87 protein-coding genes (1 of these 87 running past the window's edge) are annotated in these 111,190 nt (G+C 47.9%); 47 read left to right on the top strand and 40 right to left on the bottom strand.

Annotated elements, in window-relative coordinates:
- A protein-coding gene (locus NG792_RS10235) for an efflux RND transporter periplasmic adaptor subunit (protein ID WP_261198830.1) crosses the window boundary here: on the bottom strand, positions 1–174 show its 5' end (the start). It extends 1,812 nt beyond the left edge of the window; 174 of the gene's 1,986 nt are visible here — the first part of the coding sequence; it begins with the start codon at positions 172–174; the stop codon falls past the left edge of the window.
- A 102-nt stretch (positions 175–276) separates the two neighbouring features.
- A complete protein-coding gene (locus NG792_RS10240; protein WP_261198829.1) occupies positions 277–768 on the bottom strand; it encodes a GbsR/MarR family transcriptional regulator in 492 nt (163 codons plus the stop codon).
- Positions 769–1,003: 235 nt separating this feature from the next.
- Between NG792_RS10240 and NG792_RS10245 the strand changes: the two genes are divergently transcribed.
- Entirely contained in the window at positions 1,004–1,234 is a 231-nt protein-coding gene (locus NG792_RS10245) for a hypothetical protein (protein WP_261235374.1), read from the top strand.
- A 114-nt stretch (positions 1,235–1,348) separates the two neighbouring features.
- On the opposite strand, the gene NG792_RS10250 is transcribed toward NG792_RS10245, so the two are convergent.
- The 7 genes from NG792_RS10250 to NG792_RS10280 all read right to left on the bottom strand — a co-directional run bounded on the left by NG792_RS10250 (position 1,349) and on the right by NG792_RS10280 (position 9,349).
- Positions 1,349–1,582: a hypothetical protein gene (locus tag NG792_RS10250; RefSeq protein WP_261235375.1), complete on the bottom strand. Its 234-nt coding sequence runs from the start codon at positions 1,580–1,582 to the stop codon at positions 1,349–1,351.
- Between the two features lie 182 nt (positions 1,583–1,764).
- Positions 1,765–3,339 carry an ATP-dependent DNA helicase gene (locus tag NG792_RS10255; RefSeq protein WP_261235376.1) on the bottom strand — a complete coding sequence of 525 codons (1,575 nt, stop codon included), beginning with the start codon at positions 3,337–3,339 and terminating at the stop codon, positions 1,765–1,767.
- A 737-nt stretch (positions 3,340–4,076) separates the two neighbouring features.
- On the bottom strand, positions 4,077–4,922 hold the full coding sequence (locus NG792_RS10260) for a hypothetical protein (protein ID WP_261235377.1): 846 nt from the start codon (positions 4,920–4,922) through the stop codon (positions 4,077–4,079).
- A 142-nt stretch (positions 4,923–5,064) separates the two neighbouring features.
- A complete protein-coding gene (locus NG792_RS10265; RefSeq protein WP_261235378.1) occupies positions 5,065–5,652 on the bottom strand; it encodes a DUF1517 domain-containing protein in 588 nt (195 codons plus the stop codon).
- Between the two features lie 120 nt (positions 5,653–5,772).
- Positions 5,773–7,335 (bottom strand): pentapeptide repeat-containing protein, encoded by a 1,563-nt coding sequence (locus tag NG792_RS10270; protein ID WP_261198824.1) that lies wholly within the window; start codon positions 7,333–7,335, stop codon positions 5,773–5,775.
- 157 nt (positions 7,336–7,492) lie between these two features.
- A complete protein-coding gene (locus NG792_RS10275; protein WP_261198823.1) occupies positions 7,493–9,031 on the bottom strand; it encodes a pentapeptide repeat-containing protein in 1,539 nt (512 codons plus the stop codon).
- 48 nt (positions 9,032–9,079) lie between these two features.
- Complete coding sequence (locus NG792_RS10280) at positions 9,080–9,349, bottom strand: hypothetical protein (protein WP_261235379.1); 270 nt, start codon at positions 9,347–9,349, stop codon at positions 9,080–9,082.
- Positions 9,350–9,540: 191 nt separating this feature from the next.
- Here NG792_RS10280 and NG792_RS10285 point away from each other — a divergent pair, with 191 nt between their 5' ends.
- The 3 genes from NG792_RS10285 to NG792_RS10295 all read left to right on the top strand — a co-directional run bounded on the left by NG792_RS10285 (position 9,541) and on the right by NG792_RS10295 (position 11,656).
- Positions 9,541–9,678 (top strand): hypothetical protein, encoded by a 138-nt coding sequence (locus tag NG792_RS10285; RefSeq protein ID WP_261198821.1) that lies wholly within the window; start codon positions 9,541–9,543, stop codon positions 9,676–9,678.
- Positions 9,679–9,798: 120 nt separating this feature from the next.
- On the top strand, positions 9,799–10,665 hold the full coding sequence (locus NG792_RS10290; protein WP_261198820.1) for a prephenate/arogenate dehydrogenase: 867 nt from the start codon (positions 9,799–9,801) through the stop codon (positions 10,663–10,665).
- 679 nt (positions 10,666–11,344) lie between these two features.
- Positions 11,345–11,656: a DUF6679 family protein gene (locus NG792_RS10295; protein ID WP_015149556.1), complete on the top strand. Its 312-nt coding sequence runs from the start codon at positions 11,345–11,347 to the stop codon at positions 11,654–11,656.
- A 307-nt stretch (positions 11,657–11,963) separates the two neighbouring features.
- Here the strand turns inward: NG792_RS10295 and NG792_RS10300 are convergent, their stop codons facing one another.
- Positions 11,964–13,643, bottom strand: a complete 1,680-nt coding sequence (locus tag NG792_RS10300; RefSeq protein ID WP_261235380.1) for an MBL fold metallo-hydrolase — start codon at positions 13,641–13,643, stop codon at positions 11,964–11,966.
- Between the two features lie 964 nt (positions 13,644–14,607).
- Here NG792_RS10300 and NG792_RS10305 point away from each other — a divergent pair.
- The 6 genes from NG792_RS10305 (at position 14,608) to NG792_RS10330 (ending at position 18,902) form a co-directional block, all read left to right on the top strand.
- The gene (locus NG792_RS10305) at positions 14,608–14,820 is read left to right on the top strand and encodes a DUF2839 domain-containing protein (RefSeq protein WP_261198818.1); all 213 of its coding nucleotides are present in this window, start codon (positions 14,608–14,610) and stop codon (positions 14,818–14,820) included.
- Positions 14,821–15,313: 493 nt separating this feature from the next.
- Positions 15,314–15,676, top strand: a complete 363-nt coding sequence (locus NG792_RS10310; RefSeq protein WP_261198817.1) for a DUF1815 family protein — start codon at positions 15,314–15,316, stop codon at positions 15,674–15,676.
- A 229-nt stretch (positions 15,677–15,905) separates the two neighbouring features.
- Positions 15,906–16,820, top strand: coding sequence for an alpha/beta fold hydrolase (locus tag NG792_RS10315; RefSeq protein ID WP_261235381.1), 915 nt, complete (start codon positions 15,906–15,908; stop codon positions 16,818–16,820).
- Positions 16,817–16,981: a hypothetical protein gene (locus NG792_RS10320; protein WP_261198815.1), complete on the top strand. Its 165-nt coding sequence runs from the start codon at positions 16,817–16,819 to the stop codon at positions 16,979–16,981. The genes NG792_RS10315 and NG792_RS10320 overlap by 4 nt, the downstream gene beginning before the upstream one ends.
- Before the next feature lie 264 nt (positions 16,982–17,245).
- Positions 17,246–18,037, top strand: coding sequence for a creatininase family protein (locus NG792_RS10325; RefSeq protein ID WP_261235382.1), 792 nt, complete (start codon positions 17,246–17,248; stop codon positions 18,035–18,037).
- A 376-nt stretch (positions 18,038–18,413) separates the two neighbouring features.
- A complete protein-coding gene (locus tag NG792_RS10330) occupies positions 18,414–18,902 on the top strand; it encodes a hypothetical protein (RefSeq protein WP_261235383.1) in 489 nt (162 codons plus the stop codon).
- A 153-nt stretch (positions 18,903–19,055) separates the two neighbouring features.
- Here NG792_RS10330 and NG792_RS10335 read toward each other — a convergent pair whose 3' ends face one another.
- Together NG792_RS10335 and NG792_RS10345 are read right to left on the bottom strand one after the other, a co-directional pair.
- Positions 19,056–21,464, bottom strand: coding sequence for a GAF domain-containing sensor histidine kinase (locus NG792_RS10335; protein ID WP_317619501.1), 2,409 nt, complete (start codon positions 21,462–21,464; stop codon positions 19,056–19,058).
- A gap of 857 nt (positions 21,465–22,321) precedes the next feature.
- Positions 22,322–22,534, bottom strand: coding sequence for a metal ABC transporter permease (locus NG792_RS10345; protein ID WP_261198897.1), 213 nt, complete (start codon positions 22,532–22,534; stop codon positions 22,322–22,324).
- A 77-nt stretch (positions 22,535–22,611) separates the two neighbouring features.
- Here NG792_RS10345 and NG792_RS10350 point away from each other — a divergent pair, with 77 nt between their 5' ends.
- The 8 genes from NG792_RS10350 (at position 22,612) to NG792_RS10385 (ending at position 32,469) form a co-directional block, all read left to right on the top strand.
- Complete coding sequence (locus NG792_RS10350) at positions 22,612–23,520, top strand: Uma2 family endonuclease (protein ID WP_261235384.1); 909 nt, start codon at positions 22,612–22,614, stop codon at positions 23,518–23,520.
- A 107-nt stretch (positions 23,521–23,627) separates the two neighbouring features.
- Positions 23,628–24,521, top strand: a complete 894-nt coding sequence (locus NG792_RS10355; RefSeq protein ID WP_261235385.1) for an alpha/beta fold hydrolase — start codon at positions 23,628–23,630, stop codon at positions 24,519–24,521.
- 384 nt (positions 24,522–24,905) lie between these two features.
- Positions 24,906–25,556 (top strand): FeoA family protein, encoded by a 651-nt coding sequence (locus NG792_RS10360; protein ID WP_261235386.1) that lies wholly within the window; start codon positions 24,906–24,908, stop codon positions 25,554–25,556.
- Complete coding sequence (gene feoB / locus NG792_RS10365; protein ID WP_261198809.1) at positions 25,553–27,868, top strand: Fe(2+) transporter permease subunit FeoB; 2,316 nt, start codon at positions 25,553–25,555, stop codon at positions 27,866–27,868. The genes NG792_RS10360 and feoB overlap by 4 nt, the downstream gene beginning before the upstream one ends.
- A gap of 193 nt (positions 27,869–28,061) precedes the next feature.
- A complete protein-coding gene (locus tag NG792_RS10370; RefSeq protein ID WP_261198808.1) occupies positions 28,062–28,331 on the top strand; it encodes a FeoC-like transcriptional regulator in 270 nt (89 codons plus the stop codon).
- A 410-nt stretch (positions 28,332–28,741) separates the two neighbouring features.
- On the top strand, positions 28,742–29,728 hold the full coding sequence (locus tag NG792_RS10375; protein ID WP_261235387.1) for an HMA2 domain-containing protein: 987 nt from the start codon (positions 28,742–28,744) through the stop codon (positions 29,726–29,728).
- 118 nt (positions 29,729–29,846) lie between these two features.
- Positions 29,847–32,120 (top strand): heavy metal translocating P-type ATPase, encoded by a 2,274-nt coding sequence (locus tag NG792_RS10380; protein ID WP_261235388.1) that lies wholly within the window; start codon positions 29,847–29,849, stop codon positions 32,118–32,120.
- Positions 32,121–32,151: 31 nt separating this feature from the next.
- A complete protein-coding gene (locus tag NG792_RS10385; RefSeq protein ID WP_261198805.1) occupies positions 32,152–32,469 on the top strand; it encodes a DUF5132 domain-containing protein in 318 nt (105 codons plus the stop codon).
- 170 nt (positions 32,470–32,639) lie between these two features.
- On the opposite strand, the gene NG792_RS10390 is transcribed toward NG792_RS10385, so the two are convergent.
- From NG792_RS10390 to NG792_RS10410, 5 genes are all read right to left on the bottom strand, one after another.
- A complete protein-coding gene (locus tag NG792_RS10390) occupies positions 32,640–33,290 on the bottom strand; it encodes a YqiA/YcfP family alpha/beta fold hydrolase (RefSeq protein WP_261235389.1) in 651 nt (216 codons plus the stop codon).
- 173 nt (positions 33,291–33,463) lie between these two features.
- Positions 33,464–33,844: a response regulator transcription factor gene (locus tag NG792_RS10395; protein WP_261198803.1), complete on the bottom strand. Its 381-nt coding sequence runs from the start codon at positions 33,842–33,844 to the stop codon at positions 33,464–33,466.
- A 107-nt stretch (positions 33,845–33,951) separates the two neighbouring features.
- Entirely contained in the window at positions 33,952–40,254 is a 6,303-nt protein-coding gene (locus tag NG792_RS10400; protein ID WP_261235390.1) for an AAA family ATPase, read from the bottom strand.
- 102 nt (positions 40,255–40,356) lie between these two features.
- Positions 40,357–46,740 carry an AAA family ATPase gene (locus NG792_RS10405; RefSeq protein WP_261235391.1) on the bottom strand — a complete coding sequence of 2,128 codons (6,384 nt, stop codon included), beginning with the start codon at positions 46,738–46,740 and terminating at the stop codon, positions 40,357–40,359.
- A gap of 265 nt (positions 46,741–47,005) precedes the next feature.
- On the bottom strand, positions 47,006–49,435 hold the full coding sequence (locus NG792_RS10410) for a GAF domain-containing sensor histidine kinase (protein WP_261235392.1): 2,430 nt from the start codon (positions 49,433–49,435) through the stop codon (positions 47,006–47,008).
- Positions 49,436–49,881: 446 nt separating this feature from the next.
- On the opposite strand from NG792_RS10410, the gene NG792_RS10415 reads away from it, so the two are divergent.
- The 3 genes from NG792_RS10415 (at position 49,882) to NG792_RS10425 (ending at position 51,531) form a co-directional block, all read left to right on the top strand.
- Positions 49,882–50,454: a sigma-70 family RNA polymerase sigma factor gene (locus NG792_RS10415; protein WP_261198896.1), complete on the top strand. Its 573-nt coding sequence runs from the start codon at positions 49,882–49,884 to the stop codon at positions 50,452–50,454.
- A complete protein-coding gene (locus NG792_RS10420) occupies positions 50,451–50,822 on the top strand; it encodes a hypothetical protein (RefSeq protein ID WP_261198799.1) in 372 nt (123 codons plus the stop codon). The genes NG792_RS10415 and NG792_RS10420 overlap by 4 nt, the downstream gene beginning before the upstream one ends.
- Positions 50,823–50,961: 139 nt before the next feature.
- Positions 50,962–51,531 carry a Spy/CpxP family protein refolding chaperone gene (locus tag NG792_RS10425; RefSeq protein ID WP_261198798.1) on the top strand — a complete coding sequence of 190 codons (570 nt, stop codon included), beginning with the start codon at positions 50,962–50,964 and terminating at the stop codon, positions 51,529–51,531.
- Between the two features lie 185 nt (positions 51,532–51,716).
- Here the strand turns inward: NG792_RS10425 and NG792_RS10430 are convergent, their stop codons facing one another.
- A complete protein-coding gene (locus tag NG792_RS10430) occupies positions 51,717–52,658 on the bottom strand; it encodes a GUN4 domain-containing protein (protein ID WP_261235393.1) in 942 nt (313 codons plus the stop codon).
- Positions 52,659–53,142: 484 nt separating this feature from the next.
- On the opposite strand from NG792_RS10430, the gene NG792_RS10435 reads away from it, so the two are divergent.
- Complete coding sequence (locus tag NG792_RS10435) at positions 53,143–54,084, top strand: peptidoglycan-binding domain-containing protein (protein WP_261235394.1); 942 nt, start codon at positions 53,143–53,145, stop codon at positions 54,082–54,084.
- A gap of 62 nt (positions 54,085–54,146) precedes the next feature.
- Here NG792_RS10435 and NG792_RS10440 read toward each other — a convergent pair whose 3' ends face one another.
- Together NG792_RS10440 and NG792_RS10445 are read right to left on the bottom strand one after the other, a co-directional pair.
- Positions 54,147–54,827, bottom strand: coding sequence for an ImmA/IrrE family metallo-endopeptidase (locus tag NG792_RS10440; protein ID WP_261235395.1), 681 nt, complete (start codon positions 54,825–54,827; stop codon positions 54,147–54,149).
- Between the two features lie 2 nt (positions 54,828–54,829).
- A complete protein-coding gene (locus tag NG792_RS10445) occupies positions 54,830–55,171 on the bottom strand; it encodes a helix-turn-helix domain-containing protein (protein WP_254566804.1) in 342 nt (113 codons plus the stop codon).
- Positions 55,172–55,438: 267 nt separating this feature from the next.
- Between NG792_RS10445 and NG792_RS10450 the strand changes: the two genes are divergently transcribed.
- The 7 genes from NG792_RS10450 to NG792_RS10480 all read left to right on the top strand — a co-directional run bounded on the left by NG792_RS10450 (position 55,439) and on the right by NG792_RS10480 (position 62,195).
- Positions 55,439–55,798, top strand: coding sequence for a hypothetical protein (locus tag NG792_RS10450; RefSeq protein ID WP_261235396.1), 360 nt, complete (start codon positions 55,439–55,441; stop codon positions 55,796–55,798).
- Positions 55,799–55,892: 94 nt separating this feature from the next.
- Positions 55,893–56,579, top strand: coding sequence for a hypothetical protein (locus NG792_RS10455; RefSeq protein ID WP_261198793.1), 687 nt, complete (start codon positions 55,893–55,895; stop codon positions 56,577–56,579).
- A 150-nt stretch (positions 56,580–56,729) separates the two neighbouring features.
- Positions 56,730–57,035 (top strand): hypothetical protein, encoded by a 306-nt coding sequence (locus tag NG792_RS10460; protein ID WP_261235397.1) that lies wholly within the window; start codon positions 56,730–56,732, stop codon positions 57,033–57,035.
- Positions 57,036–57,268: 233 nt separating this feature from the next.
- Complete coding sequence (locus NG792_RS10465; protein WP_261235398.1) at positions 57,269–58,267, top strand: coiled-coil domain-containing protein; 999 nt, start codon at positions 57,269–57,271, stop codon at positions 58,265–58,267.
- 265 nt (positions 58,268–58,532) lie between these two features.
- A complete protein-coding gene (locus NG792_RS10470; protein WP_261235399.1) occupies positions 58,533–59,633 on the top strand; it encodes a coiled-coil domain-containing protein in 1,101 nt (366 codons plus the stop codon).
- Between the two features lie 119 nt (positions 59,634–59,752).
- On the top strand, positions 59,753–61,165 hold the full coding sequence (locus NG792_RS10475) for a pentapeptide repeat-containing protein (protein WP_261201378.1): 1,413 nt from the start codon (positions 59,753–59,755) through the stop codon (positions 61,163–61,165).
- Between the two features lie 262 nt (positions 61,166–61,427).
- Positions 61,428–62,195 (top strand): proteasome-type protease, encoded by a 768-nt coding sequence (locus tag NG792_RS10480; protein WP_261201379.1) that lies wholly within the window; start codon positions 61,428–61,430, stop codon positions 62,193–62,195.
- Positions 62,196–62,484: 289 nt separating this feature from the next.
- Here NG792_RS10480 and NG792_RS10485 read toward each other — a convergent pair whose 3' ends face one another.
- From NG792_RS10485 to NG792_RS10495, 3 genes are all read right to left on the bottom strand, one after another.
- On the bottom strand, positions 62,485–63,504 hold the full coding sequence (locus NG792_RS10485; protein ID WP_261201380.1) for an alpha-E domain-containing protein: 1,020 nt from the start codon (positions 63,502–63,504) through the stop codon (positions 62,485–62,487).
- Positions 63,505–63,657: 153 nt separating this feature from the next.
- Positions 63,658–65,091, bottom strand: coding sequence for a circularly permuted type 2 ATP-grasp protein (locus tag NG792_RS10490; protein ID WP_261201381.1), 1,434 nt, complete (start codon positions 65,089–65,091; stop codon positions 63,658–63,660).
- A gap of 260 nt (positions 65,092–65,351) precedes the next feature.
- Positions 65,352–65,873, bottom strand: coding sequence for a pyroglutamyl-peptidase I family protein (locus tag NG792_RS10495; protein ID WP_261235400.1), 522 nt, complete (start codon positions 65,871–65,873; stop codon positions 65,352–65,354).
- A gap of 65 nt (positions 65,874–65,938) precedes the next feature.
- On the opposite strand from NG792_RS10495, the gene hisH reads away from it, so the two are divergent.
- Positions 65,939–66,583 carry an imidazole glycerol phosphate synthase subunit HisH gene (gene hisH, locus NG792_RS10500; protein WP_261201383.1) on the top strand — a complete coding sequence of 215 codons (645 nt, stop codon included), beginning with the start codon at positions 65,939–65,941 and terminating at the stop codon, positions 66,581–66,583.
- Positions 66,584–67,296: 713 nt separating this feature from the next.
- On the top strand, positions 67,297–69,120 hold the full coding sequence (locus tag NG792_RS10505; protein ID WP_261201384.1) for an aspartate kinase: 1,824 nt from the start codon (positions 67,297–67,299) through the stop codon (positions 69,118–69,120).
- Between the two features lie 204 nt (positions 69,121–69,324).
- On the opposite strand, the gene NG792_RS10510 is transcribed toward NG792_RS10505, so the two are convergent.
- Positions 69,325–70,860 (bottom strand): glycosyltransferase, encoded by a 1,536-nt coding sequence (locus NG792_RS10510; protein WP_261235401.1) that lies wholly within the window; start codon positions 70,858–70,860, stop codon positions 69,325–69,327.
- A gap of 188 nt (positions 70,861–71,048) precedes the next feature.
- Between NG792_RS10510 and NG792_RS10515 the strand changes: the two genes are divergently transcribed.
- Positions 71,049–71,432 carry a DUF4346 domain-containing protein gene (locus tag NG792_RS10515; protein WP_261235402.1) on the top strand — a complete coding sequence of 128 codons (384 nt, stop codon included), beginning with the start codon at positions 71,049–71,051 and terminating at the stop codon, positions 71,430–71,432.
- Between the two features lie 180 nt (positions 71,433–71,612).
- Here NG792_RS10515 and psb32 read toward each other — a convergent pair whose 3' ends face one another.
- Positions 71,613–72,341: a photosystem II repair protein Psb32 gene (gene psb32, locus NG792_RS10520; protein WP_261235403.1), complete on the bottom strand. Its 729-nt coding sequence runs from the start codon at positions 72,339–72,341 to the stop codon at positions 71,613–71,615.
- Positions 72,342–72,512: 171 nt separating this feature from the next.
- Between psb32 and fabG the strand changes: the two genes are divergently transcribed.
- Complete coding sequence (fabG, locus tag NG792_RS10525; protein WP_261201388.1) at positions 72,513–73,280, top strand: 3-oxoacyl-[acyl-carrier-protein] reductase; 768 nt, start codon at positions 72,513–72,515, stop codon at positions 73,278–73,280.
- A 175-nt stretch (positions 73,281–73,455) separates the two neighbouring features.
- Here the strand turns inward: fabG and NG792_RS10530 are convergent, their stop codons facing one another.
- Positions 73,456–73,764, bottom strand: a complete 309-nt coding sequence (locus NG792_RS10530) for a DUF1830 domain-containing protein (RefSeq protein ID WP_261201389.1) — start codon at positions 73,762–73,764, stop codon at positions 73,456–73,458.
- Between the two features lie 345 nt (positions 73,765–74,109).
- On the opposite strand from NG792_RS10530, the gene NG792_RS10535 reads away from it, so the two are divergent.
- Positions 74,110–75,021 carry a DMT family transporter gene (locus NG792_RS10535; protein ID WP_261201390.1) on the top strand — a complete coding sequence of 304 codons (912 nt, stop codon included), beginning with the start codon at positions 74,110–74,112 and terminating at the stop codon, positions 75,019–75,021.
- Positions 75,022–75,140: 119 nt separating this feature from the next.
- Here NG792_RS10535 and NG792_RS10540 read toward each other — a convergent pair whose 3' ends face one another.
- From NG792_RS10540 to purD, 3 genes are all read right to left on the bottom strand, one after another.
- Positions 75,141–75,644 (bottom strand): cysteine--tRNA ligase, encoded by a 504-nt coding sequence (locus NG792_RS10540; RefSeq protein WP_261201391.1) that lies wholly within the window; start codon positions 75,642–75,644, stop codon positions 75,141–75,143.
- Positions 75,641–76,696 carry an AAA family ATPase gene (locus NG792_RS10545; RefSeq protein ID WP_261235404.1) on the bottom strand — a complete coding sequence of 352 codons (1,056 nt, stop codon included), beginning with the start codon at positions 76,694–76,696 and terminating at the stop codon, positions 75,641–75,643. Before NG792_RS10545 ends, NG792_RS10540 begins: the two co-directional genes overlap by 4 nt.
- Positions 76,697–76,882: 186 nt before the next feature.
- Complete coding sequence (gene purD / locus NG792_RS10550; protein ID WP_261201393.1) at positions 76,883–78,172, bottom strand: phosphoribosylamine--glycine ligase; 1,290 nt, start codon at positions 78,170–78,172, stop codon at positions 76,883–76,885.
- 139 nt (positions 78,173–78,311) lie between these two features.
- On the opposite strand from purD, the gene NG792_RS10555 reads away from it, so the two are divergent.
- Positions 78,312–79,262, top strand: coding sequence for an NAD-dependent epimerase/dehydratase family protein (locus NG792_RS10555; protein WP_261201394.1), 951 nt, complete (start codon positions 78,312–78,314; stop codon positions 79,260–79,262).
- Positions 79,263–79,334: 72 nt separating this feature from the next.
- Here NG792_RS10555 and NG792_RS10560 read toward each other — a convergent pair whose 3' ends face one another.
- The 5 genes from NG792_RS10560 to folK form a co-directional block, all read right to left on the bottom strand.
- The gene (locus NG792_RS10560) at positions 79,335–80,774 is read right to left on the bottom strand and encodes an FAD-binding domain-containing protein (protein ID WP_261235405.1); all 1,440 of its coding nucleotides are present in this window, start codon (positions 80,772–80,774) and stop codon (positions 79,335–79,337) included.
- Between the two features lie 27 nt (positions 80,775–80,801).
- The gene (locus tag NG792_RS10565; RefSeq protein WP_261235406.1) at positions 80,802–81,653 is read right to left on the bottom strand and encodes an ADP-ribosylglycohydrolase family protein; all 852 of its coding nucleotides are present in this window, start codon (positions 81,651–81,653) and stop codon (positions 80,802–80,804) included.
- Positions 81,654–81,715: 62 nt separating this feature from the next.
- Complete coding sequence (locus NG792_RS10570) at positions 81,716–82,267, bottom strand: NUDIX hydrolase (RefSeq protein WP_261235407.1); 552 nt, start codon at positions 82,265–82,267, stop codon at positions 81,716–81,718.
- A gap of 178 nt (positions 82,268–82,445) precedes the next feature.
- On the bottom strand, positions 82,446–82,646 hold the full coding sequence (locus NG792_RS10575; protein ID WP_261201398.1) for a heavy-metal-associated domain-containing protein: 201 nt from the start codon (positions 82,644–82,646) through the stop codon (positions 82,446–82,448).
- A gap of 122 nt (positions 82,647–82,768) precedes the next feature.
- Positions 82,769–83,257, bottom strand: a complete 489-nt coding sequence (gene folK / locus NG792_RS10580) for a 2-amino-4-hydroxy-6-hydroxymethyldihydropteridine diphosphokinase (RefSeq protein WP_261235408.1) — start codon at positions 83,255–83,257, stop codon at positions 82,769–82,771.
- Between the two features lie 596 nt (positions 83,258–83,853).
- On the opposite strand from folK, the gene NG792_RS10585 reads away from it, so the two are divergent.
- Positions 83,854–85,893, top strand: a complete 2,040-nt coding sequence (locus tag NG792_RS10585) for a WYL domain-containing protein (protein WP_261235409.1) — start codon at positions 83,854–83,856, stop codon at positions 85,891–85,893.
- A gap of 141 nt (positions 85,894–86,034) precedes the next feature.
- On the opposite strand, the gene dusA is transcribed toward NG792_RS10585, so the two are convergent.
- Together dusA and glpK are read right to left on the bottom strand one after the other, a co-directional pair.
- On the bottom strand, positions 86,035–87,060 hold the full coding sequence (gene dusA, locus NG792_RS10590; protein ID WP_261235424.1) for a tRNA dihydrouridine(20/20a) synthase DusA: 1,026 nt from the start codon (positions 87,058–87,060) through the stop codon (positions 86,035–86,037).
- Positions 87,061–87,265: 205 nt separating this feature from the next.
- Positions 87,266–88,768 carry a glycerol kinase GlpK gene (glpK, locus tag NG792_RS10595; RefSeq protein WP_261235410.1) on the bottom strand — a complete coding sequence of 501 codons (1,503 nt, stop codon included), beginning with the start codon at positions 88,766–88,768 and terminating at the stop codon, positions 87,266–87,268.
- Positions 88,769–89,488: 720 nt separating this feature from the next.
- On the opposite strand from glpK, the gene NG792_RS10600 reads away from it, so the two are divergent.
- The 9 genes from NG792_RS10600 to NG792_RS10640 all read left to right on the top strand — a co-directional run bounded on the left by NG792_RS10600 (position 89,489) and on the right by NG792_RS10640 (position 102,629).
- A complete protein-coding gene (locus NG792_RS10600) occupies positions 89,489–91,345 on the top strand; it encodes a sensor histidine kinase (RefSeq protein ID WP_261235411.1) in 1,857 nt (618 codons plus the stop codon).
- A 76-nt stretch (positions 91,346–91,421) separates the two neighbouring features.
- Complete coding sequence (locus tag NG792_RS10605; protein WP_261235412.1) at positions 91,422–92,018, top strand: PD-(D/E)XK nuclease family protein; 597 nt, start codon at positions 91,422–91,424, stop codon at positions 92,016–92,018.
- A gap of 3 nt (positions 92,019–92,021) precedes the next feature.
- Positions 92,022–92,570: a hypothetical protein gene (locus NG792_RS10610; protein ID WP_261235413.1), complete on the top strand. Its 549-nt coding sequence runs from the start codon at positions 92,022–92,024 to the stop codon at positions 92,568–92,570.
- Between the two features lie 19 nt (positions 92,571–92,589).
- Positions 92,590–93,036: a riboflavin biosynthesis intermediates N-glycosidase gene (gene ybiA, locus NG792_RS10615; RefSeq protein ID WP_261201405.1), complete on the top strand. Its 447-nt coding sequence runs from the start codon at positions 92,590–92,592 to the stop codon at positions 93,034–93,036.
- A 410-nt stretch (positions 93,037–93,446) separates the two neighbouring features.
- Positions 93,447–95,672 carry an ATP-binding protein gene (locus NG792_RS10620; RefSeq protein ID WP_261235414.1) on the top strand — a complete coding sequence of 742 codons (2,226 nt, stop codon included), beginning with the start codon at positions 93,447–93,449 and terminating at the stop codon, positions 95,670–95,672.
- A 20-nt stretch (positions 95,673–95,692) separates the two neighbouring features.
- On the top strand, positions 95,693–96,394 hold the full coding sequence (locus tag NG792_RS10625; RefSeq protein ID WP_261235415.1) for a response regulator transcription factor: 702 nt from the start codon (positions 95,693–95,695) through the stop codon (positions 96,392–96,394).
- Positions 96,395–96,567: 173 nt separating this feature from the next.
- Positions 96,568–97,911 carry an RNA-guided endonuclease InsQ/TnpB family protein gene (locus NG792_RS10630; RefSeq protein WP_261235416.1) on the top strand — a complete coding sequence of 448 codons (1,344 nt, stop codon included), beginning with the start codon at positions 96,568–96,570 and terminating at the stop codon, positions 97,909–97,911.
- Positions 97,912–98,422: 511 nt separating this feature from the next.
- Positions 98,423–98,953: a hypothetical protein gene (locus NG792_RS10635; protein ID WP_261235417.1), complete on the top strand. Its 531-nt coding sequence runs from the start codon at positions 98,423–98,425 to the stop codon at positions 98,951–98,953.
- Positions 98,954–99,020: 67 nt separating this feature from the next.
- Positions 99,021–102,629, top strand: a complete 3,609-nt coding sequence (locus tag NG792_RS10640; protein WP_261235418.1) for a PAS domain S-box protein — start codon at positions 99,021–99,023, stop codon at positions 102,627–102,629.
- A 6-nt stretch (positions 102,630–102,635) separates the two neighbouring features.
- On the opposite strand, the gene NG792_RS10645 is transcribed toward NG792_RS10640, so the two are convergent.
- From NG792_RS10645 to NG792_RS10655, 3 genes are all read right to left on the bottom strand, one after another.
- Positions 102,636–102,974: a c-type cytochrome gene (locus NG792_RS10645; RefSeq protein ID WP_261201409.1), complete on the bottom strand. Its 339-nt coding sequence runs from the start codon at positions 102,972–102,974 to the stop codon at positions 102,636–102,638.
- 197 nt (positions 102,975–103,171) lie between these two features.
- Positions 103,172–104,296 carry a fatty acid desaturase family protein gene (locus NG792_RS10650; protein WP_261201410.1) on the bottom strand — a complete coding sequence of 375 codons (1,125 nt, stop codon included), beginning with the start codon at positions 104,294–104,296 and terminating at the stop codon, positions 103,172–103,174.
- Between the two features lie 224 nt (positions 104,297–104,520).
- Positions 104,521–105,543 (bottom strand): aldo/keto reductase, encoded by a 1,023-nt coding sequence (locus NG792_RS10655; RefSeq protein WP_261201411.1) that lies wholly within the window; start codon positions 105,541–105,543, stop codon positions 104,521–104,523.
- Positions 105,544–105,611: 68 nt separating this feature from the next.
- On the opposite strand from NG792_RS10655, the gene NG792_RS10660 reads away from it, so the two are divergent.
- Positions 105,612–105,998: a nuclear transport factor 2 family protein gene (locus NG792_RS10660; RefSeq protein WP_261235419.1), complete on the top strand. Its 387-nt coding sequence runs from the start codon at positions 105,612–105,614 to the stop codon at positions 105,996–105,998.
- 102 nt (positions 105,999–106,100) lie between these two features.
- On the opposite strand, the gene groL is transcribed toward NG792_RS10660, so the two are convergent.
- A complete protein-coding gene (gene groL / locus NG792_RS10665; protein WP_261235420.1) occupies positions 106,101–107,789 on the bottom strand; it encodes a chaperonin GroEL in 1,689 nt (562 codons plus the stop codon).
- Positions 107,790–108,638: 849 nt separating this feature from the next.
- Here groL and NG792_RS10670 point away from each other — a divergent pair.
- The coding region (locus NG792_RS10670; RefSeq protein WP_261235421.1) for a DUF4347 domain-containing protein at positions 108,639–111,190 on the top strand (2,552 nt) is incomplete at its 3' end.

The following is a 111,190-nucleotide window of genomic DNA, read 5'->3' on the forward strand; positions in this document are numbered from 1 at the left end:
TTTATAGGCGAAACCGCCGACTCCTAATAATCCAGCAGCGATCGCCGCGATGATCACCCGTTTGTACCGCCATTTCCCTTCCGGTTTACTGTCCGGTTTGGGGGGAGGTAGAGGGGGTTTTTGATGGTTATTTTGAGAGTCGGTAACTTGCTCTACACTAGATGGCCGTTGCATTAAGGTACTCCTGTTTCCCGATGGAGAGGTGCCCGGATTAATAATGTTTATAAAAAATTTAGGCTGACAGATTGACGAAGGATTGAAGCCGCGATCGCACGGTTAAGGCTGCTTCACCTCTCGTTCCCGTTCCCAGCGTTGGACTAACCGAGGCAGTTCTCCCTCAAAAAAAGCGTGAAAATTTCGCATTTCCTCCAGTCGTTGCCGACGTTCGTCTGGTTCTCCTTCCAGTAACCCCAGTCCCCGTTCAGCAAGCGCCCGAACCGCTTTAATTTGGGCGGTTTTTTGTTTAATTAATTCGGTCCAAGCATCCAATTTGATACAAAAATAATCTCGGCGATCGCCGGGTAAACTGATGCGATCGACAATCCCCGCTTGAATCAACAACCGAGACATGGTACTAATCGACCCTTTAGAAGCCTGTAACGCTTCCGCCAGTTGACTCAAGGATTGATGCGGCGGGTCTGCAATCAACAACCACCCGAGAATTCGCCCTGCCATCCTCGGCATTCCGCTCAGTTCAAACAACAGCCCCACTTCTTCCACAAAGCGCCTCAGTTCAAACTGTTGCGCCTCTTTATCTACTCTGGACATACCTGCCCCAGATAAATTGCTTTATTCACAATTGTAGCAAAGTTTTGACTGTTTAGTAAAGACTGAACGAAATGAAAAGTTCACGAAGCAGCCTAGAGGGAAGGGGGTGCAGATACAACCCCTCATGTAGGGGCCATTCCCGAATTCCCCCTAATCTCATCAGGGAGGGGTCAGAAAAACTTGATAAAATTTCTAATAACGGCTCAATTTTCTACAGTTTAGGAGTCCCCTACCGATGATAGAACCGCAAATTTTAGAAGCGATTAAACAGATGCCGAACACAGAACGGATCAGGATAATTGAGTTTACATTGGGCCTGATGCGAGAAGAAATGGCAAAAGGCGAACAACTCAGTTTAAAAGAGGCGGTTGAACTGATGCGTCCTTTCTATGCAGAAGGAAGTGAGCTAACTGAATTCGTTGATAGTGAACATGGGGACTTTTACGAATACGAAGACTATGCTTAGAGGTCAAATTTGGCTTTATTGTGCTGACCCCGAAATAGGCAAAACCCGTCCTTGTATAATTTTTAGCCATGACAAATGACAAATGACTAATATAGATTTGAATATCCAGAATAATCACTTCAAAACCTCCCAATCTTCATCCGTTACAGCCGGTTCAAATGGATCATCGTAGCGGTAAGGTTGTTTTCCCTGAAGCGGATATTCAGGGGAAGAAGTTTGGGAGGATTCCTGTTGTTTCGGCTGTTCTAAAAAAATAATTTCTACCGTATCTCCAGCATGGAAAGGCAAACCTGTTAATTCTAATTTACCATCTTCACTGAATGTAATCGCGACTTTATGAGCATTCATGGGCGTATTTTTTAAAAAATAACTCCAGAGACTGATGAATTTTATCAACCCCTTACACCCTTATAGTGGGAATTGATAAAGTTCCAAATTTACTCAACCTGTTTGCGAAGATTCTAACATAAATTTGGAAAAAGTAATATCAAGTTTAATGACCAATGACCAATGACCAATGACTAATGACCCTAATTCACAAAAGAAGTAGCATCTAAATAGTCAATTCGGGCGAGGGGACTGAGGGCAGATAAGACTTGAGTGCCATAGCTGCGGTAGAGGACGCGACTATCCAGGAGGGCGACGACGCCTTGCCGTTGACGAACGGGTGCAGTCGCCCGTTGGAGTTCTCGCAGGGCTGTCGGTAACAGATACAGTCTAAACCAGTCTTGCCGTTCGCGTTTAAAGTGAGCAACGCGACCCGCAACTAAAGGATTTTCTAGGGAAGGAATAGGCAAAGTGGCGATCGCCAGCAACTTGGGTGGAGGTAATGCACCTTGATGTTCTCGCCAAAATTCCCAACCCGTAATTAAAATACTCTGTTCATCGATTTGAGTCTTTTCCACCTGCACCCGAGATCCAAACTCTGCCGCCAGAATTGTCCCTAAACGGGGTTTGAGTGGCATATCTCCTACTAGGATGACAATCGGTCCGGGAGTGGTGGCGGCGATACAAAGTAGGGTTCTAAGTTGTTCTAATAATGCGGGTTCAAACTGAGGGGTATTCGGCATGGGAATCCCCTCGGGTAAATAGAGTTGAATCATCTCATTTTGGCGATCGGGAGAGAATTTGAGGGTGGTGACATCTCCCAATCCCAATTGTTGGCGATAAATCGGCGCTGAGGTTTCTAAATCTAATGCCCCACCCACCAACACCACCGGCTGCTGGTCCCAGAGGGGCCCTAGGGCCGATGCCACTTCCACCGGGGTTGTAGATAAGGTAAATTGGCCCAATTTTCGGTCAATGGAGGCCCAAAGGAGGCGATTGGCGCTGTGAAACTGCTGCCAAAAATCTATCCAGCGATCGGGCAGTTCTGGGGATGGGGGTGGCGGATTACTCGGGACTGTGGGAGTGCAGTTGCGCTGTTGCAGACTCTCATAGAGACCCGTTAAAATTGCTTGTTCCTCGGACTCCAGCAACACACAGTGGTAAGGATTTGCGGGATGTTGGAACAAGGCCCGGGTTAGCTGTACCCTGGCATCGCGAATGATGGCAGCACAATCGGGACGGGAGACCATGAGTTGATTCCAATCCCAGGATTGCAGGGTGATGCTGAGTTGTTCACTGGCCCAAGTTTCTAGGTCATCGGCCCCATCAATAATGGTGGGAATTCCTGGGGGAATTTTGGTGCGATCGCCCAGGACATCTTCCAACCACAATTTCGGGGAAATAATCAGCAATCCTTGAAAATCCGCACCGGGCCACCGCCAACCGCCTGAAGCCCCATCGGTGACGGTGCGAATGGTTTTATTTGTCTCGATCCACTGCTGCATCTGGGGGATTTCCACCAACAGTAATCGCTGTTGAATCGCTTCTGGGGCGACTAAAATCGCGGGTCCGGGCCAAATCAGTACCGGGGTTAAGTAACTGAGGCGATGTCCTCCATGCGCACCCACCGAGGGGATGCCGGTTTGAATTAGCGCACTGCGACCCACCCGAAAAGCACGGGCCACCAACCGCGCCATCGACAAATGATGCGGCCAATAGGGTTCACCCTGCGATCGCAGGAATGCTCTAAGTTGTTGGTGGACTTCTAATTCAATCACAACAGGAGGATATCGGATCGAGATTAAAGATGTAACTGGGAGAGATGGGGAGGGTGGGGGAGACTTACAAGGGTATATTTTTTACGTTCATCGTAATTTACCTAAAAGTAAGAGGACTTCCGGTCCCCTCCCCTGTGTCTTGGTAGGGCTGTGTCATTCTCCCGGCCCAATTAATTTTTGCACTGTTCAATCGCTTTATCTGGCGGAGGATACAGGCTTATTCCCCTCCTGTGGAGGGGTGTCCCGAAGAGACGGGGTGGAATTCCCCTCCTGTGGAGGGGTGTCCCGAAGAGACGGGGTGGAATTCCCCTCCTGTGGAGGGGTGTCCCGAAGGGACGGGGTGGAATTCCCCTCCTGTGGAGGGGTGTCCCGAAGGGACGGGGTGGTGTCTTGATTTGAAACAGACAGATACTTTTGAGTAAAGAAGCATAGATCAATACCTGCTCACTAGCTGGAATTGACCACCCCGCCCCTCCGGGGCACCCCTCCACAGGAGGGGAATAAGCCCCAAAACTTGAGAAAAATTACCCCGTAAACAACCTACCCTTGTAAGGGTGGGGGAGATGGGGAGGATAGGGAGGATGGGGAGGATGGGGGAATTTCTGCTTCCCCTGCTTCCCCTGCTTCCCATGCTTCCCCTGCTTCCCCATCTCGATGGCGGTCTCCCCTACCTCCCCCATCCTCCCCTATCTCCCCTATCGTAGGGTGGGCATTGCCCACCCTACAGATAGATAAATTTAACGGCGGCGTCTTGAGCCACCGCCTGAGCGACGGGGGGCCGATCGCGTGGGAGAGGAAGAACCACCACTGCCAAAACTGCCACGACGGGGAGTGGAACTGCCGGAGGAGTTGGAGGCAGGGCGTCGGAGGTTAGTGCCACCAACACCAGATCCAGTAGGCCGAGAGTTCGTAGTTCCCGAGGCGGGACGATTGACATTACTGGGATTCGACCGAACCCGACCCGTTGTCCGCAATGAGTTCTGGCGATTTTTAACCGCTGCTGGTGGCGATTGGTAGCGGTTGGTATATTGCTGGACCGCTTGCTGATATGAGCTGCCATACCCGCCATACCCAGTCATCACGATTCCCGGTTGATAGATGGGGGGAACGTAATAGTGCGGAGTAAATAAGGCGTTTGCGACCATTTGTCCCGCGATCGCACCGGCAAAGGGGGTCCAAAAGCTGGATTCTTGACGGACGATGATGGTTTCCGCTTGACCCGTTTGCGGGTTGGTTTGGGTTTCAGTCACCGCGTGCATATATTCAATTTTGAAATCTTCCGTCAAATGCAGGGAAGCTTGACCTGACTCCACCTGAAGGTAACTTTTTTGACCGGCAGAGATTTCTTCCGGGGTTAAACTGGCCATCGGCAAATTATCGGTGTTATAAACCGAGGGGGAAGCATTGAGCAAAAACAGGCTATATTCCCCGTTGGCATCATTATAACTGGCCTGCTGGACGGGATAGCGACCGTCAGCCATTTTAGTTGGGGTGACGGATGCGCTAGGGTTGGGTGCGCTGGAGGAAGAGGAACCTGTATTGGTAGTACAGGCGGTGGTGGTCAAACAGAGCACGAATACCATTAAGACTGGGATTAGTTTGCGGAACATGGCGGAAGTATTGCATCAAATTGATTCAAGTCAAGATTCACCGGACCGAGTTGCTCAGTCCGGCTGCTCTTTTCTTGATTGTAAGGGAAGACTATTTTGGATGACAGGTGGGGTTTTACAGGGGAATGAGTTCCGGAAAATACTCAAGAACTTGGTCTTCGGTGAGTTCTTCCCCGATCGCTGCCGGTGAAAAGTGGATTTGAATGCCGCGCAGTCGCTCTTGGTAATGCAGGGCGATCGCTGCTTTCAAACCTGCCTGTAAGGCTTCCACGTTAGAGAGGTCGGTTTCCAGTTCCGGGACTTCTCCCTCTGCCGCTAAGGTGATCATGACCACTACATTGCGAGTCACAGGCAGGGATAGGGGTTCCTCTTTGGAATCAGCTAACCGGACTTCACTGCCATATCGAGCAGCAGAGTCGGTAAATAGCTCCGTCCAATAGTCTCCAGCTTCCCCTTCGTCCCAGACCACATCCCCTTCATTAGCGGCAGATCTCCAATAGTCATCGTACCGCAAGAGACTTTCGGTGATTTCCACCAGGGCCTCCCCGAGGGTTTCCATGTCTCCATCGCTATCGAGTACGGGTCGGATCCCTTGGTTGAGAACACCGAGCAGGGGGGCCACGTCATTCCCGGCTAGATGGAGAAAGATACGGGAGACAACAAACCGGGAACGGCCCATCATTTTTTTAAAGCGATCGTGCATAAGTCTTGATTGGGGAATAAACTCAGAACAGTAATGTTTAAAAACCCGACCCCCCTAGAGGGAGTCGAGTTTTTCTTAAAAATTATATACCCGTTCTATTTTACTAAAAAAACAGAGCGCTTAACTATCGAGATAGTAAAATCCGTCAATAAACTCCACTAGGTTATTAATGCTGGGTAAGGCAAACTTGGTGGCTTTCATCGTGGTTCCTGTGGCGGTTTTGACCGAACCCGATGGCCCGATGGTACGTTTGCCAAAACTGCCATCGTAGTAAACTTGCAGACTTTGGTCACTGGAATTGGTCAGCAATACTTGAGTAGGGCTTTCAAAAAAGTTGTAGTTGTCGCTGGGGGTGAGGGTTACCGGAGGGATTTGAAGTTCATTAACGCCATGAATGGTTTGACTTAGGGCGGTGCTCAGTTGTTTAATTTGTTTAATCGCCTCCATGCTGTGACTGTTAATGGCGTAAGCTTGCAGCATTTTCATTAAGGTGATGATATTCTTCTGAGTGGCTAGAGCATTTTTAAAGGGGATAATGGCAATGTAAGCGGTAGGAAAAATATCGCGATCGCTATCAATTTTAAAAACCAATTCGGTGCGGCGGTAGCCTACATTAATACTGGGAGGATGAGGCATCATTTCCGCTTGACTGGCAATTTGATGGTAAACCTGAGCTAAGGTTTGATTGGCATCATGAGTTAAGGGAGCATCGATAATAATTCGGACCGTTGGGGGGGTTTGATTAAAAAATTTTTTAGCTTCTTCGGTGGAAAAGCGGTAGATTTGAGTGCGATCGCCATGAGGACTCAAGTCAACCCACTCGCAAGTAATCCCTTCAGTTTTGAGGTTGTAGCGGGAAACGCCGTAGAGTTTGGCGCCGGTTAGGGTTGCGCCACTGAGATCGGCCCCCACCCACTCCACCCGGATTAAATTAGATTGGGTCAAATCCGCATGGACGAAACTGGAATTAATCAGATTGGCGTTACTTAAGTCCCCTCCAAGCAAGTTGGCTCCGCTGAGTTTTGCCTCACTTAAGTCCACCCATCGCAGATTGGCTCCACTTAAATCGGCCCACCGGAGATTGGCTCCACTAAGATTTGCCCCACTGAGATTGACCCGACTCAGGTTGGCGTGACGGAGTTCTGCTTCTGTCAGGTCCGCTCCACTGAGTTCGGACCGGCTCAGGTCCGTCCCGCTTAATGTTGCCCGTTCCAAATTCGAGCCGGTCAGGTTCGTGCCTCGCATATCAGATTCACTTAAGTTAGAACCGCTTAAGTTCACTTGTCGGAGTTTAGCCTCTCGTAAATCGGCTCCGCTGAGGTTAGCCTCGCTTAAGTTGGCTCGACTGAGTTCAGCGCGGACTAATTCGGCGCGAATCAAAGCCGCTTGAATCAACTCCGCGCCGCTGAGGTTGGCACGGACCAGGTTCGCCACATTGAGGATGGCTCCATTGAGCTTGGCCTTACTGAGATTGGCCCCACTCATGCGAGCCACATTGAGTTTTGCGCCGGTGAGGTCCGCCTCACTGAGATTGGCTCCACTGAGATTCGCAATACTGAGGGTGGCGTTACTGAAGTTTGCGCCACTGAGATTGGCTCGACTGAGGTTGATCTCGGTCAGATCCATCCCAGAAAAGTCTCTTTCTCCTGCTGCATATTTTTTGATAATATCCTCGGCTTGCATATATGGGATTCCTGTGAAAAGTTGCTGATGGGTTAGTGGGGTAAACGGTCAGGGTAGCCTAGAGGCCAAAATTGGGGAAACAAAAAAGAGGAAAGAGGGGAGAGAACAGAGACAGTCAGAATAGGGTCAGAATAGTGTTCGTCATTGAGAAGAGGTTTTATTTCTGGGATATGGCATTGGAGGAAAAGTGCAAGCCTTTGATAAAATTAACCAGCAAGTTGACGGGGGGTAGAGAAAAATTTGGACTAGAAACAACGGGTCCAACAGGCACTCCATTATTGCCGAGGGCGATATTAACTAGCCGTTTCCCAAAATTGGGATTGTGATGGACATCTAAGGTGCGATCGCCGGAATTAGTCAACACCGTTTGCGTCGGAGATTGAAAGAACTTTCCTCGTTGAACAATTCGAGAAAAAGTCTGGGAGTTCTTAATTTCCTTGACCTTTTCTCGGGCATTATTGAGTAAACTAGAAATTTCTTCCGATTCAATCATATCAACTAAATGCTCCAGATTCTCTTGGGTTACCCCGGCATCTTTAAAGGGGAGAATCGCCACATAAGCTGTAGAGAACAATAACAGGTCATTACCAATTTTAAAGCTGAGTTTTGTGCGCCTGGAACTGACTTCAATATTGGGGGGTTCGATTAAGTCGGGATAGCGATGGGCAATTTGATGGTAGGCCAAGGCTAAGGCTAAATGAGCATCTTGGTCGAGGGCGGCGTCAATCAGTAACTCAACGGTGGGTAGAGTTTGATGAAAAAAGGTTTCCGAGGTTTCTGGGGTAAAGCGGTAGACTTGAGTGCGATCGCCACTGGGACTCAGATCCAGCCATTCGCAGATAATCCCTTCCGTTTTCAAACCAAACCGAGACACGCCATATAGTTTGGCTCCGGTTAAGGTGGCACCGGAAATATCAGCGCCGGTCCAGTCCACTTGGATCATATTGGCGTAGGTCAAATCCGCGTACACTAAACTCGCATCCAATAAATTAGCATGACTCAAGTCCGCACCTCGGAGGTTAGCGCCACTCAATTTGGCTCCACTGAGGTCCGCGCCTCGCAAGTTCGCCTCACTTAAATCCGCCCACCGCAAATTCGCCCCAGAAAGGTCCACTCCCATGAGTTTGGCATGAGACAGATCCGCTTGGCGCAACTCACAATTTCTGAGGTTGGCTCCACTGAGGTCGGCACCGCTGAGGTTCGTCTCTCTTAAATTGGCCTGTTCCAGATTAGCCCCCATTAAAGAGGCTCCTCTCATGTCCGCTTCACTGACATTAGCGCTGACTAGATAGGCTTGTCGGAGTTTAGCTTCGCGGAGGTTGGCACCATTGAGGTCCGCTTGGGTGAGGTTGGCACCACTGAGTTCGGCACGCATGAGTTCGGCGCGGATCAAGGAGGCTTGAATTAACAGGGTTCCGCGTAGATCTGCCCGAACTAAGTTGGCAACATTGAGGTCAGCACCATTGAGATTCGCTCCACTCAGGTGAGCGCTGTTGAGTTTGGCAACATTGAGCTTGGCATGACTGAGATTGGCTCCAGTGAGGTCAGCACCGCTAAGATTTGCAATACTCAGGTTGGACCCACTTAGGTTCACTTCACTGAGATTGACTTGACTGAGATTGACTTCAGTCAGCATAATCCCAGGAAAGTCTCTGGCACCTGCTACATATTTTTTGATTAGTTCTTCAGCTTCCATCGGGGCACCCTGAGAACAGCGGGACTTTACGGTGATAGCACGCTTGCATTACCATCCTAGCGGAAGAGCGATCGCGAGAGGAAAGTCCCCGCTTGTGGTACTGCTGCTGAGTAGTTGGGAAGAGTTCCCTGGGTTGAAAACCACGGGAGGCATTGTTCCATACAATTGCAACGGTCGGGCGATCGCCATAACAAAGTCACCAAACGCACCAAGCGCTGTAACTCCCACGAAAACACCGGGAGATCGACTCACTCTAACATTTTCTGAGCCTCTATCTTCCCAATTGCTCCCGAGGCGATCGACTATTTTAACCCCCACAGGTTATCGGGTCCTCCCACTAACTGTTGAAGTAGGAAAAGATTAGACTAGCGACCCTTCCAAACCCAAGTAGGAATTGCTCGGTACAGAATCGGCAAAAGTGGCACAACTCATCCCCAGGGCGTCGGTATAGTATTCAATTAAAGAAGACTGGTCCTCGGTTTTTGGAGCAGATTTGTTGCTGATTAGCAGTGGATTGTCAAGAAACCCGGTTGTCTTTCCTCTACTGTACTGAGGCGCTGGGGGAGGGTATTTTAAACTGGCAATGGTTGGATGATTCCCCGGTAGGGGCAAGGCGATCGCCGAGTTGCAACTCCGATGACTTTTAGGAGTTTCCCTCCTGACGGACTGGACCAATTTGGGTCCCCTCGGGTCTGGGGAATGGCGATGGGATTCTGAAGGAGCCAAGTAGGGTCATAATAAGTCGGAATTAGGTATTAAGAGAGCCGATGAACGTTGGAATTGTTGGTCTGGGTTTAATTGGAGGTTCCTTAGCTTTGGATTTGCGATCGCGAGGTCACCACATTTTAGGGGTGTCCCGTCGCCTCCAAACTTGCCAGGAAGCTGTAACGCGCCAAATCGTAGATGAGGCAGATGTAGAGATGACCCTGATGGCAAACGCCGAAGTGGTATTTATATGCACGCCGATCGCGGCGATCGCATGGACAGTAGAACGACTTGTTCCCCATCTCAACCCTACCGCTATCATAACGGATGTAGGTTCCGTGAAAATGCCGGTAGTCAAAGCGGTTACTCCCTTATGGCGGAACTTTGTCCCGGCGCACCCAATGGCGGGGACAGCAGAAAGCGGACTGGATGCAGCAGTGCGGGATTTATTTATCGGACGTCCTTATGTGATTACTCCCACGGAGCACACCCCCGCTGTAGCCGTAGAAACGGTGACCGAGTTGGCTCGTTCCCTGGGGTCCCAGGTCTACCAATGCAGCCCGGAAGACCATGATTGCGCTGTCGCTTGGATTTCTCATTTGCCGGTGTTCGTTTCGGCAAGTTTGATATCCGCCTGTATGAGGGAACCTGCGGGTAATCGCCTGAAGTTAGCGCAACAGCTTGCCAGTAGTGGCTTTCGAGATACCAGCCGAGTCGGTGGGGGCAATCCCGAGTTAGGGGTGATGATGGCGCAGTACAACCGGGGGGAAGTGTTGCGATCGCTTTATGCCTATCGAGAGCAACTGGACCAGTTCATCGGGGCGATCGAGGCAGAAGACTGGAATGCTTTGACCCCGGCCCTAGAACAGACCCAAAAACATCGCCCCTTCTTTGTGGGAACCCCAGACAGCCAGAAGCATTCGCCCTAACTAGACTCAGGTTCAAACCTAGACCGTTAAGGACCCGAGTGCAGTAGAAATTCCCGGTTCTTTCTTTGAGGGAGTCGTCTCAGAATGACTGAAAATAAGTACAATAGGAAAAAGAAGCTACCTGATTATTCGAGTTGATTAAAGCGTCCAGGCACCGAGCTAGGGGTCAGTTACCCAAGTCAGTCCCTCGAACTGACCCGAACGGGCCAGGTTTGAGGCCCACCCAGCCTAACTGGATCGAGTTCCTAACCCGGGCGATCGCAATAGGATGGGCACAGACGGCAACCAGACCATCCCCTAAAACCCGTCGGACGATCCTTCAATCCTTAGTTAAAATCCCCTTTCCCACCTAACTTTTGTTCGCCCCCTGTTTCAGAATCCGAGCTTTTGTCCATTTCTCGCTACGATATCCTCCCTCGGCGAGGGCGACATTTAATTTGGATTGGTACATTGCGAGCAATATTGACGGGTTTTCAAGCTACACTGTCAAATTAAATCGGTAGTCATCAACCCCGAGGTGGAACAGTTCAACTCAAGCCATGCATTATGGAAACAATCATCAACCCCATCCCGGTCCCACCCTCACTTTGGGGAACTGGTGCGATCGCCGGGGCCTTCTCGCTTTGGTGAGAAATACGATTTAGCAATTGAAAAATTATTTGCTCAGGAGAAGCCACCTATGCTACACCGCAAGATTTATCAATTCTGTTGCGATGGTCGTGAAGTCAGTATTTTCTTGCGGGATCAGCAACGTTGGATTGACGGTGTTCGCATTCTGGACATCGAAGGAGATTTAGTCACCATCCGCTATGAAACCGATGAAGAAGATGAACTCTCTTCCTGGGAAGAGATGTTTCGCCTGGAAAGCATCGGTGCCGTTAGCCAAAAAATTGCCTGCGTTTCGCGAGGTAATGTGGAGCCTTTGGTATCAGATGACTGTCCCGAAGCCGAACAAATTCCTAAACGCTCTCCCGACTTGAATCAAGAATAATCTCAACAGTCGGTTTTGCCTTGAATCCTAACGGTTCCAAGTCACCAGGCGATCGCTGATGTTCAGCAGTACAATAAACCGGGTTTCTCTACAACCCTATCAACCATCTATTGAGGTCATACCCCTTAACGGGTAGGAAACCGGGTTTCTTCTCCCCTCCCCCTCCGCCGGACCGAGGCGATCGCTAAAAACCCTTAGAACAACAAATTGTTAACTATAGCCTTGAATTCCAAAGTGGTATTCAAGGCTATGATTTTGGACCTAATGCCTCACCCTACCTCCGCTGTTTACTTGCTTCGGCTAGGGCTTATGAATCGGGCGGCGAGACAGGTGGAACCATCGCCGCTTCAAACGCTGGACAATAGCCATCGGGAGTCACCTTAAACCCAAATAAAGGGGAAATCTGATTCCAACACCGCTGTCCTCGATAATAGCGACAGTTTCCGCAACATTCTATATTCGCATGGACTCGGGCAGCACTCCCTTGGGAGAGCAATTCTCGTTGAGAGAGCCCACGCACCACTAATTCCTCCCCCTGCCAACGCGCTTCGATTAAGCCGGTATCTGAAAACTTCTGCCAACGGGGATCCAAGGCTAAAGTTTGGGACAGGGAAAGGGTGACGCTGCCTTGATGTTCCGTGAGTTCTCCTGGATAAATTTCAGCCGGGGTCGCCGGTTGCAAGATTGTCTCGCCGATGGGCAGTTCTACGAGACTCCCTGCTTCGGGAGTATGTAAGTGATAACGGTTGCGGAGTTCATCCAAGTTGGTCAAGTCCGCTAGATAGGCGGGGGAACCGTGGATGAAGACAACGTGCTGGGGATGTAAGTTATGAATTAATTGGGTGGTGCTATTGCCGTCACAATGTTGAGCGAGTAGATAGGTTTCTACGGTAAAGCGGGACTCGGGGAGATGGGCAAATAAGGACTCAGGGGCATAGCGCTGAGGTTGTCCCGGATATTCGGGAAGCAAAATCAACCAGGGTTGGCGATCGCCTACATCAAACGCGGTGAGGTTGCTGCTTAATTCCGTCAGGAGGACACAAGGACTCTTATACAGTTCGGAACGGTGTTCGGAGGATAAGCGACGTACCCTCGGACGGATCCGTTCATCCCAAAATAGGGGTTGATGGCGGGCAAAGTTTTGCACTGAGGCGGGAAGTTGTGGGAGGAGCTCTAAATAAATATCACAAGCATCGGCAACGCTTCCCTCGACCCAAATATCCAGATCTCGCCCGGTGAATTGGTGATGACTCCGCAGCAGCATCAGGATTTCTTGACCTAAACCCACGGTGGGGGTGGGAAGTAGGACGGATTGACCCTGAGCGATCGCCCTTTCGATGCGTTCAGCGAGTTGGTTTTCCTGCGATCGGCGATGGGGAAATCGCGAGGTCCCATAACTGCCTTCGACAATCAGCACGTCTGGATCTAATCCCCGCAGTTCATCTAGGGGCAATCCTTCCACTAAGCGGGAATTGGAGAGGAAAAAATCTCCCGTATAAAGCAGCGTATAGGGTCGGGGCGGTTGTGGCGATCGCCCCGATGGGGTGGGGGTATAGCTCAGTAAAATAGCCGCTGCCCCGGGTAAATGTCCTGCCGGAAATAATTCAGCGGTCAATCCGTCCAGAAATTCGACCGGAGTGCGCCAGGGTAAAGCTTGACAAAATCTTAAGCGATCGCGCTCTCCCTCGGGCCAGTTCAGGGGGAGTAGTTCTGTGGTGACTTCGCTGGCATAAATCGGTAATTGTGGGAAGGCTTGATGTAGGGACCATAAACCCCGGGCATGATCGGCATGAGCATGAGACACCAGCACTAAATCTGCCGGTAAGGAGCCAGGGCCACTGCCCTTGTTCTCTAAACCCGCTTGCAATGGCGAGATATCTCTGATGCCACAGTCCAGGAGGATGCGATAGGGTCCCATCCGCACCTGTAGGGATACTCCCTCATCACCATGACCGACACTGTAGGGTAAACATTCAAGCTGATCCATTTACGCTGAGCATACCTGAACATCGCGACTCAAGTCTGGAATGATAGCGGATGAAGGGGTTATGATTCTACCCCAGGTCCTCTGTCTCAAGGGGTTGCTGTTCCACTCGGGGGAGACCGGAATCCCTGGGACCTTTCTCGGGTTGGACGGATCAAGGCGATCGCGCGGGTCCGTTTTGCCGAACAGTCCTTCGGGACCTAGCAACTTTACAGCATCTTGTTTCCAGCCCTGTCCGGGTTCGAGCTTAGGATAAATTCTCATAATCGAAAACCCAGATGAGGCAAGTGCTTTACACACCAGGCTACGGGATAAGGCTGAATTCTTTTCTGTCGAGATAGATCTGTTACTCAGGTGAATCGCCTCCTAGAACCGATTGAATTTCTGGATATTAATCCACTGACCAAATCCGATGACTTAGATTTGATGCTACCAAGGAAGGGGATCATCCTCAAATCCTTTTTTGCTCTCCTCCTTTGGCAATGGGGTCTCTCCATCAGGTTTTCCTGGACAGATGGGGCAACCGTGGGGCGATCGCTCCCTTTGACGTAAATTGGTCAGGGCTTTGTCAAGAAATCCTATCCTAGAGCATCGCTACAGTAGAGATGAAACACGGGGTTGCTTGACCAAATCTCTGTGAATAAAGCCACTTTCTTAAGGACAGAACCGGGTTTGTGGTCCGATTGATCTCTTCTCTATCGGGAAGGCCCAGGCTAGTGAAACTGAAAGAATAAGTAAAGTTTGGCAACAAAAGTGAGCAACTGGCTATTAAATCAAGTTAATATTCAGAGGGTTGCTGTCAGACCCTCATGGTCCTCGGCATAAAGACTCGCAACGGGCCGGTTCCTTTCGATGGCAATGGGGAATGAAATTATCGGCCTAACCTGGATGCTTTGCATGAGGGAGGGGGATTTCCCACTGGATCCGTTAGCTCAATTGAAATTCTAGCATTTCTACTTTCTTTACTATGGGTGAAGCAAAACGTCGCAAGTCAACGCTGGGAGATATGTATGGCAAAGAACCCAGAATCGTGCCTTGGTTGCCGATTACTAAAAGTCAATCAGAACAGTTTGTGAAGTGGACCGTCCAAGGAAGTTGGCTAGGCATTGGTTTTTTGATTGTGGCTTGGTTAACCGTTCGCTTCATTGGCCCTGCAATTGGTTGGTGGGAAGTGAACTAAATTGGCCTTTTCAACCTAATTTAGGGGCGATGTAACGCTGAATCTCAGTAGGGAGTTGCATCCCGCGATGCCCACGGGTATCGAGGCTAACGGGGTCCTTACCCCGCTTAGACAATCCGAGGATTGACAATCTCTGAAACAATTTTCTAATCACTCTGATAAGAATTTCCTATTCTTATGGGCGATCGTCGTAGGTAAGCCACCCTCCATAGGTTGTAGGGAATTCTGGGTTAATCCGGGCTAGTAACTGCACTCCGGAAACCCCCAGAATTCTCCTGAATCTATGACCTATCTGACTCTCAAGTGTCGTAACGGATACCTCCTTTCAAGGATGAATCACGTTAAGTTAGTGGCATCCCTTCCCTTGGCGTTTACAATTGGATTACCATTGGACAGAGTAAGCCCTAGATATTATATCGGCTCCAGGAGGAGGTCAAATCTAAAAAAAACATTAAAAAGTTCTAAAATGTGGTGTGGTGATAGGAGAAAGTAAGTGTTTATCAGACTCGCCGAACAGCACCGACAATTTGTCAAGGATCTCGTCATGAACCTGCAAGCCCTAGCGATCGTGCTAGAGCGTCGGGGTTACCTGGCATCTTGCTATACCTGCGGGGGCCAAATGAATAGCGCCTCCTTTATGGTGAGCCTAGGAGAAGATCACTTGATTCGATTTTTGGTGTCGGATTATGGGATTACCTGGACAGAAATGCGCGACGATCGCGAATTAATGAAATTAGAGGGCGCAGAAGCGATCGCCCAGCTTCAGGAACTCGCCAACCTGGTCAAATGTCAGATGAAAGCTATTCCCGACCAGCCCGATCTGGCAGTGGAAGACGTCAATGAGCAACTCGTGTAGCAACACGGGTCTGAGGCTCGCCCTTGAAGGGAACCCGATATCTCAATCTCCTGGTGGTCGATCAGGAGAACATCGGGTTTACGATAAGAGAGCGGGCTAATTTTTTTGGGGCTGAAAAATGTTAGGCTGAAAGAACGGAACGACAAACGCCACGGTAACGAGCGCTCCTGGGGTTTATCTGGCTTCAATTGGCGTTTCGCGATCCACACAGCCAGCTTGCAAAAAAAATATGACTGCCCTAGAAGCTAATTGGGAACATCATTATATTGAAACAAACCGGATCCGCTTGCACTGCGTGTCCCAAGGAGAAGGGGAACTCGTTCTCCTCTTGCACGGATTTCCCGAATTTTGGTATTCCTGGCGCTATCAAATCCCGGCGCTTTCTCGCTATTTTAAGGTAGTCGTCCCGGATCTGCGCGGCTATAACGATTCGGATAAGCCAGACAGCGGCTACGATCTGGATACGTTAAGTGCAGATATCAAAGGTTTAATTGAGAGTTTAGGATATGTCAAGGCTCATATCGTGGGTCATGATTGGGGAGGCGCGATCGCCTGGCACCTCGCCGAACGCTTTCCCAATTGTCTCGATCGCTTGGCAATTTTGAATGCACCCCACCCCCAACAGTGGTTACAGGCAATGGGAAGCAATGTGGATCAACTCCGCCGCAGTTGGTATGTCCTGGCATTTCAGGTTCCAGGAGTCCCGGAGTGGTTGATTCAGCAGAATTTAAAAGATTTTGTCAAAAAGATGTTCCAGGAACAAGCGATCCGTAAAGGGGCTTTTACCTCGGAACTGACTAAGATTTATCAGGAAGCATTGGAAAAACCGGGAGTGCTCTCTTCGGCGATTAATTATTATCGCCAACTGATGTCTCCTTTCAATTGGGTTCAAAATTTGGGGCGATCGCCCCATTATGTCACCGCACCCACCTTGGTATTGTGGGGGGAAGAAGATTCGTTTTTGAGCAATAAGTTAACCGATGGATTCGATCGCTTAATTAAAGCGCCGTTTCAACTCAAATTGGTTCCCCACTGTGGTCACTGGATCCAGCAGGAAGTCCCCCATCTCGTGAATCGAGAATTGCTCTCCTTCTTGCGCGCCACATCCCATCGAGGGCGCTTGATTGGGAAGATCAAAGAATGATGGAGGATGGGGAAGATGGGGAGGATGGGGAAGATGGGGAGGATGGGGAGGATGGGGAGGATGGGGAGGATGGGGAGGATGGGGAGGATGGGGAGGATGGGGAGGATGGGGAAGATGGGGAGGATGGGGAAGATGGGGAAGATGGGGAGGATGGTGGATAACGACTGAAGTCATTACTACGAACATCTCCCCCACCTCCCCTATCTCCCCTATCTCCCCTATCTCCCCCACCTCCCCCATCTCCCCTATCTCCCCCACCTCCCCTATCTCCCCCACCTCCCCCACCTCCCCCATCTCCCCCACCTCCCCTATCTCCCCCATCTCCCCCACCTCCCCTATCTCCCCTATCTCCCCCACCTCCCCCATCTCCCCCACCTCCCCTATCTCCCCCACCTCCCCCATCTCCCCCACCTCCTCCATCCCTCATGCACAGTTTCATCCCTCCCGAGCGTTTTTTTGCCTATCTGAGTTGGACGGATATTGCGGCGATGCCGGATAAAGGGAATGTTGTGGTGATTCAACCTTTGGGGGCGATCGAACAACATGGTCCTCATTTGCCTGTGATTGTGGATAGTGCAATTAGTATGGCGGTTTTAGGAAAAGCTTTGGAACAATTGAGTCCTGAAATTCCAGCCTATGCTTTGCCGCCGTTATATTATGGAAAATCTAATGAGCATGGCAATTTTCCGGGGACGATTAGTTTGAGTATTCAGACCCTTTTATCGACCTTAATGGAAATTGGGGAGAGTCTTTATCGGGCGGGATTTAGAAAATTAGTTTTCATGAATTCTCATGGCGGTCAACCGCAAGTGGTGGAAATTGCGGCTCAGGATTTAACGGTAAAGTATCCCGATTTGATGGTTTTTCCGCTGTTTACTTGGCGAGTTCCCAATGAGAGTAAAGCGCTTATTTCTGAAAAAGAGCGGAGGTTGGGAATGCACGCGGGGGATGCAGAAACGAGCTTAATGTTAGCAGTTTTACCGGACTGGGTGAAGATGGAAAAGGCTGTGGAGGAATATCCCCCGGAACGTCCGGAAGGGAGTTTATTAGGAACAAAAGGGCCATTAACCTTTGCCTGGTTAACCCATCAAATTAGTAAGAGTGGGGTGGTAGGGGATGGGAGGGCGGCGACAAAAGAGAAGGGCGATCGCATTTGGGAATCCTTAGCCCAAGGTTGGGTAGAAGTGATTCAAGAGGTATATGAATTTCGCCCTTGATGAGGGCTTCATTCAGGGAAAAAGTGAAGGATAAGTGAACCTGTTGACCTCTCCACCTCACTTTTTTTTAAACTCTCTAAAATTTAGAGGGATTGGGTAACTGAAATCCTCAATCGGTCCATAACGACGTTCGTGGCCTTTTTATGGGTGTCCCGCAGATGGATTAAGTAAAGTTCAAACAAGTCTAAATTTGAACAAAAAGTGATATTGCACAGAACGGCTAAGGGGTGATTTGACACGGGTCAGATTGCAGCGGATGAAACAGTTAGAGACAAAAAATTTTTTCTATTGTTCCCTTCTTATAATTTTTCCAATAAAGATGGACAGTTGGCCCAGTATAAGTCAAAATCAATGGGCGGACTTTTAGAGGAGAATTATGCGGATTTTGCTGGGTGGACTGTTAGCCAGCTTTGTATTATGGGCATTTCCAGTATGGGGACAAATTTCCGAGTCCCAAGTAGTGGCATTGGTGGAAGCACTGCGTTTGGTCACCTCCAATGCATCGGGGAGAGATGATGGACTTGAGAGTGCCTGGAATATCAAACCGGCAAATATTAGAAGGTGGTCAACGCTTTGTATTGGGGAGGAATTAACCCCGGAACAATTTAATTCGGATCGGATGAAGGCGCAAAATATTTTAGTCTGCGTGATGGAGGACGTATTGCGGGCGGAGTATCCGCGCAGTGGCAACGATGAAGAAATCGCCGTGCGTCGTGCTGCGGCTTGGTGGGTATCCGGTGATGGGAACTTGTACGATCGCGGTGAGTTTGGTGACTATACTCAGCAGGTCCTCCAACTCTATCAAAATCTTCGCGCCCAGCCCAGTGATTTTCTCCCCACTCGCACTGCTAAAACCCTCAAATAAGCAACGGTTTCTGAAAGGATTGCGATCGCCCGAACTCCTCACACCCTTACAAACGCGATCCCAAACAGAACCCCTGCGGGAAGAGGGGAAATTTTTGTCCCTCCATCAAACAACACTGCTGAAAACTTAGCCCCTCAACCCCAATCTACACCGCTATGAACTGAGTACCCAACTCGGCAAACAGTTTAAAACTTCCTCAGTCTGGACTTCGAGGGGTTGTTTGAGGGGAATGATAATGGCGAATTCTGTGCCTTCTCCGGGTTGAGAGAAACAGAGTAGCTGTCCCCCATGCTTTTCGACTACGATTTGGTAACTAATGGACAATCCCAGTCCAGTCCCTTTCCCCACAGGTTTGGTGGTAAAGAAGGGGTCAAATAGTTGCTTTTGCAAGGGTTCTGGAATTCCATACCCATTATCACGAATGCGAATCATCACGAAGGAGGTCCGGGGGATTGTTCCCGGTATCGCAGCACAAACTTCGGAAGGCTGGGGGGTGATGCAGCCGCAGGATTTCAAAGCAGAGTAGCGATCGCCACCAGATAAATCCCTGACTTGCTCCCGATTTGGCGTTCCCAGGCTGCTGCGGGCGATCGCCCGTTTCCAGTCTCCCGTGATGAGTTCGGTTCTAATCTCTATTTTCCCAACTTTGTCCGGCCCTTCTTCCACCGCATCGATCGCATTGCTGAGGATATTCATAAACACTTGATTCAGGGAAGAGGCATAGCATTCTATCTGGGGCAACTCATTATATTCTTTGACAATTTCGATGGGAAATGCTCCGGAGCTAGACTTTAAGCGATGTTGTAAAATCAACAGGGTACTGTCAATCCCTTCATGAATATCCACAGGTTTCATCTGCGCTTCATCCAGTCGAGAAAAATTTCGCAGACTCTGCACAATTTCATGAATTCGTTCGGTTCCCAGCAACATTGAAGAGAGCAAGCTGGGAAAATCTGACCGGATAAAATCGAGTTCGATCTCTTCCATTCGTTCGAGAATTGCTGGGTTAGGCTCAGGATAATGCTGCTGATACAAATCAATCAGACTGACTAAAGCGTCGCTATATTGGTGGGCATATTCCAGATTACCATGAATAAAGTTAACGGGGTTATTCACCTCATGGGCAATCCCGGCTACCATCTGCCCTAAACCGGACATTTTTTCACTTTGAATCAATTGGGTTTGAGTATATTGCAGTTCTTCTAGGGTGCGTTGGAGTTGTTCGGCTTGGGCTTGAGCTTCTTGGGCAACAGTCTGACTGGTTTCATACATTTCAGCGTGTTCGATCCCGATCGCCAGTTGATTCGCCACCGCCTCCAACAATTCCACCTCGCGATCGCTCCAAGGTCTGGTGATCCCACAACTCCCGGCGGCGATCGCTCCGATTTCCCCCGATCGCGTCTGGATCGGTAAAGCCACAATCGAATTCAATCCTCCCTGCCCACAAAACTCGCGCATTTGAAAATCTCTAATATTCTCCACCTGATCAACTCGGACCGTTTCTCGGCCAATCAACTGTTCCCCAAAAGAACCAATTTCGTCAGCACAATAGTACCCCAACAAACTCGCACATCTCTCGCTGCGGGCTTCTTTCACCACTTCCCAAGCTGGAAGTGCAGCATGGGGACGATACCACATAAAAAAGCAGCGATCGATATCCAGAAGACTGCGGATCTCGCTCACTGCCGTCTCTAAAATCGTATCCAAATCTAGAGAGTACCGAATCTGAGTGGCTAACCGAAACAACAATGCCTCCCGGCGACTTTCTTCTAACTTCGATTCATGCAGGAGGGCATTTTCTAGGGCTGAGGCAGCTTGAGAGGCGAGCATGGTTAACAATTTCAAATCCCCCGCCTCATAACTATGCGCTTCCACGGTACTGACCGAAATCGCCCCAATAGCGCGATCATTCGTCTTCAAAGGAACCGCCATCAGGGATTTTACCCGGATTTCATCCGCAGCTTTCCTCGGGTCGCTACTAACTTCGTTAACAATTTCTCCCATTCCCGAGGCAATCACTTGCCCGACAATTCCCTCTCCCACCTTAAGATTAACGGGTTCCTCTCCCCCTTGTCCAAACTGGGCTAACGTTTCAAGCTCTCCGGTACTCGGATTGAGTAATCTGATTGCTCCCCTACTGGACTTCATCAGCCTCTGGGCTTCATCCAGCACCACTTTAGCCACTTCCTTAATATCCAAACAGGCGGTTAATTTTTGAGAAATATTGTACAGCAGGGTAATTTCTCGATATTTATCTAACGCCTCATGAGCCAGTTGCTTTTTCTCTTGCTCTTTTTTCGCCAAATAAGTCAGTAACTTCCCCAGAGATTTTGCTCCCTCCCCTCCTCGGACCCAACCCAAGACTTCTCCAGAAAGCTCAATAGGATAGCTTTCTGCTTCTTCCTGGGTTTGGGTGCCTAAGGGGATCTCTCCTTCTGCATCCCATATCGTGCAGCCTTGACACTGAACCGCCCTCAAGAGTGGGACCAAAATCTCCCTAACTTCTGACTTTAGCAGAAGCCGCCTGAGATTAATTTTAAAAAGTTGAGTGCTTCCTTTCATCCGAGTTCCCTCTAGCTATCTAATTTTATAAAAGATTGGACTCTTATTATTGTATGGATCTGATTCCCTAGGAATTTATTTCACACTCTGAAGGAAAATCTTTTTTCTAATCTCGCTTTTCCCTGCCCTTGAGGAAGCCGTTAATTTTTCGCGGCTCCTAATGCGCGGCGTTCTACCTGGCTTTCAGTTCTGCGGAGAATAAAAACATTCCGCTTTCGAGTCCCACCCTATCCGAACTCTAGGCATTTCTTTGAGGAAGCTACTGGCAATGCACCCGCTCTATTTTATCGGAAATCAGGGATCCCCGACTCTTTATGGATTGTTTGGATGGAATACCAACAGGTCCGGAAGTCACTCAATCCTTCTGAATTGGTTAAACCCTCATTCAATATTAGCATCTACCATAAGGTAGAGATGTTTATGTAATGGGTTGGTCTACCGCTAGTCTCCCTAAAGTGCTTCTGGGGATTTTTTAGGTTTTTTCTGGACCTGCGATCGCAGGCTTTTCCGGTTCTAACTTGAGAGTTAACTTTTTAACTGGCTCACTCTGGAAAACCTCCTCTCTTTTTTAAAATTTATCTCTCGATCGCCCCATTTTGTTCAGGCTACCCACCCCTGATTATGTTTATACAATAGCGTATCTTTTTTAAAAGTGCCAACCGCCGAATTACGGAGATTGTTTTATAAAAAGACCGTATAAATACGGAAAGGGTGAGGGAAGAGGATACGGAGATTTCTGGGTGAGAAAGCGCTTTGAGGTAAATAAAATCGGGATTTTGGCACAAAAAGCGATATAGGGTGAGGATAAACTGGTTAAGACGGGAGGAGGCTGGTCGGGTCTTCTCTTCTTATATAAATTAAGATAAAATGGCCCAATGGTTCACGGTAAACAGAAACGCCCCAAAAAATAACCTCACCACCACTAAGGCGATCGCCGGACCATCAGCAACATTCCCGTGATAGCTGGCATACATCCCCAACCGACAAGAAATAGAGCCAATCACTGCGCCACCTATGAGCATTTCATGTAACTCTTTTCCACATAGATAAACCGTCCGACTCGGACTGATGTCCTGTCTTCAAAAAGATTGAGCGCGCTATACTAAAAAGATAGTCTGGACATCAGGCCAAATCTTGGAGGGAATCTATGACTCAGCGCATTGAAACCGATGTTTTGCCACCTCCCTTTCCCGACCATACCCAGTTACCCGAGTCGGATGGTACATTTGTGAAAAATTTTCAGGAGCATCCTCAAAGCATTCTACTTACGGATTCGATTGGTCCGGTATTGGAACGGATTCATCCCGATGGACAATATGCGATCGGACAAGATTGCGGCATTTACTGGCGAGAAACGGAACCGCCCGAAAAAGGCGCAGAGGCACCGGATTGGTTTTACGTTCCTAATGTTCCTCCGAACTTAGACGGTGAAATTCGCCGTTCCTATGTGTTGTGGAGAGAATATGCCTCACCGTTAATTGCCCTCGAATTTGCCTCGGGGACGGGGGAGGAAGAACGCGATCGCACCCCACTCAACCGCAGCGCAGATGCACCCCGGGAAAAACCCGGTAAGTTTTGGGTGTATGAAAAAATTATCAAAATTCCTTACTATGGAATTTATGAAATAAAAACCGGAGTTTTGGAAGTTTACCATCTACTGCCTGGGTACTTGTATGAAAAATTAGAACCGAATGAGCGAGGACATTATCACATCCCTCAATTAGGTATAGAATTAGGACTGTGGCAAGGCAGTTACCAAAATCAAACTCAACTTTGGTTAAGGTGGTGGGATGAGCAAGGAAATCTTTTACTGACTGGAGCCGAACGTGCCGAAGTTGAGCAGCACCGAGCGGAATCTGAACGAGTACGAGCGGAATCTGAACGAGTACGAGCGGAATCTGAACGAGTACGAGCGGAATCTGAACGAGTACGAGCCGATCGCGCTGAGCGATCGCAGCGAGAGGCTATCCCCCGTTTATTAGGGATGGGGTTAACGTCAGAACAGGTAGCTGAAGCCCTGAATTTGACCGTAGAGCAAGTCAGAGAAATGAGTTGAAATTTAATCAGGGCATCCGCCAATTGAGAGGGCATTTTTTTTTAAAAAACCTTGCCCTTTTTTCTATATTTGAGATAGAATTACCCCCAACAAATGAGCAACAACAAATGACGAATATAACTGATTTCAAAGAAGCGAAGATTGGCGGGACGGTACAAGAGTATCTATGGAACTATGACAACCAGGCGATCGCCGTTGCCTATGAAACCCGAGGGCAGGGGATGCCTCTGTTATTACTGCCCGCTTTCAGTACCGTGTCCAGTCGCGATGAGATGCGGGGGATGGCGGAACGGTTGTACGATCGCTTTGAAGTCGTGGCATTGGATTGGCCCGGGTTTGGAGACTCGGACCGCCCGGGGGTACAGTATGGACCGGAATTTTACCATCAGTTTCTGGCAGATTTTGTGAGGTCTATTTTTGCCCGACCCGTCACCATTGTGGCGGCAGGACATGGGGCCGGATACGCCATGAAATTGGGGAAAACCCACCCTCAACGGGTTTCTAAGGTGGTATTAGTGGCTCCGACTTGGCTGGGACCCCTGCGCATTATGGGGGTCCCGGAACCTGTTCGGGATTTTGTGAGAGAAACTGTGCGAACTCCGGGACTGGGGGAGTTTCTTTACGATTTGAATACTCATCCGGCGTTTCTGGAATTTATGTATAAGCAGCACGTTTTTGTGGATCCGGCGAAGTTGACGACGGAATTTATCGCTCAAAAGCGTGACAGTACCCAACATCCGGGGGGTCGATTTGCCCCGGTTGCCTTTGTCACGGGGGCTCTGGACCTGGCAGGCGATCGCGAGGCGGTATTAGCCCAATTTCAACCCTTACCTGTTCCGGTAAAGGTGATTATTGGCACTTTGGCCCCCTCGGGTTCCCTGTCAGTGATGGAGGCAGTCGCCCAATTGTCTGGGGTGAAATCAGCGCGGGTTGCGGGTTCCCTGGGAATGCATGAAGAATATGCTGAGGCGGTAGTTGAGGCGATCGGCGACTTTTTATAATCAGTGGATTTTGGCGATGGACCCGGCACAATTATAGAGTCGGGTCTATTTAACTCGCAATAAAGTTAAATATTGTTACAAGAATTTTTTTCAGAATTAAAACCGTGGTATAAAAGATGACGATGAAGTGGAGTTATTCCAACTTCAGCAACCCCTGTGTTGTGTAACCGGGTGAATTTCGTCAAAGTTGGAGCGTAAAGAGATGATAGAATGCGGTCTGCGGGTTTAATGCAAGCGGAATTGACTGACTGACGATCCTCTAAAAGGATGCAAAAACCCCGGCTTATTTGTGGTTTAAGATACAGTATTTATTTTTTTAATGAGAATAAGGTAGGATTTTCCTATCTCAGTATTAATAATTTTTCTCAATAATAGAGGTAAATCATGAAAGGACTCGGGATATTGAACAAGGCAGCGGGATATCAGCATCCCAAGGATACCTGGTTTAGTTATTTGGGGACAACGACTCAACCCAACCGAACCGGGGAGGTTTCCCCGCCTTGCAATCCCCAAAAGGGCAGGGGGGACAGTCCTTTAGCGATCGCCCAAGCGTGCGATCGCCGGAGAGTCACCCAGATCACTGGGGGGAGTTCCCTGAAAACCTATCTGGCTGAAATGGGAGTCACAGAAGGGACGGAATTAGTCGTTATTGATCGCAGCGCCAGCGGATCAGTGATTGTGATAATAGGCGACTGCCAGATCGGGTTAGGGGGTGGTATGACGGGGAATATCCTTTGTGTGGATTCGACCCAGGGCGGCGCGGCGGTCCCAGAAGTTTTACCCCCCCACAAAAAGCTAAAAACCAGGTTGCGAGAGATTGCAGTCGGTGCCAAAGGGCGAATTATCGGCTATGAATCCACAAACCGCAGCTATAAACGGCGACTGCTTTCGATGGGATTAACGCCGGGAACCGAGTTTAAAATTATCCGCCACGCACCCCTAGGCGACCCCACGGAAATCAAGGTACGCGGATTTAGCCTGACCCTGCGGAAAGACGAAGCCGATGCACTCTGTATAGAAAAGGTAGACCGATGAAGCACCCCATTATTGGCCTGTTAGGGAACCCGAACTGCGGGAAAACTTGTTTATTCAATGCCTTGACTGGATCGAACCAGCGCGTCGGCAACTGGCCGGGAGTCACGGTGGATCGCAAAGATGGTACTTATCGTGAGGGTAATCGTGAGATTACGGTGGTTGACCTGCCCGGGGTCTATTGCCTGGATGCGGAAGATGATGAAACGGGACTGGATGAACTGGTGGCCCGGGATTACCTGTTGTCCGGGGAAGCGACGGCGATCGTTAATATTGTAGATGCCTCGAATTTAGAGCGAAATTTGTATCTGACAACGCAATTAATCGAGATGCGTCTGCCGATGGTGCTCGCCTTGAATATGATGGATGTGGCGAAAGAACGGGGGATTAATATTGATCCGTTACTCCTGTCGGAACGCTTAGGCTGTCCGGTGATAGCGATTGTGGCCACGAAAGGGGAAGGGTTGAGTGCCTTGCAAGATGCGATCGCCCAACAAGTAGACCGTCCCACTCTGCCTCACGCTTACGTCCCCTATCCGGCGATTCTGGAACAAGCCTTTTTAGACATTGAAACCGCGATCGCCGACCGAAAAATCACCGTTGCGCCGCGATGGGCCGCCCTCAAACTGTTGGAATATGACGATCGCGGGGCCTCAGTCAATACCGACTTGGAATTGGACCGCGTGATTGTCACTCACCGTCGCCAAATTCATCAGGTTCTGGAGGAAGACCTAGATATTATTATAGCCGACAGTCGGTATAGTTACATTCACCAAATTACCCAAGGGGTGACCGAACGCCGGGGAGAAGTGAGTGCGAGTATAACTGAAAAACTTGATCGTATTGTCCTGGATCGCTGGTTGGGGATTCCCATTTTTTTAGGGGTGATGTATCTGATGTTCTTGTTTACCATCAACATCAGCAGCGCCTTTATCGACTTTTTCGACCTTCTCGCCGGTGCTATCTTTGTGGACGGATTGGGCAGGATGCTAGTCAGTATCGGTACTCCGGGATGGTTGGTGGCCCTGGTGGCGGATGGCGCAGGAGGCGGGATTCAAACGGTTTCTACCTTTATTCCGGTGATTGGATTCTTATTTTTGTTCCTGTCTATTTTGGAAGATTCCGGGTATATGGCCCGGGCCGCCTTTGTCATGGATCGGTTCATGCGCTTTGTGGGACTGCCAGGGAAATCCTTTGTGCCAATGTTGGTGGGATTTGGCTGTAATGTGCCGGGGATTATGTCCAGTCGCACCTTGGAAAATCCGCGCGATCGCCTCCTCACCATCGCCATGAATCCGTTTATGTCCTGTGGGGCGAGGTTACCCGTCTATGCCTTATTTGCCGCCGCATTTTTCCCCGTTGCGGGTCAAAATATTGTGTTTGGGTTATATATCATTGGTGTACTCGCTGCGGTGGTGACGGGGTTAGTGTTGAAGCAGACCCTGTTGCAGGGAAAACCCTCCACCTTTGTCATGGAATTGCCTCCCTATCACCTTCCTAGCTTGCGCGGGGTAATGATTCATACCTGGGACCGCCTCCAAGGATTTATCTTAAAAGCGGGTCAAATTATCATCATTATGGTGATGGTTCTGGGGTTATTAAATTCCGTGGGGGTTGACGGGTCCTTTGGTAACCAAGATAGCGATCGCTCTATTTTGAGTGTTACCAGTCAGGCAATTACCCCAGTCCTCTCCCCGATGGGAATCCAGCGCGATAACTGGCCCGCCACGGTGGGAATTTTTACCGGGGTTTTTGCGAAAGAGGCGCTAGTGGGGACTTTGGATTCTTTGTATAGTAACATGGCGCGACAACGGGCGATCGGTCAGGATGAAGCAACGGCAGAGGAATTTAACTTCTGGGGACAAGTCCAAGAAGCATTTGCCTCAATTCCGGCCAATTTAGCTGAGGTTCCGGCAGCGTTACTCGACCCCCTCGGTTTAAATATCCAAGACTCCTTAGACACTGAGGAGATAGGCACAGAAACGGGGATTGTGGCGGGTACTTTTGGGGAAATGAACGCTCGGTTTCAAGGGCAGGCCAGTGCTTTTGCTTATCTGTTGTTCGTTCTTTTATATTCTCCCTGCGTTTCTGCCATTGCCGCTATTCATCGGGAAACCAGTCTGCGATGGACCTTGTTTGTGGCATTTTGGACCACGGGTTTGGCTTATAGTAGTGCGGTGATCTTCTATCAAGTAGCCACATTTTCACAACACGCGATCGCCTCTTTATTGTGGATTGTGGGTTTGGTTTTATTTGGGGTTGCCAGTTTTGTTCTGATGAAACTCTCTCGACCCATTTTGCCTGTTAAGGGGTGAAGGCGATCGGCAGCAGAAATAGCAGGGAGACCGGAAAGCAAAATTCCAGGTCGATTCCCCCAACCCCCCTTAGAAAGGGGGGCTTAGAAAAGGGGGCTTTTGAGATTACTCTGTTGACCGGGACCCTTAATTCTCCTAAACTCCCTCACGGTTTTCAAAGTAGGCGTTCACTCTTTCAAATGAGTCACAAAAGATGATATTAAAGGAGATTCAAACCTATTTATCCCAACGGGGTCAAGCCTCTTTGGGACAACTGGAACAGCATTTTCATGTTAATTCTAATGCCTTAAGTCCCATGTTGGAGAAACTGATTCGGAAAGGGCGGGTGCAAAAAATAGTTTCCTCCAATCGTTGTGGCAGTTGTGGCAGTTGCGCCCCAGAGACTCTGATTATTTATTACTGGGTAAAAGCCGAGGGTCCTGCCACTGAAAGCCTCTTTTCCGGTTGTCCTCATTCGGGATAGAAGAATTAATGGATAGAGTTGTCAGCTCAGAGTGAGAAACCTTTTCAATTAATTTCAGGACAAGGAACGGGGTTTCTGGCGTAGATTTGGGGCGAATTGCCCTAGTTCTTGTTAAGAAACCCGGTTTCTAACCCTTGCTGTATTACTCGGTTCGATTCAGGAAAGGGAAAATGATAGAAAATTACTGGTATTTGTTCTCAATAACAAAAGTCCAGTGGATTTAATTGTATCAGAAAAGTTGAGCGAAGTGGTGGTATTAAAGTTTTGTTAACAATCCGGAAAACCCTTGCTAAAATCGAGCCAAAGTTTTATTCTAAGACTAGAGAGTTTTATCCAGGGTCAACTTTTAGTCCTCAAGCCAGCGGCGATAACGGATTGAAAAAATACCCGGGGCTAGGGGAGGAAAGGGAATGGGCAGTCAAACGGCAACCACTGGGATCGGAAATGTTAAATTAGTTCAGGCAGTTGAGGGGTTTGTGCAATTGCGGGCGGGGGATGGGACGGGTATTCTTTGCCTCAATTTGCTTGGGCAACAGTTGGGACAAGAACCGGGAATTGTAGCGGTTTCTAGAGAGGCCAAAACGGGGGATTTAATTATTGTCTTCAATCCTCATGTTATTCCCCTGATTCAGGTGCTAGAAATGCTACAAGGGTGGGGAATTTCGGGGATAAACAGCGACCCGGACCCGGTAAAGCAGGTGGGGAATTTTCTGCTCCATCATCAAGAATTGGAGACATTAGCGCCGATGATTGCAGGGATGTTGTTGACGCAGACCCTGAAACTGCGTGGGGGATGGGCGTTACTGGGGAATGTGATAGCCGCAAGTGTGACGCGACAGGCGATCGCCCAATTGGAGCAAAACTCCACAGATGCCGCTGTGGTAAAGGTTCCAGCGGTGGCAACTCCGGCCCCGACTGCTCCTCAAGCAGTGGTGAAAGCGCCATCGGCGATGGGAGTTGAAATTGTTCATGCCATTCCCGGACGAGTGCGGTTGCGAGTGCCAAACATTGCCAAGGATAGCACTTGTGCCGATCGCCTCAAAACTGCCCTAAGTGCCCAACCTGAAGTCACAGAAATCCGCCTCAATCCGCTCACCGCCTCGATTGTGATTCAGTATGAAATTGCTACAGGATTAGATGAATTTTGGCGATCGCACCTTGTGGAGATAATTGAAGTGGCGATCGCCGATTCCTTACCCGAGGAAACCCCCACTCCAGAACAAAATTCCCTGGAAGAACCTGATTATGCCGAGGAAACCCCAGGAGTCGCCGAAGTAGAACCCGATGCGAGTTTCACCCCCGAGGCGGACGAGGATGCCTTGAATTATTTTAACCCTTGTTTTGCTCGGGCCTTTGTGAATGCCCTTATGAATCGGTTTATGGGGGCGGCGGTGTAATCCCACGGGTTAGAAACCGGGTTTCTTCACGAAATTGTGGCAATTCACCACAATCTACGCCAGAAACCCGATTTCTTGTCCTGTAGTGATCCCTGTAATCGCACCTAGGAGAACGACCATGATAGCAGATATAGAAATTTGGAACAAATCCGGGAATCCCCTCGCTGAAGTGACGCCGACTTGGGTTGCTTGTACCGTAGTTCATGCCATACCGGGACGAGTCAGGTTTAGAGTCCCGCGCCTCGCCCGCGATCGCCCCTACGCCGATCGCCTCGAACAAGCAATGGCGAGTGAGCCCGGAGTGATGCAAGTGCGCGTGAATCTCACTGCCGCATCCATCGCCATTCAGTACCAAACCCAGGGGATGAGCGATGAAAGAAGGCGATCGCAGTGGGTGAAAGTGATTCAACAAACCAGCCAACTCCAGCAGCACCCCGCAAGTGAGATCAAACCCCTCATTCCTGAACTTCCGGCAGGGGAACCCGAGAGTCATGATATAAAATGGCCGGCCCTTGCCACCCTGTTGGCGATTCTGGGCGGTCCTTTACGATTGCCGATTCCGCAACCCGTGATGGCTCTAAGCGTTGCCTGGGCTGCTTTACCCGTGGCTAAACGAGCGATATTCAGTCTGGTTACTGAACGCCGCCTGAATATCGACTGCTTGGATTTGATGGCGATCGCCCTGTCATCCCTGCGCGGGAATTTGCTCACCCCTGCCTTAGTCATGACCCTGCATGAAGTCGGGGATACCATCCGCGATCGCACCGCCCGGTCCTCTGCTGCCCGGACTGCGGACCTGATGGACACCATCGGGCGCTTTGCCTGGGTGGAACGCCAGGGGGAAAAACAGCAAATTCCCGCCACTGAGGTGGAAATTGGGGAAACGGTGATTGTCTATCCGGGGGAACAAATCCCCGTGGATGGCATTGTCTTACAGGGAACTGCCACCATTGATCGCCAGAAACTCACCGGCGAATCCATGCCAATTGTCGCCGAAACCGGAACTCGGGTTTATGCCTCCACCCTCCTGCGGTCCGGGGAATTGTATATCCAAGCGGAACGAGTCGGGGCTGCCACCCGGGCTGCAGCAAGTTTGGAATTAGTGAGAAAAGCCCCAGTCCATGATACGCGCATGGAAAATTACGCGGCGAACATCGCCGATCGCGCCGTCCTACCTGCGGGAATCTGGGCGGCCCTGGTTTGGGCAATGACTCGGGACCCCGGACGGGCGGCAGCGATTCTCACTTTAGACTTTGTGACGGGAATTCGCGTTTCTGTCCCCACCAGCTTTATGGCAGCCCTGACTCATGCCACCCGACATGGGATTTTGATCCGCAGTGGACGCGCCTTGGAACAATTGGCGGAAGTGGATACGGTGGTATTTGACAAAACCGGCACTCTCACCCAAGGCAATCTATCTGTAGTGAGGATCACCACCGCAGCCGCAGCAATCTCAGAGGAACAAGTGCTGGAACTCGCGGCGGCTGCGGAACAACGGATTTCTCACCCGGTAGCCGAGGCGATTGTGGCAGAGGCCCAGAATCGGGGAGTGAGACTCTTGTCCCGGGGAGAATGGCACTATGAGGTGGGTTTGGGCATTCAGGCGGAGATTGAAGGGCGCACGGTTTTAGTCGGTAGCGATCGCTTCTTGCGCCAGTCCGGAGTAACGGTGGAATGTTTGACGGATCATCAACGACGATGCGATCGCGGATTAGATTGTCACGAATCACATTGTGCGCTGAATGTCAACTGTTCTTTAATTTACGTCGCTTGTGAGGGCCAATTCCAAGGCGTCATCGAATATGCAGACCCCCTGCGATGGGAAACCCCGGCGGTGATTCAACGGTTGCAGTCCGAATATCACATTGAGGTGCAAATGCTGACCGGGGATGAACGTCCCCGCGCCATTGCCGTCGCCGAGAAACTGGGGATTCCCGCCCGTCATACCCATGCCGAAGCCTTTCCTGAACAAAAAGCGGCCCTGGTGCGCCAATTACACGAATCGGGGAAAACCGTTGCCTTTGTGGGGGATGGGTTAAATGATTCCGTTGCCTTAGCTTATGCGGATGTTTCCGTCTCCTTTGCTAATGGATCCGATGTGGCCCGAGAAACTGCTGACGTGGTATTGATGGAGAACGATTTGACGGGGTTGCTGGATGCGATCGCGATCGCCAAAGAAACCCAGCAGATTATACAACAAAATACCACCTTGGTTGTCGGACCCAATTTAGCCGCCCTGGTTTTAGCATCCACCTGCGGATTGCACCCCTTAGCCGCCACGGTGGTTCACAACGGTTCAGCGATCGCCGCTGGATTAAACGGGTTACGTCCTCTGATGCACCGAGATCCCCCGCGATCAGCATCAGAACAGGCCCAATCCAACCGAAATTAATACCCCTTACCCTTACTGGAGGAATTGTATCATGGGACTCATTCATTGGAAACAAGCCGGAATTCAACAACATTTCACGGAAATGATGGAAGCGGGAAAAGGAGGACGGGCGATCGCCTTGGGAATCGGTGCAGTGGTCCTCGCCCCCATTTTATTACCGGCGATCGGCAAAGTCGCCAAACCCATCGCCAAAGCCACTCTAAAAAATGGCATTACCCTCTATGAAAAAGGCAAAGTTGCTGTCGCTGAAGCCAACGAAGTATGGGAAGATATTTTAGCAGAAGCCAAAGCCGAAGCAATGGCTCAATCCCATCAAATTCCTAACTCGGAACCGCCCAATAAAGGATAAACTCAAATCCGGCGGGGGGCGGGGTTTTAAAACCCCGCCTCATAGCTTGCATTCGGTTAAAACCGACTAAAAATATCACAGGATAAGTCGGTTTTAACCCACTTTAGCTGTTAGGCCGCCAATCGATTGATCCCCCGCTGGGTGTTGCTTCTTCAACCATTCCCACCCCATTAAATTCCACAAAAACCTTTAATTTCCTCCCAAATCTCCGGCATCACATTCCCCAACCCATGATCGCTATCCAATTCTACCACCTTAACCCAAGGGCGAGAAGCGGCAAAGCGACGACTTGCCTCAACCGGAATCACCTCATCTTTAACCCCATGTAAAATCAAAATCGGTAGCTGTCGCTGCAACTGATTTTCAATGTAATTTTGGGCATCGGTGATAAACTGATAACTCAAGGGAATTTCGCGCTTTTCTCCATAATGATAAATCGGCAAATAACCCTCTTCTTGCCAGAATTCCATCTGTTTAAGCCCTAAACTCACCATCCAATGACTCAGAAATTCAAAGGCGGGGGCTAATAAAACCAAGCGATCGACTTGGGGAGATTGTTCCGCTAACCAGGCAGCAGTTAGTCCCCCAAAACTGGAGCCAATGAGGGTAACTGTAGCCGGTTTTGCTGGGAATTCCCTCGCAACTTGTTCTAGTTGCCGCGTCAGAGTCAGATGGGAAAAATCCCCCTGATTGAGATTAGGAATCTTCAGAGGAAGGGTTATTTCAGCAAAGCGATCGCGCAGATAATTGGCTTTAAATGAGTTGGGACTTGATGCAAATCCATGTAAATAAATGTAAGTCCGAGGCAAATTTTCAGTCATTATTAACTATCCTTGGCATTAGCAGGGAGCAAGATGCTCCCACTCCCGGGGAAAATCATAGGATTTATCCAGTTTATTTCAAAAGAAGTGGGATAATTTAGGTTAGGTCAGTCTAGGTAATCCAGTAAACATGATCATAGGGACGATTGACAAATCGTCCCTACGGAAAGAATTTAATCGATTCCTAAAATTTCCATTGATTTTTCTAGGACTTCATCGGGGTCAAAGGGCTTAGTCATGTACAAATCTGCCCCGGATTCCCTGCCTTTTTGTTTGTCAAACTCTTGACCTTTGGCAGTTAGCATGATAATATAAACATCTTTGATGCCGAGTTCATTTTTGACCGCATTGCAGACTTCAAAGCCGCTCATTTTGGGCATCATGACATCCAGAAAAACTAATTCGGGCTTTTCGGCTTTGATGGTATTGAGCGCATCTTCTCCATTGATGGCCGTTAGCAATTCTACCCCCTCCTCTTCGAGTTCTTCTAGGGTTTGTTCCATGAGAATGCGGATATGGGGTTCATCATCCACGATTAAGATTTTTTTCGCCATATAACCTCCTATATGGGGTAAACAAAAGACGGTGGAATTCAAACGGGAAAAAGATACTTTGTCCCGTTTGAATGGCCTGATTTGTCAGGGTGTGCTTTTGGGTGCGGTTACCTGATAGCACCAGAACCGTCATTATCTAGCCATAAAAATAAGACATTTTCCAGCCCTTTTTCAAAGCGCAAGGTTTTGACGATTTCGTGATGCTCAGATAGCACAGAATTGAGAACAATCATATCAGGTCCGATCGCCATTGCCTTTTCAATGCATTCTTGACCCGTCGCTGCTTCCACGACACTGTATCCCTTTGCCTCTAGGACATCGACTAAGGTTTTAACGGCACCGGCATCTTCATCGACCACGATCACGTTCTTTTTGGAAGCCCCTTTGGACAGTAAGGCCCCGATATTCTCAAACAGTTTTTCGGTATCGATGGGTTTGGTTAAGTAGCGATCGATTCCTAAGCGATATCCCCGTTGTTTATCCTCAATGATAGATAGGATGATAATGGGGATATCCATCGTTTCCGGGTCATGTTTGAGGACTGCTGCCACATCAAACCCACTGATTTGCGGCATCATTACATCGAGTAAAATTAGGTCCGGTTTCAGGGATTTGACTTCGGCGATCGCCTCCATGCCATCTTGTGCTTCCCGCACTTGATATCCACAGCTTTCTAATTCTTGACGCAACAGAGAGCGAATGTGAGTATCATCATCAACCACGAGAATGGTTTTAACCGAATCCGTTATCCGTTGCGGGGTGGTTACAATTCGTTCTTTGAGTTGCTTGACAAAGCTATCCAAGTTGAGTTTTTCGAGTTCAGGGGTAACGCTAGACCCGAGGGAGGGTAAGCTAAAGGAGAAGCTACTGCCTCGACCCGGTGTACTTTCGACCCAAATTTTGCCGCCGTGATGTTCGATAATTTGTTTACAAATGGGCAGTCCTAGTCCAGTCCCTCGGGGTTTATCTGTGAGGGTATCTCCCACTTGTTTAAATTTCTCGAACACTGTATCTTGATACTCTGGGGAGATGCCGATGCCGGTGTCGATAATGCTAACCACCATCTGTTCCTCATTTTGGGTGGCGCGGAGGGTGACAGTCCCGGTATCGGTGAATTTGACGGCATTGGAGATGAGATTAATTAGCACTTGCAACAAGCGATCGCGATCGCCGCTGACTTGTGGCAGTTCCGGTTGAATCTCCACCTGCACCTGTAACTGACTGCTTTGAAATAGACTAGAAGTGGAGGCGATCGCCCGTTCGATAAGTTCGCTGAGGGAAATCGCTTGCATTTGCCACTCTACTTTCCCCGCTTCCATCTTGGCGATGTCTAGCACATCATTAATCAAGTTCGTCAACCGTTCGCCTTCAGAAATAATAATCTCAATGTTGTCCGTGACTTGCTGCAACGCCCGCTGAGTTTTCTTGTCCGCGTTCTCCAGTGCGCCTACAATCTTGTCATGGAGTTTTTTGTTGACGATTTTGGCAAATCCCACCACGGAAGTGAGGGGTGTTCGCAGTTCGTGAGAAACCGTCGAGATAAAATCGGTTTTCATGCGATCGACTTCTTTTTCCGTGGTGATATCCCGGATCAAGGTGACAGTCCCGATACAGCTAGGACCCTGTTCCTCCCCGGTGGAGTCCGTGACAATCGAAGTGGCGACAGCTTTACCGACGCGATTGCTCGCTAAAGGGATTTCCGCCGATAGCACTTCCGTGAGGCGTTCCCGGGATTGTGAGACTAAGGCAGCGAGTTCGGAACTCAGTCCCTCCTGGCAATCCTGACCCTGTAGTTCGGTGGGGGGTAATCCAAACATTTCTAATAAGGCGGGGTTCAAGCGAGAAATGCGATCGCGCATATCCGTCACCAGCAACCCATCGGCGATATTGTTGACGATCGCATTCAAATAAGCGACAGTATCTTGCAACTGGTTTACAGTTCGGGCTAAATCAATGGAAATCGCCGCTTGTCCCGAGAGGAGTCGTAACACTTCTAGGCGATCGCGCGTAAAAGCACTCCGGGTGAGATTGTTCTCTAAATAAATAATCCCCACCAGTTTTCCTTGATTGACAAACGGTGCACATAACAGCGACTTCACCTGATGGGTATTAACATAGCGATCGTTCGTAAATAATCCCTCCCGGAGGGCATCATTTAAAACCACATGAGTTTGAGTCCGCCGGACATAATGAATAATCGACCAAGGCAGATCCGCTTTGGCATCTAAAGCGTCAAACCGTAGCTTGACCTCCCGCGATTTTTTGTTCCCATCCACTTCTGCCGCCAGAATCAGTTTTTCTCTTTCCGCTAACACCAAAAATCCTTTCTGCGCCCCGGCATTTTCGATGAGAATATTCATTAGCTTCTCAACCAGCTTCTCAATTTGGAGTTCAGAAGAAATCGCTTGAGAAGCTTTAATTACCGTGGCTAAATCCAAAGCGGCGGAACTCCCAAAAGTGGTCGCCGTTGTAATTTGAGCCCGGGCTGTGCCACTCCGGGAAATGGCAGGCGGGCGTAGCTTTAACTGGGGATATTTTGCTTCTAATTGCTCTACCTTAATTTTAGCTCCCCATTTCGTATAAATGGCATAAGCTTCATTCAGGTAAGTGTCGGCAAATTTCTCCTGATGGCGATGGCGATAAAAATTCGATGCCAGTTCGTAGGCTAAGGCTTCTTCGGGCAGATAGCCATTTTCTTTCGCCCCCACAATGGCCCGTTCGTAGCCATCCATCGCCTCTAAACTCTGACCTAAAACTCGGGCTTTCTCCGCTTCAACTAACTCATACTTATGCTGGTAATTCATCGGCCCCAGTTCCGCCCATTTCTGCATCTTTTCTTGATTGCATTCCACTTGTTGCAGATACTTCACCTGGTCTGCGGCAGCAGCGGAAGGATAGGCAGACAACAACACTAAAGAATAGTAAAAGTTGTGAACCGCCATTGTAAAAGCCCCGCTGACGGAACCCGAATATTCAGCGGCCAAGGTAGCATAAGTTAGGGCAACTTGTCGTTGTTGTAACAAAAAGTTGAGGATAGTTTTGGCCAGATAAACATTAAATAGAGACCATCCATCGTTCGCCTCTTTGAGTTTAGGCAAAATCAAGTCTTCGTTAAAAACCTCCCCGACTAACCGATACTTATCCGGGGCTAACCCTTGTAAATTCGCCACCAGTTGTCGCCAGGTACTGCCATCATAAAGGGCAATTTCATACTTGAGTTTTTGGAGTAATTCAATATAAGGAGTTTGTTTTCTGGCAACGGTTTCCAGGGACTCTCCACTTAAAAACAAGTAACTGCAATATTTACAAGCGCAGTAACTAGCATATTCCAAATCTCCCACTTCCAAGCCACTATGTAGCCCTTCTTGTAACGCCTCCACCGCGACTATAACCGGCTGCTTCCAATGTTGCACGAAGGCAAACACCATATTATAAACTTGGCATTTGAGGGTTTTTGCTTGAAAACGTTCTAACAATTTCACAGAAATTTGTGCGGCATAATAGCCGCGTTCGATATCTCCGGACCCACAAAGAAGAGTGGCATACCAACTGTAAGTAAATGCAGCAATAGCAGAATGTCCTTTTTCCAGACAGCGTTCTAAAGCAGTTAAAACCAATTGGAACCATAATTCTAACTGGCTACTATGTAAAGCCGGGGCCACTAAATTCATGAGAATTCGCATCACCGCCAGTTCATAAGGGTCGGTCATTTCCGGCAGTTCGGCAATGCTGTCAATTTCGGGCAATTGTAGGGATTCACTCCGTTCTTTCGAGGCGGGAGTCAGGAAAACTTCCATCAAATTTAAGGCAGTTAATCCCGTTTGAATCGCTAGACTAATATGATGTTGCGCCGCATACATTTGCATGGAAATTTCATACACTTTCACCCGATCCAAAACTGCCTTCGCCTGGTCCAGAATCAAGTCGGCTAAGGTTTGCGCCGCCTCAAAATTTCCATTTAAGTATTCCGCCTCCAAGGTGGAGACATAGAGAGAGAGGGTTAATTCATAGTGACTATTCCAGGAATCCTCACCTAAGAGTCGGATGCCCACTTTCAAATAGCGCAAAGCTGCTTCGTAAGCTGTGGAGGCTTTTGCTTTGTTTCCGGCGATCGCATTCAACTGGGCGAGTTCATCTTTTTCCTCTTGGGTTTTCAGCAGATCCCAGCCATAGTTGAGTTGATTAACTAGGGCAAAAATTGTGTCCTCTCGTTCCTCTGGGGGAATATTATTCAGCAGCAGTTTCCCGATTTTAAGGTGAGTTTCTTTTTTCTGATCTTCTTGAATCAGCGAATAAGCTGCCTGTTGAACTCGGTCATGCAAAAACTTATAAGAAATGGACTGAGTTTCTAATAAATCAGACAGGGTAACTCCCGTGGGAGACTCGGAGTTTTCCGCCGGTTCATCCCCAATCAGCAGGGGAATTTTATATCCCGAACTCAGGGGTAAAATTAAGCCGGATTGTAAGGCAGACCAGAGTGAGGCAGCAGTTGCCATCGGGGAACTTTCATTGACGATCGCCAGGACTTCTAAGGTGAAAGTATTGCCCACACAAGCGGCTAACTGTAAGATATTTTGGGTCGATTCCGGGAGTTTTTGAATATTGCGGGCCATTAATTCGACCACATTGCGATCGGCAATCCCCACGGCTAAAATCCGGTCCAGATCCCACTGCCAGAGGCCCACACTAAACTCATAACTCAAGAGTTTTTCATCCCAGAGGGTTTTGAGGAGTTGGGTGAGGAAAAAGGGATTACCCTGGGTTTTATGGTAAAGTAGTTCCGCCAATGGGCGCGATCGGTCCGGTTCATCCAGAGTATCGGCAATCAATTGGTTGACGTGAACCATCTCTAAGGGTTGCAACACAATATGATTAACCGTTGCCCCCATTGATTGCAACGTTTCCAGGGTTTGCATCAGGGGATGAAGCGCATTCACTTCGTTATCCCGATAAGCCCCAATCAGTAAAAAATATTGTTGGTCTAGGTCATTAATCAGTTGATAAATTAAGTGTAAAGACGCAGTATCGGCCCATTGTAAATCATCCAGAAAAATCACCAGGGGATGCTCTTTTTTGCAAAAAGTCTGCAAAAATTGTTGAAACACCCGATTAAAGCGATTTTGGGATTCAATTGGTCCGAGTTCGGCAATCGGCGGTTGGGGTCCCACAATGGCTTCAACCTTGGGAATCACCTCCACGATCGCCTGTCCATTACTCCCCAAAGCTTCGGTGAGTTGTTCTTGCCAAAAGGTAATGCGATCGGGACTTTCAGTCAAAAGGCGATCTATCAATTCAGAAAAGGCTTGAATCAATCCAGCATAGGGAATATTTCGTTTATATTGGTCATATTTCCCGGAAATAAAATAGCCTCGCGCCCCGACAATTGGTTTATGAACCTCGGCCACCAAGGCGGATTTACCAATGCCAGAATAGCCAGAAACCAGCATCATTTCGCTGCTACCTTGAGCAACTCGATGGAAGGTTTCCATTAACGTTTCCACTTCTTTTTCTCGCCCATAGAGCTTTTGGGGAATCAGCAATTGGCTGGCGCGATCGCGTTCTCCCACGGCAAACGGTTCAATACTTCCCCTAGCTTCTAATTGTGTTAAACAGGTCTGCAAATCAAACAACAGACCCTGACTGGTCTGATAGCGATCTTCCGCAGTTTTCGCCATCAATTTCATGACGATATCCGCTACCGCTTGCGGAACTTGCGGGTTAATTTCATGGGGAGAAACCGCTATTTTGGCAATATGACAATAGATTAACTCTAAGGCATCAACCGCCTCAAAGGGGACTCGTCCGGTGAGCATTTCATAAAACGTCACCCCCAAAGAATAAAAATCCGTGCGATAATCCACCGCCCGATTCATGCGGCCCGTTTGTTCCGGAGACATATAGGATAAAGTTCCTTCCAAAACCGTCTCTTGACTCCAAGAACTTTCCGAAGCCAGTCGCATCGCAATGCTAAAATCGGTAATTTTAATTTCCCCGGTTTGGGGATTAATAATCAAATTTTGAGGCTTAATATCTTTATGAACAATCTCATGTTCATGGAGTTGCCCCAGACTGGTGGTAAGCTGAATCCCTAGGTGCAAAAACTCGGCGAGGGTGAGGGGTTTTTCGTCCATGCTCTTTTTTAAAGACTGGCCGCCAAAATCCTCCAAAACCAAGGCTAAACTATTTTGATAGTCGGTCAAGGCTAAAGGCTTGACAATTCCGGCAATATCCAAATTTTTACAAATTTCATACTCATTTCTAAATTTAATCAAGTCTTCAATGGTCGGAGAGGGAGAAGCCAATACTTTAAAAATGACTGTAGTCCCATCCGTCGCATTATAGCCCCGATAAATGATAGTATTGAGGCCGGTTTCCATCGGTTCAGCTAATTCATACCCCAGAATATTCATAGTTATTTTTCTTCTAGTAAGTCGTGCGGTTAAAGGGCGGTAACCGTGGGGGATTTACACCGGAAACGGTGTCCGGGCTATCCTGGGCGTTACTGACCGCCGTTAGTTCGTCCCGGGAGCAGGGTCCTGATTTTCCGCAAGCAACAGGAAAAAGACATTTTCTAGGCCCTTCTCAAATCGCAAGGTTTTGACGATATCATGTCGATCGGAAAATAGAGAATCTACTATAATCATATCAGGTTTGACCGCTCGTGCTTTCTCAAGGCATTCCGGGCCGCTTGAGGCTTCGGTAACGATATATCCTTTCGCTTCCAGGACATCGGCCAAAAGTTTGACTGCGGAAACATCCTCATCCACAACCAAAACTTTCTTTTTAGAAGTTTCCTGGGAGAGGAGGAAGCCAATTTGGTTAAGTAAGTCCTCGCGATCAATCGGTTTGGTTAAATAGCGATCGACCCCGAGACGATAACCTCGCTGTTTATCTTCGATAATTGAGAGGATGGCGATGGGAATATGCAGGGTATTGGGATCATTTTTAAGCACGGCTGCCACATCAAATCCACTAATTTGCGGCATCATCACATCCAGCAGAATCAAGTCCGGGGGGATGGCTTTCACCTGGGCGATCGCCTCCATGCCGTTTTGGGCTTCTCGCACGTGATACCCGGACGCTTCCAATTCCTGGCGCAGCAGGGACCGAATGTGAGCCTCATCATCGACCACCAGGATGGTTTTTGGGCGATCGCGGCGCGGGTGTTCTGGATGGGGGACGATGGTTTGTTGCAACTGCTGGACTAGGGTCTGGAAGTTGAGTTTAGCCCGGGTGGGTAACTCACTCTCTGGGGTCAGAGGGAGGGTAAAGGAAAACGTTGTCCCGGATTCTTCCTCACTTTCCACCCAAATCTGACCCTGGTGATGTTCGACAATCTGTTTACAAATCGGTAATCCCAGTCCGGTCCCTTTAGGTTTGTCCGTCAGGGTATCCCCGACTTGCTTAAATTTCTCAAACACAGTCTCTTGATATTCCGGGGGAATGCCGATGCCGGTATCAATCACGGAGATTTTGAGTTGCTCGTTCTGGAGTTGCGCCCGGACCGTTACGGATCCGGTCCGGGTAAATTTCACGGCATTGGAGATCAGATTAATTAGCACTTGTAATAACCGATCGCGATCGCCCATCACTTCGGGCAATCCGCTTTCAATCTCTCGGATTTGCTCCAATCCACTGTTTTCAAATAGGCTGGATGTGGCGGAAAAAGCCCGTTCCACCAGTTCGGATACCGCCAAGGGCTGCATTTGCCAATCCACTTTTCCGGCTTCCATTTTGGCGATATCCAGAACATCGTTAATTAAATTGGTCAACCGTTCTCCTTCGGAGATAATAATATTAATGTTATCTCCCACTTGGGCGACAGCTTTTTGGGTTTTGCGATCGGACTCCTGGAAGCTGGGTAAAATCTTGTCTTGGAGTTTTTTCTGGATCAGTTTGGCAAAACCGACCACGGAAGTGAGGGGAGTCCGCAGTTCGTGAGATACGGTAGAGATAAAATCGGTCTTCATGCGATCGATTTCTTTCTCCGTTGTGATATCTCGAATCAGGATCACCGTCCCAATACAGTGGGCAGCATCCGCTTCTGATAACTCCTGGGGTAAAATAGAAGTCGCCACGGCTTTCCCGACGCGCTCAAAGGCGAGTTCTACTTCCGCTGTGATCACTTCGTTAGGAGAAGTGACACTCTGGGCGATCGCTTGAGCGAGGTCCAGGGGCAAAAGTGCGGAACAATGTTTCCCCACCGTCTCACTCTCAAGGCGGTCAAACATCGCCAGCAGGGCAGGATTGACGCGGGTAATCTGACCCCGGGCATCGGTAACCAGCAGTCCATCGGCAATATTCGTGATAATCGCACTTAAGTAGGCGACGGTATCCTGTACTTGTTTAACCACCCGGGCCAATTCTAGGGAAATGGCTGCCTGTGCGGATAACATTCGCAGGACTTCCAGGCGATCGGGGGTAAAGGCACCGGCTGCCCGGTTATTTTCCAAATACAGTAACCCGACGCGCTTGCCTTGATGGACAATCGGGGTACATAAAACCGATTTGACTTGATGGCGGACAATATAGGATTCGGTGGTAAACAGTCCTTCTTCAAGGGCATTATTCAGCAACAGGGGTTTTTGGGTGCGATCGACATAGTGAATTAATCCCAAGGGCAGATCGGAGGAATTTTCTAGGGGAATTGAGGGCAGTAAGGTAACTTGATCATTCTCTACAGTTCCCTCAGCCACCCGGACAAATTTACCCTGACGATGGAGGAGTAAATGCCCTTTTTGAGCGCCTGCATTTTCGATGAGAATATGCATTAATTTTTCCAGCAAAGTTTCTAAGACTATTTCTGAAGAAATCGTTTGCGAGGCTTTCATAACCGTAGCGATATCCAGTAAAGCCGCATTGCCAACGGTGGTGGCGTGTTCTCCCGTTAGGGTTGAACTGAAGTCTCCCGAGGCGCTGTCTCGAATGGATGCTCGGACTAACAGGTCCGGATAAGTTTTATCGAGTTGCTGAACCTTAGCGGTCGCCCCCCACAGACTATAATGATAACGCGCATCGGTCAAATAAGTTTTGGCAATTTTCAGACGTCCTAAGCCTAGATAAAACTTGGCTGCCAGTTCGTTGGCGATGGCTTCAATTTGCAAATATCCCTGTTCTTGGGCGCTGGCGATCGCCTGGTCATATAGTTCCATTGCCTCTAACGGGCGCTCGCTAATTCGGGCTATTTCTGCCTCAACCAACAGATACTTATGGAGAAAATTCTCTTTCCCAGTTTCTGCCCACAGTTTGAGGTTTTGGCGATTTTCCTGGAGACTATTCCACAGGCTGGGTTTTTCCTCCTCCTGCACTGTTGGATACAGGGCAGTCAGAATCAAGGAGTAATAAAAATAATGTTGAGTCATGCTGAAAAAGCCAAAATTTGTTCCAATGGTTTCATCAGCTTGACGGGCAACTATCAACGCCGTTTGATAGTCTTCCTGGAGAAACAATACTAGACTCTTGAGCATCCAAAACCAATTCATGCCTACATAAAATTGATTTTCGGCCCACAATTGCAGGGTAGCGGTTTCATTGTAATCCGGACTATTTAGGGTAATTGAGCTATCGGTTAATCCCTGTAAGTTTAAAACCGTTTGTTGCAAGGTCCGATAACCGGCGATCATATTGCGATCGTTGGTTTTTTCGATAAATTGGAGGTATTTTTCCGACTTCTCATAGACCTCGGGTAGTCGGTTTCCAATAATTAATTGCGTCCACAACTGATAGGTAACTGCCCAAACCCCCCAAACAATATCCCCGGTTTCCAAACTGACCTTATAGGACTCTCGATACAAGGGTAAATTAGTCTGGAGATGTTGCCAGAAGGGATTAATGGTATGGGCGAATATATTATTGATTTTCGGGGTGAGAGTATGATTCGGAAATTTCTCCCGCAATTTTAAGGCTAAATCCCCAAATTGATAAGCCGCTGGATAGTCCTGATGACCCGCTAAAATCATGCCATAGACGACATAACTAAAAGCGGATGCATCCACACTTCCATATTCCAAGGTGAGGCGAAGCATTTTTAATCCCATCAATCCCAGCCAGTTTGGACTATTGGCAAAATAGGTCGCCGTCCAGGAATGAACAAGGAGGTTCATCGCCATCTTTTTATCGGGGTCGCTCATTTCCGGAAGGTTCACTAAATCCGCAATATTCTGGCCCATGAGCAGGGTCTGGACGGTCTCCTGTTCGGCAACTAGGGCCGCTTTTAACTCCTCTTTCTGGCTGGGAAAATTGATTCCAAAATCTTTTAATCCTTCGATGCCTAATTCCACTGCTTGATAAAAATTATCGCCTTTGGTCATGCAAGCCGCGATATAGAGGGAATAGATTTCCGCCCGTTCAAAGGGGGATTTGGCTTGAGATAAGGCTCGGTTAAATAGAGTTTCGGCAAGGTCGAAATTTCCAACTAAATATTGACATTCCCCCAGTTCTTGGTGCAAGAAAAATATGAGTTCATAATCGGTTTCCCAAGGGTTTGTATCGAGCAGGTCCATGCCTAGGCTAAAGTGAACGATCGCACTGTGGTAGGCATTGGAGGCTTTGGATTTTTTCCCAGCGATCGCATTCAGTCGGGCAAGTTGAAGTTTTTCTTCGGAACCCTGTAGTAATTCAACCCCAATATTCAAATGATTAACAATGTCAAAGATTTGCTCCTCTAGTTCGGTTTGGGGGGTATGCTGGAGGAGAAGCTGACCAATTTTCAGGTGCACCGCTTTTTTCTGGGCATCCGGAATCAAAGAATAGGCTGCTTGTTGCACGCGATCGTGCAGAAATTGATAACAGACTTCAATTCCTTCCAGATTCTCGGAAACCGTGGGAATTTTATAACTTTCACTTAAGGGTAAAACTAACCCCTCTTGTAAGGCTTCCCACAAATCCCCCGCCGTTAAAGCTGGCGATCGCTCTCGAACAATCGCCAAAATATTCAAATCAAATCGGTTACCAATACAAGCGGCTAATTTTAAAACATTCTGGGCATTTTCGCTAAATTGACGAATCTTACCCGCCATTAAATCGACGACGTTCTCGGTAATTCCAATCCGGCGAATTTGCTCCATATCCCATTGCCAAACTCCTTGATTAAAATCAAAGGAAAGCAACCCATCTTGATGGAGAGATTTGAGCAATTGCGTCAAGAAAAACGGATTTCCATGAGTTTTTTTAAAAATCAGTTCAGCTAAGGGTTGTGCCTGTTCCCAGGTACAACTAAAGCTATCGGAAATCAACGCCGTGACATGGGTTACCCCTAGAGGTTCGAGTTCAATGGTAGTGACTTTAGCTCCCATCTTCTCAATTTCCTCAAGAGTGAGGATAAAAGGATGGGTGGGACTGACTTCATTATCGCGATATGCCCCTATCATTAATAAGTGATGACTTTCGGCATCGCTCATCAGCAATTCCAGGAGGTTTAAGGAAGCGGAATCCGCCCACTGTAAATCATCCAAAAAGAGAACTAGGGGGTGTTCCGGTTGCGTAAATACATGAATAAACTTTTTAAACACCCGATTAAATCGATTTTGAGTTTCACTGGGTCCTAATGGAGCAATGGGTAGCTGTTGGCCAATAATGGATTCGACTTCGGGAATTACATCAATAATGATTTGCCCATTTTCACCCACTGCTGCTAAGAGTTTTTGTTGCCATTGGGCAATTTGTTCGGGGGGTTCGGTGAGCAGTTGGCGAATTAAGGACTGGAAGGCTTGAATCAGAGAAGCGTAAGGAATATCCCGCTTAAACTGGTCGAATTTTCCGGCGATGAAATACCCCCGTTGACGAACAATGGGTTTATGAACTTCATGGACAATACTGGTTTTACCAATGCCAGAATACCCGGCAATTAAAATTAGTTCAGGGGTTCCTAATTTAACAGCAGCAGGGGAGGTATCCGGGGGACTCTCCGGGGAAACCGAGGCGATGCGATTAAAGGCTTCTAGGAGGCTGGCAACTTCGCGATCGCGTCCGTAGAGTTTTTGGGAGAGGACAAATTTACCACTTTTATCCCATTTTCCCGGCCTGAAATCTTTGAGGTTATCCTGATCGTTCAAATGGGTGAGGCAATATTCTAAATCAGCTTTAATTCCATAAGCACTTTGATAGCGGTCTTCGGCAGTTTTGGCCATTAATTTCATGACAATTTCGCTCAAAGCCTGGGGAATTTCCGGCATTAAAACCTGTAGGGAAACCGGCTGTTTGGCAATGTGGCAGTGAATTAATTCTAACGGGTCTTCTGCGACAAAAGGCAATTGACCCGCCAGCATTTCATAAAAGGTAATCCCTAATGAATAGAAGTCAGTGCGATAGTCTAAACATCGGTTCATGCGCCCGGTTTGTTCCGGGGACATATAGGCGAGGGTTCCTTCTAGGAGGGTGGGATGATGGGTGAGGGTTTGTGTTTCTCGCCCGAGGCGGGTGGCAATGCTAAAGTCAGTAATTCTAACGCTCAAAGGTTGAGCGTGATTCAAAATGATGAGATTGGAAGGTTTAATATCTTTATGAACGATCTGAGATTGGTGGAGTTCTCCCAGGGTTTCTGTTAACTGAAGGGCAATTTGTAAAAAAATTTCTATTCTTAGCTTTTCAGCCAGTAGGAGTTGTTTGAGAGACTGGCCGCCTTCATCGGCAAAGACCAGTATCAAGGTATTGTGAACGGCTTCGATCTCCAAGGGTTTGATTATCCGATTGCTCTCTAAATTGCGGGTAATTTCATATTCATGCTTTAACCGGGCTAATTCTTCAAAGCTGGGATATTCCGAGGCTAAAGCCTTTAAAATCACGGGTTTTTGGTCAGATTTACGAATTGCTCGATAAATCAGGGTTTTGGTCCCCGCTTGAATTTCTTCGGTGATTTGATAGCCGGGAAGGGAGAGAGAAATTTGGGGATGAGTCATGGGGATTGGGTAATTTTAGAAGGATAATTTAGGCGATCGCTGGGTTTGAACTCAGCGCGATTGCCCCTAAACTCCCTGTTTTGATCGCCACAGCGATCGCCCCAGAGATAGGCACCTCCCGAACCAACAAAATACCGCCTTGTAGATGAGCGCTGCTGAACCGTCTGCGCGTTGCACCGATTTTGAGAGATTTCGTAGATGCTGCAACCCTAAAATGTTGGTGACGGATATGGATTCTTTACTATAATAGAACACTCAAAAAATTTTAGCAATTTTGGACGTGATGGACCCTACTTTTAGCCTCCCTGACCCCGCTATTCCTGTTAAAAAAACTCACATTACCTTGACTTGGAGACTGGAAAATTGGCAATTCAATGATAAATTCTGCCCCTTGATTCGGTTCAGAAATACACTCTAAGGTTCCTCGGTGTTTCTCTACCACAATCTGATAGCTAATGGACAACCCCAGACCCGTCCCTTTACCCACAGCTTTGGTGGTGAAAAAGGGATCAAAAAGTCGCCGACGCACGCTTTCCGTCATGCCGATGCCGTTGTCAGCAATGGTGATCCGAACCCGGGGAGAAGCCGAATTTTTCAAGGGTTCCTCATCGCTATCCACCGGGGGAAAATCAACCCGTTCCGTGCGAATTCGCAGGGTCGGCAAGGTCTGGGATTCCCTCCCGTTGCCAGAAGCCATTGCTTCTTCCAGGGCGTCGATCGCATTGGCAATCAGGTTCATAAACACTTGATTCAATTGACCCGGATAGCATTCCACCAGAGGCAGGTCCCCATCTTCAAAAATCAATTGAATCGGCAGCCGTCCCGGTTGAGCATTTAAACGGTGCTGTAAAATCATTAAGGTACTTTCAATCCCGTCCCGAATATTGGCCCGCTTCATGTCCGATTCATCCACCCGGGAGAAGAGTCTCAGACTTTGAACGATCGCCCGAATCCGGTCCGTTCCCAGCTTCATACTAGAGAGCAATTTGGGCAAGTCATCCATCAGAAACTCCACATCCATTTCTTCGATCGCCGCTTCCAGTTCCGCTACGGGTTCGGGATAGTATTTTTGATAAAGATTGAGAACAGTCAGGAGTTCTAAGGTATAATTATTCACATGAACCAAATTGCCGTGAATAAAATTAACGGGATTATTAATTTCATGAGCAATTCCAGCCACTAACTGCCCCAGTCCCGACATTTTTTCACTCTGGACCAGTTGGGCCTCGGTTTGCTGTAATTCCACCAGGGTTTTTTCTAGTTCTTCGGCTTTTTCGCGGGCAACTTCGGCACTGTGGAGACTTTGTTGATACAGTTCGGCTTGGTCGATGGCGATCGCCAGTTGATTGCCCACGGCTTCTAACAGTTCGATTTCATCATCACTCCAAGGTCGAATTTTGCTACTGTTGGCACAAGCCACAAACCCCATTTTCCCCAGTCGGGTCTCGATGGGAACGGCTAAAATAGAGCTAACATCTTGTTTGAGAAAAAACTGCCGCATCACGGAATCTGTTAATTTCGTCACATCATCCCCTCGGACAATTTCCATCTGCAACAGTTTCGATGCCAATCCCCCGACTTCGCTGGTGGCGTAGTCGCCGATCAGACTCCGTAAAGCGGGATGCTTGGCTTCGTTAATCACTTGCCAATAATCCGAGGTATGTAGGAGTAAGTGAGTGAGATGACCTGAATGATGCCGTAAGGACCGTTCCGCACAGGGTTCTGGGGGCCTCTCATCCGGGTCCGTGGATTCCCATGATTTAATGTTAGATTTGGCAGGTTTATACCAAGCAAACAAACAGCGATCAACCCGTAACAGGCTGCGAATTTCCGTTACGGCTGTTTCTAAGATGCTACTCAGTTCAAGAGACTGGCGAATTTGGGTAGCCAAGCGAAATAAGATCGCCTGTCTGCGGCTTTCTTTGAGTTTGTTTTCATGGGCTAAAGCGGCGATCGCACTCGCCGCTTGGGAGGCTAAGGCACTCAGCAATTTTAAATCTTCAGCGGTATAGCCGAGGGAGTCAATGTTCCCGATCGCGATCGCCCCAATGACTTTTTCTTTCGTTTTCAGGGGGACGCACATCACGGAGGTGATACCCGGTGGTTCATTCTGGCCTGCATCTAGGGCCACATCCCATACAATATCATTGACAATTTCTCCGCGTCCCGTCTCCACCGACCGATTGACCAGGGTTGCCGTCACCCCTAACTGGCTGAAACAGTCTGCTGCGGGGCCGAATGCCTCAATGGATTCTAGGCGATCGCTCCCTTCCTCCCACAACATCACCGCCCCACTACTCGCTTTAATGCCGCGTTGGGCTTCTTCTAGCACAATCGCTGCGACTTCTTTGATATCTAAACTACCAATTATTTTTTCAGAAATGTTATAAAGTAGAGTTAACTCTCGATATTTTCCCAGAACTTCTCGGGCTAAGGCTTTTTTTTCTACCTCTTGGGTTGCCAAACAAGAAATCATTGAGGCGATCGCACAGACTTTTTCCTCACCACAAACCCAGCCGATCACTTCTCCATTGACCACAATGGGGTATTTACTGAAATTTGCATTCAGATCACCTACAATAACCGCCCCCCCTCCATCTATCAGGGCGATCGGGCTATCCAGTGCGGTCACAAAACCGTCAATTGCCGACCGGATTTCTTTTTTCCCATACAGTTTTTTAAGCGTGAATGTCATCAGTTTCCTCCTGTAGTCCTACTCGCTGCGCCAACTTAACCCTTAATTTTTTATTAAACTCTCTGTTTGCTCTGTCTAGCTTAACTCAGAACCCTCCATCAAAGCGCCCTGGGTTAAAAATTTGCAGAGTAAGTTTAGCTCTCGTCCAGGAGACGCTGGGGTACAAAATTCGCTCCCTAACCATCCGGCTAATTTTCTTGAGTTCCCCAAAATACGACCCCACCACAGGAATCGCCAGTGGGCCCTCATCTTCAGAGCAGTGGAACCTAGAGGCCCTACATTTAAGATTCCCTAATGCGCCTCAATATCCAAAGCCGAGAGTTTGAACCTTTAAATTTACCCTGGGGTCTAAACCCTCAGAATTCCCAAATCCTTGATTGAGGAAAAAGTCACAGGTGCTCACCGTGTCAGCAAAGGTAATTACAAAGGAGCCATCCGATTTGGACCTGGTAAAGTGTTGTCAAAACAGGGATTTCTCTGAGGGCGATCGCCTCCTGGGTCAGGACTGTTTTGCTCAGTTGTACCGGCGCTATCAACATCAGGTGCGATCGACCCTGTATCAACTCTGTGGTGCACCGGAGCTCGATGACTTGGTACAGGAGGTGTTTTTAAAAGTATGGAAAGGATTACCAAAACTCCGGCAACCCGCCTACTTCTCCACTTGGCTGTATCGAATTACCTGGAATGTGGCAACCGATCGCCGTCAAGGTTTTGCCAAAGAACAGGCCCAACATCACGGATCCATCGCCTTGCTACAACAGGACAGCAGCAGCGAGCGGCCTCCCCAGTCCCAAACCCCCGATTTAATGCACTTACATTACCAGGATTTAGTGCAACGAGGACTAGAGGGTTTAAGTTTTGAGCATCGGGCAGTTTTGGTTCTTCATGACCTCGAAGATCTCCCGCAAAAGGAGGTCGCTCAAATTATGAACATTCCGGTGGGAACGGTTAAATCCCGGTTGTTTCATGCCCGATCGTCTATGCGAAAATTTCTGGAATCTGAAGGAGTGCAACTATGAATCAACCCCCAGAAAAACCCGACAGTCTCGTAGATTTTTTACGCCAATATCGCCCGGATATTCCCCCGGCTTCTCCGCAGTTAGAAGAACGAGTTATAGCCGCCGTTGCGGGCGATCGCCCCAGGGCAATGCGTTATTCACCGCGCATTCTTTGGTGGATTGTTCCTGCAATTGCTGCTGGGTTTTCCCTGGCATTTTGGGGAATTAAACCCGGGCTATTTTCCCCAACTCCCGCCAGCGAGTTAGCTCAAATTGAAGCCTACATGGAATATACCTGGAATGGTCTCTTGCAGGATGAAATGCTAGACCCCTCTACTGATTTGATTTTTGTTGAGGAAGAAAGCCTCCCCCCCTTAGAAACCGAATAAAGGGCCAGTATCACTTTCATGCCATTTTTTGTGAACTCAACGAAGTTCCCTTAAATCCAGAGACTATTTCAGGTCAAACCCGGTCTAAAAGTTTAAATGCAAACTAAGCATTCATTGCAAATTAAGTGAGGATTAAATTATGTCTGCCTATCGTCTTTCCTTGTTAGCCGCTTTAATGCTTACCCTGGGAATTACCACTCCCGCTTATGCTGCACCGCAAAGCTTTGGAGAACAAACCATTGCGCAACGTCCCGGGGGAAACCATCGCGATCGCGGTTCTGAAGGGGGTGATCAATGGGCTGGAAAAGAAGGCTGGCTCGACCAGTTAAATCTCACAGCACAGCAACAGCAAGACATCCAAGCTATTCGCGATCGCTACGAAACTCAGATGCAAGCTAGTCGAGAGCAAATGCGTCAAAGCATGGAGCGCATGGGTCAAATGATGAGTGACAATACCAGCGATAACGACCTGCGGAATCAACACAATGAAATTCTCCAAATGCGCCAACAAATCGGACAAATGCAGTTTGAGCAAATGTTAGCCATTCGCAACGTTCTCACCGCAGAACAACGGGTTCAGTTTGCCCAATTAATGCAAGAGCGTCGCCAAAACCACCAGAACCGTCAAGGCAATCAAAACCGTCAAAATAATAATGGCAATGGCCGGGGAAATCGTCCCGGATCTAACAGAATCGGACCCGGACAATAGTCATCTTGAACAGAGGGGTACAGTCAAGCAGAAAAACCCCTCTCTATCTCATCCGGTACGGGCCTCCTAGAACCGCCGGACCAGCTTCAATCCAAGGGACAAGGCACTGCCTTGTCCCTTTTATTGCACAGTTGAGCAGAGGAACAATACCTTTTTTTGTAAGAGGTGGATTTTTAGGGTCTTGCTTAATAAAATCCACAATTTGGATTCAAATCAAGTCGCCAGGTGCGGTGAAAACCCGAACCAAAGGTTTCATAGCTGTAGCCGATTCGATAGGGAAAATGTCCCGGGGGAATTGTTTGAGGATCAACCCCATTGTAGTCATCCTCTTGATGATGGACCCCAGACCAACCCACTGCTCTTTCAAAGTCGGCATAATGCTCCCAGTTTAATTCTTTTGGGTCATTGCCTGTTGTCTTTAAAAAAGCAGTTTGAACGCTTAAACCAAAGCGTTTATTAGAATATTTGAGCCACAGTCGATCAATCTCTTGAAGTTCAGAACAAGGAATATCCGCAATTAATAGAGAAGCTGTAGCGCTCCTGGTATCTGCTCGATAGGGGTCTAATAAATCTAAGATTTTCCAGTCTGCGGTAACCCATTGTTGACTAGCCAAAGCATCGACAAAATGGCAGTATTTCAAGCGATGGGTAATAGAGGCAACCCCATTCCAAACCCCACCACTTACCCCATTTCCAGTGGTAGCCGGTAAATGGCCTTCGGGAGCAGATTTAGAGAACTTCAGTTGCTCGTAGGTCTTCCACTGACCTTGCCTACGCCAGCCGACGCGATCGCCAAATTTCTCGGCAATTTCTGGGGTATAATTCCCGACAATTCCGCCTACAGATTCCCAAATCTTTTGCTGCTGAATAAAGCCAAAACGACTATCGCTGTAGTAATTCCATAGCTGTGCTAAGGTGTGCAAATCCTCACAGGCAAGTTTTTCTACATCGGTTTTACTTAACCATCCTTCGCCTTCTCTCTGGCTGATTTTTAACAAAATCTGAAAAGTTGCGCGATCGGCAGCTTTCCACTGATGCTCCCTCAGTAATGCTTGCAGGGGTTTATAGTCAATGTTGGCGGTGGAGGTTAGCTGAAATAGCGGGTCTGGTTTAGGAGGCTGTTCCAATAAACAAGATTGTAAAATCAAACAAACAATGAGGCTGAATGCCCTAATTCTCTTACCCGAAAAAGGGTTCATCACCGTTCGAGTCAAGGGACGGATTTTGAAAACCGGAATCAAAAATTTTTGCAAGTCCATAACCCTAAAATTGAATTTTAAATTGAACCCATTTCCACTCTTTTAAATTCTTCCCCGGCCTGACAAAAATTCGGACCGACTTCGGCGGGTTTTCGTCCACTGGGATGGGTTACGCCTATCCACCCCGGTTAAATTTCCTAACCCAAATGATGATTCTACAGGATAATCAGGCTAAAGTGATAGGAGAGCAACTCCATAAGGAGTCCAATCCTATTAAAGACCCTACTCTGAGGTATAGTCCAGCTATTTCCCAGGCACTCGCCTTGACCCGAATTGGACAAAGGCTTTAAACTCCCTGTGAGAAACTCTATAACCGTTTCAACTTTTACGGATATTAACCTGAATAACTATCATGGAAAATTTAGCCTATTTACAGACGGTTTTGGCCCTCGAATCACTCCTGGAAGGGTTAGATTCTCCGGAAGCGGGACTCATGAACTCAGGGGAGAGGGTCAACGGGCAAAGTTTATCGGGTTCGGGATACCGCTACAGGTTGGCGATCGCCCTCAGTCTCTCTCTAGTCAGTCTCATGGAGGGGGCACTCGCGTCCCCGGGGATTCCCCGAAACGGACTGGGACGCGGAGATAGTGGACCCTTCGTCACTTGTGTTCAGCAGATGCTGAAGGCAACGGGTTATTTTCACGGACCCGTTTCCGGTTTTTATGGACCCATGACAGAACAAGCGGTCTTAAAATGGGAACTGGAAAGTGCTGGGGTTGGTGATGGTGCGATCAATGCCTCAACAATTGCTCAAATCGGCTGTTATCAAGGGCAAAGGCCCCAGCAACCTCGACCCTCTTCGCCGAATCCCAATGCTAATCCGAGCACTGGCGATCGCCCAACCTATGATAACGGCAGGGGGGCGCTTCGACGGGGCGATCGCGGGGCACAGGTGGTGCAATTACAGCAGGAATTAATCGCTGCCGGTTATTTTGAAGGTCCCGTTACCGGCTACTATGGTGCATTAACTCAAGATGCAGTGATGCACTTACAACAGGATTACCATATCCCCATCGATGGCGTTGCCGGTCCCAAAACCCGGTTAAAACTCGCAAAAACAGCGGAACCCGTTGTCCTTTTTGAGGAGACTCTGCGTCGGGGGTCTCAGGGTTCTACGGTAGTTTCTCTTCAAGAAAATTTAAGGAACTTAGGATACTATACAGCACCGATCACCGGCTATTACGGTCAACTCACCCAAGAAGCGGTGATGGAATTCCAACGCGATCGCCGTATCCATGCTGATGGGATTGCCGGTCCTGAAACCCTACAAAGTATCTTGGTTTCTTTGTATTAAGACCAAAAAGCGATCGCCTCCAACCTGGGGAAAGTGCGATCGCTTTTCACTCTGAATCTCATTTAAGACACCAGTGCCTTTCCCGGATAGATTTCCCGCTTGCGAGTTTTCTTATCCAGATAAATCCACTCTAAATCCTGGAGGCGATTCACCAAATTAGAGATACTCACCCCCAATTCCTCTCGCATTTCGTATAAGTGAGACCAATAGGTTAAATCCCGTCCTTGGCGTTTCTCTTCTAAAATCCGTCTCGGCATCAGCAGGCAACCCGCAAAATACTGTGCCTGCCACTCCATAGACTCCAACACCGAGGCATGAGTCAGGGGACTGCTCACTTCCCGACTTCCCCGGCAGACAAATGGTTCATCTGCTACTAGGGTGAGGTCTGTAATCAGGCGATCGCTGGTTTCCCCCATCGCCTCATGATTAATATGTAGCACCCAATGGCCGATTTCATGCGCCAGGGTGGATTCCTGGAATCCCTGGGGTTTATCGAGAATCTCTTCATTGATCTCGATACAGCGCTGCAAGGGGAGAATCCTCGCCGCGATCGCCCCTTGTTCATCCGGTGGAATCCGTTCCCAAATCACCCCAAGGTCGAAAAAATCCGCGACCAAAGTCACATCAAACGGCCAGGAAGGAGCAAACTGCTCCCCTCGCTGTGCCATCCGCCTGAGTACATTATTTGCCTGATACTCAATCGCTTCTTTGCGATAATAGCGATACGGCTTAAAAATACTCAAGGTTATTCCCCCTCGCTTGCCACCTGCTGAAACACCTTCTCTGCAAAATCAGGATTTTCTCGCATCCGCCGCAGCAATGCAGGCATCGCTTTATAGTTTTGCTTGAGAAAATCCTCGTACCGTTGCGGAAGACGACCGGCGAGGACGATAGACTCCTCCTCATCCAGATCCAGATTCCGCGCCAAAGACCGAATCACTTCCTCTTTGGGTGCATAGTCTGCGCGATCGTTTTCCAGCTTGGACAAGTAGGTGAAATCGACATCCAGAAGCTTGGCCAGCTCCCGTTGACTATATCCCTTGTCCTTGCGTGCTTGACGAATTAGTTTACCAAAACTCTGTTCCACGTCTTTAAATTCCCACTACATCTGCATTGTAGGTGACTTTGAAAAAAAAATCAACTTTTGGGTTGACGAAAAAATCAAGGCGCGTTAAACTAGGTTTAGTTGAATAATGATTCAACATAACAGGCGCTAGGGGTGGAGTAGCAGTTCCCAGCTTTTTCCGGGGACACGCTAGACCTAGTACACCCCCGGGTCAGGTAACAGAAGGGTTTGGGCCAATCCACAGCGCCATAAGGGAGGGTGCCACACCAACAAGACAGGAGAGGAACGATGCTCAAAACCTGGACTGATACTCACTATAAGCTCGAAGACGGGGACTGGCTTTATATTGCCAAACATGATGACCAAGGTGCCGCCTCCCTCATCTGTCCGGGTTATGCCCGAGATGGTTCGGGCTTCACCATCCATTTTACCCCAGCCCACATCGAACTGTTACAAAATCTGCTGGCGGTTTTGCAAAGTACCCAAGGCGTCTCCTCCTCGGAGTCGGTTCGGGGGAGTAGTGGCAACCCTTGGGTGGAACGATATCCCAACCCAGAGGCGGCTAAAACTGAGTCCCGACCCGGAGAAGAAGTGGGTTACAAATATCCAAATTCTGCCCCAGTTACCCCTCGTCCAGTGATTCGGTAATCCCGTGCAATTCATGGGGGATAGGTTACTCAAAATGGCTAAAGATAAAACAGAGAATTCAGCAGCTTTACACAACCCTACAGGAGTAGAAACCATGTCTAAAAAAGCGACAATTTCCGTATTTGGAACCAAGCCAGAAAATGCCATTGTTGTTCCCGAGTTACCCATCTCTGCGAAAAACAATTGTCAGGCGGGAAAATGGACGATTGGGGATGAGGAATATGGGTCTAAATTAGCCATGACTATCCTCAAGTTTAGCAAATTTTTCGGCAGTCTCGGTCAGACCAAAAACACCTTATGGGGACAAATTTGGTTTGTGGCGGAAGGAGGAGAACTGCCCCATGATGTGGTGATGGTTACTTATGTCAAGGGCCGCAGTCTCAGTGATTTTAATCGTTTAGTGGCATCGGTTCAGGCGCGAGGAGTTGAACCGGCAGAAGGGGTTTTTGTTCCCGATTTTATCAAGCATTCGGGACAAAAGCCTGATGAAAATGGGGTGATTAAACCGATTAATTATTATAGCCTAAAATGGGACTGGATTGAGCGGTCTAATTGGGAGATGGTGGAACAAGCGGCGATCGTCTTGTCTGACCCCCAAAATCTGAGTCGGATGATTGATTTGGAAGGAACCCGCGAAATGGTTTGTTTGGATAATCTGCCTCCGGCTGAAATTGCTTGTTTGATGGCGGCACATTTGGATGGTCCCGCTTCTGGAGAGATGGCATTACCTGCGGCAGTTCCTCATGAATTCATGCGGGAACCTGCTCTAGTTACGGGTTAATTCTACCTCTTGCAAAATACAGGATAGATCCCCCCAAACCCCCTTATTAAGGGGGGCTTAAGAGACTTTTGCAAGAAGTCTCTTGAGTCGGATAAAACAACGGAGAGATGATCCACGCATCTCTCCCTTCACTGGGTTTTAGATAAATTCATGAAAAAAGTTGCCAAACTCACCCGTGAGTCAGTCTGGGAAAATCAGTTGAAAGGAAATCTCACCACCATTGAGGAGATTCGGACGGATACCTTAAATGACTTACAACTCCTCAGTGAAGATTTTCAACATTTGCATCTAGTTGTCACCTCAGTTCAGCAAAATTATGCTGCCTTATTAAAGCAAAATCGCCAAATGAGAGCGATGCTTTTACAGGTTGTGGATGAGTGTTTTTGCTGGCAAGGCAACCGATGCGATCGCTGTAACGCCATTTTCCAGCTTCTCTCCAACCGCCAGCTAGAGTAAAGGGGAAACAACCGACTGAGGTTCCAACCCTAATATCAACAACCCACGGGGGTTAAAACCCCCGTCTAACCGAATCAAGTCGGTTGAAACCGACTGAAAATCTTATAGTATAGAGTGATGTTTTTAGTCGGTTTTTAACCGAAGGCAAGCTATGAGGCGGGGTTTTTAACCCCCGTCGGGTGATGATGGTTAACCGTTCCGCATCTAAACTATCCTAAATTGGAGGAAAAATTATGTCGCAAACGCCGGTTAAAGACAGTAAAGCTCAAATTTTAGCCCAATTTCAACAACTCCTAGCCCGTCGCCAAGGGACTGCCTCCAAAGTCGCCACGAAAGAGGAGGAAGCGGAAAAGGAGAAAAATAAAGAACTGCTCGCTGTTGCCTCGACTTACACCATTGATACGATTGTCAAAGGATTAGCGGATCTGCAACTCGATTTTGGGAGTATTGTCACCCAACTGGCGGAAAAACTGAGCACAGAAACTGCTAAACTGGATGAACTCAAACGGGCAATTTCTATTGAAACCGATCGCCTGGAAGAATTACGCCAAATTCGAGTCGTTGCCGATGCGCTTCACATTCTCACCCAAGAACATCAAGAAAAGTTAGCCCTGCTGGATCATCAAGCATCTTTACAACAAGAAGGCATTGAAACGGACCAGGCACAAAAGCGCAAAACATGGCAAAAAGAACAACAAGAATTTGACAGTTTGGTGCAAGAGCAAGATGAATCTGTTACCAAAGAACGGGAACAGGAAGCGGCAGATTATGGATATGAACTGCTGCGAATTCAAGAATTAGAAACCGATGAATATCAAGAACGGAAGCGGCAACAAGAGCGCGAGTTAAAAGAGATTGCCCGCGAGAAACAAAAGAACTGGGCGGAACGAGAGAAATACTTGACCGAACATCAAGCCGAATTTGCAGCGAATCAGGAGAAGATTGCTGGATTCGAGGAAGAATTGAAACAAGCTTATATTAAGGCCAAAGAAGAGGCAATCGCGGAAGTCAAACGCGAAGCCAAGGTTAAATCTGACCTGTTTGAGAAAGAGTGGGAAGGTACGAAGCAAGGTTATGATTTGACCCTGCAATCTCTCAACAGCAATATTGAACGCCAAACCCAACAAATTGCCGATATTAATGCCCAGCTACAAGCGGCAATGCGACAAGCTCAAGATTTAGCAATGCGAGCTTTTCAAACCTCATCTAATGTGAGTTCTAGCTCGAAATAATAGTTAACCCGCCCCGCACCCATGCATGGTGGGGCTATAGGGACAAAGCCTGCCTCCGCAGGCTAATACAGTGTTCATCCTAGTCCTCGTTAACTCGCCCAGCACCCTGTTCGCGCAGCGTTCCGCTAGGAAAGGGTCTGGCTCTACGGACAAAGCCTGCCTACGCAGGCTAATACAGCAATTGCAAGGGCGGGAATTAACGGGTTTCGGTTGAATTCGGGCTGATTTTAAAAAGTTAAACCCTCAATTTTGTTGGAGAAGTCTGATGACAAAAAAAATTACCTCTAAAAGCACCAAAGCGGAAATTATGGAAGCCTTAGAGGAGTTGGAAAAGGAAAACGCAGGGCTAGAGGCGCAAGTCAAGCAACTGGCGAAAGAAAAACAAGCTCCGGCGAAAAGTACAACAATTTCAGCGGTTAAAGAAGTCAATTCCACCGAAGTAAAAAGCACTATGAATAACACACCAAATGCCCAACAGAAAATCAATCAGACCATTGAAAGTTTGCAATTGTTGCAATTTGGGTTTGGGGGTGCAGTCAGCGATTTATCTGAACGATTGACGTCGGAAGCGGCTAAACTTCATGAACTGGAAGAGTCGGTAAATAAAGAGGTGGAAGAGCTTCAAAATTTGCATGATTTGGAAGTATCCGAGGAGACATTAGAGGGGTTAATCCAAACCTATCAAGAGCGGGCTAAAACCTTTCAAGGGGAAATCACCGATCGCCAGGATACCTTAGAGCAGCAAATCCAAACCCTGAAGAAAACCTGGGAAAAAGAACAAGAAACCCATCAACGTGAGATTAAAGAACGTAATACCACCAGGCAGAAACAGCAACAGCGGGATGCAGAGGAATACCGCTATAGCTTAGAACGCGATCGCCACCTGGCTCAGGAAGAATACGAGCAAACTAAAAAAGGCTTGTATCAAGAACTGGCAGAAATCCGCCAAACCCAAGAACAAGAATGGACGGAACGGGAAACGGCGATCGCGCAACGGGAGAAACAATATGCCGAAGCTAAAGCCAAAGTCGAGGCACATCCGAAGGAACTGGAAACCCAGATCAAGAATGGCAAAGACAGTGGACGGAATATCGGCAACTATCAAGCCAAAATCGCCTCAGATTTGCGAAGCAAAGAAGTAGAAGGACTGCAACGCTCCTACCAACTGCAAATCAGCGCATTAGAAGTGAGCATTAACAACCAAGAAGAACGAATCAAGACCCTGACGAAACAACTGGAATCGGCACTCAAACAGGTGCAAGATTTGGCAGTCAAGGCGATCGAAGGTACATCCAATGCCAATTCCTTCCAAGCCTTGCGGGAAATTGCCGTGGAACAAGCCAAAAATCTGCCAAAAAGCAAATAATTGAATTTTAGTGTTATTTTAACTAGGGGCAATTGATTAATTGTCCCTAGTTTTCTGTATTTCAGACGGGTAAATCCTCATCAACAGTTGAGAACCGAGGCTCCATGCAACCAAACTCCATGCAACCAGACAAAGAGGGTTGGATTAAAATTGCTGAATATATTTCCCTGGCTGGATCAGTTGCGGGTTTGGTTGCTGCATTGGTTCTGGGAAGACTCAGTTATGCAGCAGTTGTTTTATTTCTCTCCGCCTGGTTAAATTTGGTCTATCGCCACCGATTGCACCTAATGACGCAGCAACGACTCAGCAATGCCATCACGGAAGTGGATCAGAGTATAGATGAGTTTCAGGTTGCGATCGCCAATCGAGTGGGGGAACTCAGCGAAGAAATCTCCCACCTGAATGAGAACCTTCTGGAAAAACCGGAGAAGGAACAGATCGAGCGATTAATCTCACCCATCCTCAACCTAGAGCAACAGTTGATGGTATTGGATGCAGCGTTATCGCAGATTAGCAAACATCTGGAACCTCCCATCGAGGAATTGCGCGATACCCTCACCGCCACGGAAGGGAACTTGCCAGAAAAAGCCACAACCACAGGCAGCAGTCGCCTTCCCGAGGAGATTGCTCAACTCTCGGAACAGATTTCCCATCTCGGCGAGGCGATCGAGAAACTCGAACCCCGACGAGAAGGCAGCGAAATCGTCCCCGTTCCTCCTCAAATGCCAATGGTGCCGAATGCCTGGGGTGTACCCGCCTACAGCGAACCGAACCGCAATTTTCCAGTCCTGGATGCACCGCCAGTTTCCCATACCAGCGCCGCCTCACCCACCCCATTACCCACCTGGGGAAATCCCTATCAGAAACTGGACCCGGAGACGGGTTCACCCCAGGCATTTCCAGCTAATCAAGCGCTGACTCTGCGGGGAGAGGCAGCGATCGCCTATTCCGGCTATCCCAACCCGGCGATCGGCAGCGAACCCGCCGCCAACATCGACTTACGAGGAGCCATTCTCATTGGCTGTAGCCTCACCCAAGCCAATTTTGCCGGAGGCGATCTCCAAGAAGCCAACCTCAGTCAAGCCGACTTACGCGGTGCTGACTTAAGGGAAGCTAACCTCGCCGGTGCGAACCTCAGCGGTGCCAACCTGAATGAAGCCGACTTAGACGGTGCTAATTTAGCCGGTGCCGACTTGCGCGGCGTCAACCTCCGAAATACCCTGTTTAGAAATGTTTATCTTAGTGGCGCAAACCTCAGCGGATCAGACTTGAGTGGATTTGATTTAAGTGCGCTCAATCTCAACAGCGCCACCTTAATCGAAACCAATCTATCGGAGGCAAACTTACAGCAAACCCAATTAATCGGAGCTAACCTTGCCGGTGCTAACCTCGCCGGTGCCCAGCTAGAAGGTGCTAACCTTACCCATGCGAACCTAACCAACGCTAATCTCATCGGCGCTAATTTTGGGGAAGGGGAAACGCAAGCTCAGCTCGATGGCGCAATCCTCCCCGATGGCAGTATTTATGAGTAGGGTTAAAAATAAAATCCCTCCGGGGGATGCATGGAGGGATTTACTCTAAAGATGTCAAACACTTTCAGTCTAAGATACATTCTGAGCGATTTGTGACTTTTCTACCAGGGGGCTATCCCCCCCAAGAGGGTTAACCCCCCACTGTATCAGGACCATAACCTGCTTCACCCGACCCCTGTAAACTCTAAAATTGGATGCGAACAACGGCGAGTACGGCGATAAGATCTAAAGAGTCCATAGAACCCATCAACAGAGCCCACTTATGACATATTGCCTGGGTATCCTCACCCGTTTTGGTTTAGTGATTGCGGCTGACTCGCGCACTAATGCCGGAGTTGATCATATTTCAACTTACCAAAAATTGTTTGATTTTTCCGTACCGGGAGAGCGAACTATTTTGTTATGTACTTCAGGAAACCTATCCATCACCCAAGGGGCGATCGCTGCCTTAGAGAAAGACATTAAACATAAAGAAGAAATCAATCTTCATACCCTTCCGAGTTTGGCAGAAGTGGCTCGTTATATCGGCAATAAAATCCGAGGGATTCAAGAACAGGATAGACCTTTCCTAGAACGCGATCGCATTGATTTTAAATGCAGTATTTTACTAGGCGGTCAAGTGATGGGAGAAGAACCCAATCTGTATTTAATTTACAGTCAGGGAAATTTCATTCATGCCACCAAAGAAACGCCCTTTCTTCAAATTGGAGAAACCAAATATGGCAAACCTCTCCTAGACCGCACATTAACAGCAAATACCCCATTAGAAGCTGCCGCAAAATGTGCCTTACTCTCCATTGATTCTACAATGAAATCTAATATATCTGTAGGACCGCCAATTGATATTGTCATGTATCATACGGATTCCTTTACCATCCGCCATCGCTTGAGATTGAGACTCGGCGATCCCTATCTGGCTAAAATTAGAAAATTATGGGAAATCTACGTTAAACAAGCCTTTGATGAGATGCCTGAGGTGGAATGGGAATATGATGAAGATGATTTTAAAGAAGATATTCTGATTGATTAAAGGGAATTAGAGCAGAGGGGAAATGGGGAAGCGGGGGGAGATAGGGGAGATGGGGAGATGGGGAGGTTGGGGGAGAGACGGGAGATAGGGGAGATAGGGGAGATTGACAGCAAGTTGTTATCCCCTGTTCAACGTCACGACTGAAGTCGTTTCCTCCCCATCCTCCCTATCCTCCCTATCCTCCCTATCCTCCCTATCTTCCCCATCCTCCCTATCTCCCGTATCCACCCCATCTCCCCCATCAACCAAGGACAAATGACCAATGACAAATGACCCTATCTTTAAACAATCAAGACCCGATCGCCCTCTGAGTTTGAGTCTGAATTATTGAAGAAATAGGTTTAATTTCCTCTACTGCCTCTACTGCCGGTTCCAGCGCAAAATAGGCATTAAAAATACTCTGACCCACACCATTAAGTTGTTCTTGGAGCGTATTAATAAACTCATGTAAACCCGTCTCAAAAATGTCGGCAATGGTCAGATATTCTAACTGCGATCGCAACCGACCTAAAGCGCGTTCTGCGGGGTCTCTCCAAGTTCCCACCCGAGTGCCGGTAATTTCATGCAGCGATCGCTCCGCATTCACAAAGCAAGAGCGAATTGAGCGGGGAAAATCTCGATCTAAAATCAAAAACTCCGCCACTAAAGTTGGATTAATCCGATGCTGACGCTTCCGATACATCTCATAAGCACTCGCCGATCGCAATAACGACATCCATTGAATTTCATCCAGAGTCGTTCCCACATCATGCACCGACGGCAGCAAAATATAATACTTCACATCCAAAATACGAGAAGTTTTATCCGCACGTTCCAACAGTCGGCCAATTTGTCCGAAATGCCACCCTTCATTATGCGTCATTGTGGCATCCATAATCCCAGAAAATAGATGACTTGCCAACTTAACCTGGGTAAAAAAATCATGGAGAGAGGCTAAATTTTGTTTAGGCGCTGCCTCCGTCACCATCATATAAAAGGCATTCACCTGTTCCCACATTTCCGAAGAAATCACTTCTCGGACCGATCGCGCATTCTCCCGCGCCATTTGCAAACAGGAAAAAATAGAATTCGGATAATCCCGATCAAATGCCAGAAATTGAATCACATTTTCCGGCAGCACTTCCCCATATCGTTCCTGAAACAGGGGTGCATCCCCAGTGATTTTTACCAAGGGTTCCCATTGTTGGGTCATCCCCGTGGGAGAATCCAGAATTAGATTGAGATTGACATCAATAAAACGGGCAATATTTTCCGCCCGTTCTACATAGCGATTCAGCCAATAAATTGAATTTGCAACGCGACTCAGCATGAGAATTTTTAAATTTTAGAGTTGAGAATTGAGAGTATCTTAACCTCAAACCGTCCTGATTAGAGACCCGGGTAAAATTCCAATCGTTCAGCGGTTGGCTGTCAGGAATATCCCTCCCTCTCACCCCTCAATCCTGACGCTTAACCCTAGCTTTTATTCCGTCACGACCCAAGTATCTTTACTCCCCCCGCCTTGGGAAGAATTGACCACTAAAGACCCTCGTTTTAAGGCAACCCGAGTTAATCCACCGGGGTTAACATAGATATCTTTTCCATAAAGGATATAGGGTCTCAAATCGACGTGACAGCCTTCAATATGACTATCAATTAAGGTGGGAACCCGAGACAGACAGAGGGTAGGTTGGGCGATATAATTGCGAGGATTGGTCCGAATGCGATCGGCAAAGTCTTCTCGTTGTTCTGCCGTCGCCTGAGTGCCAATTAACATTCCATACCCGCCGGATTCATTCGCTGCCTTGACTACTAATTTATCCAAATTAGCCAAAACATGATCTAAATGCTGGGGATTTCCGCATAAATAAGTCGGAACATTGGGAATAATTTGGTCTTCTCCCAGATAATACCGAATCATCTCGGGGACAAAGGCATAAATTGCCTTATCATCAGCCACACCCGTTCCCAAAGCATTGGCAATTCCCAACCGACCCGATCGATACACCTCCATTAATCCGGGTACGCCTAACAAAGAATCCGGGCGAAATGCTAGAGGGTCGATAAAATCATCATCAATGCGACGATAAACCACATCAACGCGCTTTAGACCCTTCGTCGTCCGCATTTGTAAGTAGCCATCGGCGACGATTAAATCCTTCCCTTCCACCAGTTCCACGCCCATTTGCTGGGCTAGAAACGAATGTTCAAAGTACGCGGAATTGTAAATCCCCGGGGTAATGACCACCACATTGGGATTCGGCAAATTATCCGGCGCAAGATTTAATAACGTCTCTAACAGATAACTGGGATATTCATCAACAGGTTGAATATCCATCGTTCTAAAAACTTGCGGGAATGTACTTTTCATCACCCGGCGGTTTTCTAAAACGTAGGAAACCCCAGAAGGACATCGCAAATTATCTTCTAAAACATACCACTGCCCATCTTTATCGCGGACTAAATCGGTGCCGGTGATGTGACACCAAATTCCCTTGGGCGGTTTTAACCCGATGCAAGGTTTGAGAAAGCCTTTCGCCGACTGAACCAATTCGAGGGGAATTACCCCATCTTTGATGATTTTTTGTTCCCCATAAATATCCGCCAGGAATAGATTTAAGGCTTCAATTCGCTGTTTCAGTCCACGATTGAGAGTGGCCCATTCGTTCGCTGGTACAATGCGGGGAATAATGTCAAATGGAAAAATCCGCTCGTTGCCTTCGCTATCCCCATAAACTGTGAAGGTGATCCCCAGCTTAAACATGGCGCTTTGTGCCGCCTGTTGTCGCTGGAGAAGTTCTCCGTCTGATAGCGAATTGATTCTGTTGATCAAAGGGTTCGCCTGGGGGCGAGGGTTTCCCTTCTCGATAAACAGTTCATCGTAAAAGTCGCCTGGATCGTATGTGTCAAATCGCACAGTCTGCTCTCTAACGCTGTCCACTACTTTAGGATAAATGGAGTAGATAGAATACGGGCAGACTATTAATTTTTATGAACCTGCCCGGTTTAGATTCGGGGATATCGGTTCTCGAAACTACTACAGGACTAGGGGTATATAGGGTTAAGGGATTTTAAAACGGGCTTTTGCTTTTTCAACAAACCCAGACATTTGTGTATCGGGTTAAACCCAATACCATAACGACTGAAGTCGTTACTACGAACACCGGAGAATGACACTCACTGAGGATTGGACTGAGTTAGACGATGGAGGAGATGGAGAAAATCGTCGAGAATCGGTGGAAAATTGGTGGGGGTTAGGATAGGCACATGGACGAAGAGGGCATCCCTTTTTTTGGGGTGAGGATGGAGATGAGTGAGAACGGCATAATAGAGGGCTTCGCAGACGAATTGTCCGGCATCTTCGCTGATTTCAGTGAGTTTTAAATCCTGGATGAGTGGAGGAAGATTTAAGGGGGTGACGATCGCCTCTTTGCCACATCTTGCTTGTTTTTCTACGGTGAGTTTTTGCCTGGATTCTGCCATGCCGCAACATACCACAAGATCCGGTTGCAGTTCGTTGATTTTGGCGATCGCCTGCTTGGGGGCCTCTTGAAAATCTACGGGTAATTTCCGTAGGAAGTGCAGATGATGGGGAATCCCACTCACCTGGGACACTTTCTCCAATAACTCATCGGAGGAGTTTGTTTGGTGATGGGACATCCAAATATCAAACGAGGTTAGGAGGATGGTTTGAGTCATAGCAATGGGTCCGTTACCCTTTATAATAGATAGAGCCTCAGTCAAGTATTTTAAGGAAAAAGGCAATGCCGGTAATCGCCGTCATCGACTATGATATGGGCAATCTGCACTCCGTCTGTAAGGGATTGGAGAATGCAGGGGCCACAGCCAAAATCACCGATGTCCCTGGGGAAATTGAGCAGGCAGATGCGGTTCTGTTACCCGGAGTGGGGTCCTTTGATCCAGCAATCCAACATTTGCGATATAGAGATTTAGTCTCCCCGGTTCAGGATGCGATCGCCTCGGGAAAACCCTTTTTAGGGGTTTGTCTCGGATTGCAAATCCTGTTTGATAGCAGCGAAGAAGGAAAAGAACCCGGTTTAGGCATTATTCCTGGGGTGGTTCGTCGCTTTAAATCCGAACCCGGTTTAACCATTCCCCATATCGGGTGGAATCGTCTGGACTTGACGCAACCAGATGTTCCCTTGTGGCAGCATTTGCAGCATCAGCCTTGGTTGTATTTTGTCCATTCTTATTACGTTGACCCTGTTGATTCTGCCGTAACTGCCGCTACTGTAACTCATGGCAGTCAAACCGTCACCGCTGCGATCGCCCGGGATAACCTCGTTGCCGTGCAATTTCACCCGGAGAAATCTTCCACTGCCGGGTTGCAAATGTTAGCCAACTTTGTCCAACAAATCGAGATGCGATCGCTGGCAATGTCCCATTAAAACAACAAACCGGGGTATGAGTACCCCGGTTATAAAAACTCTACTTAATTCAGGTTCTGGCAAAAATTTAATCCGTCAATCCGTTGAAAATTTAGGGCAAAAAACAACACCCAATCGGTCCTAGCTTAGTGACTTCCTCTCTTCTTTTGAGCTTTTGTGGAGGTGGCCGTGAAACCGCAGTTTCAATCGCATTGCTCCCTACTGCATCATTGGAGGAAATATCAGCCCGGGGATTGGGTGATGTTCTTCGGTTTGTTGTGGTACGAGACAGATGTAAAATGGAACAGCTTTAACCTCTTTAGGTGTGAACGTGGACTTGGCTGTTTGAATCTGCCAGGGAAGCGTTTTCCGCTTCAATTACTACTTTAGCGGTTTTTGATCCAGACGCAAGCAAATGCAAGAAAGGTTTACATCAAGGGAAGCATTTGCTTAAAAATAGATTAAGTTAAGTAAACTAGCGGCCCCAACTTGGGTTTGAAACCCCTATTTTTGCGATCGCCCGGGTCAGGGGCTGGGTTGCTGTTAACCCTGGCGGGAGGCCCAGGTGAATCGGGACTCCAGGGTAAAGCAATTTGCAAATTAAGCGGTTTTCGGAAACAGCAGTCTGTTACCTTGATTAAGTTATTGTTATAGGCCGCATCGCACACCTGAATGTCAGTTGCAGCGCAACCCGGGGATTCGGGGCGAGTTTAAGGTAAAAGTGGGTAAGAATTATGGCGCTGATAGTCCAAAAATACGGGGGGTCCTCCGTAGGGTCCGTTGAACGCATTAACGCCGTTGCCGAACGGGTGATCAAAACCGTGAAGGGCGGCAATTCCGTGGTGGTGGTCGTTTCAGCAATGGGAAAAACCACTGACGGACTGGTAAAATTAGCCAATGAAATCTCGTCGAATCCCTCTCGCCGGGAAATGGATATGTTGCTTTCCACAGGAGAGCAAATTTCCATCGCCCTGTTGAGTATGGCGTTGCAAGAATTGGGGCAACCGGCAATTTCCCTGACGGGTGCACAGGTGGGCATTGTCACGGAAGCGGCACATACCCGCGCCCGGATTTTGCGAATTGAGACGCAACGAATTGAGCAACAGATACAAGAAGGTAAAGTGGTTGTAGTTGCGGGATTCCAAGGCATCACGAATACGAAAGATTTGGAAATTACCACCCTGGGACGGGGGGGTTCGGATACCTCGGCGGTGGCCCTGGCGGCTGCTTTACGGGCCGATCGCTGCGAAATCTATACCGATGTCCCGGGCATTTTAACCGCTGACCCCCGTTTGGTTCCTGATGCCCAACTGATGACGGAAATTACCTGCGATGAAATGCTGGAATTAGCCAGTTTGGGGGCGAAAGTGTTGCATCCTCGGGCGGTAGAAATTGCCCGGAACTATGGCGTTCCCTTGGTGGTTCTGTCCAGTTGGACCGATGATCCAGGGACTCTGGTGAGTTCACCGAAGCCAATGGCAAGACCCCTAGAAGGGTTGGAACTGGTGCATCCCGTAGATGGGGTGGAATTTGATACGAATCAGGCGAAAGTTGCCCTGTTGCGGGTTCCCGATCGCCCCGGTGTGGCGGCGCAGTTGTTTGGGGAAATCGGACGGCAAGAAGTGGATGTGGATTTGATTATTCAGTCCATTCACGAATTGAATACCAATGATATTGCCTTTACGGTGAGTCAGGAATCGGTGAATCAGGCAGAGGCAGTGGCAGCAGCGATCGCCCCGACCCTCCGCAACCGCCTGGATTCAGCCCCAGAAGAGGCAGAAGTCATGGTTGATCGCCAGATTGCCAAGGTTAGTATTTCGGGCGCTGGAATGATTGGACGTCCCGGTGTGGCGGCGAAAATGTTTGCGACCCTGGCTGAGGCAGGGGTGAATATGCAAATGATTTCCACCTCAGAAGTGAAAGTGAGTTGCGTAGTGGATGCGGACCAATGCGATCGCGCGATCGATGCCCTTTGCCAAGCTTTTGAAGTCAGTTCCTCTCCCCTGCAATCCGGCAGTTCCAGTCCAGTTAAGGCGATCGCCCCGAATACTCCCCCAGTCCGTGGGGTGGCCCTGGATTTGAATCAAGCGCGGGTGGCAATTCGCCATATCCCCGATCGCCCCGGCATGGCGGCGAAATTCTTCGGTGTCCTCGCCCAGGAAAATATTAGCGTAGATACCATTATCCAATCCCAACGCTGCCATATTATCAACGGCACTCCCACCCGAGATATTGCCTTTACCGTGGCCCGGAATGATGCCAAAGATGCCCGCCGAGTCTTAGTTCCTTTAGCCGCAGAATTAGGCTGTGGAGAAATTGTTGTAGATGAGGAAATTGCCAAAGTTAGCATCGTCGGTTCCGGCATGGTAAATCATCCCGGCATTGCTGCTGAGATGTTTAATGCCTTGGCAAGAGAACGCATCAACATCCAAATGATTGCCACCTCTGAAATTAAAGTCAGTTGCGTAGTTGATCGCGAGTCGGGGGTGAAAGCTTTACAAGTTATTCACGCCATCTTCAATCTGGCGGGAACTCAAAAAATCGAAGTTCCTGCATGATGCAAAAGCAATGAGGGTGGAGAAAACTTCACCCTCATTCCGGTTATTATGAGTTGTTATAGCGTTTCTCTTGTTGGTGAAGTACATTCACCGATCCCCCTAAATCCCCCTTGACAAGGGGGACTTTCCAGGTCCCCCCCTTGTTAAGGGGGGCTAGGGGGGATCGATATAGATGTACCTCATGGATGTGAAAATTGCTATATATTATTCCGCCTTTTCTTCCGTCCCGTTTTCGCTCACTTCTTCAGTCTGAAAATACAGGGCGTTTAAATCATCTACATTCAAATCAAAAGCCGGTTTCGGATTGCGGAAATAGGGATGAATTATCAGGACCTTTTCGGGCCGTCGGTCATTGGGTGCAGCGACAATTTCTTTAATGACCTTCAGATACTCTTTGGCGGTACTTTCCCAGGTGTACTGTTCCAAAACCAGCTTTTGACAGCGCGATCGCATCTGTTCCCATAATTCCCGATCGCCTAACAGCCGTTCTAATCCTCGGGCAATATCTGAGCAATCAGCAGGATCAACCAGGACCGCACATTCTTCCGGGGTCTGTTTGAGAACTTCACTCAACCCGCTATTTTTCGTCACCACCAAGGGTAAGCCAGCCGCTGCTGCTTCCAACGGCGCTAACCCAAAAGGTTCAAACAACGAAGTTAAAGTAAACACCGAACCCCGTTTTGCTAAAAATCGATAACAAGCAGCCAAAGCCGGTTGATCCGGCACACAAAACGCACTGATTTTCCCCCATAACTTATTCTTTTTAACCACTTTCCGAATCGGCGCTAAGACCCGTTCTGTTTCATCGTCGCTGCATTCTTCCTGAAGGGGATTATCCAGTCCGCCCGTAATCATTAACAGATTGGCGGTGTTTTGCAGCGTCTCACTCTGGGCAAAGGCTTCCACGAGCCCTTGGAGGTTTTTCTTCGGTGCGAGGCGGCTAGAGGCCAAAATAATCGGATATCCCAGACGGTCCTCATCAATATCCCGGGCCAATCGTTCATCAATTAGGTCCTGAATCTCTTTTTCATTCTCGCAGGAGACATTGGGACTAAACATACTGGCATCGACCCCGGGTGGAATCACCATAAACCGGGTATCGTCATTCACATCCACCGCATCGCGATAAACCCGATGACCATATTGCTCAAAGCGTTCTGTTTTCGTACTGGTAATATTGATCGCTGACCGATTCATGCTCAACCGTTCCGCCATCAAACGCCGAGCAAAATGAAAATGCCTGTCCATGCTTTCCATATTTTGCGGCGTCATTTCCAGTTTGTCTATTTTTTGAGCGCCGAGGGAATGACCCGTAAAGGTGAAGGGGATACCTGTGGCGGCTTCAATCAAAACACCAGCGAGACCCCCATCCCCGTAATGGGTGGTAAAAATATCGGGGAATGCGCCCTCTTGGCGATAGAATTGGAGAATATTGGGAACCCATTCTTTGACCATAAGCGGCCAGAGTAGTTCTTTGCGGATAAATCCTTTTGGACCCGCCCGAAAGCGGATAATTCGGACATTTTCCACCCCAGGATAGGAATCGAACCCTTCGGCAAACTCGGGCCAGTCGGCATCAATAATCTGGCGAGTGATAATATCAACTTTGTGACCTAGATTGGCGATCGCGATCGCCACCTGTTTCACATAAACTAACTGGCCCCCGAAATCCGGATGTTCAGTCAGATGAGTATCTTTTGGATCGAAGTTACCCTGGGGATTCAGAAATGCAATACGCATCAGCAGATTTTTCACCAAACGACTGCCTCAAGTGTATAGGGTTGAGGGAGATTCGCCACATTCTCAATAGTAGCTTAAACCCTGAAGCATTAGCTAGTCAGTCTTTGACCGAAAATGAAAGATAATTTGGATCATCGCGATCGCGCTATTTTCGATAATCTAGAAGATAAAAGTCGCTCTTATTAATTATGAATTCACTCCCATCCCAGATTCGTGCCATTGATGACGAACTCTCTAAACGTGAGCTTGCTCTCGACCCTGGGGGTTATTTCATCATTTACCTCGATCGCGAGGCGGAATTAATTTGTGCCAAGCATTATACCAATGTGATTGATGAGCGAGGGTTAGCCCTTGACCCGGAAACCGGAAAACCCATACCCGCACGAGGAAAGGTCCAACGCACCTACGAAACGTTATTCTCTGGGAGAACCGCGAAAGAACTCTGCGTAAAAATTTTTGAGGAAACGAACCCTTGTTCAGTGACGATGCTGGATCACGCTGCCTATCTGGGACGAGAATTTATGCGGGCTCAGATGGCCCTGGAGAGTGGAGAGGAGTATGTTCAGGATTAGGGTAAGGGTATAGTCTTTCCAGGAACAAACAACCGAGTTTCTGGGCGATTATCTGTGGCAATGCCAGTGGAGAGTTTGACACCAAACCCGCGTTCTAACCACTGAGGTTGCAGATGAGCGCATTTTGGGTCAATGCGCTCATCCCCAAGCCGAATCCAGAGTCAAAATCAGTGCAGTCAGTTACTGTAAAAAGCCTCCTTGATAGAAATAATAGGTTGCCATTGGGATAACCGTTGCGAGGACTAAGAGGACGATCACCACTACCGTGGCATTGCCGGTATCGGTTTCTTCTGCGGTGGCAAAGGTGCGTTCGATGTCCAAGCTGGTATCAACAATCGGGGGACCGGGGTCCGCTTGACCGGAAAGGACGGCAATCATGCGATCGCTGGCATCAGTTAAGGCTTGATTGTATTTATCCCCCTCTCGTAACGGGACTTGTAGGGTTTCTTGGGCCACACTTTCAGCAATTTCAGCGGTTAAGAGGGATTTGACGTCATCTCCAGTCCGGATGGCGGAATTATTCGTAAGGGTATCCACCACCAGTAAGGTTTGATGGGCCCCTTCCTCTGGGGTGGGAAACCATTTTTCAAAGAGTGTTTCGGTAAAACTATCAATGGTTTCGCCGTAGTCTAGGCGGCGAATGGTGACGAGACGAACTTCGTTGCCGGTGTCTTTTTGGAGTTGACTCAGGGCTTTGCTGATATTGCCTTCGGTGAGGCGACTGAGGACTTCGGCATCATCAATGGTCCAAGTGCGATCGCCTGCATGGAGAATTGGCATTTGATAAACCCCAGTTGCCGCAGCCGGTGCCACTGCCACCAAGGTTGCTAAGGCGATCGCCGTGATGGATAAAAGAAGTCCCTGAAATCCGGCTTTCCAGGTCGTGATTCGATGGAGGATCTGTTTCATAAAATGGGTCTCAAAAGTTATTGTTTAACTTTACCCCATTGACCCGGACCGATTAAAGCAGATACTCCCCTCGGTGACTTCGTAAAAAAGCCTAAACTCTCCGACTTGTTGCTGTCCCTGACCCGGTAAGATGATTGAGTTCAAAATGCAGTGAAACGAAGGATACTCTCTATGGAAGCATTACCAGAACAGGTGCAACGATTGCGCGATCGCGTAGCGGTGGTGACGGGTGCTTCGCGGGGAATTGGTCGGGCGATCGCCCTCGCCCTCGCGATCGAAGGAGCTAAAATTGCCGTTAACTATGCCAGTAATAGTACCGCTGCTGATCAACTGGTAGAGGAAATTACCGCCGCTGGTGGGGAGGCAACTGCCATCCCAGCGGATATTAGCAATGTTGATTCCGTCGATGCCTTGATCAAAACGGTCACTGATCAATGGGGACGCATCGATATTTTAGTTAATAATGCCGGAATTACTCGCGACACTCTCCTGTTAAGAATGAAACCGGAAGATTGGCAAGCGGTTATTGATACCAATCTCACGGGAGTTTTTCTCTGTACTCGGGCAGTTAGCAAACTCATGCTCAAACAAAAGTCCGGTCGGATTATTAATATTGCATCCGTTGCTGGTCAAATGGGTAACCCCGGCCAAGCGAACTACAGTGCAGCAAAAGCCGGGGTCATCGGCTTTACCAAAACTGTTGCCAAAGAACTCGCCTCTCGCGGGATTACCGTCAATGCAGTTGCCCCGGGATTCATCGCCACTGATATGACAAAAGACCTCAAAGGTGGTGAAGAAATCCTCAAATTTATTCCCCTTGGTCGTTATGGGGAACCTGAAGAAGTGGCCGGTTTAGTTCGGTTCCTCGCTGCGGACCCGGCTGCGGCTTATATCACCGGGCAAACGATTAATGTGGATGGGGGAATGGTGATGGCTTAAGCAGCCCTCCCGCCTGGTGAAATCGGCCTCCCCAAATGCCTATTTTGCTCAAGTTAAAGCCGGTTTAAACGGCCTTTCCCTTTGTCAAAAAATTAGCCTTTGCCAACTTTTTCGGCAAAGGCTCAGGGGTGGGACAGTGCGGATTTTCTCCTTTTACGGGGTCTAATCCAATGTTTTAAGAGGCGATGGACTGGTTATAAGAACGAGATTCGGATACCTGAACCTGCAAGCGATCGCAAGAAATCCGTTCCGGCCTACCGGGAATCCCATCTTGACAAGTGGTAATTTCTAATTGAGCCTCTGGAACAGCGGTAAACATCAACCGTTCTTGAGGAAACAAAACTCGTCTTAATTCAAAATCTTTTGAATTAATCAATTTAATAATTTGAAGATAAGGGGTCAAATTGCTATGAAAACATAAAATATGGGGATAAAAAGCATCGTCTGTTTTAACTTGTTCTTCCAGCCTTGAAGTTAATATCATTTTAATGGCGATAAATGCTAAGTGGGTTAGGGTGGGATTTTGACGGTTCCCCTCGTTTTCTACCTTTAAGAAAAGTAGAACTGGCTCAAATCCTATCTTCAATTTATATCACTGATAAAATCCTTTTATATCTATCCTGGGTTAGATTCTGGGATTGTACGGGGACTTAAGTATATACCCGGCTCAAAAGGGCCTTGTTAAGGCTTAAGGTGAGGATTAATACAGCCCCCTCAGAACTGACCGCTTCCCGCTATCCCTACAAGGGGCAATTCATCGCCTGCCCGCCTAGGGATTCGGTTCCATCTGTTCAATTTGCGAAAGTTTTGCCAGTACAGGACGTGAAGAATGAAACCGGCCCCCTGGACCATCGCTTTAATTTTAGGACTAGGTATTTTCGCTCTCTCGACTGGGGCGATTTTAATCCGATTGGCATTCCATGCAGCGGGGGCACAAGGGGTAGGATTTAGCCTGATTTTAGCGGCCTCTCGGTTGAGTTTAGCTGCCTGGGTGCTACTACCGGCTTGGAAAAACATCAAACCGCAACCCCTACAATCTGGGGCCGTTATCTATGCGGGGATTGCCGGGGTATTTCTAGCCCTTCATTTTGCCACTTGGATTACGTCTTTATCTTATACCTCTATTGCAGCATCTACGGCGATCGTCACGACAAATCCCGTGTGGATTGCCCTGTTTTCCTTCCTGTGTGGAGAAAAGCCAAAACCAGGCACTTTAGTAGGAATTACCCTGGCATTAATTGGCGGATTAGCAATCGGTTTAGGTGGGGCAGAATCGAGTGCGATCGCCAGTAATCCCCTGTTAGGAAATAGTTTAGCCTTGATTGGGTCCTGGGCAATTAGCGGTTATTTATTATTAGGAAAAGAGGCACAACGTCGGGGGATGGGAATTGGCAGTTATGCGGCGATCGCCTATAGTAGTGCCGCCCTGATTTTGTTGCCGTTACCGCTGTTATGGGGAACGAGTTATTGGGGATATCCTTCATCAGTTTATGGGTATGTTCTCTTGATGGCGATCGGACCGCAACTGATTGGACATACCAGCTTTAACTGGGCCTTGCGGTGGATGTCTCCAACTTTGGTCACCTTAGTTATCCTATTTGAACCTGTGGGGGCGAGTATTTTAGGCTATTTTATCTTTGGAGAACTGCCGGGAAATGGGGTCATCAGTGGGGCGATCGTCTTGCTGATTGGCGTGGCGATCGCCGCCCTTGCCACTCGACCCATTCCCTCAGAATCATAACCCTTAGACCGGGCCGGTAATTTCATCTTAAGAGGGGTTTTTAAAAGGGGGAAATTATTCAAAAGTTCTAACCAAATTTTCCTTCTTAATCTAACCTACAAATCAGATGCGGGGCCGCCTCATTTTACGGTCCAAGGTAAACCTTGCATCTGAGTGGACTCGACCACCTTTGGGTGCGGATCAATGGGCTTGATTAGGGTTCTGAGTTTTAACTGAACCTTTGAAGGGTCAATCGCACGGGGAAATAGCCTAGAGTGTGTAACAGGTTGCTCAAGATGCAACACAACCTGCAAGCGCTTTCCTCTGACAACCTGTGCAGCAAAATTACGTTCTGAACTGTCCGAAGCATTAAGTTTAGCAGGCAACATCGCAGCCAAGGTACATAACACTTTGTCTGCTACTTCTTCCGCCAAGTCCAGCGTCTTTGTTCGACTTTGCTGCCGATAGTCTTTCGCTTCAATGAGCCAGATCACCGGGCCTTCAATCGCAATCAGATCAACAGCCTTGATGCCAGACAACATCCTTGAAAACTGATTCCGATAAAACGCCCATTCATCGTACTTGCTCACTTCCCAAGAGTCGGGGAAACTAAAGGTTAAACTATCAACCTGGATGTCCATCATCCTGAAATTACGCTTTGAATAAATCGGTCAGATTGGGCAAGTTCTTCATCCAGAGTTGTAATCTCTCCGATCTCATCAATGGCATCCCCTTGTCTAACTAAAACGTTATCATCTGAAAAGTGTAAACCAAAGAATCGGGCAGAGAATGCAGAATTTTGGGGATCAGTCATCAGAATTTCTAGCTCACGCAGCAAAAATAAGCTATGAGTTGCTATAAATACTTGAATCCCTGCCTGACTCAAACTGACAATGCTCCGAGCAACCTGTTTAATTAATAAGGGATTAAGATTCGCTTCTGGTTCATCCCAAAATAAAAATCCTTTGTCTAATAACATCCCATTTGCTATTAAACGGGCTAACATGGCTAATTTGCGTTGGCCTTCGGCAACCAGTGGCATCTCAAATCTACCGCTTTCATTTGTTAAATAAAAACGGCCATTTTTATCGAAGATGATTGCTCCTCCCATTGCTGATTCAAGGGGAGCTAATAAGTGTTGAATTCTTTTCTCTTGGGGGCCACGTTGTAAAGGAGCGCCCAGCAGTAGGCAAGTGTCTCGCCAAGTTTCTTCAAATTCTAGATAATGACTTTCATACAGGGAGACAAAATTTGGAAAAATTGTTAACAATTCACGGGTTGGGAGATAAACTGATGCTATGTCTAGCCAACATTCTGGGACTTTTTCTAGTAATACTTCTGTTTTACTATTGGTGGAAAAACTAAAGGCAAAATCAAACTGAGAATTTTCAAAAACCAGTTGAATATCGCATCTATTCCGCCCTTGCTTGCGCCGAGCCAGCCGTCCCAGCGATTCAGGCCGAAAAACATTCACGAGTTTTTCGGCTAAACGACTTTGCATCAAGGTCTTGGTCGGTGAGTTATTAGAGGGTTTTCTTCCTTCTTCCCAACTGGTAGCCAGTGCAGAATAAATTATTTTAAGAAGATGAGTTTTTCCAGTTCCATTTTCACCAATAATAACATTAAGTTGTTGAGAAAAATTAAGATAAACCTCCGAAAAAACTGTCAAATTCTTGATATTTAAACTATTTAACATGAATTCCTCCTCAACGAAGTTCATCCCCTCAGAGAGGCTTTTGGAAATTAGAAGCAAAAATTTAGTTCGCGATTCCTTTAAAAGCTAAACTAGCACAATCAAAGACTTTGTAATAGACAGTAGGCATTGCCCTCCTCTACTGATGCCGCATTAACATAAGTAGGGGGGCAATGCTACACATGAATTTTAAGCAATTGGGGACCGGACGCGATGGCCGATGTCTCGGCGATAGTAGGACCCGTCGAAGTGGATTTGTTCGACGCCTTGATAGGCTTTGGCAAAGGCATCGTCAAAGTCTGTGCCGATCGCGGTGACGCCGAGGACTCTTCCTCCTTTGGTGAGAACTTGTCCGTTTTGGAGTTCGGTTCCGGCATGGAAGGTGACTGCACCGATCGCCTCTGCTTGCTCTAATCCGGTAATCACATCCCCGGTTTTATAGTCTCCTGGATATCCTCCGGCAGCCATCACCACACAGGCAGAGGCTCCATTTTTCCAGCGCAGGGGAGGGAGTTCTGCTAGGGTTTGGTTGACGCAGGCGAGGAGAACTTCATCGAGGGGGGTTTCTAAGAGGGGCAAAATGGCCTGGGTTTCGGGGTCCCCAAAGCGGCAGTTAAATTCCAGCACTTTGATGTCGCCTTCGGGGGAAATCATCAGTCCGGCATAGAGGACGCCTCGATAGTCGATGTTACGATCGCGCAAACTGGCGATCGCCGGTTCCAATACCTCCCTCTGCACCCGTTCCATCATCTCCGGGGTGACCAAGGGGGCCGGTGCATAGACTCCCATTCCGCCTGTATTCGGCCCTGTATCCCCCTCTCCCACGGCTTTATGATCCTGGGCCGGAAGTAGAGGACGCACGGTTAAGCCATCGGTAATGGCTAATACGGAGGCTTCTTGACCGATTAAGCATTCTTCAATGACGATGCATTCACCAGAGAGGCCAAATTTGCCCCCAAAAGATTCGGCGATCGCAGCTTTGGCTTCTTCCACCGTTGCCGCCACTGTCACCCCTTTCCCGGCGGCTAATCCATCGGCTTTGACCACAATCGGCGCACCCTGTTCTTCCACATAAGCCAATGCCTGGGGGATTTCTTCATCGGTGAAGCTCTGCGATCGCGCTGTGGGAATTCCCACATCTTGCATAAATGCTTTCGCCCAGGATTTGCTCGCTTCCAGTTGTGCACCCGACTGCGAAGGACCAAACACGGGGATTTTTTCTTGGTGTAAGTAGTCGGCCATTCCCATCGCTAATGGCACTTCTGGGCCAATCACGACTAACCCGATTTCATGGGTTTGGACCGCCTCTTTGATACCATAAAAATCGGTTGCTGTCAAGGATAAATTTTGGCAATTTTCTAAAATTGCCGTGCCTCCATTTCCGGGCACACAAAACACAGTCTCAACGGTGTTAGATTGCAACAGTTTCCAAGCAAGGGCGTGTTCCCGGCCCCCATTTCCCACAACTAAAACCTTCACGTTTCCCTCGTTTAGCACTTAACTTGATCTGTGAGTCGGCCATGAATGATGGTGACTCCATAGATTTTATGCTAGAACGGGAGAGCTTCTTTAGGGCAATTTCCATTAATTTCTCTTCAACTGTACCTGTGGTGAATTTATGACGACAAGTATTGTGACTGGTGTTGGGGGTTTTGTTGGGTCTCATTTAGCCGAAATCCTCCTTGATCGCGGGGAACGGGTGATTGGCATTGATCAATTCAACGATTACTACGACCCCCGCTTAAAACGCAAAAATATTGCTTCATTTTCAACGCATCCAGCCTTTCAACTGATTGAAGCGGATATCCAATCGTTAGATTGGCGATCGCTGCTTGCTGATGTGGATTTCATCTATCATCAAGCGGCACAAGCTGGGGTCCGCGCCAGTTGGGGAGAGGGATTTCGTGCTTACACCGAACGCAATCTCAACGCCACCCAGATAATGCTAGAAGCAGCAAAGGATGCCAAGCAACTCCAACGATTTGTCTTCGCCTCTTCTTCCTCGGTGTATGGCAATGCAGAAACGATGCCGACGAGTGAAGCGATTTGTCCGGCGCCTGTTTCCCCTTATGGAATTACTAAACTGGCATCAGAACAGTTATGTGTGTTATATCACCGTAATTTTGGAGTGCCCGTGGTGGGGTTGCGTTATTTTACCGTTTATGGTCCTCGTCAGCGTCCGGATATGGCGTTTCACAAGTTTTTTAAAGCGGCATTGGTTGATGAAGCAATCCCGATTTATGGGGATGGACAGCAAACCCGAGATTTTACTTATATTAGTGATGCAGTTGCTGCCAATTTAGCCTCGGCGAGTTCCCAAGAAGCGACAGGGGAAGTGTTCAATATTGGCGGCGGTTCTCGGGTCTCTCTGGCTCATGTAATTGATACCATTGAAGAGGTAATTGGACGTCCCATTAAGCGCAACTATGTCGAGTTGGCGATCGGAGATGCACGTCACACCAGTGCGGATGTTTCCAAGGCACAGCGTCTCATCGGATATCAGCCGCAAGTCCCTCTCAAAGAGGGATTAACCCGGGAATGGGAGTGGATTCAATCCCTTTATCAGTAAGGGATTTTACTTTCCCGACTTCAGTCGTTTTCCGATGTTCTTAGTAACGACTGAAGTCGTGACATTGAATTTTTACATTTCTGTCAAGGCTTTTTGTTGTTGATATAAGGCTTTAAATCGCCGCTGCTGCTCATTGTGATTGACAATGGGTGTAGGATATCCACAGGATTTCCGTTCCAAGGGAAGAATTTTCCCGGAAATTAAGGTTTCTGTTTCCAGCGATCGCAACTCAGGTACCCACTCCCGAATGTAGTCTCCCTCCGGGTCGAATTTTTGGGTTTGGGTTGCTGGATTAAAAATTCGCAAGGGTTTGGGGTCCATGCCACTGGAGGCACTCCATTGCCAACCGCCATTATTCGCCGCGAGGTCTCCATCATATAATTTTTGCATGAAATATTGCTCTCCCCACTGCCAATTGATAATCAAATCTTTGGTGAGAAAACTGGCAACAATCATCCGGCAACGGTTGTGCATCCAGCCGGTTTCATTCATTTGGCGCATGGCAGCATCGACGATGGGATAACCCGTTTGTCCTTCACACCAAGCTTGAAAAAGTTCTTCGTTATTCTCCCAAGGAAAGTCTTTCCAAGCTTCTCGATAAGGTCCGGTAGCGAGTTCGGGAAAATGATAGAGGGCTTGTTGATAAAATTCGCGCCATGCGAGTTCTTGTTGCCAGGTTTGGACACCTTTGCGGGTTTCGTCACTTCGGCATTGTTCAGCAGCGTTTAAGGTGGAATTCCAGACGGTACGGATGCCGATCACCCCAAATTTAAGGGCGGCACTTAATAGAGAAGTTCCGGGAATTGCGGGGAAATTCCGTTGTTCGTCGTAGTCGTAAATGGTGCGATCGCTAAATTCTTCGAGTTGCGATCGCGCAGCACTTTCCCCCGGTTCTAGCATTAAAGGATTGTCCCAACTTAATCCTAAATCTTTGAGGGTCGGTAACGCAACTACACCGGCATTTTTGGCCCGTTCTTGTTCTTCTTTACTCAGAGAAATGGCTTGTTCTAATCCGGGGACAGGTTCGGCTTTGGTTTGGCGAATCCAGTTTTTCCAAAAGGGAGTATAAACGGTGTAGGGATTGCCGGTATTACTACAAATTTCTCCGGGAAAATGTAATAGCTGGTCCCAAAAGGTTTCCACCGCAATTCCCTGTTCTTTCAGGGCTTCTCGGACTGCTTTATCTCGGTCCTGGGAATAAGGTTCTATGTCTAAATTCCAATAAACAAATTTCGCTTGTAAAGCAGTGGCTAATCGGGCGATCGCCTGTGTGGGTTCATCAAAGAGGATGAACAATTGACTGCCAATTTTAGCATAGTTTTCTTGCAGTTCAGCCAAACATCCCAGCATATATTTAACTCGCGCTGGTGCAATATCAGCGCCGTTTAAAATATTGGGGTCTAGGCAAAATACTCCGGCGATTTTTCGGCTTTTTTCAAAGGCCGTCGCCAATCCGATATTATCGGTTATTCTTAAATCGCGGCGATGCCAAAATAAAATTAAATCGGTCATGAATCTTCCTTGGTTTTATAAGTCGCTTTAATTTTCGATTTGAGTTCCCTTTAAACTCATTAATTTTTGGTCTAATTCAATGATATAATCTTTTCCGTAGGTCTTATTTTCTAAAGTGTCGATGAGGGTTTGGGGAAGGTCCTGCGTGATTTCTGGACTACAGGAGGCAGCGGCAAGGGCGATCGCCGCGACAGTATCCACATCGCCGGTAAAAGCGATGCAATCTTGCAGCAGTCCACTCAGGGAATGATTCCGGGCGATCGCGGTTAGGGCCGCTTTTACACAAATCCAGCCGGTTGTTTTTACAGGTCCTTCCCAGGGTTCGGACCATTGATAACCGGGGATGTATGTTTCAATAAATTCACCCAAATTGAGTTTAGATCCCAGATTATAAATAAAATAATGAGCCATTAAAGCAGCAGCACAAGCGGCATTAATGCCATCGGGGGTATTATGAGTAATCGCTGCTTGTAAAGTGGTTGCTTCCATCACAGCTTCTGGAGTCGCTAATACCCCAATGGGTGCGGCACGCATGGCGGCACCACTTTTATCACTTCTAACGTTAATTTTAGCTAAAAAGTCGGCTCCATCTTGGATTTGTAGCAAGAAGTCATAAAATTTGGGCGAGTATCCTTCTCGGGGGTCGCGTTTAAAGGCGGTAACGAAGCGATTGGCAACTGCCAGGGTTGTCCAGGGTTCTCCAGATACTAGGGTTTCGGCGATCGCCAAGCTCATTTGCGTGTCATCGGTGTAACATCCGGGAGAAATTGGATGCCGAGGATGTTGAACATAATGAGTTAAAGTATTCTCCAAAATCATCTCGTCAGCATATTCAAATCCCGCCCCGTAAGCATCACCAATGGCTAATTCTAAAAGCATTTTTTCCCCTTTTCAACCCTAAGATGGACAGTATGCCGCCTTTTCCTCTTCGAGGCTTATCTTTAAAAATTTAACATCCGCTGCGCTAGAAAAAAGCTGGAAATTGATTTAGAATCGACTACTTCTCCATTTAAAATTGCCAATTCAAAGTCGTGAGGCGTCATTAAAACCGTTTGGATATCTTCATCCTCATCCAATTGTTGCGGCGTGGTCAACTTTTCTAAATCTTGGGCTAAAAAGGCGTAAATTACTTCATCAGAATACCCCGGAGCGAGGAAAAACTGCCCTAATTTTTGCCATTGATGCGCACGATATCCGGTTTCTTCTTCTATTTCCCGTTGAATCGTTTGAAAGGGTTCTTCATCATGTTCCACGGTTCCCGCCGGAAATTCCAGTAATCGTCCTTGGACCGCAAATCGATATTGTTCCACTAAAACGAGTCGTCCATCTGCGGTAACGGGGATGCAGAGTGCGCCGCCTGGGTGTCGAATGCATTCCCATTCGCCTTCAGCACCATTGGGAAGGCGTAAACGGTTGACGTCAAAGCCAAATTTTCGACCGGAATAGGAGAGACGATGTTTGATGAGGGTGGGGGGTTCTTGACCGAATACCATAGTTATTTAAAACGGCGATCGCTGAATGTGCAGATTAACGACGAGAAAGAGGAATTCGAGACCATTCCCCCGAGACTTTACCCAACTTACATTTAACCGCGCTGGTGCGTTTAGCTGCCGCTGTAACGCACCGGGTTTTAGGAGAACTTATCACCCCTTAATTTGGATGAATCAGAGGTTAGTCCTCCTTGACTTCAAAGCCAACTGCGGTAATAGCTTGTTTGAAGGATTCTTCCGAAGCGGCAGAATCTAGGGTGACCGTTTTGCTTTTTAAATCAATATCAACTTGAGCATCAGAATCAACAGTTTTAATCGCGCCTGTCACTTTTTCGGCACAGCTTTCACAGACCATTGAGGGAACTTTTAGTTTGAGTGACATTGTTAAACCTCGTTTACTTTACGGCTTCCTATTGTGACGGAAAAGGCTTATTTTTGCTCTCTCCCCTCTGGCAGATTTATGGGAATTAACTCATGATCCCATCGATTCATAGAATAGATTTGTCAATTGTACAAGGTTTGCACCCCGCTGATGTCTATTCGTTGCAGAAGTTGACCGATCGCCTCGCCGGATACTGGATCCACCCAGTCCGGGGCGATTTCTGCTAAAGGCACTAGGACAAATGCTCGTTCTCTCATCCTAGGATGCGGTAGTGCCAAGTTGGGCGTTGCCACAATTGCATCGTCATAGAAGAGTAAATCTAAGTCCAGGGTTCTAGGTCCCCACCGTTCCCGGCGGATCCGTCCGAATTGGTTTTCAATCTCTAATAAACGCTCTAATAACTGGTGGGGGGTGAGTTGGACTTGCACTAAAGCACAGCCATTGAGATAATCAGGTTGCGGAGGGCCTATCGGTGCCGTTTGATACCATCGGGAAGTCTGCTTTACCGATATCCCTGGGGTGGCATCTAACTGGGCGATCGCCGCTTCCAAAATCCTGGGGGAGTCACCCAGATTGCTTCCCAGGGCGATCGCACAGATCACTGCTGTCATGGTTTCAGAGCGTAGGGGAGGGGAGGCATAAACAAACCGTTTACGAGTTTTCCACAGTTACAAGGTTATTTTACCTGTTCGATTCATTCTGATTACGGCCCCAACCCCAAAAATTTATCTCCCATTTTCCCGGAAATCTCTGTTCCCCAGTTGGCCCTATAAGCTTTTAACTGTCTAAGCTGATCCTTCTTTCAACCCAGTATTGTAAGGATTGTAACGGATTAGATTGGGCGAATTAAACTATATTCGTCAGATAGAATTCTATTATAATATTAAAAATTTTTAGGAAAAAAATAACTTTTGATAAATTAGAGCCTGGATGTCCACAAAATTAGAAAACCTGCTCCAGGTAAAGCGGATTGGTGGCCGGATAATCTCTTGAAAATTGGGGTTTAGGAAACAAAAAGTAGCCGAGTTTAGGTCAAGCGATTTAAGATTGAGTGCATTAAAGTAGGGGGGAAAAGGGGAGAACTTGGGTCCCTCCGAGAAAAAATCAAACGGTTAACGTTAAAGAAGTCCAGTAATTATGTTATCAATCCTAGGGAGCGAAGTTTAAAATCTAGCCCCTAAAATAGTATCAGTTCCACGACCCCACTATGCAACCGCCGCTAATCTGCCACTTTTTGATTGGGATCCCTGGTTGTGGCAAATCTAGCTTTGCCACAATGCTGACAAAACTTACGGAGGGACGGATCGTTTCGACGGATGGGATCCGCAAATCTCTCTATGGGGATGAACGGATCCAAGGAAACTGGGAAGCGATTGAACAAGAGGCGATCGCTCAGATCCAAGCTGCGATCGCGGCAGGAAACAGCGTAATCTATGACGCCACCAATGCCAAACGGGGATGGCGGATGAGTTTGCTGTGCAAATTGCGGCAGTTTGAGGTTCCCTGGATGGGGTGGCAGTTGGTGACGCCTTTGGCAACCTGCAAGCGATGGAACCAAATGCGCAGTCGCCAGGTGCCAGAGGGGGTGCTGGAGTCTATGTCGCGATCGCTGCATCAGTTTCCTCCGCTGATGGCAGAAGGATTTTCAGCATTGTATCGAGTCAACCCCGAACAAGGGTTTCACGCGGAAGATATCCAAGGCAAAATCCAACGTCTGCGCGATCGCCACCCAGCAGAACCCAGATACTCCTCTTCTCAACCCCGATACCATCGGTATTCCCAGTTGCAGGATTTTGATCGCCTCATGCACTTAATTTCCCTGATTTTGCGCTATCCGGGAATCGGCAACCTGCAAAACACCGCGCCATCGGTTTTAGAAACCCTTTTTGATCCCCTGCCCCAATTTACCAGCGCCATCGAAGAAATTAGCGCCATCATGGGAAAATTAGCCGGAGAACTCTATGCAGACTCGGTTGCTTTGGCATCAGATCTGGCATGGTTGGAAAAAAATCATCTGATTGGAAGCGGCGGGTTTTGGGATGGTAATGCTCCACCCATTCAAGTAGAACAGGTGGAAAATTTGGCAGTTTCACCCCATTTTTACTCGGCGATCGCACCGTTTAAACGAGTGCTTGCAACTATTCGCTTTATCATCCATCACCCCATTTTTCGAGAACCAGGACCCGCGAACTTTCAGGCATTGGCCATCGCACTTCAGGAACAGGAAATTATTCCTCAAACCGGAGACAATCACCTGCGAAAAGATATCGATCGCATCCTCAAACCCTATAAAATTTTAGCAGATTTGCCCTTGAAACCCGGTTATTTTGCAGGAACAGCGATTTTTTCCCCCAGGGAGTTAAAGCAAATCTATTGGTTGCTCCAGTCTCAGGAATGTTATCTCGCCGACCCCCTCGCCCTTTCGATTTCCCAGCAGTTAAAAGACCGCATGGGACTGACGGAGTTAAATGGTCACCGTTCGGATGCTTATTCCATTCGCGAAATTGCCCATTATAATGCCCGGGATTTTCCCTTTATTCCCAGAATCGAGGCGGCGATCGCCCAAGCAACCTTACTAGAGTTTAAACGCATTCCCGGATTTAAAGACTTATCAAAAAATACCGAACATTTCTTTTTAGCTTGGCCGTTAAAAATCATATTTTATCGGGGTTCCTGGTATCTGGGCTATGAATGCGAAGGCGGCACAGAACCGGGATTATTTCGCTTGGAACGATTGGACCGTTTGCGGGTGAATCAAGAAATGGAAACCTCCCGCAGCGCGGAAATTCAGGAAAAATCGGGACGACAATTAGAAACCCTTTACCAAGAAAGTGCTGGCATATTTTTAGGAACCAGTACCACCCAGCAGCGTCGTTTTCTCAGTTCCAATCCCGAAAACCGCAAGCAAGTAGAGTTAATCGTGGAATTATGGTTTACTGATAAATCTTTTCGGTTTATTCGAGAAGAAACCAAGCATTTACCCAGCCACAAAATTACAATTTCTGAGCCTTTTTTTCTGCAAGAAGATGATAAATTATCGCCCATTTACTTAACTCCCTCCCCGGATCCGGAATTTCCCAATCGACTGCAAATTAAGGTTCCCAAATGGTCGTTAAATGATGTAACTTTTTTGCGATGGATTGTGGGATTTGATGGCAATCTTAAAATTCATACTCCGCCGGAATTAGTCAAGAAAATTAAAAAAATCGGCCAGGAAATTGTGAGGGTGTATCACCGCAAATTGTAATAAATTGGCGGTGATACACCCCTAAACCTGTCCCCGGCCCTCGCCTACGAGGGGAGGGAGAATCAGGAAAAATTTTTGATTGCTAGAACCGGGAGTAATTCACCCTTTAGGGTTTGACCTTCCCTTAATTTCCATTCTTAGCTATTCCAGGACTTTGGCTAAGGCAGCACGAATGACGTCCGATCCTGCACCAGGAAGATAAGCGTTTTCGCTAATATGTCGTTTCCATGCCCGACTTCCAGCTTGTCCCGTGAACAGTTGCAGGATATGTCGGCTAATTTGATTCAAATTGGAACCTTGAGCTAACCAGTGGTCAATATAAGGTAACATCGCTTCGACGACTTGATGCCGAGAAAGAGGCGGGATTTCTTCCCCAAAAATATCGCGATCGCAGGTGGCAAATAAATAAGGATTATCATAGGCAGCTCTGCCAATCATCACCGCATCCACCTGTTGCAAATGTTCGCGCACTTGTTCCATTGTGGTAATGCCGCCATTGATTTCAATCCACAATTCAGGAAACTCTTGTTTTAACTGATAAACATCTTCATAGCGCAGGGGGGGAATGGTGCGGTTTTCTTTGGGATTTAACCCTGAAAGCCATGCTTTGCGAGCGTGTACCGTAAATCGACGGCATCCGGATTCGGAGATAATCCTCACAAATTCTCTCATATCTTCATAGCGATCGCGATCGTCAATTCCGATGCGATGCTTCACCGTTACCGGCAATTTTGTTACCCGTTGCATCGCCTCTATTCCCCGCGCCACTCGTTCCGGTTGAGCCATTAAACAAGCCCCAAAATTCCCATTTTGAACGCGACTACTGGGACATCCTACGTTCAAATTAATCTCGTCATAACCGAAATCTTCGGCAATCCGGGTACATTCCGCCAGTTCCTGGGGATCATCGCCCCCAAGTTGCAGTGACAGGGGTTTTTCTTCTGGGGAAAATCCCAACAATTTTGGACGATCGCCATGAATAATCGCCGCTGTGGTAATCATTTCCGTATAGAGTAAGGTGCGCTTAGTAATCAGGCGCATAAAGTAGCGATAATGGCGATCGGTCCGATCCATCATCGGTGCCACACTCAACGGGAAACCTGCTTCGGAATGGCTCGATTCGGACTCCTGAACTTGGGGAAAAACCTGGGTGTTGATAAGATTCATCATGTGGGCGATCGCAGCAATGGGACGGCAATAAACGGGTCAGGATTGAGGGCTTAGGTCTCTTCAAATCTGGAATTAGCGCCTCTTTCGGGTTAAACCGGGCAAACTGTTTCAAACTTCTGAGGCCAATTTCTCCTTAAATTTTATCCAATTTATTATCATAACATAAATCGAATTTCCCTATCTTACCCCCTCAATCCTATTCTCAATCCACCCAATTTTTAGCCCGACTGACAGCCTTTTGCCATTGAGCAAAATGAGTGGCTACAGTAACTTTTCCCGGTCCCGGTTCAAAGCATCGATCCAGGGTGCGAGTTTGAACTAGGGTGTGATAATCGGTCCAGAAACCCACCGCTAAACCGGCAGCAAAGGCGGCACCTTGAGCGGTAGCATCAAGGACTGTAGGACGTTCGAGAGGAATGTTGAGCACATCCGCTTGAAATTGCATCAGAAAATCATTTTCACAAGCGCCGCCATCGACTTTTAAACGTTGTACGGGGGTGTCACTATCTTGGTTGATGGCATCGACAACTTCTTTGACTTGATAGGCGACTGCTTCTAAAACAGCGCGAACCAGATGTGCTCGGGTTACTCCGGCGGTGAGTCCAAAAAATGCCCCCCTTGCACTCATATCCCAATGGGGTGCACCGAGTCCACTCAAGGCGGGGACGAAATAGGCCCCATTACTATCGGGAACGGAACGGGCGATCGCCTCGGTTTCCCCTGCCGAATTAATTAGGTTTAATCCATCTCGCAACCACTGCACAGCACGTCCTGTCGTAAACATTGCTCCTTCTAAGGCATAATTAACCCGATTGCCATCAGTCCAAGCAACAGTGGAGAGGAGTTGATGATGCGATCGGACTAATTCCTGACCCGTTTGAGCGATTAAAAAACAGCCGGTCCCATAAGTACATTTTACCAATCCCGGGCGATCGCAACCGTGGGCGAATAATGCCGCCTGCTGATCCCCTAAAATAGCCATAATCGGCACCGAAAACCCCATGATATCCGGATCGGTTTCTCCAAAATAGCCAAAACTGTCGCGGATTTCCGGCATGATCTCCTCGGGAATTCCGAATAAATTTAAGAGAGTGGGGTCCCAATTTAAAGTTTGTAAATTCATTAACAGGGTGCGACTGGCATTACTGCGATCGGTCGCATGAACCTTAGACCCGGTGAGTTTCCAAAGAATCCAACTATCGATAGTTCCGGCGAGAATATTTTGGGGATTAATATCCGGTCTATTCTCCTGGACCCATTTTAATAACCAGGCGAGTTTAGTAGCGGAAAAATAGGCATCCAAAACTAATCCGGTGCGATTTTGAATGTCCTCAGCATGACCCTTTTCCGTCAATTCTCGGCACAGGGGTGCAGTCCGGCGATCGAGCCAGACAATTGCCGGATGTAAGGGTTCTCCCGTGGTTTTATCCCACAACAAACAGGTTTCCCGTTGGACGGTTAGACCGATCGCCGCAATTTCCGACCCCGAAATCCCCCTGTTTTGCACCACCTGTTGAATGCAATGGTAGGTATCCTCCCAGATAGCGACTGGATCATGTTCTACCCAACCCGGTTGCGGATAAAATTGCCTTAATTCTTGATAGGCTTGGGCAATTACTTGGCCCTCTTGATTAAATAAAATGGCTCGATTCCCGGTAGTACCTAGGTCAAGTCCTAGAATTATATTTGAGGTAGAGTGGTTCATAAAATATGGGGGGTAAATGAAGGATGGGGAGGGACTATAATTCTTCGCAAAGTGTCTCTAAACCCCCTGTAATTAAATATTGATTTCTCTGGCATTCCCCTTGGGAAGGGTGACTATAGGGGGAACTCCTGGGAGGTTGGGGGGATCAATCGTTTTTTTGCCAAAGGTCTATTAACGAGGAGGAGAGTTTGGGTATGGTTAGTATTTGAGAGCTGAATTGCTATCAATCCGTTTATTCCACTGCCCCCCGAACTTTCCCCCCATCAACGAGTAAGCCTAAATTCTCAGATAGTAGCCTCTGAGGATTACTTATCTTCAAAATAAAGATTAAATATTTGCAATCTTACACTGACGGGCATATAATTGTTCAAAGCAAATAGATTAATTCCTTTAAATATCCAGCCCAGTGGTCCTCAATGTCAAGCCCCTAAAGGCTCCGTATGATCACGGAAAATTATAAAAACCTTGGAAATTTTATAAAAATTTAATAAAGTAGAGAAATGCTCACGCACCACTAACCCGATTCACAAAGTTTTTTGTGAAGACGGATGCCTGTTCCATTCGGGAATTCAAGCTAGTTGGCAGTTGCTTGCCACCTAAGTCAGCGTTGACATCGTTGAGGAGGAGACCTTCATCACCGTTATGTTGGGATCCTCACACCGAGAAAACACCGCTTGTCCTCAGACAAGAGTATCTTTATCAGCGAGGGAAGCCCCATCTATGCAGCTTCAAGAGCCTTACGAGGTCCTAGAGACCCGACAACAGAGAGCGATTCTGGATCCACCACCGATTGGCAGTGTAGGGAAATCCGCTCCAAATTTCGTGGATAAGCTCACAACCAACATTCGCCGCTTAAGTATTAAGCAAAAAATCGGCTATGGTTATGCCCTGACAATTTCGATCGCCTTACTGGGAACGGGTCTGGGGTTAGTAGTTGGCGATCGCTATCACAACAAAGCAAAACAGCAACTGGTTCATGCCTACGAGCAACAACGGATCCTCACCCATTTGCAATATGAGGTAATTACCGCGCGATCGTATCAACAAGGTTTAGTCTCCGGTGCAGAGGAGTCCCTCTGGAATGAATCAAAAAGCCGCAGCTTTCTGGCGCAAAGTCAGAAAGTTAAGCGCCTTTTAACCCATTTGCAAGTCTTGGTTCAAACTAATGACAATAGTTTACTCACCGTGGATGAATCCCAAATCCAAAAATTATGGAAGATTCAACAAATTGCTGAAAAATCTTCACAAGACTTGATTCAGTTACCGACATTGAATCCTAATTTTGTATCCGGTTCAGTGACTCGTCTCACTGACTCGGAAAGACCGAGCGTTTTGGCCCAAATTTCCCGAGTGGAAGTGGCATTAGAAGCCCTCTATCAGGAATTAGACCAGACCTTAGATGCAGCCCAGGCTCAAGAGACGGCGGCCAAAGAGACCTTTACTAAAGCCGAATCCCTGCGATGGAAAATTGCTGTTCTCAGCATGATTCTATCCGTGGCGATCGCCGCGATGTTAGCCTCCTACACCAGTCAGGCGATCGCCCGTCCTATTGAATGGGTCACCCAAGTTGCCCTACGAACCACTGAACAATCGAATTATAGACTCCGCGCCCCCATCCTCACCGAAGATGAAGCCGGTTTATTAGCCACCTCCCTCAATCAACTGATTAGTCGAGTGGAGGAACAACTCCAGGAAATTCAGCAAGCTCAAACCCAGCTCATTCAGACTGAAAAAATGTCTAGCCTGGGACAGTTAGTGGCGGGAATTGCCCACGAAATCAACAACCCCATCAACTTTATCACCGGCAATATTGAGCATAGCAATCATTACATCCAAGACATTCTCGAAATCGTCAAACTATATCAAAAAGAGCATCCAAATCCGTCCCCGGAACTACAGGAACTCATTGAAGATGTGGATTTAGAATTCGTGATCGCCGACTTGAACAAAATGCTATCCTCCATGAGCATGGGTTCCGAGCGAATTCGCCAGATTGTCCTGTCTCTGCGTAACTTTTCGCGCCTGGACGAATCTGAGAAAAAACGAGTAGATATTCATGAAGGAATTGACAGTACCCTGTTGCTCTGTAACCATCGTCTGCAACCGCACATTGAAGTGATTACCCGCTATGATGAATTGGAGCCAATAGAGTGCTATCCGGCCCAACTCAACCAAGTGTTTATGCACTTGATTTCTAATGCGATCGATGCCTTAGAAAGCAAACAGCCGAAAGACTCCACTGCGCTTCAATCCCCTCGCCAAATCCTGATTCAAACCCAGAAGTTAAATGAAAGAACCATCCAGGTCAAAATCGCCGATAATGGTGCGGGGATGGATGAGGCAATCCGCAGTAAAATATTTGACCCCTTTTACACCACGAAACCCCCCGGAAAAGGGACGGGTTTGGGATTGTCGATTGTTTACCGCGTGGTAGAAAAACATGGGGGAAAAATCGAGGTGAGTTCGCAACCCGGGAGAGGGACAGAATTTAAAATCACCCTTCCCCTTGAACCTTTAGCTCATCCTTTATCCATCCCGCACACTCGACCTTCTGTCCCCATTTTAAATGCCATCTAAAATCCAAAAAATGAGCGCCCTTCTGGGGAAATTTAGAATCCTAGGGCAGTCAAAACGAGAAAAAAAACAAGCTCAAATGTCTGCATTTTTGACAAGTTTTTCCGACATCCATCAGAAATCCAGGCAGCTTCAGGTTGCTAATTTTAATCTATTCTCTCTCTTGCAACTGAGCAAAAATGAGACAACTCAAACCACCGTATTAGGGTGGCTGTTAGATGCGGAGGGCAGTCATGGGCAAGGTCCCCTGTTTTTAGAACAGCTTGTGAAACTCTGTGATGACTGCATTCCCCCGGAGCATTTCAGCCAACCCTATCGCGTCCTGTGTGCTGCGATCGCACCCCAATTACGCTTGGATCTGATTCTTTATCGACCCGGTGAGTTTTTAGTGGCGATCGATAACAATCTTTTGGGCCGAGAAGGCATCAACCAAGCGGACTTAGAAATTATCGAAATGCGACGGTTAGGTTCAGCGCAACGCATCCCTAAAGAACGACAAATCGCCATCTTTTTAACCCCCGAAGGACGAGCACCCTTCAGTGGAGACGCGTCCCATTGGCACCTGCTTTCCTATCCCCAACTCGCCGCCGCCTTGGATCAAGTTGTGCCGCAACTGAATGATCTAAAACTTAAACATATTTTGGTAGACTGGATCGAGGTGGTGTCAAGGGTCTGATTTATGAAAATTTTCTCCGACGAAAGTAAGTTATTAGCCAAAAATTGGGAAATTTATCAGGAACTTCTCAAAGCTGAACAAACCCTCCGAACAGAGCTACAGAATTTTTTGGAATCTCTGGAAGCGGATTTAGTTAAAAATTCCTGGTGGAAAAATCAGTGGAATTTTATTGTGTATGAAGAGACGGAGATTTATATTTCCCATGCTAATTGGGTATCGGCTTATGATGAATATGTCATCCTAATTGGTCTGGAAGGATTAACCCCGGAGCGATTGTTTGGAATGGAAAATCCCCCCTTGCTTTATGTAAAATCTTCAGACTATAGCCTGGGAGAGCTTCTCATGGAAAAACTCAAAGAAGAAGAAAATTTAAAACAGGGAGACATAGATTATAGTTCCAGTCCATATCTAGTCACCCAACCCTTAAAGGTGCTACCGAACGAAGTCGATAAATTTGATAAAGTCGTTCGGCAACCGGCCCTGGATTTTTTAAGTTATTATGCAACTACCCTGGAAAAATATACCGACTTAATAGAAAAAGCCCTAAGTTAAAGGGGGCAGGAGATAGACGGTGACTTTATATTTTTATAGCATCCGGAGCGAATACGGATGTTTCTCCAACTTTTCCCGGCATGGCTTTGAGTTAGATGGGGTATGGTGGCCGACTAGCGAACATTATTTTCAAGCCCAAAAATTTGCCGGAACACCCCATGCCGAGCAAATTCGACAAGTCAACAGCCCCAAAGATGCAGCAAATATGGGACGCGATCGCCAACGTCCCCTACGGCCTGATTGGGAAACGGTCAAAGATGACATCATGCGCCGTGCAGTCCTCAAAAAATTCCAGACTCATGGCGACATTCGGGAGATTTTGCTAGGGACTGGAGATGAGGAACTCGTAGAAAATGCCCCTCATGATTATTACTGGGGATGTGGTCAAGATGGCACTGGGAAAAATAAATTGGGTCAGATTTTAATGGAGGTCCGAGATATTCTGCGTCAGGAAACCTCAATTTAATGAGCTTAATCGAGGGTTTTTACGCTCATGGTGATTTCCCTTTCTCTTAACTCCTTCTCCGGTCCCCTCCCCTTGGCAAGGGGAGGGTTAGGGTGGGGTTCTTCGTTAGGTGGCGATGATCGCCACCTAACGAAGAAAGCGGTTAGACCAGCCTCCATACAGGCGATTAAGCCTCATTATGAGTGCGTAACGTGGCGGTAAGCGGAAGCTCTCCCGTAGGGAATCGCCTCTAAGAGGACCCCACCCTAACCCTCCCCAAGACACAGGGGAGGGGACCGGAATGTCCCTAAATGTGAGGCAAATCCCCCTGAACAGAAAAAACCACGCCCCTTCATCCCAAAACCCCAGAACGTGGCACAATATCAATAGACTCCTCTCTCATAATTGCCTTCCACCGGATAGAAAGAACCTTGCTGGCTCTCCTAAACAAAATCCGAGAAATTATTGCCCGTTGGTGGTCCGAATTCACCCTCCAGACCCGACTGATGGCAGCCGCCACCTTGGTGGTGTCCCTCATTATGAGTGGACTCACCTTTTGGGCTGTCAATACGATTCAGCAGGATGCCCGAATCAATGACACCCGCTTCGGTCGGGATTTGGGACTGCTGCTGGCGGCCAATGTCGCCCCGTTAATTGCCGAAGATAATCGCACGGAAGTGGCCCGGTTTTCTCATCGGTTCTATAGCAGCACCACCAGCGTGCGCTATATGCTCTATGCCGATCAGGACGGCCAAATTTTCCTGGGAATACCCTTCTCCGAGTCCGAGGTCCAAAACTCCCTAACCCTGCAGCGGAGGATTCAACTTCCCGAAGGGTTTGCCAATACTTACGACCTGCCAATGGTCCGGCAGCATCGGACCCCCGATGGCACCGTCACCGATGTATTTGTCCCCCTGGCTCACGAAAACAAATATTTGGGCGTATTGGCGATCGGCATCAACCCTAATCCCACCGTAGTCACCTCCTCCAACCTCACCCGGGATGTCACCATTGCCGTGTTTATCTCGATATGGGTGATGGTGATTTTAGGGGCCGTCTTTAATGCTTTAACCATTACCAAACCGATTAAAGAATTGCTGCTTGGGGTCAAAAACATTGCCACGGGAAACTTCAAGCAGCGGATAGACCTACCCCTCCAAGGGGAACTCGGGGAATTAATTTGCAGCTTTAATGAAATGGCTGAACGGCTAGAACGGTATGAGGAGCAGAACATTGAAGAGCTCACTGCCGAAAAAGCCAAATTAGAAACCCTCGTTTCTACCATCGCCGATGGAGCCGTCTTATTAGATACCTCCCTACAGGTGATTTTAGTCAACCCCACCGCAAGGCGAATTTTTGGCTGGGAAGGCAAAAACCTGATTTCTCAAAATATCCTGGATTTGCTCCCTGCCGCAGTCAGTGCCGAATTGAGTCAACCCCTGTATGAAATGGCGGCAGGGGATTCCCTCAGAGAACCCTCATCCTCCAATGAGGGGGAGGGAGATATTTCCGCCAACGGCTACGCTTCCCGAGAGAGTGGGGAGTTTCGCCTCACCCTGAGCGACCCGACAAAACGCACAGTGCGGATTTTACTGAGTACGGTGCTGCTGCATAAAGCCCCCGGAGTGGATCCCTTATGCAAGAGTTGCACCTACCATCACGAAGATACCTGCACCGCCCCGGAACGGCCCTACGCCACGGAATGCACCCTCTATCATGATGATTCGGTTTCCTCTGCGACGGCGCAATATCGTGAGAGTCTCAAAGGCATTGCCATGACGGTTCAAGATATTACCCGGGAAGTCAAGCTCAATGAAGCCAAGAGTCAGTTTATTAGCAATGTCTCCCATGAACTGAGAACGCCGTTATTTAATATCAAGTCCTTTATCGAAACCCTGCATGAATATGGCGAAGAACTCACTCAAGAGGAGCGTCAGGAATTTTTAGAAACCGCTAACCGGGAAACCGATCGCCTCACCCGCCTGGTTAACGATGTCCTAGATCTCTCGCGCCTGGAATCTAGCCGGACCTATCAGTTTGAAGCGGTAGAAATTGCTCAACCTGTGGAGCAAACCTTGCGAACCTATCAGCTCAATGCCAAAGATAAAAATATTGACCTGATTCAAGAAGTTGATCCCGAGTTGCCCGCAGTGGTGGCTAATTATGATTTGCTGTTACAGGTATTTGCCAATTTGGTTGGGAATGCCCTGAAGTTTACCGAACCTGGGGGACGAATTGCGATTCGCGCCTATTTGTTGGAAACCGAAGAGGATAATTCCTGGCGCGGGAATCCCCAATGTCCCCTCCCGAACCAGCCGCAGAAAATCAATGTGCCAATGGTGCGGATTGAGGTGGGGGATACGGGGATCGGGATTGCGGCAGAAGACCAAGTGGCGATTTTCGATCGCTTCTTCCGGGTGGAAAACCGAGTTCATACCTTAGAAGGAACGGGGTTGGGTCTTTCCATTGTCCGCAATATTATGGAAAAGCATCATGCCCAAATGCATTTAGTCAGTGAAGTGGGGGTGGGAACCACTTTTTGGTTCGATCTAGCGGTGTACCCGGAGAAAAAACATACCGTGGAAAAGACCCAGGACCAGGCGATCGCCCCGGCTTTGGATGCTGCCCCTCATGAATATCCTACCCCGGTGAGTTAAGGGAGGCGACTGGCGAGGTGATGAAAATTTTAATCGTTGAGGATGAACCGGAAATTGCTCGAATTGTGGGACGGGCATTAGAAGCAGAAGGCTTCCACTGCATCAATTGTCGCGATGGATTGACGGCCCTGCGCGTCTTTGAACAGGAACAGCCGGATTTAATTGTTTTAGACTTAATGCTGCCCGGGTTGGATGGGTTAGAAGTCTGTGCGCGCATCCGACAAAAACCGGGACCGAAAGACCCCTATATTTTAGTTCTGACGGCTAGAGGGGAGGAAATTGACCGGGTGATTGGCTTATCTACAGGGGCTGATGATTATATGGTCAAACCGTTCAGTCCTCGGGAATTGGTGGCGCGAGTCCGGGCCTTGTTGCGAAGAAGCCTCCGACAAGGAACTCAGAGTTCTCAGGTTTACCAAACCGAACATTTTATGCTAGATGTGGACCGACGGATTGCTACAAGACAGCTAAAAAACCGGGAGTTGGAGACCTTGGATTTAACCACTTTGGAGTTTAATCTGTTGTCAACGTTTTTAAGTTATCCTGGACGGGTTTGGCAGCGATCGCAACTGATAGAAAAACTCTGGGGGGATGACTTTTTCGGAGATGAACGGGTTGTCGATACTCATGTCGCCCGGTTGCGAAAAAAAATAGAAATGGATCCGGCGAATCCGTCTTTTATTAAAACCGTTATTGGTGTGGGCTATAAATTTGAAGATTAGGCTCGATACTTGACTAAACCTTAAGGATTTTGTCAACTAAACCAGCAGGAGTCCCGCGCTCTAATCTTTGATTGAGCGTCGGGAGGAATGCTGGGCAGATTGTGGGGTTCGATACCCCTTTTTCTGCCAAATGGTTTATAATCAGAATCTCGATAAAGTTCAATATTTGAAAAATGACTCAGGTACTTACGGTATCTTGTAAATTGATGGTTACACCACAGCAGGTTGAAAAACTTGATGCGGTGCTTTCCGCTTTTGCCGGTTGCTGTGAGTTCGTAAATGACAACACCCCTGAGAAACTGACCAATCAGATTGCTGTCCAGTCTTTAATTTACAAGGAAGCTAGAGCACATTCTGGTTTGTCTGCCCAGATGACCATTCACGCTATCCGACGAGTTTGCGCGAATCGCAAGACGGCAAAGCAAAAAAGCAGGCCCGTCAAAGGGTTTGCTCCAACCTCTGCTACCTACGACGTTCGCACCTTCACTTTTAAGGAAGCGGATTGGATGGTTAGCTTGACCATGCTCAAAGGTCGGGAGAAATTCAATCTCCACATCGGTAATTACCAAAAGCACTTACTCATCGGGCAAACACCCAAATCAGCAACCCTGGTAGAGCGCAATGATGGCAGCTTTTACTTAAACATTCAGTTAGAGTCTGAACCACCCGCTATCCCCGATACGGATGATGTGCTGGGAATCGACCTTGGCAGGACAGACATTGCCTGTACATCCAAGGGAGAAAAATTCAGTGGCCAACAAATCACTCAAACTAGAGACAGATACAGCCGTGTAAGGGCTTCATTACAGAAGAAAGCATCCAAAGGCACAAGGTCTACTCGTCGTAGGGCGAGGCAGATTTTGCAACGGTTGAGTGGAGGTGAACGAAGATTCCAAACATGGCTGAACCATACCATTAGCTATCGACTTACCCGTACCGCTAAAGCCTCAAACCAGGCGATTGCACTTGAAGACTTAACGGGAATCAGGGAACGCACCAATGAATTGCCACGCTCTAAGACGGAGCGGAGACGGTCTAACAGTTGGGCGTTCTATCAACTCCGACAGTTCTTGACTTACAAAGGAATAAGACTTGGAGTAGGTGTCCGGATAGTTGACCCTCGCTACACCTCGAAAACTTGTCATTGCTGCAAAGTAATTGGCAACCGACAAGGTAAGAAATTTGAGTGCCTAAACCTCAAGTATGAATGGGTCGGTGATGCTGATGAGAATGGAGCGAATAATATCGCTACTTTGGGGGTGATTGTAAACAACCCTCTTAGGCTCCGAGGTAATGTCTTGTTCTTTACAAGATGTTGTCTTGAGGGCTACCAAAAGCCCGCATCGTACCGCTATAGCGGTTGGTGTCGGGTAGTTTACACTAAGATTATCTTTAGAAGTAGGAATATACCGCGTCTAAATCCGTTGCAGAACTCCGGCAAGGGGCTTTTTCCCTCCCGAGAGGCTTTGGGAGCAAGGCAGAGAATCAGCCCGAACCTGTGGAGCTACATGATTTAGCAGACTCAACCTACGAGGTTGGGGGTTTCCAGAGTCCAAGGAATGGAAATCAGGAAAAACAGATTTTGCAGGGCCATCTACTTTTTTGAGTTCCTATTTTCTTAAATTCAGAAATAGTATCTATCAGTACCCGTTTCAAGGGACAAATCAGGGTTAAGACAAGTCGGCAAGGCAACCCATCAGATCTGGGGAGGCGATCTCTCAAATGGGGGTTCATCGGGTTTATAAATGTGACTGCAATGTTTATCGGTTTGAGTCTCTGGATTTGAGATTGGCTCAGGCTCGATTTATAAGGGCCGCCTATCATAAGTTTTTAATAGCAGCATTAACCCATCCTGGAATGAAGGACAAAAATGATAAAATTCTTTTCAACAAATTGAGAAGGGGTAGGCTGATGGTGTGGTTACAATGCTTGGGGCGGGCCTTTTTTCTGGTAGTCTCGCTGGGGTTTACCATAGAGCTATGCGGGGGAGTTGATGCAGATCCGTCGCCTATCTTGCCGGTTATTCTTATGTTTCCTCTCATTGCCTACGCCTATCAAACTATCGCCTGGGTCAAGGGAGATTTTGGCGATCGCACCCTTAGAGCCTGGGTGAGACTCCGGTGGCCCAGCTACCGAGAGGGAATAAATGCCTGGATCATTTGCCTCTTTTCCGTGATAATTGCTTTTTTTTCTGCACTTGCCATCTCCTTAGCCGTTGGTGGAACAATGATGCTGATAGTTGGAGATGGCTCCGTTGAATCCGCAGGAGCGATCGGCAGAACCACCGGGCGGGTACTAGCCAGCCTGCTTAACTCTCCTCTAGCTGTCCTGGAAATTTTTACCCTCTTTATCCTGCTTTACCGATATGAAGAGTGGGCGCAACAGTGGAAGCGATCGCGCAAAATCAAGAAACTCCCTCGCTCTGCCAATCCTGCCAATCTTCCAAAAATCAAACCCGCACCAGTCAATCCAGTTGACCTAGAACTAGACAAAATGCGGGCTGATTACGGACTGATAAAGATGAAAAGCAGAACCGCTAAAAAACGGCGATCTATCTAACGAATTGACCTCACTCCCAGGGACCTCAACAGACTCTTGAGATCTAATAACAGGATTAGCAAAATATATGAATGCACCCGGGGACTCCCATCGCTTTTACGAGGCACTCAACACGGCGAAAACTGAGACTGAGGCGATTCACCTCATCTCCACTATTTTCTTTAAGCTCTCTGCCGATCTTTTTTGCATTATCGGAACCGATGGCTATTTTAAGCGGGTTAACCCAGCATGGACTCATCTTTTAGGATGGACCCAAGAAGAATTACTGGGGCGACCTTGGAGCGAGTTTCTCCACCCCGAGGATCGAGACCTCACCATCACCCTCGCCAACCCCCTTCCCCAATCCGATATATCCATTAAAAATCGCTATCGCCACAAAAATGGTACCTATCGCTGGTTTGCCTGGAAAGCGTGCCACTATCCAGACAGCATCAGCTATGCGGTAGGGCGAGACATCACGGCACAGCAGGAGTTAGAAGCGGCCCTGCATCAAAGTGAGCGCCATTACCGAAATTTAGTGGAAACCTCCCGGGATTTAATCTGGTCCCTGGATCAGGAGGGCCGCTGGACCTTTGTCAACCCAGCGGCGCAAGAGATTTACGGATATGCACCCCAGGAGATGCTGGGGCGATTCTTTTTCGAGTTTATGGACCCGGAACAAGGGGTCAAAGATCGGCAAATGTTCGATCGCCTGCAAGCAGGGGAGTCGGTTTTTCCCTACGAAACTCAACATCGCCGCCAAGATGGGACTGCGGTCTTTCTCAGTTTCAATGCGGTCTTGATGCGGGACGAGTTGGGCAATATCATTGGGACTACGGGTACTGCCACGGATATTACCCATCGCAAGCAGGCCGAATCGGCCCTGCAAGAATCCCAACAAAAATTGGCCATTCATCTTCAACAAACTCCCCTGGCGGCGATCGAGTGGAACTTAAATTTTGAAGTCAGCAACTGGAACCCAGCGGCGGAAAGACTTTTTGGCTATACCCGGGAGGAAATCCTGGGGCATCATGCCTTAGACTTGATTCCCGAGAAGGTGCAATGGGAAGTGAACGAAGAAGTTTTACAAGCGCTCTTACATCAAGAAGGCGGGATTTATAGTACCAACGAGAATCAAACTAAAGATGGGCGGGTGATTATTTGTGAGTGGCACAATACGCCGTTAGTAGACTCCGAGGGTCAGATGATTGGAGTCGCATCTCTCGTGCAGGATGTGACCGAAAAATTTGTAGCTATCCGTGCTTTAGAACAGAGTGAAGCGCGGTTTCAAAAGTTAGCGGATAATATTCCCGGGTTGATTTATCAGTCGATAATCCATCAAGATGGATCGGTTTCTTTCCCCTTTTTATCCTCCGGTTGTTTGGATGTGATGGAGGTAGACCCGGACTATATGAAGCAGCATCCCAACATTTTGGGAGAGATGATTCACCCCGAGGACCGACCGAGTTATGAGCGATCGATCGCCGCGAAGATTCAACCGATGGAACCCTGGCGATGGGAAGGGCGGTTTATTATGCGATCGGGTAAGCTCAAGTGGTTGCAATGTGTGGCGCGAGCAGAACAGCAGGAGAATGGAGATATTCTCTGGGAAGGGGTAATGATTGACATTACCGATCGCAAGTTAGCTGAAGAAGCAGTGACTCAAAGCGAAGCAAAATGGCGATCGCTCATTCAAAATAGCTCGGATATGATTACCATCCTAGAACCCGATGGCACAATCCGCTACCATAGTCCCTCTGTTGAGCGCATCTTGGGTTACTATCCCGAAGAACTGATTGGTCAGAAGACCACTGTATTTGTTCATCCCGATGATGTAGAAAAAGTAAAAGAAACCTATCAGATGCTCACTAACCATCCCGACTTGATTATGAAAATTGAGTATCGGGTACAGCGGGCGACGGGAGAGATTTTATATTTTGAATCAATAGGCCGGAATTTGCTAACAGAAACTGCCGTGAATGGTTTGGTGATTAACTCTCGGGATATTACCAATCATAAAATTGCAGAGGAGGCGCTGAATCATGCCAATACTGAACTAGAACGGCGAGTCAAACAGCGCACTTCTGAACTGAATAGCAGTTTAGAACAGTTGCGGATAGAAATTCTCGAACGCGCCAATGTTGAAGCGGCTTTACGAGAGAGTGAGCAACGATTTCGGGCGATTTTTGAAGGGGCAGCAATTGGGATTGTCGTGCGTACTTTGGATTGGGAAATTTTAGATAGCAATCCAGCATTTCAGTCGATGTTAGGGTATTCGCACGAGGAATTACAGGGTACAATTTGTCTGGAACTGAGCGATCCGTTAGACCAAAAGGCGGAACGGTTGCTTGCTGCCGAGATGATCAGGGGACAGCGGAAGGGGTATCAAATCGAAAAACGATATCGCTGTAAAAATGGCAGTCGGATTTGGAGTCGGTTGAGTGTTTCTTTGGTTTCTGGTAAAGGAGAAACGCCGCAGTTTGCGATCGCGATGGTGGAAGATATCACTGCCCGCAAACAAGCGGAATCGGAATTAATTCTCACACGCAAGGCGGTAGAAAGTTCTGGGGATGCGATCGCCATCAGCAATCGGTTTGGCTCTCATATCTATCACAATTCGGCCTTTTCTCACCTGTATGAATATGAAACACCGGAACAGTTAAATGCCGCAGGAGGACCCCTGGCTGTCTTTGCGGACCCGACTCTCGGGACTCAAGTCTTTGAAACCATTATGCAGGGGAACTCCTGGAGTGGGGAAGTCATCCACCGCACTTCCAGCGATCGCACCATTCCCGTCCTGTTGAGCGCCGATGCCATCAAGGACCCCAGCGGGACCATTGTCGGATTGATCTCGATTAGTACAGACATTTCCCAGCGAGTTCGCGCCGAACAAGACTTGAAAAAGGCACTCCATGCCGCAGAGGCAGCGAGTCGTTCTAAAAGTACCTTTTTGGCGAATATGAGTCATGAACTTCGCACCCCCCTCAATGCCATTATCGGTTATAGCGAAATATTGGCTGAAGAAATGGAGGATGCCGGAGAACAACAGGCGATCGCCGACTTGACCAAAATTAGGACCGCTGGAAAACACCTGTTATCTTTAATTAACGATATCTTAGATATTTCTAAAATTGAAGCCGGACGGATGACCCTGTATCTGGAACCCTTCGACATCACCCTCCTGATTTCGGAGGTGATCAGTACCGTTGAACCCTTAATCGAAAAAAATGGCAATCACTTAGAAATCAACTGCGATCCATCCGTAGGAATGATGACCGGAGACTTAACCAAAGTGCGCCAGATTTTATTCAATCTGCTCAGTAATGCGGCGAAATTTACCGAAAACGGAACGATCTCTTTAACCGTTACCCCCCGGGAGTCTGGGGAATGGATTCATGACCCTGTAACCCCTGACACTCCTCGGGAACAGACTGCGGGAATTGAGTTTCGCGTCACCGATACCGGCATCGGCATTTCCTCGGAACAATTGGCCAACATTTTTGAAGCCTTTAGTCAAGCCGATGCTTCCACAACTCGCAAGTATGGGGGAACTGGGTTAGGACTGGCAATTTCCCAACGATTCTGCAAGATGATGGGGGGTGAAATTCTCGTAGAAAGTGAAGCGGAAAAAGGGTCTACCTTTACTCTCTGGTTGCCGATGAATATGAAGCAAATTGCGGAAGAAATAGAGGCATAAACTCTGTTATTTCCAGCCCCTTTCTGCCTGTTCCAAAACGTAAGCGCCAACCGCTTCGATTTCGGTAACACTCAATCGGTCATTGTAGGCAGGCATCGGGTTTTTTCCCTGGGTAATCAACTGGGCGATCGCCTCTTGGGTATCCAGATGATTTTTAGCTAAGGCTTTAAGTTTCAGCGTCTTTCCTCGCCGAATAATATTACCGCCATTGGCATGACACCCGGCACAGTGAACCGTAAAAAGTTTAGCCCCATCCCCTGAATTGTCTGCCATTGCCGGTTGTATTCCGACCAGGGTAATTGCCATCATTAACAGCACAATAGCCCTGATTAATCGCTTTTTCATCCTGGGTTTTCCCCTTACTTTTAGGTTAAATTTGTTTCTGAATCCCCTCGCCAGATTGGGTGTCCGGTGCCTTGATGAATTTCCCCTAATTCAGGAAAGAGAGAATGAGTAAGGTGGGCAATGCCCACCTCATTGATTTTCCTCCCTTTATCTCCTCAAAATTAGGCGAGGGTTGGGTTGAGTGAGAGAGGCTGAATTTATTTTGCCAAATTACTGGCTAACTCACGCGCCGGGGTTGCCAAAGGTTTGGGCGGAATGCTCATCTCTTTCAACCAATTGTAATTAGAAATCATTGCCCCGGTTAAGGTTTCATGAATTTGATATTTAACACCAAATTCTTCACAAACTCCCATCAAAATCTTAGAAATTTCAGGATAATGAATGTGACAAATATGGGGATATAAATGATGGACAACTTGAAAGTTTAATCCTCCCATATACCAAGTGCAGAAGGGGTTGTTAGGTGCGAAATCCACTGTCGTGCGAACCTGAAAAATTGCCCATTCATCATCTACATGGTTCTGTTCTGGATTCGGCGTAATAAATTCAGCGTTATCCATCACATGAGCCATCATAAATACCTCACAGATTATCGCTCCGTAGGTAAAATAAGTTAGAAGGAAACCGCCGATGACCGTTAAGGGACTGTAGCCCACTGCCAGGGGAATCCCGATAAAAAGACCCAACCAAACCAACTTACCCACCAGCAAGGTTGCCAGAGTCATTGGGGAAGGGGTCGGAACCACATGATCATGATATTTGCGCTTGAACAAAATAATTTGAACATCGCAGTACGACCAATACACGGGAATGAGGGGATAAATAAACCAGATAAACAAATGTTGGAATTTATGATACCATTTGTGAGGCATATCCGGGGACATTCTGACTAATCCATCCCCATGAATTTCTACATCGTGGCCCAGAATATTGGTATAGGTGTGGTGGAGATAGTTGTGGCGGAACTTCCATAAATAACTAGACAATCCGATCGCATCGTAGGTTAATCCCAGACTTTTATTCAGCCATTTATGGTTAGAATAACCGCCGTGATTAGCATCATGACCCACACAAAACGCAAAACCGGCCAATCCTGCAGCAAAAACCATACAGCCCAGAATTTTAAAGCCAATTCCCGCCGGACCAAAGAGCGTAAAACTGTAAGCCCCAACCATCCATAAAACCAGAGTTAGGGTTTTCAGATACATCTGTGGACAATCGCGTTTGGGGATGTTTTCCTCCTGAAAATAGGCTTCAACTCGGCGGTTGAGTTCTTTCCAGAACCCCTTATTTTTGGCAAACGTTACCTTAGTTCCTGTCATGTTTAAGAGAAATTATCAGATTCGCCTTTGTATTCTAACCTATTTGCGCGGTCCGAGACTGAGGATTTTGAACCCAGGGTGGGGAGAGGAATCCGCCTTTTTAGAGGGGGACAAGACCCCAGATTCGGCTATAGTTTAGGGGTTGAGGATTTCCCAATCGGGAGTGCGATCGCCTGTTCCCCAGGGAATTGCATTCTGTGCCACCCCCAAATTTGCCCCGGGGGTTAACGGCGGCGATATTCATCCCCACAGTCGCCAATTAATTCCAACAAATTCCGGGCGCGATCGCCAACCGCATCAATTTTTTTAACATCTGCCGCACTCAAGCTAAACTCAAACACCTTTGAGTTTGCTTGAATATGTTCAGAAACGCCCAATCTTGTACCCACAATTGCACCCGCTACCGCTGGATTTTCGAGGACATATCGCACCGCTACATTGGCGATCGTCACCTGATATTGATTAGCAATTTGCTCAAGAGTTTGTAACAATTCCTGAAATAAACTCCAACTTCCCCAAGCCGATTGCATATTTTTATACTTATTCAAAGAAGCCGTATTCAGAACTCGCGGACTCGGTTCCGGCTGTCCTAAATACCCTTCGGAAAGTAAACCCCCGCCTAAAGTTCCATAGGCCAATAACTTAATCCCATGCTCCAAACAAAACGGCACCATTTGCTGTTGGGGACGGCGGTCTAAAATCGAAAATTGCACCTGATTCGAGACAATTTTAATCCCATTTTCGACAATAATTGCCAAATGTTCCGTATCAAAATTCGTCAGGGCTAAATGCTTAATTTTCCCCTCCGCCTGAAGTTCCGCCATATACTTCAAGGCATCCAAATAATTTTTATCTTGATAATCCCACCAATGGAACTGCATCAAATCTAATGAATCCACCCCCATGCGCTGGCGGGAAATATCGATATTCTTTTCCACCAGTTGCCGAGTCATTTTACCCGGACGAGGCACCCACTTGGTAAACGCCTGAAGATTTGCCAGGGCAGCTTCCCCGCGTTTTTGAGCCAACTGGCGGCGAAATTCCCCAATAAAATCCTCTGCGGGACCATAATGATCTGCAAGGTCCCAAGTCGTGAATCCCGCATCCACATAGTCAAACATCGAGGCGATCGCCCCTTGGGGATGAATCGGACCATGAGCACCGGACACCTGCCACATCCCATTTAAAACACGGCAAATCGTCAAATCCTCAGTCAATTGCACTCGGCTTGATTCAGGTAGCGGCATTAAAATTAACTCATCACAGCATTGCTTCCCCTACAATAAATCAAAATCAACCCTTCATTGGCTCAACCATGTCTGCCGAACCTGCCGTCCTCGAAGCCAACCTCGCCTTTTATCGTGCCTTTCAGACCAAAAACATGGAAGCCATGAGCGAAATCTGGTCCAAAGGCATCAACACCCTCTGCATCCATCCCGGACGCAAAATCCTCAAAGGATGGGAAGAAATCCGCCCATCCTGGCAACAAATCTTTAGAGTCACCACCACCCTAGAAATCGAGATCCAAATTACCGCCAGCGAGTCAATCGGCAACCTCGCCTATATCGTCCTCATCGAAAAAGTCACCCAAACCAGCAACGGACGGAAAAACCAATCCCTCTCCAACGCCACTAACCTCTTTGAAAACATGGGGGGAAAATGGTATCTCATCCACCATCACGGCAGCCCCATCTTGCGATAAAAAAAAAGAGTTAGAGGAATAAAACACCCCTCCAACTCTTCCTTCCTTCTGTGAAAATCTGTGAAATCTGTGGTTTGAAATCTGTGGTTTAAAACACAGGAATTACATCATTCCCATGCCGCCCATGCCGCCCATGCCGCCCATGCCGCCCATGCCGCCCATGCCGCCCATGCCGCCCATGCCGCCCATGTCAGGCATGGCACCAGCCGGTTCAGGTTTCTCAACAACCAGGGCTTCTGTCGTCAGGACCATGCTGGCGATCGAAGCCGCATTCTGCAAGGCCGATCGCACCACTTTAGCCGGGTCGATAATCCCTGCGGCAATCATATCTACATACTCACCCGTTAGGGCGTTGTAGCCCACATTAAAAGCACTTTCCCGCACTTTTTCCACAACCACGCTGCCTTCAACACCGGCGTTATCCGCAATTTGACGCACAGGTGCTTCTAAAGCTTTAGCAACAATATCAGCCCCGAGGATTTCTTCATCATTGAGACTGGCTTTGAGGGACTCAATTTTGCTCACCAGATGAATCAGGGTCGTACCGCCACCGGGAACGATCCCTTCCTCTACTGCCGCTTTGGTGGCATTCAGGGAGTCTTCGATCCGCAGTTTGCGTTCTTTGAGTTCAGTTTCCGTAGGAGCGCCCACTTTAATCACGGCGACACCTCCGGCGAGTTTGGCGATCCGTTCTTGGAGTTTTTCTTTGTCGTAGTCAGAATCGCTTCTGTCTAATTCTTTGCGAATTTGACCGATGCGGATTTGAATCGCTTCTTTGTTTTTGTCATCCGCTTCAGCAACAATGGTGGTGCTTTCTTTGGTGATGGTCACCTTACGGGCGGTTCCCAGCATATCCAAGGTGGCGGTATCCAGACTCAGACCGATTTCTTCAGAAATCATCTGACCATTGGTGAGCACGGCGATATCTTGCAGCATCGCTTTACGGCGTTCACCAAATCCGGGGGATTTGATAGCGGCTACATTTAAGACACCCCGGGCTTTATTGACGACTAGGGTTGCCAAGGCTTCGCCATCGACATCTTCAGAGATGATTAAGAGGGGTTTGCTGGCGCGGGCGACTTTTTCCAGGATAGGGACGAGATCCTGAATGGAACTGATTTTTTTGTCGGTAATTAGGATTGCCGGGTTTTCAAACTCGACGATCATCCGTTCGTTGTCGGTGACGAAGTAGGGGGAGATATAGCCGCGATCGAGCTGCATCCCTTCGACGACATCGAGTTCGGTGGTGAGGGATTTGGATTCCTCGACGGTGATCACGCCATCTTTGGTGACTTTATCCATCGCTGATGCGATCATCTGACCGATTTCTTCGTCATTGCCAGCAGAGACGGTGGCAACTTGGGCGATCGCGTCCCCTTCGACGGGTTTAGCCAAAGCTTGAATTTCTTCAACCAAGTAGGCGACGGTTTTTTCAATCCCGCGTCGGACTGAAACCGGATTCGCACCGGCAGTCACGACTTTCAAGCCTTCCCGAATCATCGCCTGGGCTAAGACAGTGGCGGTGGTGGTGCCATCACCGGCAATGTCTTTGGTTTTGGCGGCGACTTCCCGTACGAGTTTGGCCCCCGTGTTTTCCAGGGGGTCTTCTAATTCGATTTCTTTAGCAATGGTGATCCCATCATTTACGATATCTGGTGCGCCATATTTCTTTTCTAGCACCACGTTGCGTCCTTTCGGTCCCATCGTGATTCGGACTGCATCGGCGAGGGCGTTGACCCCGCGTTCCAGCGCCCGACGGGATTCTTCGTTAAAGGAAATAATTTTTGCCATAGTGTCGGTTTCTCAATCTGCTCCAAATAGAAAATTTAGCACTCTATGGTGCAGAGTGCTAATTCGTATAAACCGTACAAGCAGGGTGAGGCATGATGGGTTCCGGACGAGACTCGGGTTGAGGGTGGGCGCTGCTGCACCAGGGGCGAGAGACCCCTCTACTGATTCGGAGTCCGGTTTTTTAAGCCAATTTTAAGGAGGGCCGATCGCGAGAATCCTTCGAGAGGGATCGGGGTATAGGCAGGGGAAGGGGGAATACAGGTTTATTTTTTCTGCGGTTTTTTAAGCCCTCCAACCCCCTGCAGGGGAACTTTTAATTCAGGCCCCAAGTCAAGCTGATTGTAATCATTCTTTCTAGGGTTAAAGAAGGAGTAAAACTCCTCCTATGTTCTAGTCAGGGTTATTTTTTAACGGCAGGAAAAATAACCGTCAGAAATTATCAAGTTTTGAGGTTTCTGAGGGTCATCGAAGTTAGGGGAATTTTTTATAAACTTAAATATACTCTTTTTAAAGCGCATTTTACCGGACAACAGAGGAAATTAATTCCAGGTTTTTCATTCAGGTGAATGACTTATTACAGCCTCTTATCACAATTTTGATAAGGCTGATATTATGCTGCTATTTTTTTGGATGGGATATTTAGGCTCTATCAATCTCAATTTCACAGGCTTCAAAAACACCGGGTTACCCCTAACAGTTTCCGCAGAGAATCCGGTTTTATCTGAAGAGGCTTGAAGAAATATTAAGGAAAAAAGCGTTCAGAAAATCAGGCAGCTATTTTTTAGGGCGATCGCTTTTTTCAATCAGGGCTGGTATCTACTCAAAAAAGTAAGGGTTGGAGTAGTCCAGATGGCGATTGATTTTGATTTGATTAAAAACCAAGATAAGGGCGGAATGCCGGTGTCAAAAACGGTAGTTTTCATCGACTCGCAAGTAGAAAATTATAAAAGTTTGCTTCAGGGAGTCCGGGAAAATGCCCAGGCGATCGTGTTAGAGGAAGTAAGCGATGGAGTCCAGCAGATTACCCAGGTTTTACAAACCATCAACAGCCTGGGGGAAACTGTAGATGCAGTTCATATTATTTCTCATGGGAGTCCCGGTTCGCTCAAGCTGGGTTCTGCTATTTTAGCCTCGGATAATGTAGGGCAATATCGAACCGTTTTGGAGTCCTGGAGAGAGGCGATCGCCCCTGATGGAAATCTGTTCCTCTATGGATGTCAAGTAGCAGCAGGAATCGGTGCCGAATTTGTAAGAACCCTGAGTCGCTTGACGGGGGTTAATATTGCCGCATCCGTGGATATGACGGGCAATTCAGAACGCGGAGGTAACTGGGATTTAGCCTTTAGAACGGGAGAAATAACCGCACCCTTGGCACTCAAACCCGAGGCGATGATGGCATATTCGGGAGTTTTGGCGATTCTAACAGTAACGAATGCCAATGATAGTGGGGCGGGGTCTTTAAGAAATGCGATCGCCTCTGCCCAAGGGGGAGACACCATCCTGTTTGACTCTAGTCTTGCCAATCAAACCATTACCCTGACTAGCGGTCAATTAGAACTAAATAAAGACCTAACCATTGATGGCGCAAATGCTGCTGGGATTACGATTAGTGGCAATAATGCCAGTCGAGTTTTCTTCGTTAAAGAGAATACGAATTTTGTTCCCAGTACCGTTACCCTGAGAAATTTGGTCATCGCTGATGGAAAAGCTACGGGAATTGGAGAATTAGGTGCAGGGGGAGGCATTTACACCGCAAGTCGTAGCACTCTAACGGTAGAAAATAGTACCTTTAGAAATAATGTGGCGACCGGAGAAGGGGGCGGGGCAATTTTTGCAGGTTTTAGAAGCACTAATACTATTCTAAATTCTACTTTTGATGCTAATGATGCTACCCCAACTAACGCTGAACGAGGAGGAGGGGCGATCGCCATCAAAAGCGTAAGTAATACGTCAGTTATTGGCAGTACCTTCACCAACAATAAAGGGATTAATGGCGGGGCGATTAATAGCTTATTAAGTAGCTTAACCGTAGAAGATTCTGTATTTATCAATAACGATTCAACTCCCGGGGGTATTTTAAATCAAAATACAATGGGATATGGGGGGGCAATTTATACCGATGGCGCTTCAGAAACAACTAATGCTGATACATCTGGAGAGATTATTATCCGCAGTAGTCGATTTGAAGGCAATCGAGGCGCTGGACAAGGTGGTGGACTCTTTCTCTTTGTTTATGATGGCGATCGCGTGGTGATTGAGGATAGTAAAATCCTCACCAATCAGGTGATTACCAATTATAAGGGAGATGCCCTGGGCGGCGGTTTGCGTCTCGGAAATGGGGCCGTAAGAATTAGCAATACCACCTTTGCTAATAACCTAGCAGAAAGCCAGGGAGGGGGTTTATGGGTTGGAGAACGCACTAATCTTGACCTGGTGAATACTACATTTTCTGAAAACCGCGCCCAATTAGCTAATACGACTCAGGGTTTAGGAGGTGGCCTCGCTATTAATATTCGCGATGGCTATACTGTCAATGTTTTAAACTCCACCATCGCCAATAACGTGGCTGGATTCCAAGGAGGAGGGTTTTGGGGAGGCGGAACCAATACAACCCTCACTAATACGATTGTTGCTAATAATGTAGGGGTGAATGGTTTTAATGTTAAACAACAAACCGGGGTTCAATTTAATGATGGCGGGAATAACATTCAATTCCCCAGCAAAAATCTGAACGCTTCTCAAGATGTTAACGTCACCGCCAATGTGCTGATCGCCGACCCCCTATTAGGACCGTTGCAGGAAATAGATGGAGTCTTAATCCATCCCTTACTACCCGGAAGTCCTGCCATTGATGCGGGTAATAATGCCGTAGCACCCACCACGGATAAACGGGGACAAATTCGGCCCTTTGATGGGGATGAGAATGGGACGGCAGTTGCCGATATTGGGGCTTATGAATTCACCGTTCCCATCCTCTCAGAATTGCCGATTGAAGTATTACTAGGAACCACGGCGATCGCCGATAATACCACCACCGCAATTAACCTAGGAACGACCCAAGTTAACGAGGCACTCACCCCCACCTTTACCCTCAGAAATCCCAACAGTAGCGAAGTTACTTTATCAAACTTACAACTCCCTCCTTCCTTCAGTTTAGTCGGTCCTTTTCCTGGCACAATTCCCCCCAATGCAGAAGTCACCTTTCAAGTCCAACTCGATGCCAGTAATGCGGGAACTCCCTTGGGAGAGTTACAATTTATCGCCAACAACAACACAGAAAATCCTTTTAACTTTCCCATTACTGCCACAATCATTTCCCCACTGCCACCGTCAGAACCCACGGAGGGTACAGCGGGTCCCGGGATAATAGTTGTTGGCCCCATTTTACCTGAATCTCTTCC

Origin of the sequence: Laspinema olomoucense D3b (assembly GCF_025370785.1) — a bacterium.
Taxonomy (GTDB): domain Bacteria; phylum Cyanobacteriota; class Cyanobacteriia; order Cyanobacteriales; family Laspinemataceae; genus Laspinema; species Laspinema olomoucense.

Bases quoted from the DNA above. Each gene is read 5' to 3' on its own strand.
- NG792_RS10455 (WP_261198793.1), top strand. From the start codon at position 55,893: ATGTCTAAAAAAGCGACAATTTCCGTATTTGGAACCAAGCCAGAAAAT.
- hisH (WP_261201383.1), top strand. From the start codon at position 65,939: ATGCCGGTAATCGCCGTCATCGACTATGATATGGGCAATCTGCACTCC.
- NG792_RS10610 (WP_261235413.1), top strand. From the start codon at position 92,022: ATGAAAATTTTCTCCGACGAAAGTAAGTTATTAGCCAAAAATTGGGAA.
- NG792_RS10380 (WP_261235388.1), top strand. From the start codon at position 29,847: ATGATAGCAGATATAGAAATTTGGAACAAATCCGGGAATCCCCTCGCT.
- dusA (WP_261235424.1), bottom strand. From the start codon at position 87,060: ATGAATCTTATCAACACCCAGGTTTTTCCCCAAGTTCAGGAGTCCGAA.
- NG792_RS10660 (WP_261235419.1), top strand. From the start codon at position 105,612: ATGTCTGCCGAACCTGCCGTCCTCGAAGCCAACCTCGCCTTTTATCGT.
- NG792_RS10290 (WP_261198820.1), top strand. From the start codon at position 9,799: ATGAACGTTGGAATTGTTGGTCTGGGTTTAATTGGAGGTTCCTTAGCT.
- NG792_RS10495 (WP_261235400.1), bottom strand. From the start codon at position 65,873: ATGACTCAAACCATCCTCCTAACCTCGTTTGATATTTGGATGTCCCAT.
- NG792_RS10300 (WP_261235380.1), bottom strand. From the start codon at position 13,643: ATGGATCAGCTTGAATGTTTACCCTACAGTGTCGGTCATGGTGATGAG.
- NG792_RS10400 (WP_261235390.1), bottom strand. From the start codon at position 40,254: ATGAATATTCTGGGGTATGAATTAGCTGAACCGATGGAAACCGGCCTC.
- NG792_RS10330 (WP_261235383.1), top strand. From the start codon at position 18,414: ATGCGGATTTTGCTGGGTGGACTGTTAGCCAGCTTTGTATTATGGGCA.
- NG792_RS10275 (WP_261198823.1), bottom strand. From the start codon at position 9,031: ATGGAAGCTGAAGAACTAATCAAAAAATATGTAGCAGGTGCCAGAGAC.
- NG792_RS10475 (WP_261201378.1), top strand. From the start codon at position 59,753: ATGCAACCAGACAAAGAGGGTTGGATTAAAATTGCTGAATATATTTCC.
- NG792_RS10555 (WP_261201394.1), top strand. From the start codon at position 78,312: ATGACGACAAGTATTGTGACTGGTGTTGGGGGTTTTGTTGGGTCTCAT.
- NG792_RS10240 (WP_261198829.1), bottom strand. From the start codon at position 768: ATGTCCAGAGTAGATAAAGAGGCGCAACAGTTTGAACTGAGGCGCTTT.
- NG792_RS10320 (WP_261198815.1), top strand. From the start codon at position 16,817: ATGATGGAGGATGGGGAAGATGGGGAGGATGGGGAAGATGGGGAGGAT.
- NG792_RS10565 (WP_261235406.1), bottom strand. From the start codon at position 81,653: ATGCTTTTAGAATTAGCCATTGGTGATGCTTACGGGGCGGGATTTGAA.
- NG792_RS10390 (WP_261235389.1), bottom strand. From the start codon at position 33,290: ATGACTGAAAATTTGCCTCGGACTTACATTTATTTACATGGATTTGCA.
- NG792_RS10585 (WP_261235409.1), top strand. From the start codon at position 83,854: ATGCAACCGCCGCTAATCTGCCACTTTTTGATTGGGATCCCTGGTTGT.
- NG792_RS10370 (WP_261198808.1), top strand. From the start codon at position 28,062: ATGATATTAAAGGAGATTCAAACCTATTTATCCCAACGGGGTCAAGCC.
- NG792_RS10505 (WP_261201384.1), top strand. From the start codon at position 67,297: ATGGCGCTGATAGTCCAAAAATACGGGGGGTCCTCCGTAGGGTCCGTT.
- NG792_RS10450 (WP_261235396.1), top strand. From the start codon at position 55,439: ATGCTCAAAACCTGGACTGATACTCACTATAAGCTCGAAGACGGGGAC.
- NG792_RS10460 (WP_261235397.1), top strand. From the start codon at position 56,730: ATGAAAAAAGTTGCCAAACTCACCCGTGAGTCAGTCTGGGAAAATCAG.
- NG792_RS10635 (WP_261235417.1), top strand. From the start codon at position 98,423: ATGTTTCCTCTCATTGCCTACGCCTATCAAACTATCGCCTGGGTCAAG.
- NG792_RS10650 (WP_261201410.1), bottom strand. From the start codon at position 104,296: ATGACAGGAACTAAGGTAACGTTTGCCAAAAATAAGGGGTTCTGGAAA.
- NG792_RS10600 (WP_261235411.1), top strand. From the start codon at position 89,489: ATGCAGCTTCAAGAGCCTTACGAGGTCCTAGAGACCCGACAACAGAGA.
- NG792_RS10350 (WP_261235384.1), top strand. From the start codon at position 22,612: ATGACTCAGCGCATTGAAACCGATGTTTTGCCACCTCCCTTTCCCGAC.
- NG792_RS10405 (WP_261235391.1), bottom strand. From the start codon at position 46,740: ATGACTCATCCCCAAATTTCTCTCTCCCTTCCCGGCTATCAAATCACC.
- NG792_RS10410 (WP_261235392.1), bottom strand. From the start codon at position 49,435: ATGACATTCACGCTTAAAAAACTGTATGGGAAAAAAGAAATCCGGTCG.
- NG792_RS10535 (WP_261201390.1), top strand. From the start codon at position 74,110: ATGAAACCGGCCCCCTGGACCATCGCTTTAATTTTAGGACTAGGTATT.
- NG792_RS10250 (WP_261235375.1), bottom strand. From the start codon at position 1,582: ATGAATGCTCATAAAGTCGCGATTACATTCAGTGAAGATGGTAAATTA.
- NG792_RS10480 (WP_261201379.1), top strand. From the start codon at position 61,428: ATGACATATTGCCTGGGTATCCTCACCCGTTTTGGTTTAGTGATTGCG.
- NG792_RS10545 (WP_261235404.1), bottom strand. From the start codon at position 76,696: ATGTTAAATAGTTTAAATATCAAGAATTTGACAGTTTTTTCGGAGGTT.
- folK (WP_261235408.1), bottom strand. From the start codon at position 83,257: ATGACAGCAGTGATCTGTGCGATCGCCCTGGGAAGCAATCTGGGTGAC.
- NG792_RS10540 (WP_261201391.1), bottom strand. From the start codon at position 75,644: ATGATGGACATCCAGGTTGATAGTTTAACCTTTAGTTTCCCCGACTCT.
- NG792_RS10395 (WP_261198803.1), bottom strand. From the start codon at position 33,844: ATGGCGAAAAAAATCTTAATCGTGGATGATGAACCCCATATCCGCATT.
- NG792_RS10530 (WP_261201389.1), bottom strand. From the start codon at position 73,764: ATGATATTAACTTCAAGGCTGGAAGAACAAGTTAAAACAGACGATGCT.
- NG792_RS10355 (WP_261235385.1), top strand. From the start codon at position 23,628: ATGACGAATATAACTGATTTCAAAGAAGCGAAGATTGGCGGGACGGTA.
- NG792_RS10305 (WP_261198818.1), top strand. From the start codon at position 14,608: ATGGGTGAAGCAAAACGTCGCAAGTCAACGCTGGGAGATATGTATGGC.
- NG792_RS10325 (WP_261235382.1), top strand. From the start codon at position 17,246: ATGCACAGTTTCATCCCTCCCGAGCGTTTTTTTGCCTATCTGAGTTGG.
- NG792_RS10335 (WP_317619501.1), bottom strand. From the start codon at position 21,464: ATGAAAGGAAGCACTCAACTTTTTAAAATTAATCTCAGGCGGCTTCTG.
- feoB (WP_261198809.1), top strand. From the start codon at position 25,553: ATGAAGCACCCCATTATTGGCCTGTTAGGGAACCCGAACTGCGGGAAA.
- NG792_RS10645 (WP_261201409.1), bottom strand. From the start codon at position 102,974: ATGAAAAAGCGATTAATCAGGGCTATTGTGCTGTTAATGATGGCAATT.
- NG792_RS10260 (WP_261235377.1), bottom strand. From the start codon at position 4,922: ATGGTATTCGTGCTCTGTTTGACCACCACCGCCTGTACTACCAATACA.
- NG792_RS10570 (WP_261235407.1), bottom strand. From the start codon at position 82,267: ATGGTATTCGGTCAAGAACCCCCCACCCTCATCAAACATCGTCTCTCC.
- NG792_RS10575 (WP_261201398.1), bottom strand. From the start codon at position 82,646: ATGTCACTCAAACTAAAAGTTCCCTCAATGGTCTGTGAAAGCTGTGCC.
- NG792_RS10265 (WP_261235378.1), bottom strand. From the start codon at position 5,652: ATGCACGATCGCTTTAAAAAAATGATGGGCCGTTCCCGGTTTGTTGTC.
- NG792_RS10640 (WP_261235418.1), top strand. From the start codon at position 99,021: ATGAATGCACCCGGGGACTCCCATCGCTTTTACGAGGCACTCAACACG.
- NG792_RS10510 (WP_261235401.1), bottom strand. From the start codon at position 70,860: ATGCGTATTGCATTTCTGAATCCCCAGGGTAACTTCGATCCAAAAGAT.
- NG792_RS10560 (WP_261235405.1), bottom strand. From the start codon at position 80,774: ATGACCGATTTAATTTTATTTTGGCATCGCCGCGATTTAAGAATAACC.
- NG792_RS10435 (WP_261235394.1), top strand. From the start codon at position 53,143: ATGGAAAATTTAGCCTATTTACAGACGGTTTTGGCCCTCGAATCACTC.
- psb32 (WP_261235403.1), bottom strand. From the start codon at position 72,341: ATGAAACAGATCCTCCATCGAATCACGACCTGGAAAGCCGGATTTCAG.
- NG792_RS10605 (WP_261235412.1), top strand. From the start codon at position 91,422: ATGTCTGCATTTTTGACAAGTTTTTCCGACATCCATCAGAAATCCAGG.
- NG792_RS10470 (WP_261235399.1), top strand. From the start codon at position 58,533: ATGACAAAAAAAATTACCTCTAAAAGCACCAAAGCGGAAATTATGGAA.
- NG792_RS10315 (WP_261235381.1), top strand. From the start codon at position 15,906: ATGACTGCCCTAGAAGCTAATTGGGAACATCATTATATTGAAACAAAC.
- NG792_RS10485 (WP_261201380.1), bottom strand. From the start codon at position 63,504: ATGCTGAGTCGCGTTGCAAATTCAATTTATTGGCTGAATCGCTATGTA.
- NG792_RS10270 (WP_261198824.1), bottom strand. From the start codon at position 7,335: ATGCAAGCCGAGGATATTATCAAAAAATATGCAGCAGGAGAAAGAGAC.
- NG792_RS10655 (WP_261201411.1), bottom strand. From the start codon at position 105,543: ATGCCGCTACCTGAATCAAGCCGAGTGCAATTGACTGAGGATTTGACG.
- NG792_RS10295 (WP_015149556.1), top strand. From the start codon at position 11,345: ATGCTACACCGCAAGATTTATCAATTCTGTTGCGATGGTCGTGAAGTC.
- fabG (WP_261201388.1), top strand. From the start codon at position 72,513: ATGGAAGCATTACCAGAACAGGTGCAACGATTGCGCGATCGCGTAGCG.
- glpK (WP_261235410.1), bottom strand. From the start codon at position 88,768: ATGAACCACTCTACCTCAAATATAATTCTAGGACTTGACCTAGGTACT.
- NG792_RS10375 (WP_261235387.1), top strand. From the start codon at position 28,742: ATGGGCAGTCAAACGGCAACCACTGGGATCGGAAATGTTAAATTAGTT.
- NG792_RS10630 (WP_261235416.1), top strand. From the start codon at position 96,568: ATGACTCAGGTACTTACGGTATCTTGTAAATTGATGGTTACACCACAG.
- NG792_RS10420 (WP_261198799.1), top strand. From the start codon at position 50,451: ATGAATCAACCCCCAGAAAAACCCGACAGTCTCGTAGATTTTTTACGC.
- NG792_RS10625 (WP_261235415.1), top strand. From the start codon at position 95,693: ATGAAAATTTTAATCGTTGAGGATGAACCGGAAATTGCTCGAATTGTG.
- NG792_RS10425 (WP_261198798.1), top strand. From the start codon at position 50,962: ATGTCTGCCTATCGTCTTTCCTTGTTAGCCGCTTTAATGCTTACCCTG.
- NG792_RS10515 (WP_261235402.1), top strand. From the start codon at position 71,049: ATGAATTCACTCCCATCCCAGATTCGTGCCATTGATGACGAACTCTCT.
- NG792_RS10385 (WP_261198805.1), top strand. From the start codon at position 32,152: ATGGGACTCATTCATTGGAAACAAGCCGGAATTCAACAACATTTCACG.
- NG792_RS10465 (WP_261235398.1), top strand. From the start codon at position 57,269: ATGTCGCAAACGCCGGTTAAAGACAGTAAAGCTCAAATTTTAGCCCAA.
- NG792_RS10360 (WP_261235386.1), top strand. From the start codon at position 24,906: ATGAAAGGACTCGGGATATTGAACAAGGCAGCGGGATATCAGCATCCC.
- groL (WP_261235420.1), bottom strand. From the start codon at position 107,789: ATGGCAAAAATTATTTCCTTTAACGAAGAATCCCGTCGGGCGCTGGAA.
- NG792_RS10245 (WP_261235374.1), top strand. From the start codon at position 1,004: ATGATAGAACCGCAAATTTTAGAAGCGATTAAACAGATGCCGAACACA.